Below are 109,169 nucleotides of genomic sequence, written 5' to 3' on the forward strand. Positions count from 1 at the left end.
TTCGCGCTGCTGCTGGACGGCGAGACCACCGATTCCGGCGAGATCCTCGAGGCCGATCCACCGCGGCGGTTGTCCTACAGCTTCAAGCACCAGAAATACGAGGAATTGCGCGGTGAGCCGATATCCCGCGTCGTGTTCACCATCGAACCGTTCGGCTCGCTCGTGCGTTTGACGGTGCTGCATGACGGCTTCGTCGAAGACGGCAAATATCTCGGCGCCGTCTCCAACGGCTGGCCGGCGATCCTGTCCGGTCTCAAGAGCCTGCTGGAAAGCGGCAAGGTGCTGGCCATTCCGCGCGCAGCCCTCAACAAGGGATTCGATGCAAGATGAACCTCGATCAGTTCAAGCCGCTCACCGTCTACACGATTTACATCGCCGCGACGCCGGACAAGGTGTGGGAGGCGCTGACCTCCGCCGAGTTCAGCCGCAAATACTTTTCCGGCTTTGCAGTTGAGATGGAGCCAAGACTCGGCGGGAAATTCATCGTGCGCGCGCCCGACGGTTCGGAACACATCTCGGGCGATGTGTTCGAATACGATCCGCCGAACAAGCTGACGGTGACGTGGAACGTCAACTGGCCCGACCTCGTCGCAAAGCTCGGCACGACGCTTGTGACTTATGAGATCGAACAAGCCGGCGAGGCCGTCCGCCTCACCATGAGCGAACGTCACGACCGCCCGCTCAGCGACGACATCCTTTCCGGCGGCCGCACCGGCTGGCCCGCAATCCTGTCAGGGCTGAAGAGCCTGCTGGAAACGGGCAAGGCGCCGCAGATCAAGATGGCGCCGCCGGCGCAGATGCTGGAAGCGTTGAAGGCGATGGGTATCAAGACGCCGTAGCGGGCGAACCCGGCGCCGTCATCGCTTCTTCTTCACCGGCGGATTGATTTCGTCGATCTTGCGACTGCAATCCGCTTCCGAATCGTGCGGGCCCGAGACAAAGGTCCCGCTGACCTTGATCGCGTACCAGCCCGACTCGACGCCGAGCCGGAGCGCTTCTTCTGTCTTGACGTGTCGTGGGGAGAGAGCTTGCATCTGGTGCTTTCGGTTGGCGTTCGATCTCATGATCGAATCGCGGTGAAACCTTCAGAGGTCCGCGGCACGCGCTGCCGCGTCCAACTCACCCGCTGGAGCGGGCAATCTGCGCAACGACCGCTGTTGCGACGTCGCGATGAGTCGGCTCCGCCGGTGCGAGGAAATGAGGCGCTTCACGTCGCGCGAATAGTCGTGGCGCTGCATAGCGCAGAGACGACAGGTCTTTCCGACATTATCGGCACCGTGCGCGCAATCGCCGCAATTAGCTATCGTTTTCTCGCCCGCGCCGCGCTTTTGAGGCGCCAAATGCCGTGCGCGATCGAATAAGCCGTCGAAGCCTTGTGATCGGCGGCTTCGTAGCCATGTTGGGAGCTTAGCCAAGGGAAAATCGTATGAAGCTCCGCGTCGGATTTGAGATGCTGTACGAATTCCCGCAGCCCACGCCTATGATCATGGTGTTGGGCACGCACTTTACGCGCGCCTCCGATGTCATCGTGCCCGACCTGGTGACCACCAGACCCTCGGTGCCGATCACTCCCTATCGCGACCTCTTCGGCAATTGGTGCAGCCGTATCGTGGCGCCGGCCGGCGCCTTTCGCCTTGCCGGCGACGGCGTCGTGAGCGACAGCGGCCTGCCCGACCCGGTGTTCCCGAAAGCGGCTCAGCACGCCGTCGAGGCGCTGCCGGCCGACACGCTCGTCTATCTGCTCGGCAGCCGCTACTGCGAGACCGATCGCCTGTCGGATATCGCATGGAAACTGTTCGAGCACACCCAGCCGGGCTGGGCGCGGGTCCAGGCCATCTGCGATTTCGTTCATCGTCACATCGCTTTCGGCTATGAGCACGCGCGCGCAACCAAGACGGCGCGGGAGGCCTACGACGAAGGCAAGGGTGTGTGCCGCGACTATGCTCACCTTGCCATCACGTTCTGCCGCTGCATGAACATCCCGGCGCGCTACTGCACCGGCTATCTCAGCGACATCGGCACGCCGAAGCCCTGGGCTGTGGGAGATTTCGCCGGCTGGTTCGAGGCTTATCTCGGAGGAAGCTGGCACATGTTCGATCCCCGCAACAACACGCCGCGGATCGGCCGCGTGCTGATCGCACAAGGACGCGATGCCGCGGACGTCCCGATCACCCAGACCTTCGGTCCGAATAAGCTGGTCAATTTCAAGGTATGGACCGACGAGGTTGCCTGATGACAGACAACAGCGTTGCGCTCAGCGCCGATGAATTTGCGTCGTTGGCCGAGATCGGCAAGGGCAAGGCGCAAGGCGAAATTCCGCAAGCGCATGGCGAGCGGCTGACCAACCTGGGTTATGCGATCAGGCGCCTCGGTGAACTCGAACTGACCTCATCAGGCGAGCGCCGGCTGGCAACGGGCGAATAGCTCGCTGCCGTTGCGTCCGGCTCGCTGTTACGCCACCGGCACCACGATCCGCCGATAAAGATGCCAGGTCGCGTGCCCGAGCACGGGCAGCGCCACCACCAGCCCCAGAAAATACGGCAGCGCGGAGACGATCAGGACCATCACAATCACCGCGGCCCAGCCAATCATCGGCAGCGGGCTGGCCACGACCGCGCGCACGCTCGTCACCATCGCCGTGACGAAATCGACCTCGCGGTCGAGCAGTAGCGGAAACGACACCACGGTCAGTGAAAACAGGATCAGCGACAGCACCGCGCCGACCGCGTTGCCGATGCCGAGGAACAGCAAGCCCTCATTCGTGGTCAGCACCACCGTCATGAATTCCTGTAGGCTCGAGAACGAGGCATGCAGGCCAAGCAACAGCGCGATCAGAAGCCGCACCTGATACATCCAGACCACGAACACGAACAGCGTGACGAAGGCCATCCAGCCGATCTCGCTGCGCGCGCGCACGGCCGACCAGATCGCGCCGAGCGAGATGGCCTCGCCGCGCTCGCGACGGCGGCTGACTTCATAGAGCCCGATCGCCACGAATGGCCCGAGCAGCGCGAAGCCGGCGGCCAGCGGATAGACCAGATAGACCATGCCGAACGCGGTGAAGCACAGCATGATGGCAATGCCGCCGGCGGCGTAGAGCGCACCGAAGCAGAGGCCGTACAGCGGCAGCGCCTGGAAATCACGCAGGCCCTCGACCAGCGCCTCGGCGATGTCGGTCGCCGCGACGGGACGCACCACCGGATCGACCTTGCCCGAAATGGACATCAGCTTCCTCCTCGTTGGCCGGCGCGATCTCCGTCGCGCGCGGATTGGCCTCGATCTTAGCGTCCCCGCGGCCGGTCCGCACGCGCGAGTTGACGGCCGGACGACGGTATCCCGAAGCCGCCGGCGCAGACCCGGGGAAACCACCGCGCCGTCAGCGTCGCTTCGTTCGGGAAGCTCATCCGTGCTGCACGCGGCTCGAAATCTTTCCCCGTCGGAGACTTTTTCGGCCCGATGCCTATGGACTGAGCTGAGGGTGGTGCCGCAAATTGGGTCCTTGAACGAGCGCGCGATGACCCGAATGGACCGTCCCACCGATGAGCTTGCGTACCCGGCTACTGATACTCGTCATCGCGGCCATGCTGGTGCCGGCGAGCCTCGTCGGGCTGCGTTTCGTGCAGAACCGGAGCAGTGAAATCTACGCCGCCCTGGCCAATCTGGCGGCTTCGGCCGACGACATTGCCAGCGATCTGGGCGAGAAGATTCAGGGCACTGCGCAGCTTCACTACGGTCTGGCCCGTGCGCGCGACCTCGACACGCGCGACAAGGCGGCGTGCTCGGCGTTTCTGTCCGATGTGCGCGAGGAATACCCTCAGTTCACGGGAATCCTGACTATCGACCCGGACGGCAGTCTGTTCTGCGACTCGCCGCGGACCAACCGCACCCTCGACCTGAGGGATCGCGCCTATTTCAAGCAGGCCCTGGTCTCGCGCAACGTCGTGGTTGAGCCGGTATTCGGCCGGCTGACCGGAATATCGGTGCTCCAGATCGCATATCCGGTGCGATCGGAGGCGGGCGCGCTGAAGCTGGTGCTGCTTGCCTCGTTCAACCTGCGCAAATTCGCCGAGTATCACCACAAGCGGCTGCTCGCCGAGAAGGATATCCTGCTCATCGACGCCAAGGGCACCGTTCTCGTCGCCCCCTCGACAGCCGGCTGGAGCGCGCCCGTGGGCGCGTCGATTGCGGGATCCGACCTGCTCCGCTTCGCGACGGCTCCCGATCAAGATGCATATCAAGAAGTGACCGATCGCGACGGCCGCACGCAGGTCTGGGCCGTCGCCCCCTCGCCTTCGATCCGTGATGCCGGCCTCCATATCCTGGTCGGACGGTCCAAGGACGGATTGGTCGCGGCGGCGAATCGCCGGCTCTACGAGGACATGGCGATCCTCGCGGTGGCCTTGCTGCTGCTGCTGGCCGGCGTATGGATCCTCGCAACCGTGAGCGTCGGGCGCCAGGTCGGGCGGCTCGCCAACATGGCGAAGAGGCTCGGGCTCGGCGATCTCAGCGCGCGAATTCCCCCTCCCCATCCGCGCGGCGAACTGGGCGGATTGATGACCCTGCTCAATGGCACCGCCGAGTCGCTCGAGCAGCAACGCGCGGCCATCGCGGACCTCAACCAGAAGCTCAGCCAATCCCAGAAAATGGAGGCCATGGGCCAGCTCACCGGCGGCGTGGCACATGACTTCAACAACCTCCTCACCGTCATTCTCGGCAATTCGGAGCACCTTGCCGACAGGCTGGCGGGAAACACGGAGTTGCACCGGATCGCCGGCGACATCGCAACAGCGGCCGAGCGCGGCTCCGACCTGACGCGGAGCCTGCTCGCCTTCGCGCGCAAGCAACCCCTGAGACCGCGGGACATCGACATTAGCGAGAAGATTCAGGAGATGGAGCAGTTGTTGCGTCGGCCGCTGGGCGAGCACATCGAATGCGCCTTCGCGCTCGAACCGGATGTGGGGTTGACCAGCGTCGATCCCGGCCAGCTGACGACGGCACTGCTCAATCTCGTGCTCAACGCGCGCGATGTCATGCCGTTGGGCGGTAGGCTGACCATCGAGGCGCGCAACGCTTCGCTCGGTGAGTCCGACCTTGACGTCAACGGCGAGCCGCGACCGGGCGACTATGTCATGGTGGCCGTGACCGACACCGGCAGCGGCATGACCGCCGAGGTGGCAAGCCGGGCGTTCGAGCCGTTCTTCACCACCAAGGAGGTCGGCAAGGGGACGGGGCTCGGCCTGAGCATGGTCTACGGGTTTGTGCGGCAGTCCGGCGGATTGGTGCAGATGCAGTCCGCGCCGAGACAAGGCAGCACCGTCAGGCTGTTCTTTCCCCGCCTGGCAACGCCGCCGAACGAGACCCCCTCACCCGCCGAAGGGATCGTCACGCGCGAAGCAAGCGAGACCATTCTCGTCGTCGAGGACAACGACATGGTTCGGACCTATGTCGAAAGCGAGCTGAAGACGCTCGGCTACCGCGTCATCACGGCGGCGAGCGGCCCGGAGGCGCTCGACTTGTTGCGCCAGCCCGGGGACATCGACCTGCTGTTCACCGACGTCGTGATGCCCGGCGGCATGTTCGGGCCGGAGCTAGCCAGGCAAGCGATCCAGCTGCGGCCCGGGCTCAAGGTGCTCTTCACTTCCGGCTACAGCCAAAATCCGGTCAAGGCGCCCGACGGGATCGGCGATGCCCGCATCCTGACCAAGCCGTTCCGGCGGCGAGACCTCGCCGCGATGCTGCGATCCGCGCTGTCGAAGCCGTCGCGGTAGTCAGGAGCGCGACGCGAGGAGAAGCGCCGCACCCAGATTGGCCACGAACAAGACCGCGTCGATGACGAAGATCCTGAGCATCGGGCCCTTCAACACGGGCCAGTAAGCCACCCCGACGCGTCCTCCGCGCAGCAGGACCGGAAGGTTGTAGGCGAACTGGCTGAAATGGCAGGCGGCAAAGAACAGGAACAGCGCCAGCTGCGCTTCGACCGGCTGGAAGAAAACCGGACGGGCTGCCAGAAGATAGAGCGACAGAAGGCCGATCGGCAGATTGATGCCGCCGAGGAATGCCACGCTGGCCGACAATGTCGGCGCGATCGGATTGGCGCGCTCTTCCCGCGGCACGAGAATCTTCAGCGTGTTGGCTTGCGCAATGCTGAACTGGATGAAGGCGCCGCCGAACCAGAACGCGTTGAGGAGCAGGACGATATCCGAAAGACGCATGGCGGAGCCCTCCCTTGGCTCGTCGGCCAGGAAAGTGACAAAGCCCGCTCCTCATGTCAACCATGTTGACTTCAAGAATTGTCAATTGGTGTCGGCGATCGCCTCCATGACGCCCATCCACGCAGCCGCACCTGTCGCTCCGACGCGATCGAACGCCTCGCGCAGCACCTTGCGCTCGTGGTCCGATGCACGCTGCTCGATGCGCTGCCCCGCGGCGGTCAGGCGCAGCAGCTTCGAGCGATGCTGCTCGGGCGAGCGTTTCGAGGTCAGGAGCTTGCGCTCCAGCAACAAATTGAGCGGCCGGTTCAGGGCCTGCTTGGAAATGCCGAGGATCTCGATCAGCGAGCCGATCGCGATATCGGGCCGGCGCGCCACCACGTAGAGAATGCGATGGTGCGGGCGCGACAGTCCCTGCTTGGCGAGATACGCATCGGCTTCGAGTGTCATCCCGCGCCAGCCGTAATACATGAGCTCCAGCGCCGCATCGAGATCGTGCAGCTTCGCAAGTGAGGCGCGGTGAAGCCCCGCGGCTTGAGACGTCTTTGCCATTGCAGGAAGCTACCCCCTCGTCCGCAGTTCGCGCCGCAGCACCTTTCCGGTGGCGGTCATCGGCAGTGTCTCCGCGAACTCCACGAAGCGCGGGTATTCGTGGGCGGCGAGTTGCACCTTGACGAATTCCTGGATCTCGCGCGCGAGTGCGTCGCCGGCGGCAAAGCCCGGGCGCAGCACGATCCAGGCCTTGATCGATTCGGTGCGGATCGGATCGGGAATGCCGACCACCGCCGCCATCGCCACCGCCGGATGCTTCATCAGCGTGTGCTCGATCTCGGACGGGCCGACGCGATAGCCGGCGGTGGTGATGACGTCGTCCTCGCGGCTGACGTACCAGAAGTAACCGTCCTCGTCCTGCACGCCGAGATCGCCGGTGAGCAGGAACTCGCCGGCATATTTCTTCGCCGTGGCGTCCGGATTGCGCCAATATTCGAGCATCGTGCAAGGACAGGGCTGGCGCACGCCGATGATGCCGCGCTGGCCACGCGGCTGCTCCTCGCCTCTGTCGTTGACGATGCGAACGTCGAAACCCGGCGTCGCCTTGCCCATCGAACCGGGGCGGATCGGAAACAGATTCGCGTTGCTGCCGATCACGAGATTGCATTCGGTCTGGCCAAACACCTCATGCGCGTCGATGCCGAAAGTCTCGTGCACCCAGCCGAGCATCTCGCCGCCGAGGGACTCGCCGCCGGTAAAGATGCTGCGCAGCCTGACGCCCGGATGCGTCACCCTGGCCTGTCGCATCAGCTTCAGCGCGGTCGGCGGCAGGAAGACATTGCGCACGCCGAGATCGGCCATCATCTGCATCGCCGCCTGCGGCTCGAACTTTCGCGCGCGGTGACCGACCAGGGGAATGCCGTGATACCAGAACGCGAACAGGCCGTTGATGAGGCCGCCGATCCAGGCCCAGTCCGCCGGCGTCCACATCAGATCGCCGGGGCGCGGCAGGAAGTTGTGGCACATCTCGACATTGGGGAGATGTCCGAGCACGACGCGATGCGCATGCAGTGCGCCCTTCGGATTGCCTGTCGTGCCCGAGGTGTAGATGATCAGCGCGGGATCGTCCGGAGACGTGTCCACCAGCGTGAAGTCGGGCGATGCAGCCTTGACCGAATTCCAGAACGATGTCGTGCCCGCCGGCGTTCGTTCGCCAACGATGTAGACATTCTTCAGCTCCGGCAGGCGGTCGCGAATCTTCGAAAGCTTCTCCCAGCCACCCTCGTCGGTGACGATCGCCTTGGCCTGCGAGTTCGACAGACGGAATTCCAGCGCGTCTTCGCCGAACAATGCGAACAGCGGAATGGAGATCATCGCCGAACGGAACGCCGCCATGTGTGCGATCGGCAGCTCCAGCGACTGCGACAGGAACACCGCGACGCGGTCGCCGCGGGCAAGACCATCCGCCTTCAGCACATTGGCGAAGCGGCGCGACATCTCCGCGACCTCGTCGAAGGATGTGCGCGTGATGGCGCCGTTCTCGTCGACATAGACCAGCGCCAGCCGGCCAGTGCCGTCAGCATGGCGATCGCAGCAGGCCTCCGCCATGTTGAAGCGCGCCGGGATCTCCCAGCGGAAATTGCCATAGAGTTCGTCGTAGGTGCTGGCTTCGGTGAGCATGGTCGTTTCCCGGCGGCGTCGTCATGGCCGGGCGTGTCCCGGCCATCCACGTTCTTGTTTGACCTCAGTTTAAGGACGTGGATGCCCGGGACAAGCCCGGGCATGACGCAGATTGCGTTTCAGCGCACCGTCGCGAAGAACTTGCGGACATCGCGCACGAACAGCTCCGGCTGCTCGAATGCGGCGAAATGCCCGCCCTTCTCCATCTCGCTCCAATGCGTGATGTTGTGGAAGTTCGGCTCCATCCAGCGCCGCACCGGCGTGATGATCTCCTTGGGGAAGACAGCGACGCCCGTCGGCACCTTGACGACCGGCGTGGTCCGGCGCTTGCCAAAGCTTTCCCAATAGAGGCGCGCGGACGAGGTCGCCGTCTCCGTCGCCCAGTAGAGCATGACGTTGTCGAGCAGCTCGTCCTTGGTGAAGATGTTTTCGGGATGACCGTTGCAATCGGTCCAGGCCCAGAATTTTTCCAGAATCCAGGCCGCCTGCCCGCTCGGTGAATCCGTCAAGCCGTAGCCGAGTGTCTGCGGCCGCGTCGATTGCTGCTTCGAATAGCCGGAATCGAGGTCGACGTAATGCTTGAGGCCGGCGAGCGCGCGCTTCTCTTCCGGCGTCGGTTCGCCCTCGACCTTCGGTGCTGCGTTGAAGGCGAGCGTAATGTGGATGCCGGCGCAATGCTCGGCGTCCTGCATGCCGAGCGAGGTCGTTACCGCCGAGCCCCAGTCGCCGCCCTGCGCGCCATACCTGATATAACCGAGTCGGTCCATCAGCCTGGCCCAGGTCGCGGCGATACGATCGACGCCCCAGCCGGTGGTGTTCGGCTTGCCGGAGAACCCAAAACCCGGCAGCGACGGACAGACGACTTGGAAGGCATCGGCAGGATCGCCGCCGTGCGCGGCAGGATCGACCAGCGGCGCGATCACCTTCTGGAATTCGACGATCGAGCCGGGCCAGCCATGGGTGATGATCAGCGGCAGCGCCGACGGATGCTTGGAGCGCACATGCAGGAAGTGGATGTCGAGCCCGTCGATCTCGGTGGTGAACTGCTCGAAGCGATTGAGTTTTGCTTCGCGCGCGCGCCAGTCGTAGCCATCAGCCCAGTAGGTGCAGATCTCCTGGATCGATGCCAGCGGCGCACCTTGGCTCCAGTCGGAGACGAGCTCCGCCTCCGGCCAGCGCGTGCGAGCAAGGCGCGACTTGAGGTCGGTGAGGATATCGTCGCTGATGGCGATGCGAAACGGTTTGATGGCGGTCATCGGAGAGGCCCTGCTCATCGGAGGTTCTCGTCATGGCCGGGCTCGTCCCGGTCATCCACGTTCTTTCTCTTCATTCTGAAGAACGTGGATGCCCGGCACAAGGCCGGGCACGACGGGATGATAGTCTGTCAGCTCTTGGCAAATCTTTCGGCGCGGCCGTCTAGCCCGTCAGAGCAGCCTTCACCAAACCGGAAGCCTTGCCGAAATCCATCTGGCCGGCGTACTTCGTCTTCAGCACGGCGATCACCTTGCCCATGTCCTTCATGCCGGCGGCGCCGGTCTCGGCGATCGCGTCCGAGATCGCCTTCTTGACGTCGTCGTCCGACATCTGCTTCGGCAGATACGCAGAGATCACCGCGATCTCCTCGCGCTCCTGCGCGGCGAGCTCGGCACGGCCGCCCTTCTCGTAGAGCTCCACCGACTCCTGGCGCTGCTTGATCATCTTCTGAAACACGCCTAGCAGATCCGCGTCCGTGAGCGGCGGCTTGCCACTGCCGCGCGCCTCGATGTCGGCGTTCTTGATGGTCGAGTTGACCATGCGCAGCGTGGACAGCTTGCGCTCTTCCTTGGCCTTCATGGCCTGCTTGACCGCATTGTTGATGTCGTCGCGCAGCATGGTCGTGCTCCCCTAGAATATCCGACGCCTGATCTAGGCCGTTCGCGGCCCTGAGACAACCGGGGTTCCCAGCCATTCGACCAACGCCCGCACCGTCGCCGCGGGCTGCTCCGGCTGCGGCAGATGTCCGCAATTCTCCAAAACGACGAGCCTTGCGCCGGCAACGCCCTCCGCCATCTCCTTCGAGAATGCGTTGGGAATCGTATTGTCCGCATCGCCCGTCAGCACCAGCGTCGGGCATTTGATCGTCGCAAGCGTCGGCCGTGAATCCACCCGCGCGATGATCGCGGTCTGCTGTCGCAGATAGCCCTCGACGCCGACGTCATCGCCCTGCTCGTGTACGAGCTGGCGAATGCCGGCATCGTCGCGGCGCGAGGGATGCACCAGTTCGGGAAACATCTCCTCGCGCGCCGCACGGAGCTCGCCGCGCCGGGCCCGCTCCATCAGACCGCGGCGACGCGCGGTCGCCTCCGCCGTGTCGGGCCGGGCCTGGGTGTTGATCAGCGCCAGCTTTGCCACCCGCTCGGGCGCCTGGCGCATGATCTCGAGCGCGATGTAGCCACCCATGGAATGGCCGGCGAGCGCGAAGCGCGGCGGCGCCTCGCTCAGCACCCGCCGCGCAATCGCCGCCATGTTGTCGTCGCGAATATGGTTGGCGACCATCACCGCGCCGAACCGCCAGAGCGCCGGGATGACCGGCGCGTAGATCCGGGCCGAGGAGGCTAATCCCGGAACCAGCAGAATCGGCGTCGTCTGGTCCATTATTGCCTCCCAAGCCCCGGAATTTGCCGGAAATTATGCCACCGAGCTTAGGGGCCCAAGGCGACCTGTCAAATATGCAAAAACGCATGTGAATCGGCGCATCTCCGCTTTGACGTCGGCGCCCGCGGAGACTATGAACCGGGCTCATGACACAACATGACAACGATCCTGCCTGGCCGGACCACAAACCGACCGCGCTGTTGGTGCTTGCCGATGGCACGGTGCTGGAAGGCTTTGGCCTCGGCGCCGAAGGACAAGCCGTCGGCGAGGTCTGCTTCAACACCGCCATGACCGGCTATGAGGAGATCCTCACCGATCCCTCCTATGCCGGCCAGCTCATCACCTTCACGTTCCCGCATATCGGCAATGTCGGCACCAACGACGACGACATCGAGACGGTGAACATGGCCGCAACGCCCGGCGCGCGCGGCGTGATCCTGCGCACCGCGATCACCGATCCCTCGAACTACCGCGCCACCAAGCATCTCGACCAGTGGCTGAAGGCCCGCGGCATCATCGGCCTCTCGGGCATCGACACCCGCGCACTGACCGCGCTGATCCGCAACAAGGGCATGCCCAATGCCGTGATCGCGCACGCCAAAGACGGCGAGTTCGACCTGCACGGTCTGAAGGAAGAAGCGCGCGAATGGCCGGGGCTCGAAGGCATGGACCTCGTGCCGATGGTCACTTCCGGCCAGCGCTTCACGTGGGACGAGACGCCGTGGCTGTGGGACAAGGGCTTTGGCCGTCAGGACAAGCCTGAGTTCAACGTCGTCGCCATCGATTACGGCATCAAGCGCAACATTTTGCGCCTGCTCGCCGGCGTCGGCTGCAAGGTGACGGTGGTGCCGGCAACGACGTCGTCTGAAGATATTCTGGCGATGAAGCCAGACGGCGTGTTCCTGTCGAACGGTCCCGGCGATCCGGCCGCGACCGGCAAATATGCCGTGCCTGTGATCCAGGACGTGATCAAGTCGGGCACGCCGACATTCGGAATCTGTCTCGGCCATCAGATGCTCGGCCTCGCGGTCGGCGCCAAGACGAAGAAGATGCACCAGGGCCATCACGGCGCCAATCATCCCGTCAAGGACGAGACCACCGGCAAGGTCGAGATCACCTCGATGAACCACGGCTTTGCAGTGGACGAGAGCACCCTTCCGACCGGCGCGACGCAGACCCACATCTCGCTGTTCGACGGCTCGAATTGCGGCATCCAGCTCGACGGCAAGCCGGTGTTCTCGGTGCAGTACCACCCCGAGGCCTCGCCGGGTCCGCGCGACTCGCACTATCTGTTCCAGCGTTTTGCGGACCTGATGCGGCAGAAGAAGAGCGCGTAAATCGCGCGCTCTCCTGCAACTGCTTTGACGACATCGAGCCCGGGCCTTCTCCCGGGCTTTTGTTGTTCCGGGGCGCAGCGCCAACCCGCACTGACAGCGCACGAGGAACGCCGCTTAGCTCCCTTCGTTGATCCCTACTACGCTCACGCAGGAGCCCGCCATGTCCGTCGTCCGCGACAATGCCGAGCCGCTCGCCATCGTGTTTGAGGATGACGGGCTCGTGCCGAACAATATCCTCCCCTTCCTGGTCTACCAGGCCGCGGTGAAGCTCGATTCCAGACGGCCGGAAGAGACGATCGAACGCTTGTTCGAAGCGAACGGCTGGGGCGGCACGTGGCGCAATGGCGTCTTCGACTATCTGCATTATCATGCGACGGTGCACGAGGTGCTCGGCGTTGCGCGTGGCAGCGCGCGCGTGCGCTTCGGCGGCGACCATGGCCAGGAGCTGGAGATCAAGGCCGGCGACGTCGCGATCCTGCCCGCCGGCACAGGTCACCAACGTATCAAGGCCAGCGAGGATTTCTGCGTGATCGGCGCTTATCCGCCGGGCGCGAAGATGGAGGTCACCCGGGCAACGCCGGAGAACCACGCCAAGGCGCTGAAGACGATTCCAAACGTCGCGCTGCCGCCGGCCGATCCGGTGACGGGGAAGGACGGGGCGTTGATGCGGTTGTGGCGGTAGCTGCAAGCAAGGTGATGTAGGGTGGGTTAGCGAAGCGTAACCCACCTCTTCTGTTTCCGCGGAGGCAGACGTGGTGGATTACGCCTGCGGCTAATCCACCCTACGACCTATCCTACGCCTCGTTCGCACCTTCCTGTCTTGTGGCTTCGAACAAAAACCAGGTGCGGCGCTCCGTCTCGTCGATGAAGTTCTCGAGGATGCTGGCACTGGCGACGTCGCCGGCCTCGTCGCACACGTCGTGCGCCTTGCGCATTGCGGCGGCGACATGCTTGTTGTCCTGCATCAGCTCGCGCAGCATCTCACGCGGCGGGACGTAGTCTTCGTTGTTGTCCTTAATAGTCTGGAGTTTCGCGACCTGGCCGATCGACTTCAGGGTCGTGCCGCCGATCTTGCGGACGCGCTCGGCGAGCTGGTCGGTGGTGGCGAATATCTGGTCGGACTGTTCGTCAAGCAGCAGATGATAGTCGCGGAAATGCCGGCCGCTGATGTGCCAGTGAAAATTCTTGGTCTTGAGATAAAGCGCGAACGCATCGGCCAGGAGCACGTTGAGTGCCTCCGAAACCTTGTTGACTGCCTGGGACGACAGATCGGTGGGGGTGTCGAGGTCGGGCGAGACCTTTTGTGGGGCTTTGCTCACGAGAAACCTTCCTGTTAGGACGCGGACATTGACGGCGCGCCGCCGCACCCCTAACGCAGGCGGGCAGCGCCGGTTCCTTCAACGGAACCGTTTGGCCGGGGCCCTCGGATACCATGGACGATTGGATCGATTATTACGACTCGACGCATACGATCTATGTCAGCAAGCTGCATCGCGACTTGCACTTTCAGATCATCGCGCGGGACATCATCGGCTACATCTCCTCGCCCGAGGCGACCGTGCTCGACTATGCCTGCGGCGAGGCGCTGTCGGCGAGCCAGGTCGCGGCGGCTTGCGGCAAGCTGATCCTTGCCGAGCCCGCGCCCGGCGTGCGCGGCCGGTTGATCGCCCGGTTTGCCCCGAACACGAAAATCCGCGTCCGCTCGCTCGACGACGTCCACAACATGCAGGAGCAGTCGATCGATCTCGTCGTGATGAACTCGGTCGCGCAATACATGACGCCGGACGAGCTCGACGGCGCGCTCCTCAATTTCCGCCGCATCCTGAAACCCTCCGGGAAGCTGGTGCTCGGCGACATCCTCCAGCCCAATGTCGGCATGTTCAGGGACGTCACGGCGCTGCTCAGCTTCGGCCTGCGTCACGGCTTTTTGAAAGATGCACTGATCGGGCTGATCAGCACCGCACTGTCGGATTACCGTCATCTGCGCACGCGCATCGGGCTGCAGCGCTACAGCGAGGCGGAGATCACCGCCAGGCTCAAGGCAGCCGACTTCGCGGTCCAGCGCGCTCACCGCAATATCGGCCACAATAGCTGGCGCATGACGTTCGTCGCGCGGCCGCCGTTGGTTCGGTAAGTTTCCTGGGTTCGGTAAACTTCCTGGATTCGTTAGGCTTCCTGGGTCCGTTAAGCATAACGTCTGCCTGAGGTGGCTTGTCGCACCTCGATCGGTAATGATCGCCGCGGCCCGGTGGCGGAAGCGTTACGCGAGGGCGATGCATCGCTCTTTATCCTGGTTCAAATCCAGGCCGGGTCTCCACGCTTCGCCCCTCACGGGGCTACGCGTGGCGCGGCCACGCAAGCCGTCCAATCCTCACTCCATCTCGACCACTTCGCATTCCGACACAAGTCGCAGCCGGTCGGCATCCTTTGCCGCGGAGGTGATGACGGCATCCAGCAGGCCCGGAAAACGTGCGTCCAGATCTTCGCGGCGCAGCCGCACGAAGCGGTTGGTGCCGGCGACGCGGGTCTGCATCAGGCCGCATTCGCGCAGCTTGGCGAAGTGATAGGCCAGATTCGACTTGCCGCTGAGCCCGTTGAAATCGCCACAGCACAGCTCGCCGCTGACACGTTCCTGCTGCGCGAGCTGATACACGATCGCCAATCTGATCGGATCGCTCAGGCAATCCAGAACCATCGGCAGTTCGATCTGCGCGCGGGTGGGGTGGGGTGGGGTGCGGCTCATGTCGGAGACCATAGCGAAATGGCTTCGATGTTCAATAGTTCTTGAACCAATTGACTCCTGACCGTCCCATCGATAGTTCAATAAACATTGAACATAGGGAATCCTCGGATGAGCGTATTCTGGTTGGCCTTGGCGGCCTTTGCGATCGGCACGGAAGGCTTTGTCATTGCAGGGCTTTTGCCGTCGATCGCCACCGACCTGGCGATTTCCGTCCCCGCCGCCGGGCAGTTGGTCACGGCCTACGCCCTCACCTATGCGGTCGGCTCGCCGATCCTGGCGGTGACGCTGAACAATATCGACCGCCGCACCGTGCTGGCCCTGGCGCTATCGACCTTCATCGCCGGAAACCTCGCGGCGATGGTGGCGTCGAATTACGCCCTGCTGCTGGCCTCGCGCATGCTGATGGCGCTGGGCTCCGGCCTGTGCATGCCGACCGCGCTGGCCGTATCCGTGGCCGTCGCGGCGCCGGAGCGACGCGGCCGCGCGGTGGCGCTGGTTACCTCCGGCCTCACGGTTGCGACCGTCATCGGCGTTCCGCTCGGCAATCTCGTCGGCAGCCTGCTCGGCTGGCGCGCGACCTTTGCCATGGTCGCCCTGATCGGCGCCGTTGCGCTCGCTGGCCTCCTGCTCGGCCTGCCCCGCGGCCTGCCCCGCAACACGGCTTCGCTCGGCGATCGGCTGGCAGTGGCGCGTCACCGCAATGTCCTGACCGCGCTTCTGATCACGATCCTATGGGCGCTCGGCGGCTTCACAGTGTTCACCTATTTCGCGATCCCGCTGCGCGGCCTTGGATTCGATGCGTCGCAGATCAGCCTCGCGCTGCTGGTGTTCGGCGGCGCCGCCGCGATCGGCAACATGCTCGGCGGCGTCCTGGCCGACCGGCTCGGCACGCCCGCCACAGCAGGTCTCGGGCTTGCCGGCATGGCAAGCGCGCTGATCCTGCATTCGCTGGTCCTGAAGCTGATGCCGGGACAGGCGCATTATGCGGTGCTGGGCGCGATCTTCCTCTGGGGCATCTCGGGCTGGGCGTTCTACCCGGCCCAGGTCGCCAGCATCATCCGGATCGAGCCGCAGGCTTCGATGATCGCGCTCTCGCTCAACGCCTCGGCCATGTATCTCGGATTTGCGATCGGCGGTGCCCTGGGTGGCGCCGTGCTTGCGGCGTGGAGCCCGGCCGATCTCGGCTGGGTCGGCGGACTGAGCGTTTCGGCGGCTGTTCTGGTGCATCTCGCCCGGGGCTGGCAGGCCCGGCCAAAACCGGTCAAAATTGCCGGTTGATGGGCGTTTTTCGGGGTTTCGCCGTCCCGAAAACTGGTCTAAGACCCACCCCGCGCGCGAGGGGGGACCACCGCGCTCTCGGCCAAGGGACGCGCAGCAGGCGCGCCCTTTTTTTGTGCCCAAATTCCACTTCGGCGAGAGTTGATGCCCAAACGTACAGACATCACCACCATCCTGATCATCGGCGCCGGCCCCATCGTGATCGGCCAGGCCTGCGAGTTCGACTATTCGGGCACCCAGGCGGTGAAGACGCTGAAGGAAGAGGGCTATCGCATCGTCCTCGTCAATTCCAATCCGGCCACCATCATGACTGACCCGGAATTGGCGGATGCGACCTATATCGAGCCGATCACGCCCGAGATCGTCGCGAAAATCATCGAGAAGGAACGTCACGTCATTCCCGGCGGCTTCGCGCTGCTGCCGACCATGGGCGGACAGACCGCGCTGAACTGCGCGCTGTCGCTGCGCCAGCAAGGCACGCTCGACAAGTTCGACGTCGAGATGATCGGCGCCACCGCGGACGCGATCGACAAGGCCGAGGACCGCCAGCTATTCCGCGAGGCCATGACCAAGATCGGGCTCGAGACGCCGAAGTCACGGCTCGCCAACGCCTCCGCCCTAAAGAAGTCCTTCCGCGACAAGTACCAGGCCGAACGCGCAAAGGCCTCTGGCGCGGCGCTCGCAGAGCTCGAGCGGCAATGGACGCTCGGCGAGAACGACCGCCGCAAGCGCTACCAGGAATATGCGCTGGGCCAGGCGCTGATGGCGTTGTCCGAGATCGGCCTGCCCGCAATCATTCGCCCCTCCTTCACCATGGGCGGCACCGGTGGCGGCATTGCCTACAATAAGGAAGAGTTCCTCGACATCATCGAGCGCGGCCTGGATGCGTCTCCCACCAACGAAGTGCTGATCGAAGAATCCGTGCTCGGCTGGAAAGAGTACGAGATGGAGGTGGTGCGCGACAAGAAAGACAATTGCATCATCGTCTGCTCGATCGAGAACCTCGATCCGATGGGCGTGCACACCGGCGATTCCATCACGGTGGCGCCGGCGCTGACGCTGACCGACAAGGAATACCAGATCATGCGCGACGCCTCGCTGGCGGTGCTGCGCGAGATCGGCGTCGAGACCGGCGGCTCCAACGTGCAGTTCGGCGTCAACCCCGAAGACGGCCGCATGGTCGTCATCGAAATGAATCCGCGCGTGTCGCGCTCTTCCGCCCTGGCTTCGAAAGCCACCGGCTTTCCGATCGCAAAGGTCGCCGCCAAGCTTGCGGTCGGCTACACGCTCGACGAAATCGCCAACGACATCACCGGCGGCGCCACGCCGGCCTCGTTCGAGCCGACAATCGACTATGTCGTCACCAAGGTGCCGCGTTTCGCCTTCGAGAAATTCCCCGGCGCCTCCACCACGCTGACCACGTCGATGAAGTCGGTCGGCGAAGTCATGGCGATCGGCCGCACCTTCCAGGAAAGCCTTCAGAAGGCCTTGCGTGGACTCGAGACCGGCCTCACCGGCCTCGACGAGATCGAGATCGAAGGTCTCGGCCGCGACGACGACAAGAATGCGATCCGCGCCGCCCTCGGCACGCCGACGCCGAACCGGCTGCTCCAGGTCGCCCAGGCGATGCGGCTCGGTTGGTCGGACGAGGAGATCTTCAATTCCTGCAAGATCGATCCGTGGTTCCTCAGCGAGATGCGCGGCATCGTCGACATGGAAGCGAAGGTCCGCAAGAACGGCCTGCCGGGCAACGCCTTCGGCATGCGCACGCTCAAGGCCATGGGCTTCTCCGACGCCCGGCTCGCGGTGATCGCGGAGACGACGGAGGCAGAGGTCACGGCGAAGCGCCACGCGCTCGGCGTTCGCCCGGTCTACAAGCGCATCGACACCTGCGCGGCCGAGTTCGCCTCGCCCACCGCCTACATGTACTCGACCTACGAGGCGCCGTTCGCGGGCGCACCTGCGGACGAGAGCTCGCCGTCCGACAAGAAGAAGGTCATCATTCTCGGCGGCGGCCCGAACCGCATCGGCCAGGGCATCGAGTTCGACTATTGCTGCTGTCACGCCTGCTTCGCGCTGCACGACGCCGGCTACGAATCCATCATGGTCAACTGCAACCCGGAGACGGTGTCGACCGACTACGACACTGCGGACCGGCTCTATTTCGAGCCGCTCACCGCCGAGGACGTGCTGGAGATCATCGCGAAGGAACGCACGAACGGCACGCTTCACGGCGTGATCGTGCAGTTCGGCGGTCAGACCCCGCTCAAGCTCGCGCGTGCGCTGGAAGCCGCCGAAGTGCCGATCCTCGGCACCTCGCCCGATGCCATTGACCTGGCGGAAGACCGCGACCGCTTCAAGCGGGTGCTCGACAAGCTGCGGCTGAAGCAGCCCAAGAACGGCATCGCCTATTCGGTCGAGCAAGCGCGCTTGGTCGCAACCGATCTCGGCCTGCCGCTGGTGGTTCGCCCGTCCTACGTGCTCGGCGGCCGCGCGATGCAAATCATCCGCGAGGAGAACCAGCTCAGCGATTACCTGCTCGGCACGCTGCCGGAGCTGGTGCCGGGGGACGTCAAGGCCCGCTACCCGAACGACAAGACTGGCCAGATCAACACCGTGCTCGGCAAGAACCCGCTGCTGTTCGACCGCTATTTGTCCGACGCGACCGAGATCGACGTCGACTGCCTCTGCGACGGCAAGGACACCTTCATCGTCGGCATCATGGAGCACATCGAGGAAGCCGGCATCCATTCCGGCGACAGCGCCTGCTCGCTGCCGCCGCACTCGCTGGACGACAAGATGATCGAGGAGCTGGAGCGGCAGACCCGCGAGCTGGCGCTCGGCCTCGACGTCGTCGGTCTGATGAATGTGCAATACGCCATCAAGGACGGCGAGATCTACGTGCTCGAAGTCAATCCGCGCGCCTCGCGTACGGTGCCCTTCGTCGCCAAGGTGGTCGGCACGCCCGTTGCGAAGATCGCGGCGCGCATCATGGCCGGCGAGAAGCTTGCCGATTTCAAGCTGAAGAAGGCGAACCTCGATCATGTCGGCGTGAAGGAATCGGTGTTTCCGTTCGCCCGCTTCCCCGGCGTCGATACCGTGCTCGGCCCCGAGATGCGCTCGACCGGCGAGGTCATGGGCATCGACCGCTCCTTCGCGGTGGCGTTCGCCAAGAGCCAGCTCGGCGGCGGCACGCGGGTGCCGCGCAAGGGCACGGTGTTCGTCTCGGTGCGCGAGAGCGACAAGACGCGCATCACCGAGGCCGTCCGCGAGCTGCATTCGCTCGGCTTCAAGGTGCTGGCGACGTCCGGCACGGCCCGCTTCCTGACCGACCAGGGCATCCCGACCGAGAAGGTGAACAAGGTGCTGGAGGGCCGGCCGCACATCGTCGACGCCATCACCAATGGCGATGTCCAGCTCGTCTTCAACACCACCGAAGGCCCGCAGGCGCTCGCCGATAGCCGTTCTCTGCGGCGCGCGGCCCTCTTGCATAAAGTGCCGTATTACACCACTCTTTCCGGGGCCGTGGCGGCCGCGCAGGGCATCCGCGCCTATCTGGGCGGGGACCTTGAGGTTCGGACCCTGCAGAGCTACTTTTCGGAAACCTGATCGCGAGCGGAAGGCCCGACCTTCCGCTAAGTGATTGGCGATGAAGCCACTATGGCCGGAGGAACTGTCCGGCCATATGGTTGTTCTGTTCCGGCGCCAAGCCCATATGAACGTTCGGCGGCAAGCGCGTTGAGCCCCCGGACAGACTGACGAATCAAGTTGCGTGCGCTCTGGCATGTCAGGGCGCGCGCGACCGAAGGACGAGAGAAGAGATGGAAAAGGTACCGATGACCGCGGGCGGCTTTGCCGCGCTCGGGGAAGAACTGAAGAAGCGCCAGTCGGAGGACCGTCCGCGGATCATCGAGCATATCGCCGAGGCGCGCTCGCACGGAGACCTTTCGGAGAACGCGGAATACCACGCCGCGAAGGAAGAGCAGTCCCACAATGAAGGCCGTATCGCCGAGCTCGAGGACAAGCTCGCGCGCGCCGACATCATCGACATCTCGAAGCTGTCCGGCGACACCATCAAGTTTGGCGCGACCGTGACACTGGTCGACGAGGACACCGAAAAGAAGACGGTGTGGCAGATCGTCGGCGAGGTCGAGGCCGACGCCAAGAAGGGCCGCATCTCCATCACCTCGCCGCTCGCGCGCGCGCTGATCGGCAAAAAGAAGGGCTCAACCGTCGAGGTCAACGCACCCGGCGGCGCCAAGGCTTACGAGATCACCAAGGTGGAGTGGCGGTAACGATTTGCCGTCGCATGTGATTTGAAAAAGGCCGCGCAGTGCGCGGCCTTTTTTGTTGCTGGGTGTTGCTGGTAATGAGGTGGGATGATCCCTCACCGCTCGTCATTGCGAGCGCAGCGAGCAATCCAGAGTCTTTCCGGAGACCGCTTGGATTGCTTCGCTCCGCTCGCAATGACGGAGGAGACGCTACCTTCTTGCCCTCACGTCGAGCGGCACAGCCGCCTCGTATTTTGAATTGTGCAGCACCAACGAGGTCCGCACGTTGCGGACGTGTGGAGCGGCGGTCAAATGGGTGACGAAATCCTGGAAGGTGGCCATGTCGGGTGCGACGCATTTCAGGATGAAATCGACTTCGCCCGACAGCATCCAGCACTCGCGCACCAGGGGCTCGGCGCGGACGAACTCCTCGAAGGCGCGCAAATCGGCCTCGGCCTGGCTGGAGAGGTGCACCGCGGCAAACACCGTGACGTCGAAGCCCAGCTTGCGCGCATCCAGAAGCCCGCGATAGCCGTGGATATACCCCTCCTCCTCCAGCGCCCGGACGCGGCGCAGGCAGGGCGGTGGCGAAATGCCGACGCGCTTGGCCAGCTCGACATTCGTGATTCGACCGTCGGCCTGAATCTCGGTGAGAATTTTCAGGTCGATCTCGTCTAGGTTCCGCGACACGTGATTGGAACTCCTGGCCTTTACGGCGGTATTGGTGGGTCTGTCGCAATCCTCATAGCCCAGACCGCGCACTCGGCGCAATTTTATTGCGCGTGCAGCGCAATCGACTTTTGTTCCTTGTTGGAAAAATCCGCCGAGAGGGAATGCAATTCTTGCATAGCTCACCAGAAGGCTTAGATTACCTCTGATATTTCAGCGCCTCCGCGAGGCCTCCCGGCACGTTCCGCGCCCGCGCTGCAGTCCCCCGTGAAAGGCATCTGTCGAAATGTCCGCCGCTGTCCATGCAAAGGTCGTCATCATCGGCTCCGGCCCCGCCGGCTACACGGCGGCGATCTACGCCGCGCGCGCGATGCTCGAGCCGATCCTGATCCAGGGCATCCAGGCGGGCGGCCAGCTCACCATCACCACCGACGTCGAAAACTATCCGGGTTTCGCCGACGTGATCCAGGGCCCCTGGCTGATGGAGCAGATGGAGAAGCAGGCGCTGCATGTGGGCACCCAGATCAAGACCGATCTGGTGACCAAGCTTGACACCTCGCAGCGACCCTTTCGTCTGACCTGCGATAGCGGCGACGTCTATCTCGCCGACGCCGTCATCCTCGCCACCGGCGCCCAGGCGCGCTGGCTCGGGCTGCCGTCCGAAACGAAATTCCAGGGCGGCGGCGTGTCGGCCTGTGCCACCTGTGACGGCTTCTTCTACCGCAACAAGAACGTCGTGGTGGTCGGCGGCGGCAATACCGCGGTCGAGGAAGCCCTGTACCTCACCAACCATGCCTCGCAGGTCACCATCGTGCATCGTCGCGATCACTTCCGCGCCGAACGCATCCTGCAGGAGCGTCTGTTCAAGCACCCGAAGATCAAGGTGATCTGGGACTCAGCCGTCGACGAGATCTGCGGCACCGAGAACCCGAACAAGGTCACTCATGTGCGGCTGAAGAACGCCAAGACCGGCGCCTTGACCGACGTGCCGACCGACGGCGTCTTCGTCGCGATCGGGCATGCCCCGGCGACCGAGCTCGTGGCCGGCCAGATCAAGCTGAAACCGTCGGGCTATGTCGAGGTCGCCCCGAACTCGACCGCCACCTCGGTCCCCGGCCTGTTCGCTGCGGGCGACGTCGCCGACGAGACATATCGTCAAGCGGTCACGGCGGCAGGCCTCGGCTGCATGGCAGCGCTCGAGGCGGAACGATTTTTGGCCCTGCGCGCCAGCGAGCGCGCGGCAGCGGAATAGGCATCATGGCACGAACACGCGACGGATTCACGGATATGGACTGGGACAAGCTGAAGGTGTTTCACGCGGCGGCGGAAGCGGGCAGCTTCACGCACGCGGGCGAGCAGCTCGGCCTGTCGCAATCGGCGGTGTCACGCCAGGTGTCGGCACTGGAGCAAGAACTCTCGGTCTCGCTGTTCCACCGCCACGCGCGCGGCCTGATCCTCACCGAACAGGGCGATCTCTTGTTCCGCACCGCCCATGACGTGTTCATGCAGCTGCAGGCGGCGCGCGCGAAACTGACCGACAGCCGCGAGCGGCCGAGCGGCGATCTCAAGATCACCACCACGCCCGGCGTCGGCATCAACTGGCTGATCCCCCGGCTCGGCGAATTCACCGCGCTCTATCCGGAAATCCGGATCTCGCTGATCGTCACTGACGAGGAGCTCGATCTGTCGATGCGCGAGGCCGACGTCGCGATCCGCACCCGCAAGCCGACGCAGCCGGATCTCATCCAGCGCAAGCTGTTCGCGATGGGCTTCCACGCCTATTGCTCGCCTGATTACATCAAGCGCTTCGGCACGCCGCGTACGCTGGAGGAGCTCGACTCTCATCGCATCATCACGCTCTCCGACGGCAACTTCGCGCCGCATCTTCAGAACCGCAACTGGCTGGTCGAAGCGGGGCGCAACGGCTCGGGTCCGCGCGAAGCCTATTTCAGGGTCAACAACATTCTCGGCCTGGTGCGCGCCTGTCAGCAGGGCCTCGGCATCGCCGCGCTGCCGGACTATCTGATCGAAGAACAGAGCCGCCTCGTGCAGCTGTTCGGCGAATCGGATTCGATCCAGCTCGATACGTATTTTGTTTATCCGGAAGAGCTGAAGACGGTCGCACGCGTGCAAGTGTTCCGCGACTTCGTGGTGAGCAAGGCGCAGCGCTGGCCGTCCTGATTTCCGCATGTCTGACATGCGGCTTGGACGCTTGATGCAGGGCGCGAGGCTAGCCCATAATGTTTTCACGCTGAGCCTTCGCGTTGCGCATTTGTCCCCCTCCTCCAGTGGCGCGGGAGTTCAGTAATCCCTCTTGGAAGGTGATTGTGTCGGCCTCACGTGGCCAATACCTTAAGCCGGGCTCGATCGAGCCCGGCTTTTTTTTGGCAGATCCGGCCTTCGCCCTCCACGTGTATTGACAGTTCCATGCTTACCCCGCATCATTTGCGAATGATCACGAAGTCGTGCGCAATCTCGTCGAAGGCAGTCGCCTCGAAAAAAGGCCCCCATCTGGGGACCTCGGAATTTTGCGCGCGCTAACAGCCTTCGTCATCGCGAGCCGAAACTTCGAAAACCCCGCCGCTTGGACGGGGTTTTTTCATGTGCGCCCCCGTCTCAGGATTTTTCCCGAGAAGGAGATGGAACATGACCGGACTACAGGAACAATTGCACGGGCTCTGGCTGCCGCTGGTGACGCCGTTTCGCGACGGCGCTCTCGACGAGAGGTCGCTGCGCCGATTGACCCGGCATTACAGCGGACAGGCCGTCGACGGCTTCATCCTGGGGGCGACCTCCGGTGAAGGCATGACGCTGCGCGACGCGGAGCTTGAACGCCTCGTCGCCATCGTGCGGGACGAGCTGGCCGCCGCCCACAGCAAGATTCCGGTCTGCCTCGGATTGTCAGGCGCGGACACCTCGCGGCTGAAGGAGCGTCTCGACGAGACCGCGGACTGGCCGATCGACGGTTACCTGATTGCGAGCCCGTATTATGTGCGGCCGTCGCAGCGCGGGTTGCTGGCGCATTTCGAGGCGCTCGCCGATCACGCCGCCTGGCCGCTCGCGCTCTACAACATTCCCTATCGCACCTCGGTCAACATCACCAACCAGACGCTGCTGCGGCTTGCCGGGCATCCGAATATCATCGGCCTGAAGGATTGCGGCGCGAGCCGCGAGCAATCCATCGCGCTGCTGCGCGACCGGCCTGCGGGCTTTCGCGTGCTGACTGGCGAGGATGCGAATTATTTCGAGGCGCTCAGCGACGGTGCCGACGGCGGCATCGTGCTGTCAGCCCACCTCGAGACCGCGACGTTTGCGGCTGTCCATGCCGAGCTGAAGCACGGCAATCACGATGCGGCGCTGGCGCGCTGGCAGGAGGTCGCCGACCTGACGCGCCTATTGTTCACCGAGCCCAGTCCCGCACCGGCGAAGTATTGGCTGTGGCGCGCGGGCCTGATCGACAGCCCCGAAGTGCGCCTGCCGATGGTCGAAGTCGGCAGCGAACTCGCAGTCCAGCTCGACCGCGAGATCGAGCGACGGATGCAAGTCGCGGCGTAGCTGATAGCCCGCACCCCACCCTCTCCCCGTAAGTACGGGGAGAGGGAGTGAGAGAGCGGAGTGCGTGGTTAACTGCGCCCGAACGGCCTTCGCTGCTGCCGCATGGTGCATCCACGGCTCGTTTACGCAAACGCGCCTATCGTCTTCATTCAAAGTCTTTTCAAATGGGGGAATGATCATGGGGCAACGCATCCGCCCGACGGCGGCAGACGTCTTCGCGTCAGCCGATTTCATGCGGGGAATTGTGGTGGTGTCGTCGTTCGGCTTCTGGGCGGTGATGCTCGGCCTGATGCCGGTGCTGGTGTTTCGGGTCTGGCTGGCGTGAGGCAAGCGCACGTCCGGATGGTTAACTCGTGGTAGCACCTGTGTTCGAAAGCGCGCGAGACTGCGACCCGGATTTTTAAAACATCCAATGTAGCGTTCACGCCCATAAGCGAAGAAATCGCGGGGGCGTTTGTGAATAGTCATAACGAAGTGGCGTCGCATTACGACGCTGAACAGCAGGGCTTTACCACCGAGGACATTCTCTGGGCCGCCGGCATCTGGTCGGTGATCCTCACTCTGTCGCCGGTGATCGTGTTCTACATGCTGATGGTGGCCTAGCTACCAAGTCATCTTCCCAAAAACGCAAAACGCGCGGATGTCCGCGCGTTTTTCGTCCGGGGAATGATTTATGAAAAATTACGCCGCCTGCTTGTGCATTGCGCCGGACGCCGACGCCGTGCCGCGAATAGCCTTTACCGAACGTTCGATCGCCGCCCACAGCCTTGCGATTTCCTGAGCCGCACGGCTCTCGGCCTGATATTCCCGCGCGCCCTCGCCGTGGCTCAGCGCCATCAGCAGATCCGAACGGTTGGTGATCTGGCCGCCCCACACCGGAGCACGGAACTTCGCCAGCGCTTCGCGGGCGATGGTGACGATCGGGCTTTCGGATTCGTCGCGGCGCGCCGGCGCACCGTTGAGCACGACCGCGTAGGGCTTGCGAGCCGCACGGCACATCTGGATGGTTTCCTGCACCGCGTTGACGTCGAACACGCCGGGACGGGCGGGAATCACCACCATGGTGGCATTGCGGATGGCGTCGTCAACGACGGCCGACAGGTTCGGCGGCGTGTCGATCAACACCCATTCATAACCGTCGCGCTTGGCAGCGGAGACGATGCCGCTGACCGAGTTCACTGCGGACTTGATCGGCGGCTCGTTGGTGCCACGCAGCTTGTGCCACAGCGTGAGCGAGCCCTGCGGATCCGCATCGACGAGCAGGATCGGCTTGGTCGCCTTGATCTGCGCGGCGAGATGCGCGGCCAGGGTACTCTTGCCCGAGCCACCTTTACGCGATGCAAAAACAATAACGTTCATACCTCTGCCTCCAGATTGACCCCAGGCGGCGAAAATGAATCACCGCGGTGATTCGGGAAAGAAAAATTTATCATAAGTTATGTCGGCGCCATGAAATAACAAAGCGCGTTGGCTTTTGAGTCACACTGTCGCGTGCGACGACGGCTTCATGCCGGCAATCGTGCGTTTTTTGGGCAGCCCGGCGGGAAATAATGGAATGCAACCTCGCCGCGCAATCCGTTTCGCTGGCCGTTTCCATCCCGCCTTGTCGCAAGCGTCCGCACGCGGAGGCGAACAAAACGAGTCCGGTGGCTGGTGTGGGACTGATGTCCTGATCAGTTTGGACTCAGCGACGAGGGGCCGGGCACGCAAATGCCCGGGACTTCAAACGCACTGCGCGCTTTGGCCCGGGCATGATCGAGTTTCAAAAAGGGAACGCGTGCCCGCGTTCAGCCTTCGCTGGATTTCTTCTTCTTGGCGGTCTTCGTGCTCTTCTTCGCAGGTTTGGGCGCGATGCTGGTCGGCTTGCCGGCGCGGGGCGCGGCCGCCATGCCCGGCTCCGGTCCCGGCCGGAAGAACACCCGGCACTGCGGCGAGAGCTGCGACTTCTTCTGGATCATGCAGGCGGTGATGGCATCGACGTTCGGAACGAAGTCGCCGCACAGCCGCATCGCATCGGGCGTGCAGGCCTGCTGCTCCTCCTGGGAGTAGGCAAAGCCTTCACCGGGGTGGATCAGGACGGCCAGGGCGATGCCCGTGATCGCAGCAGCAAAGGTCTTGTTGAAACGGAACGGCGGCATCGATCCCCCCAAAATGTCGAGTCGGAGCGGATAGTGGGTGAACGGGGGTTCGTTGGCAACGAGGGTAGATGCGAAAGGCGGGACGTGTGCGGTCTCGGCAACAGGGCCTCCCAAAACAAAAAGCGCGAAAACAACCCCATGCACAGTAGCCAAGTCCATGTGTTGATTGGACTTTGCCAATGGTGATTTACGGATTTTACGAAATGCGGTTTGACTCGTCGGGCAAAACAGGAGCATGATGCCATCATCACAGAACGTGCGTGGGGTGGTCGGCCTGTCTCCTGCGCTGGACAAAAGCGTGAGCGGGACGGAGACGATTGCATGGAGCGAAATGAGGCGGAGCTGCCGCTGTCGGGTGTGACGGTGGTCTCGCTCGAGCAGGCGATCGCGGCTCCTCTTGCCAGCCGGCATCTTGCGGACTGGGGCGCGCGCGTCATCAAGATCGAGCGGCCGGGCGATGGCGATTTCTGCCGCGACTACGATCACGTGATGAACGGGATGTCGAGCCAGTTCGTCTGGACCAACCGGTCGAAGGAGAGCCTCGCCATCGACATCAAAAGCCCCGAAGGCCAGAAGGTGCTCGAGGCCTTGCTGCCGCGGGCCGACGTCTTCATCCAGAACCTGGCGCCCGGCGCGGCGGAGCGGGTGGGCCTTGATGCCGCATCGCTGCTGCGGAAATTTCCCCGGATCATCGCCTGCGACGTGTCGGGCTATGGTGCGGGCGGTCCCTACAGCAACAAGAAGGCCTACGATCTCCTGGTGCAGTGCGAGGCCGGCGTCCTCGCCATCAACGGCACCGAGGCGGAGCCCGCCAAGGTCGGACTTTCGGTGGTCGATATCGCCACCGGCATGTACATCCTGAACGGCGTGCTGATGGCGTTGTATCGCCGCGAGCGGACCGGCAAGGGCACCGCCTTCCAGGCCTCGCTGTTCGATTCCATCACGGACTGGATGAGCTATCCCGCCTTCTACACGCAGAGTACGGGCCGGCCGCTGCCGCGAACCGGCGCCAGGCATGCAACGATAGCGCCGTATGGCCCTTTCCGCGTCGGCGACGGCAACACGATCTTCTTCGGCATCCAGAACGACCGGGAATGGCGATCGCTGTGCGCCATTGTGCTTGGCGACGCCGCCTTTGCCGACCACCCCCGCTTCCGCACCAATCCGCTGCGCATGCAGAACAGGGACGATCTGCAGGTCCATATCGAGCAGCGTTTTGCAGCGATGACCAGTGACGAGGTGCTGCGGCTGCTCGACGAGGCCTCGATCGCCAACGCGCACCTGAATTCGGTCGAGGCGTTCCTGGAGCACGAGCAGCTCCGCGCCCGCTCCCGGGTGCAACCGGTGGGATCTCCGTGCGGTCCGGTCATGAGCTTCCTGCCGGCCCTCACCATTCCCGGCCTGTCGCCCCGGATGGATCCGGTGCCTGACGTCGGCCAGCACAACCCATCCATCCTCAGCGAGCTCGGTCTCGCAAGGGAGACATGACGATGACGCCCCGGCGGCCGACGCGGGTCTATCTGGCCGTTCCCGCGCATCGCTCCCGTCTCGTCGCCAAGGCGGCTGCCTCGGCCGCGGACGCGGTGTTCATGGACCTCGAGGACGCGGTGCCGCCGACCGAGAAGAGCGCGGCGCTGGCGGAAGCCGCAGGGGCGCTGTCCTCGCTGGAGTGGGGCAACAAGGTCGTCGCGGTCAGGCTCAACGCCGTCGACAGCCCCTTCATCGCGCAGGAAATCCGCATGCTCGCTGCGCTGCCCAGGCTGGATTCGGTGATCGTGCCGAAGGCGGAGCACGCGAGCGACATCGCCGCCATTGCCGATCAGCTGCGCGCGGCCGCGCCGGATCGGCCCTCGCCTGTGGCGCTCGAACTGCTGATCGAGACCGCGCTGGGGCTCGTCAATGTCGACGCGCTCGCCGCGGCACACCAAAGCGTCGCCGCCCTTCATCTCGGCGTCGGCGATTTCGCGGCGTCGATCGGCGCCCGCTCCTCGGAAATCGGCGCGTCGCCGGACGGCTACCGCCACGTGGGCTCCGCCCAGAGCGGCTATGCCTCCGCCCCGCTCGATCTGTTCGCCTATCCGATGATGCGCCTGCTGGTGGCCGCGCGCGCGTTCGGCCTGCGCGCCATCGACGGTCCGTGCGGCGCGTTCCGGGATGGCAGGCTGACTGAAAGCAGCGCGCTCAAGGCGGCTGCGATGGGTTTTGACGGCAAGCAGGTGATCCATCCCGACCAGATCGAACCGACGCTGCGGGCGTTCGTCCCCTCCGACACCGAGCTCGCGCACGCGCGCCGGGTGGTCGAGGCCATGGAGCAGGCCGAGGCGCAGGGCCAGGGCGCGGTGACCCTCGACGGCAAGATGATCGACTATGCCAATGTTCGGATGGCGCGCAGGATCATCGAGATGGGATCGTAGCGGCGCATGGCCACGGTGCTGATCGTCGCGCCGGTGTTTGCGCTGATCGCGGCCGGCTATGCCGCGGTGCTGTTTCGCTTCGTCTCTGAGACCGCGCACAAGGGCATCTCGGAATTCGCCTTCAGCATCGCGATCCCCGCGCTGCTGTTCCGCACCATCGTCGTCTCGGAATTTTCCGGCGTCAGCCCCTACAGGATGTGGGGCGCCTATTACGGCGCGCTCGCGCTGACCTGGATCGCAGCGCTAGCGCTGTCGGCGCTGCTGCGCCAGCGGCGCGAGGACCGCGAGGACGGCGTCGTGTTCGCGATCGGCTCGGTCTACGGCAACATCGTGATGCTCGGCATTCCCCTGACGCTCTCGGCGCTGGGCAACGAGGCCGCAGGCCCGATGGCGCTGATCCTGTCGGTGAACACGCCGCTGCTCTGGCTCTGCGGCATCCTGCAAATGGAATGGGTCAGCCGCAAGCAGACCGGCTCGGCGCTGTCGGTGATCCGGCCCGTGCTCACGGATCTCGCGCGCAATCCGCTGATGCTGGGGATCGGTTTTGGCGTGGTCTGGCGTTTCACCGGCCTCGGCCTGCATCCCGTGGTCGACAGGACCGTCGAGCTGCTGGCGCAGGCGGGCTCGCCGGCGGCGCTGATCGCGCTCGGCATCAATCTGTTCCGGTTCGAGGTCAAGGGCGAGATGTTAAGCGTCGTCGTGATGAGCGCGCTCAAGCTGCTGGCGATGCCGGCTGCCGCGTTCGTGCTGGCAAAGCTGCTCGACCTGCCGCCGCTCGCGGCCGGCGTGGTCGTGCTGTTCGCGGCCATGCCGACCGGGGCGAACGCGTACATCTTCGCGGTTCAGTATCAGCGGCTGGTGAACCCGGTGTCGGGCGCGGTGGCGCTGGGGACGTTGTTGGCGGCGGTGACGTTGCCGGTGGTGGTGTGGCTGGTGGCGAGGTGAAGTGTCAGAGGCCTGCAGAGTGCGCCGCACCACCGACCGAATATCCAATCAGCGCAGGCCCAGGAACGAGAGCACCACACCAATTACGACGACGAGTCCGACCAGATAGATAATGCCGTTCATGTCTCAGCTCCTCAGCGTTGTCAGTCCTGCCGCAACACAAACACCCAAGGTCGTGAAAAGGTTCGGCGGTGCTCGGCGCCGTTTTCTCCTGAAATCGGGGAACGAAAGCGACCCATCCTGCTTCGTGGCGTGCTGAGCTTCGCCCCCTCAACGCGATGATTTTGCGTTTACACGCAAAGGTCGCTAGGCTGCCCTGATACGTCCTGCAGGGAGGGTGACATGGGACAGCGTGAAGAGAGACTGGCATTGATCAGAAGCGCTTACGCGGCACGCGACGGCGGTAACGCCGAAGGCTTGGTGACAGCCTTTCATCCCGAGGGTCTGTTCACCTTGATGGGCGACAACAGCGCGCTCGCACTGACGGGGACTATGCAGGGGCACCCGACCCTGCGTGGAGCCTTCAGTAAATTGATCGATGAATTCGGTTTCGAAGGTCGCGAAATCCTGGCCGAGCTGGTCGACGGAGATCGCGTTGCTGTCCACTCCCGCGTCGTCGTTCGACACCATCCGACCGGGAAGGCTTCCAGCACCGAGATCCTGGACCTGTTCAGATTTCAGGACGAAAAGATCGTCGAGCTGATCGAGTTTGCGGACACTGCGCAGATCAAGGCGATGATCTCCTGAACGCGCGATGGGGTTCTGTTAGTGTCGCCTGGCGTTGGTTAGCTTGGTGCACTGTCACACTAATTCGTAATTGTATGACCTTCAGGTTATGAACCAGGCTCCGAAAGGGTTATTGAACACGCTGGCCCTCGCGCCAAGCCATCTCCCAAAAGTCTGCCTCGAGTCGGGTGGCTTCCCTAAAGATCGCAATCAGCTCTGCCTCGCGCGCCGGCGTGGCGTAGAGATCGGCGAGATGCTCCATGTGCGCCCGCGCTTTGGCGGCGACCTCCTGGTACGGCGCGCCGGCGTACTCCGCGATCCAGACGCGGTAGGCGTTCGTCGCAGCGTCCGCGAGGGGGAGCGAGGCGAGCCGCGTTGCGATCTCCGCGTACCCGATCACGCAGGGGGCAAGCGCCACCTTGAGTGCCAGCAGATCGCCGCGCATGCCCGCGTCGAGCACGTAGCGTGTATAGGCCAGCATCTCGGCCGCCGGAGGCGCCTGTTCAAGGTCGGTCGGGGACAGACCCCAATCGGCACAGAGCTTCACATGCAGGTTCATCTCGACATCGAGGATGGCCGAAAGGCCGGCCGCTGCTTCACGCATGTCGGCAAGTCTGGGCGACTTGTAGACCGCGAGCGCATAGGCGCGAGCAAACTCGATCAGGAACAGATAGTCCTGAACGAGGTAGTGACGAAACGACGCTTCGGGGAGCGAGCCGTCTGCCAATCCGTTCGTGAAGGGATGCTCGGTATAGGCCCGCCACTCAACGGATGCTGCTGTCTTGAGACGCTCGAAGAAACTCACGATCTTTTTCGCCTGGCTTGGTCAGTCATCCGCGCTCTACGGTAGAGAGCGTGCATGATCCTAAGTCCCATCGCGAGCGCGAGGTTTGCTAATTCGATTGGTTCCGCTCCATGCGTACTAACCTTCCTCAGGAGCAACGACTTCGCTTCCTGCACCATCTTCTGTTGCAAATACACAAACGCTCCCACCAGCAAATCACGCCAATTCATAATCAACCTTTGCGACAAATCCCACAACTGAAGCGATCATCTTAGCGCAGGACTCGCGCGTACAACCAGATTTCGGTGACGTTGGACGATTTGGTGCAGTCGTGTTGCCTAACTCACGTAAGGGCGGGTTTGCTTTGTTGGCACCCTAAACGCATCGCGGCAAAGGGGTTGCCAGCGCTGGTAAAGTGGGTGGGTAACCGTTCGACCGCTGGTGTTTCTGTGTCGAGGAAGCTCGCTCGTGCCAGGGCAACCAAAGCTCTCCACCAACACTGGTACAGTTGGGTGGGCTCGAACCACCGACCTCCTGTTCCACAGACAGGCGCTCTAACCAACTGAGCTACAACTGCATCCTTGCGAGCCGCCCGGGGGGCGCCCTTGAAAGGGCCGGTACCGAGGGGGCTGGACGGGGCGGAAACTAGGTGCAACGGGCGTTTTTGGCAAGGCCGCAACACCCTCAAAACGTCCCGCAAACGAGGTTATTTCCAAAGCAAAACCCGGGCTCTAGGCCCGGGTTTCTTAATTGAGACGGCCGCGCCGGATCAGGCGGCGGGGTAGAGCTTCGCGGCGGAGGCCTTGATCGGCTCGGCGGCGGCGGTGGCAGCGCGCTGGGTGATCTCGGCGAGCTCCCGGGCCTGGGCCTGGAAGGTCTCGAGCTGCGTCTTGGAATGGTTGGTCCACAGCGCGAACGCATCCTGCGGCGCCTTCACGCTGAACAGCTCCTGGGTGAAGTCGAGATGGGCCTTGGTGTTGGCCTTCGCGAACTCCATCAGCTTGGCGGTGTATTCGCTCACGCCCTTGTGGGCGGAAGAGAACACGGCCTCGACGGTGCCGTTGTGGGTCTCGGCGGCGTCCTTGAACTTGGCGTAGCTCTCGCGGGCCTGCGACACGCCCTTTTCGGCGAACGCACGCATCTGCTCGGGGACCTCGAACGGAATGATCGAGGCAGAAAACGGATCAGTCGCACCTGTCATGGTTTGTCCCTCACACTAATGAAAAAACGGAGTGAGCCTTCAGGCGCGCCCGCCGGCCAACCGGGTGACGGATGCGAAGACCGGAAACACGAAACGAATGATGGCTCGCCCAGCGCCCGAACCAATGCCTGCCCAAAATGTCAACATTGTGCAACGCAACGGGTTTGGAGGGTGCATTGCGCAAATTTAATCGCGGGGAGGATGAGGTTCCCAAGCTGGGGAACCGGTGGTTGAGGTATTTGAGTCCGGCGGCCGCGCTCTCTCCGTTCCCTCCCCCCTTGTGGGGGAGGGTCAGGGAGGGGGGTGCCACACGGGGATTTTCTCTGTCGCGCTTTGGCCGCGGGGCAACGACTGACACCTTTTGCTGGGTTACCCCCTCTCCCTAGCCCTCCCCCACAAGGGGGGAGGGAACGCAGCTGAGTTGGGGCGCGAGCTTGGATTGATGCGACTGACCATTTGCCACGCGCGAATCCTGCGGATGCAGCGCCGGCGCGGCTTGCGGGCCTGGGGACATTAAGGTTATCGCGGCTTTAGGCCTTGGCCCGTAGGCTTGGGACGTGGACCTGCCCGCGGCTGCGGGCGATACTAACCCTTTCTTAAGGCTGTCATTCCCGGCAGCCTTGCTGACAAGCGAGACGCGAAGCCGGTCGGATGACGAGTTCGGATTTCCAGTTGCGAGGCGTGGGCGATCCCCGGCTGGCCGTGCACGCGACCTCCCCGCTGCCCGCCTGGCTCTGGTCGATCGACGGCACGCGCGTGCTCTGGGCCAATCCGGTCGGCGCAAGACTGTTTGGCGCGGCCAACGCCACGGCGCTCGCGGACAAGACTTTCGGGCCCGCCGACAGCCACCGCCGCCAGATCGTTCGCCTTGCCGGCCGGCTGCCTCCGAACGGGGCGATCCGGCTCGAACGGCTGCGCGGCTTCGGCGCGCGGCTCGGCACGCTGATGACCTGCGCCTGTGCCCGGCTTGAGTTCGCCGATGGCGGCCGCGCTGTGCTTGTCACCGCGATGGACCCGGGCTTGCGCGCCATGCCGCTGGTCGAGCGGCTGCTTCGTCTCGTCGATGGCGCCAAGGCGCCGATGGCGGCGTTCGCGCCCGACGGCCTGTTCGTCGGCGCCAGCGAAACCGCCCGCACCCTGCTCGGCTTCCGCGATCTCGGCGAAGCCGGCCTCGAACAAGCGCGCAGCGACGCGCTTCGCCAGGGCCGCGCCGAGACGCCGATCGGCATCGGCCAGATGGTGCTGCAGCGGGTCGGCAGCGGGGCCGATATCGGCCTGGTCGCGCTGATCGAGCCTGCGGTGCAGCAGGCGGCGGCTGCGAGTGAGGAGGTCGAAGCCAAGCCCGCTGAAGAGATCGCGCGCGAAGACATCGCTTCGTCCGAGCCTGCGCCGTCCCCTGCCCCACCCGCCGCGCCGGAGCATGTGCAAGCAGCGCCCTCGCACGAGGCGCCATCCGAAATCGCGCTGTTCGATGCATTTGCCGAGCCGGTCGACGCGCCGGAAGCAACGATCGCGCACGAACCGCCCGCGCGCGAGCCAGCGACGGAGATCGTCTCGATCCAGCAAGCCGTCGAGCAAGCGGCCGACGCCGCGCCAGAAACTCCGGTTGAAAACTCGCCCGAAGCCATGGTGTCGCCGCAGGACGCGCCGACCGTAACAGGCATGGTCGAGCCGCCGTCGGGCCACGAAGAGCCGCCCGCACCGCGTCAGCATCCGCTGCGCTTCCTCTGGAAGGCGGATGCAGAGGGCCGCTTTGTGCTTCTCTCCGACGAGTTCATCCACCTGATCGGGCCGCGCACGGCGGCCGGCTTCGACCGCCCCTGGCGCGAGATCGCCGACACCTTCGCGCTCGACCCTGAAAGCCGCGTGGCGCAGGCGCTTGCCAGCAAGGATACCTGGGCCGGGATCACCGTGAACTGGCCGGCCGACGGCGGCGAGCATCTGCCGGTCGAGCTTGCCGGTCTGCCGGTTTATGACGGCGAACGCAATTTTGCGGGCTTCAGGGGTTTTGGCGTCTGCCGCGATCTCGACGGACTCAACCGGCTCGATGCGCTCAGGCGCTTTGAGCTGCTGGCCGAACCGGCGGCGCCGCAAAGCCTGTCCGCCGATGTGGTCGAGCCGGAGCCCGAGCCAGAGGCGCCGCCTCCGCCGATCGAGCCGCCCGCACCTGAGCCTGAGCCTGAGCCTGAGCCTGAAGCTGAACTGCCCGAACCCACACCCGACGCGAATTCACATCCAACCGATCCGGAAACGCCAGTGGAAACGCCTCCCAATGTCCTGCCGTTCCGCGCGCCCGGCGACACGCGACCGCCGACGCTGACGCCGGTCGAGAACAGCGCGTTCAACGAGCTCGCGCGGCAATTGTCCGAGCGCCTCGAACGCGACAAGGAAACCATCGCGGCATCGGCCGAGCCGCCGGATGCCGAGATCACGCCCGAAGCGCCGACGCCGGAGCCCGAGCCCAAGTCTGAGGCTGAGACGCCGCACGCGCCGGCCGAATGGCTGACCGCGCCCGCGCCGCCGGCGCACGGCCACAGCTCGCGCGACCGCGCGCTGCTCGACCTGCTGCCGACCGGCATCCTGATCTATCGGCTCGACCGCTTGCTCTATGCCAACCCGGCGTTTCTCGCGCGCATGGGCTATGCCAGCCTGAGCGCGCTGGAGAATGCCGGCGGGCTGGATGCGCTCTATGTCGAGCCGGGTGTCTCGGCGGCCAGCAGCACGTCGCAAGCAGGCACGCCTGTCACGATCAGCGCGACGCTCGCCAATGGCGAAGCGCCGCTGCCGACCACCGAGGCGCATCTGCACGCGATCGACTGGGACGGCGAGAGTGCGCATGCGCTGATCTGCGCGCTGCCGCAGGCCGCGCCCGTTGCGGCTGCGCCCGTGATCGCAGAGACCGTCGTCGCCGAGACCATTGTCCCCGAGATCTTCGCGCCCGAGCCCGAGGTCGGCGAAGCCGACGCGGAAGATCTCGCCGCGATCCTCGACACCACGGCCGAGGGCATCGTCATGTTCGATGCCGAAGGCAACATCCACGCCTGCAACCGCAGCGCCGAGGCGCTGTTCGGCTATGACGGCGAGACGCTGATGCAGCAGAATCTGGTGACGCTGTTCGCGCCGGAGAGCCAGCATGTCGTGATCGACTATCTGGAAAACCTCAAGAGCCAGGACATCGCGAGCCTGCTCGACCACGGCCGCGAGGTGCTGGGACGCGAGAAGAAGGGTGGCGTCATTCCGCTCGCCATGATCATGGGCCGCACCAGGCCCGACGGCCCGAACTTCTTCGCCGTGTTCCGCGACCTCTCGCAGAGCAAGCAGGGCGAGAGCGAGCTGACGCAGGCGCGACGTCTGGTCGACGGCGCGGCGAATGCCAAGGCCGACATGCTGGCGCGGATCAGCCACGAAATCCGCACGCCGCTCAACGCCATCATCGGCTTCTCGGAGGTGATGATCTCGGAGCGCTTCGGCACGCTCGGCAACGAGCGCTATGGCGAGTACATGAAGGACATCCGCGCCTCCGGCGAGCGCGTCATCGCCATCATCGACGACCTGCTCGAGCTGTCGCGGATCGAGACCGGCAAGCTCGACCTCAACTTCGCCAACCTCAACCTCAACGATCTGGTCGAGGCCTGCGTGGTCGTGATGCAGCCGCAGGCCAACCGCGAGCGCATCATCATCCGCACCTCGCTCGGCCACGCGCTGCCGCAGGTGAGCGCGGATGCGCGCGCGATGCGGCAGATCACCATGAATTTGATCTCGAACTCGATCCGGCTCGCCAGCGCCGGCGGCCAGGTCATCGTCTCGACTGCGCTGACCGACCGCGGCGAGGTCGCACTTCGCATCCGCGACACCGGCCATGGCCTCACCGAGCGCGAAGTCGCCGCCGCGATGGAGCCGTTCCGGACGCCACCGCCCGGCGACGCCGAGGACAATTCGGCGCTGAGCCTGTCGCTGACCAAGGCCCTGGTCGAAGCCAACCGCGCCCGCTTCAACATCAAGAGCGCGGCGAACTCCGGCTCGCTGATCGAGGTGGTGTTCGCACCGGCGCTGGCGAAGGCGTAAGCGGCGACCTCGATTTCCAGCCGATGCTGCACCCCCGCGGCGGCGCTGCGGCCGGCTTCGGCCGGGCCGCGCCCGACGAAGGCTGCCACGTCTTGCAACTTATCCCGAACGGAACCGAAGCCCCTTGTTGCGGCTTGAAGCCTGGACCAAGCGTTTCGCCTGCTGATCAGTTCGACACTGCAGCTCCCGCACCCCAGTGATTTCAAATGGCCGACCGAGCGAAATCCGTGGCATCGAAGCAGCGTTCGCCCAAGCGAAGCGACACGGTGCGGAGCGAGGGAGGCCCCACCGCAACTGAGCGAAAGCCGCTGCCCACGGGCGCGGGCGCGCGCATGAACGCACGGGTCGTGCTTGCCCTCGCGCTGGTCGCACTTGCGTTGTGGACGGCGGCGGGATTTCTCCCCGCGTTGATCTGGGCCGCGATTCTCGCAACCAGCCTGTGGCCGCTCTACACCAAGTTCGCGGCACGCGTGAGCTCCGGCCGCTCCAGCCTGGCCCCGCTGGTCTTCACGCTCGTCGTCGCCCTCATCCTGTTTACGCCGATGTCGCTTGCCGTCTATCAGATCGCGCAACAAGGCGATCTGCTCGTGGGCTGGATGAAGCAGGCCGGAGAGAGCGGGATCGAAGTGCCCGATTGGCTCGCCCGCCTTCCGATCGCCGCAGAGAGCATGGAGCAGTGGTGGCGCAGCAATCTTTCCGATCCCAAGGCCGCGACCGCATGGCTGAAAAGCGTCAACGCAGACAACGCATCGGAATTGCTTCGAACCTTCGGCGGCCAGCTGCTTCACCGCCTGTTTCTTCTGTTCTTCTCGCTGGTGGCCTTGTTCGTCTTGCTGCGCAACGGCCGGTCGATCTCGGGCCGCGTGCTGGAAACCTGCGATCGGCTTTTCGGTGAGGCGGGAGAGGGTCTCGCCGAGCAGATGGTCGGCGCGATCCGCGGCACCGTGAACGGTACGGTGCTGGTCGCCGCGGGCGAGGGATTATTGATCGGCGTGGCCTATTTCGTCGCGGGCGTGCCGAATGCCATCGTATTCACGATTTTGACCACGGCCTTCGCCATGCTTCCCTTCGGCGCCTGGCTGGCTTTCACCGCTGCGGCGCTGGTCCTGGTCTCAGGCGGAGGCAGCGGCTTCGCAGCCGCGGGCGTCTTCTTCTGGGGCGCGATCGTCATGTTGGCCGGCGATCATTTCGTATGGCCGACCCTGGTCGGCGACTCCGCGCGGCTGCCGTTTCTCTTTGCGTTCGTCGGAATTTTCGGAGGCTTGGCTGCCTTCGGCCTTCTGGGCTTGTTCTTGGGCCCGGTGATCATGTCGGCGTTGCTGGTGGTCTGGCGCGAGTGGGTCTTCCGACCTGCCGCGCACGAGAAGAACGGCTGAGTCACCGCGGGCGTATTCCCAAGCACGCGCCGAAAGCAAAAGGGCACGGCGCTTGCCTTCCTGGAGGATGTGGCCAGTGAGACGCGCGCCGGTCATGCCGAAGGGATAGCCGATCGCGATCGAGGTGGTGTTCGGACCGGCGCTGGCGAAGGCGTAAGGCGAGATCAGGCTGGGACTGGATTGGCGGCTGCCTTTACGTAGTGGCGCAACCCGCTCGGGCATGTAGTATGGCCCTGCCGGAGCGGGGTACCAAATTGGACGGAATCAATCTTCACGATCCCCTCTTCGCCACCTATGTCGTTGCCGCCAGCTTGATCATCCTCAAGGCCGTGGCGATGTCGTGGCTCACCGTAGTCCGGATGGTGAGGGCCCAGGGCGGCTACCGTTCGCCGGAGGACATCCAGAAGACACGACTGAATCCCGCGCCCGATCCGGCGCAGCTTCTTCCCAACGAAGATGTGGAGCGGATCCGCCGGATCCAGATGAACGATCTCGAGAGCCTGCCGTATTTCCTGGTCGCGGGCTTTCTTTATGTTCTCACAAAGCCGTCGCTGCTTCTCGCGCAATGCCTGCTCTACGGCTACGTTGCCTCACGCCTGCTGCATTTTCTCGCCTATCTCACCGGGCAAATTCACGACATTCGCGCAATTCTGTGGACCGTCGGCTCGGTCATCCTGGTCTTCATGACCATGCGCACGCTGCTCGTTGCACTCGGCGCTTGAGGCTCAGTCGGCCACGCCGGCTATCTGCTGGGCCGAAAGGTAGCGTTCAAGCGCCTCGTGCTGCTTGAAAAAGCGCATGGCGCGCAGATCGCGGATCGTCGTTTTTTGTGCCGCATCGCGAACCCGGGTGACCTCGCGGGCTTCCTCCAGCCGGCCGACCCCGACCAGGTTGGCCGCGAGCATGCGATGTCCGGTGCCGTTGCTGGGATTGTGCCGAACCGACTTGCGCGCCCAGGCAACGCCCTCCTCGTACTGCCCGAGGGCAAAGTAGGACGCGGTCAATCCCGTCATCCACATATGGAGCATGCTGTCCTCGGGGCTAAGGACGAGAGACCGATGCAGGCATGCGAGTGCGTTGGCATAATCGCCTCCCATGCTGTCGATCATTCCGAGTACACCCCATGCGAAAGCCGAACTCGGATTGAGCCTTGCGGCTTCGCTGGCGTGAATGCGCCCCTGATCGTTGTCGCCGGCGGGCCCAAACAGCGTGAAGCCGTAGACAGCGTGGGCGAAAGCGTCCCCACTATCCTGCTCGACGGCGCGGCGCGCCAGACCGACCGCCTCGGACGCGGCATCCGCAGACATGTTGGCGCCGAGCGGCGGAGCCATCACGAGTCCCCAAGCCAGCGCCGCCAGCGTCGCCGTTCGCTCCTGATCGAGGCTCAGAGACCGCCGAAGCAGATCGATGGCCTTGACGATACCTTCGCGGGTGCCGCCCCATAAATGGTGAAGGCCGCGCAAATACAGATCATAGGCCGAAAGATCAGTTGGCGGCTTGCGGCGTGCGCGTTCGATCTCGGCGCTACGAACGGCGGGATCGACGACTGCGGCAACACTGCTGCTGACGTCGTCCTGCAGGTCGAAGATGTCGACCAGGGGGCGGTCGTAGCGATTGGACCAGACCTGGGCCTCGCTTCCGGTATGAGTGAGCTCGGCCGAGACGCGAATGCGGTTGCCCGCCTTGCGAATATGACCGCTCAGGACGTATTGCGCACCGAGTTGCTGCGCAATCTGCCGGCTGGTCATTCCCTTGTCCCGAAGGGCAAAGCTCGATCCGGCCGCGATCACCACGAGCTCGCGAAAGCGCGATAGAGCGGTGATGATGTCTGCAGTGACGCCATCGGCGAAGTAGTCCTGTTCGGTTTCACCACCCATGTTGCGGAACGGAAGCACCGCCACGGAGGGCCTGTCGTTGCCGAACACGTGCTCCGCCTGGTGCGAAAGGTCTGCCGTCGGCTCCGCTGCCGGCAGAACGATCTTCTGCTCCTGGACCTTGCGCAATTCCGCAGCCAGGGCGGTGGTCGCCGCATCGGGCGCGGTGCCGAGCTCTTGCTTCAGCAAGACAACGACGGCCTGATAATATTTGAGTGCCTCGGCGTTGCGGCCGGCCGCGGACAACGCGCGCATGATCAGGCGGTGCGCATCCTCGCGCATGCTGTTGAGTGCATTGGCGCGCTGGCCGGCGAGCAGGGCATCGCCGGCACGTCCGTCGGACAGCTCCTGGTCGCCGAGCGCTACCATCGCGCCGACAGCCAGCTCCGATAACCGCTCGCGTTCGCCGGCCAGCCACTCGCTCCAGCCCTCAGCGGTGACCGCGATGTCATCGACGAGGCGCCCGCGATAGAGATCTGCCGCCGCGGTCAGCGCGTCACGGCTGCCCTTTCTGACAAGCCGCTCGAATTGCGGCACATCGCAGGTGATCACAACGGCATTCAACGAAATGAATTCGCCGTCACTCCTGAGAGCACTCTGACCAAGAACTTGACGTAGCTTGAACAGCGCCTGTCGCAGGTTTTGCTTCGCCTGCGCTTCGAAGTGCGATCCCCACAGCAAGGTCGAGAGCTTTTCGCGGTGCTGAGGCTGAGGTGCCGTGCAGGCCAGATAGGCCAGCAATCCCGCGAGTTTCTTGTTCGGCAAGCTGACGGCGCCGTCCGGCCCGATCAGTTCAAAACGTCCAAGAAGTGCGAGAGTAAAACTTGGGCTGGGCGCGGGTGCAGTTTCGGTCATTCCGCCTCAAAAATAAGCAGATGCGCTTACGGATATACATCCTACACGAATTGCCGCCTTAGCGAACAATATTAACGCTGCGGTGACGGCCGAGTGACGCCGGCGACGACGACAGTGGGTTCAGATCGCATCGCGACGAGATGCCGGTTGGTTGATCGACGCGGAGCAATTTCATCCGGAAGTCAGCGTGCGCGCGCATCACCTCATCATGATCGTCGTTGGCTTATTCGTGGTGCTCGCCGGATTCGACGCAGCGTTGACGACCTTTGCACACCCGGCACTCAGGGCCGCTTCGCAGTCGGCGCCGCCCGTCGCACCGCTCCTTTTCGGAGGCGACTGATCGCACGCCGGCATCACAACAGCCATCAAACAGGAGGTCGCATTGACCGACATCGCACAGCAGGGAAGACAATCGCAGAGGTTTCTCGCGTCCGACCAAGAACAGCGATTGGTTGCGATGTGGAGACTTGGAGTGGTCGCCTTCTATGGCTCGCTCATGGCGCTGGTGATTGCCTTCGCGGCAATAAGCAAGGCGCCCCGAGAGCGCCAAGCCAACCTCGCCTCCAATGATTTCGTCACCCACTACATTTCGAACCCGCCGACACCGTAGGCGATCGGGACGAGCGACAGCGAAGCATATGAGGACAATCGTGAACAATCACAACCGTGCTGCGTCTCCAATTCGGGCCAGATCTCCAGCATCGCACGACAGAAAGCGAACAGGCGGCGAGACGCGCCTGATGATCCTCGTTCTGCTGGGATTCGGCCTCGTTCACGTGATCGGCGCGATCCTCATTCAGCGCGCGTCGACCGAGCGAGGTGATCCGCCCCTGATCCTCGCTTCGCACACCGACTGACGGCCGCCACATGCAGCCGGTTCATGGGATTTGAAAACCCAGGAGGCAACATGCCAGCAATCATACGCACGATTTCCCGCACGGTCCTCTCGGTCATCGGTGCCGAATTGGCGAAGCACGCCTTCTTGTTGTGCGCAGCGTGCGTCTTTGTGTTCGTGCTCTCACGAACCTACGGCCTGGATTTGAGCGCCGGATTCTTCTGACGTTCGCAATGGTGGCCGACATGACTGAAATCTGAAGACGCATCGTCGTCGATGCGCAAGTCCTGAGGAGCTGATATGTACGTTGGCCGGATATTGTCCACGCTTGGCGGACAAGGACCCATGCTCCTGGTGATCTCGCTTTGCGCAGGGCTGGTGATCACTCCCTTCGCTCATCTCGGCTACGATCTTTTGCCTTTTTCGGCATTTCTTCTGACGCTGGGCTCGTTTCTTACGGCGGGTCTTGCCCCCTCTGAAGCCAGCATTCGTCCGCTCCTGATGGGCGTGGTGCTTGCCTGGGTTGGCCTGGTGCTGCCATTCGCTGCTGCGATTCTGCTGTCCTTTGCTCCGCTTGATCCTGCGCTGCGGGCCGGCGTTCTGCTTTCACTGCTGGCGCCGCCGGTCGGAAGCGCCGCTGCGATCGCCGGAATGCTCGGTTTGCGACCACGTCTCGCACTGCTCGTTTCCATCGCACTGACCTTGCTCACACCGATCTCGATTCCGAGTTTTGCCACGGTACTCGGACTTGGAATTGCATTCGACATGGGCGGGCTGGCGATCCGGCTCTTCAGCATTATCGGCGCTGCAGGCCTGGTGGCCTTCTTAGCCATGAGGTTTCGTCGTCATGTGATTCCCGTTCTGCCCGATCAAAGCGCCGCCACCGGGATCGCCGTTGTCGGGCTCATGATCGTGGGGCTTGCCACCTCGCAAGGCATACGGGCGCAATGGACCAGCAACGCCCTGCGTTTCGACGTGATGCTCGCCGCGGCGATCGTGTTCAATTTCGGTCTGTGCGTCCTCGCTGCCATGACGTTCGCGAGACTGGGGTGGCAAACCGCCGGTACCATCGGTCTCGTGAGCGGAAACCGCAACGTCACGCTCGTGTGGGCAGCGGCGAGCTTCGGTCTGCCGTCGCTGGCGGAAGGTTATGTCGCTGCGTGCGTCATCCCGGTCCTCGCGCTTCCCCTCATCATCAAGCTTTGTCTTAGACTACCTTCCTTCAGCCGCTTCATCCCACAAAACCGGTGATCCAAAGAGTGCACGCCTGACCTGGTACTCAAACAAAGGGCACGGCGCTTGCGGCGCCGTGCCCTTTGCAGTCCTGCAGTCTGTCTCAGCTATAAATCTCGAACAGTCCCGCGCCGCCCTGGCCGCCGCCAATGCACATCGTCACGACGCCCCACTTCGCCTTGCGGCGCTTGCCTTCCTGGAGGATGTGGCCGGTGAGCCGCGCGCCGGTCATGCCGAAGGGATGGCCGATCGCGATCGAGCCGCCGTTGACGTTGTACTTGTCGGGATCGATGCCGAGCTTGTCGCGCGAATAGAGACACTGGCTGGCGAAGGCTTCGTTGAGCTCCCAGAGATCGATGTCGTCGATCTTCAGGCCATGGCGCTTCAACAGCTTCGGCACGGCAAAGATCGGGCCGATGCCCATCTCGTCCGGTTCGCAACCCGCGGCCGCCCAGGCGACGAAGCGGCCCATGGGATTGAGGCCGCGCTTCTCCGCGTCCTTGGCTTCCATCAGCACCACGGCCGCAGCACCGTCCGACAGCTGGCTGGCGTTGCCGGCCGTGACGAACTTGCCGGGACCCCTGACGGGCTCGAGCTTGGCGAGACCTTCCAGCGTGGTCTCGGGCCGGTTGCACTCGTCGCGGTCGACGACGTAATCGACGATCGACTCGGCCTTGGTCGCCTTGTCGACCACTTTCATCTTGGTCTTCATCGGGACGATCTCGTCCTTGAACTTGCCCGCCTGCTGCGCGGCGGCCATGCGGCGCTGCGACTCCAGCGAATACTCGTCCTGATATTCACGGCTGAGATTGTAGCGCTCGGCGACGATGTCGGCGGTGTCGATCATCGCCATGAAGATCGCCGGTGCCGTCTTGAGCAGCTCGGGATCGATCGATTCCTTCGGCGTCCCGCCGCCCGGCATCGAGATGCTCTCGACGCCGCCTGCGACGATGCAGTCGGAACCGTCCGAGCGGATCGAGTTGGCGGCCATCGCGATGGTCTGGAGACCGGACGAGCAGAACCGGTTCACTGAGACGCCGCCGGTCGATTTCGGCATTCCTGCCAGCAGCGCGGCCTGGCGGCCGATGTTCGGCGCGCCATGGGCGCAATTGCCGAGATAGCAATCCTCGACATAGTCCTTCTCGACGCCGGCGCGGTCGACCGCGTGGTGGATGGCGTGGGCCGCAAGCGACATCGGCGGGGTGATGTTGAACCCGCCGCGGCCGGATTTCGCGAGGCCCGTGCGTGCATAGGAAACGATGACGGCTTCACGCATTGTTTTTCTCCCTTTTCGAACGATTTTGACCGGTGCGTCGGTCGAGGTCTTCTCGGCGCCATTGGTACACAAAGTGCAGCGGTCGCGGGAGAAATAAAAACGCCGCCCTCGCGAGAGGGCGGCGTTGTTCCGCGGGTCGGAATATCAATGTGAGCATCACTCTATCCACTCGTCATGCCCGGGCTTGTCCCGGGCATCCACGTTCTCTCTCCGACCGGGCAAGACGTGGATGGCCGGGTCAAGCCCGGCCATGACGACGGAGAAAGCTCGATTAGAACGTCAGCGCCTTGACCTGCTTGACCTGCGGCAGGGCCTGCACCTTGGCGAGCAGATCGGCCGGCACCGCGCCGTCGACCTCGATCAGCGCGATGGCATCGGAGCCCGGCGCGACGCGGCCGAGATGGAAGGTCGCGATGTTGATCTTGGCATCACCCAAGAGGCTCGCGAACTTGCCGATGAAGCCCGGCTTGTCCTCGTTGGTCACGTAGATCATCGACTTGCCGAACTCGGCGTCGACGCGGATGCCCTTGATGTCGACGAGGCGCGGCTTGCCGTCGGCATAGACCGTGCCCGAGACCGACCGCTCCTGCCGCTCGGTGGTGACCGTGACGGTGATCAGGCTTTCATAGTCGCTCTGGGCGGCGCGGACGATCTCGTCGACCACCATGCCGCGCTCCTTGGCGACGACGGGCGCGGAGACGACGTTGACCTCGCCCAGCATCGGCCGCAGCAGGCCGGACAGCACGGCGGAGGTGATCGCCTTGATCTTCATCTCGGCGACGTGGCCCTCATAGGTGATCTCGACCTTGAGAATGCCGCTCTCGGTCAGCTGGCCCGCGAACGAGCCGAGCTTTTCGGCGAGCGCGATGAACGGCTTCAGCTTCGGCGCTTCTTCCGCCGTGATCGATGGGAAGTTGACGGCGTTCGAGATCGCGCCGGTGAGCAGGTAATCCGACATCTGCTCGGCGACCTGAAGCGCGACGTTCTCCTGGGCTTCGGTGGTGGACGCGCCGAGATGCGGCGTGCAGATCACGTTGGGATGACCGAACAGCACGTTCTTGGTCGCGGGTTCCTCGACAAAGACATCGAAGGCGGCGCCGGCGATGTGCTTGGAATTCAAAGCGTCGACCACGGCCTGCTCGTCGACGAGGCCGCCGCGGGCGCAGTTGATCAGGCGCACGCCCTTCTTCATCTTGGCGATCGCCGACGCGTCGATGATGTTTTTGGTCTTCTCGGTCAGCGGGGTGTGCAGGGTGATGAAGTCGGCGCGCTTGAGCAGGTCGTCGAGCTCGACCTTCTCGACGCCGATGTCCCTGGCGCGTTCCGGCGACAGGAACGGATCGAACGCGATCACCTTCATGCGCAGGCCGAGCGCGCGGTCGGCGACGATCGAGCCGATGTTGCCGCAGCCGACGACGCCGAGCACCTTGCCGGTGATCTCGACACCCATGAAGCGGTTCTTCTCCCACTTGCCGGCCTGGGTCGAAGCGTCCGCCTGCGGAATCTCGCGCGCCAGCGCCAGCATCAGGGTGATAGCGTGCTCGGCAGTCGTGATCGAATTGCCGAACGGCGTGTTCATCACGATGATGCCCTTGGCCGTGGCGGCGGGAATCTCGACGTTGTCGACGCCGATGCCGGCGCGGCCGATCACCTTGAGATTGGTCGCCTTCTCGAGGATCTTCGCGGTCGCCTTGGTCGCCGAGCGGATCGCGAGGCCGTCGTAATTGCCGATGATCTCGGCGAGCTTGTCCTTGTCCTTGCCGAGATTGGGCTGGAAGTCGACCTCGACACCGCGGTCTTTGAAGATCTGTACGGCGGCGGGAGAGAGCGCGTCGGAAATGAGAACTTTGGGTTTGGTCATGGGAATGATCCCTGATGGTCGATAAATCTGAGACCGTCATCCGCGGGCTTGACCCGCGGATCCATTCTCTTCGATGGATGGCCGGGTCAAGCCCGGCCATGACGAGATGAGATAACGCGACGAGCGAAGCTTGCTTACGCCGCCTTGGCGAGCGTGGCCTTGGTCTCGGCGAAGGCCCAGTCGATCCACTGGGTCAGCAGCGCGACATCACTGGCTTCCACGGTGGCGCCGCACCAGATGCGCAGGCCTGCGGGCGCATCGCGGTAGTAGGCGAAGTCGTAGCCCGCGCCTTCCTTCTCGACCAGCGCCACCAGCTTCTTGGAGAAGTCGGCCTGCGCGTCCTCGGAGAGCGAGGTGATCGCGGGATCGGTGAACTTCAGGCACACCGAAGTGTTGGAGCGGATCGCGGCGTCCTTGGCGAGGAAGTCGATCCAGGGCGTCTTCGCCTTCCAGTCGGCGAGCACCTTGGTGTTGGCGTCGGCGCGCGCGATCAGCGCCTTCAGGCCGCCGATCGACTTGGCCCAGTTCAGCGCGTCGAGATAATCTTCGACGCAGAGCATCGACGGCGTGTTGATGGTCTCGCCGACGAAAATGCCCTCGTTGATCTTGCCGCCCTTGGTCATGCGGAAAATCTTCGGCAACGGCCAGGCCGGCTTGTAGGTTTCGAGCCGCTCCACGGCGCGGGGTGACAGGATCAGCATGCCGTGCGCGGCTTCGCCGCCGAGCGCCTTCTGCCAGGAGAAGGTGACGACGTCGAGCTTGGCCCAGTCGAGGGGTTGCGCGAACGCGGCCGAGGTGGCGTCGCAGATGGTCAGACCTTCGCGGGCCGCGCTGATCCAATCGGCGTTAGGCACGCGCACGCCCGAGGTGGTGCCGTTCCAGGTGAAGACGACGTCGGACTTCGGATCGACCTTGGAGAGGTCAGGGATCTCACCGTAAGCTGCGTTGAGCTTGGTGACATCCTTGAGCTTCAATTCCTTGACGATGTCGCTGACCCAGCCCTCGCCGAAGGATTCCCAGGCGAGCGTGGTGACGGGGCGCGCACCCAGCATCGACCACAGCGCCATCTCGACCGCGCCGGTATCGGAGGCCGGCACGATGCCGATGCGATAATCGGCGGGCACTTCGAGCACCTCGCGCGTCAAATCGATCGCGAGCTTGAGCTTGGTCTTGCCGACCTTCGCGCGATGCGAACGGCCGAGCGCTGCGTCCTTGAGATTTTGGGCATTCCATCCGGGGCGCTTGGCGCAGGGGCCGGAGGAAAAATGCGGCACGTTCGGCCGCGAAGCGGGCTTCGCTAAAGTCATCGTCTACCCTTCCAGATAGTAAGCCTCCCGTTGGGGGGAGGTGTCCCGCCGCGGCTGATACGGGAATCGGGAAGACCAGTCAAGGAAGTTCCGGGGCCTCACGCGCGAGTGATGGCGCCTCCGGTGCGATTTTGGGGGATTCGACGGCGGCGAGCGCGTTCAACAAGTCCGTGGCTTCGCTGATCAATTGCGCGGCGCGGCGACGGCTGCCGACTTTCAGAATACATTTGTCATTGGCCTGCACGACGTAGTCGTTGCCGACCTTGATCATCGAATAGCTTGTCATCGAAATCCCCGAACCGATCGAGCCCGGTTTCGACGTCCCGTAGCACCGTTCGTTCCCTCACCAACGTGAACGCCGTAGCGGTGGTTTATCAGCTCTTAATATGAACGTACGCGCGATCCGATTTCGCTGATCGCGCAAGGCTCATAGCGTGCTGCGTCAAAAGCGGACAGTCATGCCGACGTGACTCGCCGTGAACCCAAGCCGCTTGTAGAAGCGCTGCGCATCTGTTCGCGTCTGATGCGTCAGCAGTTCGACGAGATTGCAGCCGCGCGCTTTCGCTTCCGTCACCGCCCATTGCACCAATTGCTCGCCGATGCCGCGGCTGCGGCAATCGGAAGCAACGCGAACGTCTTCGAGCAGACCGCGCAGGCCGCCTTGCGAGCTGAGACCCGGCAGGATCGCGAGTTGCAGACAGCCGACCACCCTGCCCTCGCTCTCGGCAACCACGAGCTGGATATTTTGATCGCGCTCGACCCGCGCGAATGCCTCGTAATAGGACGCAGGCAACGGGTCTTCGACGCGCTCGCGTGCGCTCCCGAGACGATCGTCGGCGAGCATCGCCACGATCGCAGCAACATCCTCGCGGCGCGCGGGACGAATGGAGACGGATTCGGCGTTCATAACGTGACTCCTGCCTCAGCGCGCCTTAACGCGCCTTGGGAAGGCCGAGACAGGTCTCGGCTTCGGCGATCCAGCGGCGGACGGCTGCAAAGCGGCCGAGATCGAAGCCGCCTTCATGCGCAACGCGGGTATAGGCCAGCAGTGAGACATCGGCGAGCGAAACCGCATCGCCGGCGAGGAAACGGTTGCCGGAGAGATGCTGCTCCATGCGGTCGAGCGCCGCATAGCCGCGCTTGACCTTTTCAGGATCGAGCTCGGAGGCATCCTTGCCGAGATAGACGAGCTGGAAGCGGCACACCGCGATGTAGGGCTCGTGGCTGTATTGTTCCCAGAACAGCCATTCGTCCATCTTGGCGGCAGTGAAGGCATCGCCCGGAATGAGCGCACTGTCGCGCGCGAGATAGCGGATGATGGCATTGGATTGCGCCAGCGTGCGATCGTCGTCGAAAGCAACGGTGGGCACCTGGCCGGCACCGTTCATCTCGAGGAATTGCGCCGTACGGCTCTCGCCCTTGCGGGTGTCGATCTCGATCCACTGGTAGGGCACCGCGAGCTTGTTGCAGACCCACTTCACCTTCAAACAATTGCCGGAATTGCTATCGCCGTAGATCCGCATCGCTGCCCCCCGCGTTCAGCGACAGAGCATCAGGACGGAGGCGGCCTGTCAATCGGCCCGCGCGGGCGCGTCAGAACTTGTAGCCGAGACCGGCGCGGACGGTGTTGATGCTGGTGTCGACCGCCGAGCTGAAGCGGATATATTCGTACTCACCGCGGAAGAACAGGCCACCGACCAGATTGACGTCGACACCAAGACCGGCGCTGTAGCCGTAGATCAAATGGTTATGCTGGGCCTCCGTCGAGCTCAGCAGCGCGAGTGGAGTATAGGTGCCGAGCTGGGTCGCGCTGATGCGGTCCTGCGCACTGACCGTGCGGATGATGTCGGCATTCCCGAGTGCGAGACCCGCGAACATGTAGGGCAGAAAGCATCCCCAGGCGTAAGCTGCGCGGCCGCGGAATGTCGCCATGTCGCTGATGTTGATCGATGACGTGGAGGTCGCCGTCACGTCGTGAAAATTGTTGTCGGACAGAGCGAGGGCGCTCACGCGCCGCTCCGAGGCCGACGCCGATCCACCGAACTTGCCATGCAAGTAGCTGATCTCGAGGCCGAGTACGACATCGTCCCACTGGGCATTGTAGCCGACGAAAGCGCCGTAGCCGCTGGTGCGTTGTGAAGCCTTGCCAAGTCCGAGGTTCCACTGCGATACGCCCATCTCATTTTCGACCAAGGTATCGGCCAACAACGCCGCCATCATGTTGCTGGTCGAGCCTCTGAAGTTCTCGTCCGACGAGCCATAGCCGCCCTGGGCGCCGATATAGCTTCCCTGCCAGTTGACGTTGGACTTGCTCAAGCCGTCGGTGAAGCTGCCGCGCAGGATCGGAAGATCGGAGAGATCGGCCGCGTGCGCCGCAGAGACCGTCCCCAACATCGCCGCCGCCAACAATAGCCTACGCATCGAACGCTCCATCGAACTCGAACTTTCGCTCGTGATCATGGCCCGTTAACCTTAACCAATGGTTGCGTCGGAGCCCTTCGTCGCCGCTCGCCATGAAAAATACGCAAAGCAAAACGGCGCGGGATGATCCCGCGCCGTTAAGAAGTCCTAACCGATCAGGCGGACGATCAGCCCTTGGTGACGAGCGGCGGCGGCATGTAGGCCGGCGGGCTGCTGAGGTCCCAACGCACGCCGAGCTTCACGTCATGCGAAGTGATGTCCTTGACCTTGATCGTCGACGCGCCAGAGATGCTATTGTCATAGGCGCGGAAGTTGCCGGGGTTCGCGTCGCCGAGATCCATGTAGCTATAGGCGAGTTCGACGGTTAGGCCAGGGCTGACCTTGTAGGCAAGACCGGCATGAGCCGCCCAGGCAAGATTCCACTTACCGTTGTCGGCGAAGTAAGTCACGCTGTTGGAGAGACCGCCAGCATTGATGCGGGTGCCGTCGTCACGGAAGCCGCTCAGCTTGTTGTAGGAGCCGCCGACACCGGCGCCGATGAACGGGGTGATGCACCACCAGGTGCCGAGATCGACGTAGGCGTTGGCCATGACGACCCACTCGGACTTGCTGCCGGAGTAGTTGTTGGCTTCGAAATCGGCGGCTCCGAGCGTGACGTTGTCCGAGCCATGCAGATTGGCCTTGCCGCGATACTGGCCGATCAAATCGGTGCGGAACCAGTTGTTGAACTTATAACCGACGCCAAGGCCGAACAGCGGCGACGAATCGAAGCCGAGACCGACGGTCTGGGTCGGGAACGCCTGCGCGGTCGCGCTGTCGATGCGCTTGGCGCTCTGGTTGGTCATGCCGACGTCGCCGCGCAGGTACCAGCCACCGAAATCGGCGGGCGGAGCCGGGGGCGCGTACATCGGAGGGGGCGCCGCGATCGGCATGTCGGCGGCGAACGCCATCGAGGAGATCAGGGTTGCCGCACCCGCGGCAAGGAGAGACTTAACGCTACGCATTGGCTTCGTCCTTTTGGCCGGTGAGGCAATACGGCGCCTCACGTTCTGGAAACTCACGGTCGGGACGATGCCAGCAAATGTTTAAGCGCCACTTAACCCTAATTTTTAAGGTTGATTTTTTCTCTACTCACACGCGCGTGCGGCGCGAGCGTTGCAAAATGCAGCGCCAAATGCGACCCCTTCGCCGCATTTCCTAACGATGTATGAGGCCGCGTTGCAGCAAGACAGGATATATTAACGCGCGTGCCGCGGCAGCTTGGGCAGGAACACCGCGAGCAGGCCGATCGCCGGCAGGTAGGCGCAGACCTGGTAGACGAACGCGATCGAGGTGTGGTCGGCGAGCTTGCCGAGCACGGCGGCGCCAAGGCCGCCGATGCCGAACGCGACACCGAAGAACACGCCGGAGATCATGCCGAAGCGATGCGGCACCAGCTCCTGCGCGAACACGATGATCGACGACGTCGTCGAGGAGATGATCAGGCCGATGATCACGGACAGCACCGCACTCGCGTAGAGCCCGGCATAGGGTAGCGCCAGTGTGAACGGCAGCGCCCCCAGGATCGAGATCCAGATCACGATCCTGCGGCCGAAGCGATCGCCCAAGGGTCCACCGAGAAAAGCGCCGACCGCGTTCGCCGCGAGGAAAATGAAGAGATACATCTGCGCGGCTTGCGTCGACACGCCGAAGCGGTCGATCAGATAGAAGATGTAGTAGCTCGACAGGCTCGAGACGTAGAGCTGCTTCGAGAACAGCAATGCCACCAGCACGAGAAGCGCAACGACGACTCGACGCGAGTTCGGCGCGTCGGGATGGGCTTGAGCGACCGCGGTCTTCTTCGCCTTGATCTGCGGTTCGTACCAGCGGCCGATGCGCCAGAGGATGAGGATCGCGAGGAAGGCGATCGAGGAGAACCAGGCGATACTGCCCTGCCCGAACGGCACGACGATCAGCGCGGCGAGCACCGGTCCCATCGAGGTGCCGAAACTGCCGCCGAGCTGGAACACCGATTGCGCAAAACCGTAGCGGCCACCGGAGGCGAGCCGCGCGATGCGCGCCGACTCCGGATGAAACACCGCCGAGCCGAGGCCGACCAGCGCGGCGGCGACGAGGATGACGAGATATTGGTGGGCGGCACTGAGCAGCAACAGACCGAAGAAGGTCGAGGCCATGCCGATCGACAGCGAATAAGGCTGCGCCTTCTTGTCGGTGTAGTGGCCGACTACCGGCTGGAGCAGCGAGGCCGTGAACTGGAAGGCCAGCGTGATCATGCCGATCTGCGCGAAGTCGAGCGCGTAGGTGTCCTTCAGGATCGGATACACCGAGGCGATCAGCGATTGCATGGTGTCGTTGAGGAAGTGGGAGAAGCTGATGCCGGCCAGCACGACATAGGCCGGCCCTGCCGCTGACTTCGCCGCCGGCGTCACGTCGCTGACGATGACGGGCTCGGTCAGCGTTTCCTCTGAGACGACGACAGGCTTGTTCAATGGATCGATCCAGGCGCGGCACATTGCCGCGACCTGCTAGTTACGCTGCGCGCGGCGACCGATCCACCGCCAATCGTCGATGGCTGGGATGCGTCCGGGCTACGATCGTGCTTCGCGATGCGCCTTAAGCCGCGGCCTGCCCGAGCGCGGTGACGATGGTATCGACGACGTCCTCGACCAGGATGCGATCCTCGCCCTCGCCCATGACGCGGATCACCGGCTCGGTGCCGGAGGAGCGGATCAGCAGACGGCCGTGGCCGTTGAGCCGCTGCTCGCCGTCGGAGATCGCCGATTTGACGTCGGAATTGTCGAGCGGCTTGCCGCCCTTGTGGCGGACGTTCTTCAGGATCTGCGGCAGCGGATCGAAGCGGTGGCAGACTTCCGACACCGGCCGGCGCAGCTTCTGCACCACGGCAAGCACCTGCAATGCGGCAACGAAGCCGTCGCCGGTGGTGGCGTAATCGGACAGGATGATGTGGCCGGACTGCTCGCCACCGAGATTGTAGCCGCCGTTCAGCATCTGCTCGAGCACGTAGCGATCGCCGACCGGCGTGCGCACGAGATCGAGCCCCTGCGCATTGAGGAAGCGCTCGAGGCCGAGGTTCGACATCACGGTGGCGACGATGCCCGATCGCGACAGCCGGCCGTCTTCCTTCCAGCTCTGCGCGATCACCGCGAGCAGCTGGTCGCCGTCAACGATGTGGCCGCGCTCGTCGACCAGAATGACGCGGTCGGCGTCACCGTCGAGTGCGATGCCGATGTCGGCACGCATCTCGCGCACCTTCTTCGACAGCGCTTCCGGCGAGGTGGAGCCGCATTCCTTGTTGATGTTGAAGCCGTCCGGCTCGACGCCGATCGGGATCACGTCGGCGCCCAGCTCCCACAGCGCTTCCGGCACCACCTTGTAGGCGGCGCCATTGGCGCAATCGACCACGACGCGCAGGCCGTCGAGCGACAGATCGCGCGGCAGCGTGCGCTTGGCGAATTCGATGTAGCGATCATGCACGCCGTCGATACGGCGGGCGCGGCCGAGACTGGCGCTCTGGGCGAGACGCTTGTCGATGGGCTCGTCGAGCAGCTGCTCGATCTGCTTCTCGACATCGTCGGAGAGCTTGAAGCCCTGCGGGCCGAACAGCTTGATGCCGTTGTCCTCGAACAGATTGTGCGAGGCGGAAATCATCACGCCGAGATCGGCGCGCATCGACTTGGTCAGCATCGCGACCGCCGGCGTCGGCATCGGGCCGACCAGCAGCACATCCATGCCGACCGAGGTGAAGCCCGCCACCATCGCGTATTCGATCATGTAGCCGGACAGGCGGGTGTCCTTGCCGATCACGACCCTGTGGCGATGGTCACCGCGCTGAAACGCGAGGCCTGCGGCCTGGCCGACCTTGAGCGCGAGCTCCGGCGTGATCAGTCCGTTGGCGCGGCCCCGAATCCCGTCCGTCCCGAAATATTTGCGGCTCATATCGTCCCCCACGCAACAACCAGGGATCCCCAATACAACCTCCGGGTGCCCAAGCGGGACCCGCATCCCTGATTTGCTGAGTTCTTATAAAGCCATCGCAGCTAACTTGGCTTCAAAAAATATGATGAATCATTACGGAACCGGGGGTGCCCGGGCTCCGATAACGTCCTGTTAACATTATATTTCCGGCCAGGTCGCCGGAACAGGCCGGAACCCGCGCTAGTCCGAGCGCTTCACATGGCCGTCCCCGCGGCTCGGCGCCGGCTGGGTGACATTGACGGGATCGGAGCCCGGAAAGGTCTCTTCCAGACCTTCCTCCAGCGCCTCCTCAAGATCATGCTTCTCCTTGATCTCTTCCGGCGTCGGTCCGGTGTGCGGCCTGGTCATGGCGCCCTCCTCTTCAAAACGATTTGCAAACGATTTGGCTGTGCATCCAACCATGCTAGATGACCCCTCGATCTTCCGATGCAAGCCTCTTCCGCTACAAGACTTCCGATGCAGACTCTTCCGATACAATCCGGGCCGGGGAAACGTTCATGAAGCACATCACCTGTATCGACGATCTTCGCACACTGCATCAGCGCCGCGTGCCGAAGGCGTTTTTCGATTATTGCGACCGCGGCTCCTACGCCGAGGAAACGCTGCGCGCCAACCGCGATGACATGCAGGCAATCAAGTTCCGCCAGCGCATCCTGGTCGACGTCTCCAAACGCGACACTTCCACCACGATCCTCGGCGAGCCCTCGACCATGCCGCTGATACTCGCGCCGGTGGGCCTACTCGGCATGCAGCATGGCGATGGCGAGATCCATGCCTGCCGCGCCGCGCAAGCCGCCGGTATCCCGTTCACGCAGTCGACCATGTCGATCTGCTCGATCGAGGACATCGCGGCCAGTGTCGAGAAGCCGTTCTGGTTCCAGCTCTACGTGATGAAGGACCGCGGCTTCATCAAGGAATTGATCCAGCGCGCGATCGCGGCGAAATGCTCCGCGCTGGTGCTGACAGTCGATCTCCAGGTCATCGGCCAGCGCCACGCCGACATCAAGAACGGCATGACGGTTCCGCCGGAATGGTCGCTCTCGAAGCTGATCGACTTTGCCACCAAGCCGACCTGGGTGTCGGGCGTGCTCCAGGGCAAGCGCCGCACCTTCGGCAACATCGCCGGCCATGTGAAGAACACCGGGGACCTCAATCGCCTCGCGGAGTGGACGGCGTCGCAGTTCGACACATCGTTGAACTGGAAAGACGTCGAGTGGGTCCGCAGCATCTGGCCGGGCAAGCTGATCATCAAGGGCATTCTGGACGTCGAGGACGCCGAGGAAGCCGCCAAGACCGGCGCGCAGGCTCTCGTCGTCTCGAACCACGGCGGCCGTCAGCTCGACGGCGCGCCGTCATCGATCGAGGTGCTGCCCGAGATCGCCGAGGCGGTCGGTGACAGGATGGAGATCATGTTCGACGGTGGCATCCGCTCCGGCCAGGACGTGATGCGCGCGCTCGCGCTCGGTGCAAAGTCCTGCATGATCGGCCGCGCCTACGCCTATGGCCTCGGCGCCGGCGGCCAGGCCGGCGTCGCCAAGGCGATCGACATTATCCAGAAAGAGCTGCTCACCACCATGGGCCTGTGCGGCGTCAACAAGATTGACGAGATTGACGAACATATCATCGCGATGTGACCGTCGTAGTGTGGCGAAAAACAGCCGCTTCTAACTCAGCCGTCGTCCCGGCGAAGGCCGGGACCCATAGCCACAGCGAGTAATTTGGCGAAGATCGGTAGTTATTCAGCCTTCGCGCGGTACTGAGACCTGCGCCCAACGATAGATCACGCGGTATGGGTCCCGGCCTTCGGCGGGACGACACTGAAGATGTCGCCGCAGCAGCACACCTCACATCGGCGGCGTCACCCCATCCCTGCCGACATTCACCCGGTTGGCTTCCAGCGAACCATCGTCCTTCTTCACCGCACCGAAAATGATCAGCTTGGCGCCGGGCTTGAGCTCGGATTTGTCGCTGGCGACGAAGGTGACGATCGGCGTGTCCGGGGGCACCACGACTTTCTTCTCACCGTCCTTGTACTTGACCGTGATGTTCTGGCCGTCGGTGCCCTTCACCGTCTGCGCCACGGTGGCGTTGGTCATGGTCGAATTGGCGCGCGCGTCCCAGGGACGAAAACCTTCGGCCGCGCCGCGCTGGTTCTCAGGGAAGATGTGCACCGCGATTGCCTTCTGGGTGCCGTCGGGCTCCGGCAGGCCGGTAACGCCGATATAGGAACCGTCCTTGATCTCCGATAACGACGTCTTCACCACCGCAAAGACGGCGACGTTGTCGGTCATGCGCACCTTCATGTCGCTGCCTTCGCGGGTCTTGATGCCGAGCGTGTTGCCGTCGACGCTCTCGATGGTGCCGCGGATGCGCACCGTCGGCGTCTGCTGCGCCAGGGCGGATGACGTGACGATGCAGGCGGCGAATGCGGCCACGCCAATGCGTGATATCCAGGTTCTCTTCGACATGTTGTTATCCTCTATTACATCGGCGGCGTCAGGCCGTCGCGGCCGACGCTGACGCGGTTGGTTTCGAACGAGCCGTCCGGCAGCTGCTTCATGAAGGCGATGACCTTGGCGCCGGCCTTCAGATCGGATTTGTCGCCGGGCACGAAGGTCACCACCGGCGTATTGTCGGCGACGAACACCTTCTTCTCGCCGTCCTTGTACTTGACCAGCAGCGTATGGCCGTCATTGCCGACGACGCTCTCCGACACGGTCGCATTGGTCATGCTGGAGTTGGGCTTGAGGTCGTAAGGTCGCGAGCCCTCGCCGGTGCCGCGCATGCTCTCCGGAAACACGTGGACCTCGACCGCGTTCGCGCCGCCGTCCGGTCCGGGCACGGTGGTGGCGCCGACGAAGGAGCCGGGCTTGATGTCGGCAAGTGAAATCCTGGTAATGCCTGACACGTTCACGTCGGAGGCGATGTGCAGCTTGACGTCCTCGCCGCCGCGCGCCTTGACCTGCATCGTGTCACCATTGACGCTTTCGATCGTGCCACGCACGCGCGTCGGCACCGGCGCCCTTTGCGCAAGTGCCGAGAGGGTCGAGACGGCCACCATCGCGACGGCGATGAGCGGACGTGTGAAAGTTGCACGTTGAACAGACATGATGGTCTCCGATTGTCCCTATCGCCCTTACGGACATAGAACTCCGGAGGTTACGCGCTATTCTTTCAAGTCTTTGTGAGATCAGCCTCGACCAGCGCACGCAGCTCGGCCGTGACCTGCGGCCGCTGGCCGAACCACAGCTCGAAGCCGCGGACCGCCTGATGCAGCAGCATGCCAAGCCCGTCGGCGGTCTTCAGTCCACGCGCCTTTGCGGCCGCCAGCAGCGGCGTCACCAGCGGGACATAGACGAGATCGGCGACGACAGCGCCATCCGGCAGGCGCGCCACTTCAATGTCGAGTGAAGGCTGACCGTGCATGCCGAGCGAGGTCGTGTTCACGAGAAGTTTTGCACGCGGCAGGATGTCGTCGATCCCCTCCCACGCAACAGGATGCACCTTCGGCCCGAACTGGCTTGCAAGCATCTCGGCCCGGGCGATGGTGCGGTTGGCGAGATGCACGCAGCTGATGCCGCGTTCGAGCAGCCCGAACACGATGGCCCGCGCGGAGCCGCCGGCGCCCAGCACCAGCGCCTCGCTGGCTGCGTCCCAGCCGGGCGCGCTGGCATCGAGATTGCCGATAAAGCCCTCGACGTCGGTGTTGGTCGAGCGCAGCTCGCCATCCGCAAACCACAGCGTGTTGGCCGCCCCCACCGCCTGCGCGCGGGCATCGGGCGTCGAGAGCTCAAGCACGCGCTCCTTGTGCGGGATGGTGACGTTGGCGCCGACGAAGCCGCGCAGCGACAGCCGCAGCACGAAATCGCGCAAATTATCGGGTGGAACCGCCTCGATGACATAGCCGCCCTCGATCTCGAGCGTGCGCAGCCAGTAACGATGGATCAGCGGCGAGCGCGAATGCGCGGCCGGCCATCCGATCAGACAGGCTGCGGGAGCCTTGGTCACGGTCGTCCTCCCCTGGGGTCGTTTCGGAGGCGATCCATTTCGCGTCCCGCAGGCCCTGTCAAGCGCGCGGGCCGTCTCGGGAGAGGCTCGACGTCAGGTCGTGCCTGTCTCACCAGCTGCGGGGTGCGCCGCGCCGCCCTTGATGTCGGCCACCGCACGCGCGATGGTCTCGCGATAGCGCGCGCGTGGCGGCGTGACGCCATGGGTGAGCAGCGCGCGGCGAACCGTTGGCGATGCCCCCGTGATGAACAGCCGGATGCCCTGCCGGTGGGCCTTGGCGGCGACGCGGCCGAGCACGTTGGCCGCGGTCGAATCCAGGAACGGCACCGCGGCGAAATCGACCACAAAACCCTTGCGCTTGTCGGCGATGCCGTCGAGCACGCTGCCGATCGCCGAGGCCGCGCCGAAGAAGAACGCGCCGGTGATGCGATAGACCAGCACGTCGCGATCGACCGCGAGCGCGGGGTCGTAAGGCACGCGCTCGCCATTTTCGTCGTCGGGACGATCGGCGGCCACCATCGGCGAACCTTCCTCGATGCCGGTCATTTCCGCCATGCGATGGATGAACAGGACCGCGCCAAGCGCGAAGCCGACCAAAATGCCTTCGGTCAGATCGCGGAAGATGGTGAGCAGGAAAGTTGCGAGCAGCACGACGGCATCGCCCCATGACGAGCGCAGGAGCGTCGCGAATTCGTGCTTCTCCGCCATAGTCCAGGCCACGACGACGAGCACGGCGGCGAGCGCGGCCAGCGGGATGTAGCTCGCGAGCGGCGCTGCGATCAGCATGAACAGCAGCAGGAAGACCGAATGCAGCATACCCGCGAGCGGCCCCCGCGCGCCGGCGCGGATGTTGGTCGCGGTACGCGCGATCAGCCCCGTGACGCAGATGCCGCCGAACAGCGCCGAGCCGACATTGGCGGCGCCTTGCGCCACCAGCTCGCAATTGGAGCGGTGACGGCGCCCGGTCATGCCGTCGGCCACCACCGCCGACAGCAGCGATTCGATGGCGGCGAGCAGCGCGAAGGAGATCGCATCCGGCAGCACGGCGGTCGCCTTCGCAAGCGAGAACGCGGGCAAGGCCGGCGAAGGCAGTTCGCGCGGAATGCCGCCGAAGCGCGATCCGACGGTCTCGACCGGCAGCGACAGCACGGCACATGCGACCGCCGCGAGCACGACCGCGATCAGAATGCCCGGCCAGGACGGACGCCAGCGTCGCAGGCCGGCGATGATGGCAATGCTCACGATCGCGACCGCCAAGGCCGACGGATTGACGGTGTGCAGGCCCCCCGCAAGCGCGACGAGTTTCGGGACGAATTCGCTCGGCTCCTTCGCCACCAGCGTGATCCCGCCGAGATCGCGCAGCTGGCTCGCGAAGATGATGACGGCGATGCCGGCCGTGAAGCCGACCGTCACCGGGTACGGAATGAACTTGATATAGGTGCCGATCCGCAGGAAGCCCGCAGCGATCAGGAACAGGCCCGCCATCAGCGTGGCCAGGATCACGCCGTCGACTCCGTGACGGTCGGCGGTCGCCGCAACCAGCACAATGAAGGCGCCGGCGGGACCGCCGATCTGGAACCGGCTGCCGCCGAGCAGTGACGCAATGAAGCCGCCGACAACAGCGGTGTAGAGTCCGCGATCCGGCGTCACGCCCGAGGCGATCGCGATCGCCATCGACAGCGGCAACGCGACGATCGCGACCGTGAGGCCCGCGAACACATCGGCGCGGAAATCCGATAGGCCATAGCCCTCGCGCCATACGGTGACGAGCTTTGGCAGATAGAGTTCGGTAAAGGTCGGCCGACGAAGCTGGTGCAGCTTGCCTGCGTGTTCGCCTGTGATGCTCATTTCAGCAAATTGCTCCGCTGCCCACAACGCTTCGATGCATCGTGCGGCCGCGTAGCGGGGCGCGACGGTGCGTTAGTTAAGACTGCTTCCGAGCACGATCATTGCGGGATCATGCTCCCACTCGCCGCGGCGGCCCTGGCTGCTTGAGCCGAACGCCACGTCCGCCGCCTTCGCTGCGCGCCTGTTCGCCGATCAGCTCGACGCCGGCCCGATCAAAGGCTTCGACCACCTTCATCAAGGTCTCGACCACGCCGCGGACGTTGCCGGTGCTCGCCTCCATCCGCTGAATGGTCGGCAGCGAAACGCCTGCGAGCTCCGCCAAGGCTCTCTGGTCAATGCCAAGCAGCGCGCGCGCTGCCCGCATCTGGAACGACGTGATCACCTTGGCCTCACGTTTCAGCCTTTATAAGTGACATCTGAAGCATGTACAATGATGTAAAATACATCAACTAAGGCCGAACGCAAGGGGAAGTTCGCCGTGCAAGCCACCCCCTCCACCGTCATTGCGAGCGCAGCGACTTGTCCGCCGAAGCTTTAGCGAAGGCGGAAGCAATCCAGTCTTTCCGCGCAGGAATTCTGGATTGCTTCGTCGCTTCGCTCCTCGCAATGACGGTGGAGGGGGTGGCTGAGTCCAACCTTCGCCACGCCCGGGGTGACAGCCCCTCACCCCACCCTCTCCCCGTAGAGAACGGGGAGAGGTGTGGGAGAGCGGTTGCTTCCCTTACTTCGGCAGACCGATCACGCCGCGTGCTGATGCGCTGCGATGATCTGGTCGGCGGCGCGCCCCGTGACTTCGGCCATGTGGTCGAACTGGCGGGTGAAGCTGCCGGCGCCTGCCGTGGCCGAGCGCAGTTCGACGATCAACTCGCCAATCTCGGCTTCCGGCATCATGGCGCGGACGCAGTCCCATCCGCTCCAGCCGTCGCGGGTGTCGAAGCCGAGGATCTGGCCGCGCCGCGCCGACAGGATCGCGTTGATCTTGGCGGTGGCGTCGGTCGGGCAGACGATCTCGACCACGTGGATCGGCTCCAGCAGCACCGACTGGCATTGCGGCAGGCCTTCGTTGAGCCCGACCCGCGCCGCCGTGCGGAAGGCGAGGTCGGAGGAATCGACGCTATGATAGGAGCCGTCGGTCAGCGTCACCTGCAAATCGGTGACCGGGAAACCGAGCGGGCCGCGTGCGAGCCCGTCGACGACCCCCTCTTCCACCGCGCCGATGTAGTTGCGCGGCACCGCGCCGCCGACCACCTTCTCGGCGAACTTGAAGCCATCGCCGCGCGGCAGCGGCCTGATGTCGAGCACGACATCGCCGAACTGGCCATGGCCGCCGGACTGCTTCTTGTGGCGGCCGCGCTGGACGATCGGCTTGCGGATGGTTTCCTGATAACCGATCGCGGGGGGATGCGAGGCGACCTTGACGCCGAAACGGTCGCGCAGCCGCTCGCTCGCGACGCGCAAGTGCATCTCGCCCTGCCCCCACAGCACGGTGTCGTGGGTCTGGGCGTTCATCACGAAGACGAGCGAGGGATCCTCCTCGTGCAGTCGCATCAGCGCCTGGCCGAGCTTGACGTCGTCCTTGCGGTCAGTAGCCGCAACCGAGATCGCGAGCACCGGCGGAGTGGGCTCGCCGGCGGCGAGCGCTGCTGGCTGGGTCTTGCCGTTCGAGACCGTGTCGCCGGTCTTGATCGGGTCGAGCTTGGCGAGCGCTATCGTGTCGCCGGCTTCCGCCGCGGCACGCTTGGTATCGTAGGCCCCGGTGACGGCGAGGATGCCGGAGATGCGGCTCGCCCCGCCGGAGGAGGATTGCAGGGTGGCACCGTCGTCGAGATGACCGGCGAGCATCCGCGTCAGCGACAGCTTACCGCCGTGCTGCGAATGCAGCGTCTTGAAAACGAAGCCGAGGGCGTCCCTGGTCTCGGGAACGCCGAGACGCTTTGCGGTCTCCGCGATACCGGGCGCCTCGTGGCGCAACGCTTTCATCAAACGCAGCACGCCGTTTTCGCGTGCGGCGGCGCCGAGCAGCACGGGGCAGATCAGCCCGTCACGCAATTCCCGCGCGAGATCATCGAACACGGCATCGCGCGGCGGCTGGATGTCCTCGAGCAGCTGCTCCATCAGCGCATCGTCGTGATCGGCGAGCTTCTCCAGCATCGAGAAGCGGGCCTCCTTCTCGCGATCGAGATCGCCGCCTTGGAGCGCGACCACTTCGGAGGCCTTGTGCTCGCGGTAAATGAACGCGCGCTCCAGCGCGAGATCGACGAAGCCCTCGATCAGCTCGTCCTTCCAGATCGGGATCTGGCGCAGCACCAGCGGCACGCGCGAGGCGGGCTGGAGCATCTCGAGCGTCTCGCGGATGCGCTTGTTGGCGCGGTCGATCTTGTTGAGGAACAGGAAGCGCGGGATCTTCAGCTCCTCCAGCTCGCGCAGAATGATCTGAAGCTGCGGCAGCTTCTTCTCGTCGGCTTCGCAGACCACGATTGCGGCGTCGACCGCAGGCAGCGCGGCGCGCATGTCGTGGGCAAATTCGACGGAACCGGGACAATCGAGAAAGGTGTAGCTGTCACCCATGAAACTCGTGGTGACGGCAGTCAGCCCGACGGTCATCTTGTGATGACGGGCCTCTGGCGTGGCGTCGCCGACGGAGGTTCCGGCGTCGACGCTGCCGGCGCGCGGGATTGCGCCCGTTCGCGCCAGGATGGCTTCGAGAAGTGTGGTTTTACCGCTTTGGAAAGGGCCCACCAGCGCGATGCACCGTGGACCTCGGGGACTTCTGACGTCCTGTCCCATTCGCCGCCTCCTTGGTGTGGAGCTCGGCCCATGATTGGGTCGGCAAACGCCGATGCTCTGCCCGTCCCCGAGATTTGGCAAGCATCAAACGTCGCTGCGGTGCGTCGTTGCCGGAATCGCGTCGGAGCGACGCGATTCGCACACGGGAGTTGTTAACGGCCCGGGCGGAGTTCCAGGCTCTCGAGGCCGGCGGCGACGTTGAGGCCGACCTGGCCCTGCACGCTGAGCGGCTGGAGCGCGATCGAATTGTTGGAGCCGCCGATCAGCACGTTGCCGCCGAGGCCGACGCCGACCGAGGCACTGCCCTGCGCGCCGGCATAGGTGCCGGCGAGGTCGCCCGGTCCGAGCCGGTTCACCGGCGCGAACACGCCCCAGGCGAGTGCCGTTTCCTGGGTGATGCCAATGTCGAGGCCGACCTTGCGGATGGTCGCGACGTAACGGTCGTCCGGCAAACCATCGACGCGCAGCACGCAGCCGAGATGGGTCACCGATCCCACGATGAAGCCCACGCTGGCGCCGCCGCGGCATTCGAGCACGCCCACCTGCACCATCCGCGACTGCGCGCTGGCGCCCGCGACGGAGGCAACGAGGCTCGCAACGGCAAGGAGGAGTGAACGGCGCATGAAGATCTCCGGCGATGAATGTGATGCGAGCATGGAGGCGCGGCACACGCCACGCGATGGTCTATGCCACAACAGTTCCGGTGGCGCCAGATCGCGCAGACTTGAAAGAAAAAGGGCCCGCGTTGCGCGGGCCCTTTGATGTCACATCAGGTCTGCGAGCTCAGCGCAGATTGCCGCAGAAGCGCTGGATTCGCTTGCAGGCGTCTTCGAGGTCCGAGGTCTTGGTCGCGTAGGAGATGCGGAATGCCGGGCCGAGGCCGAAGGCCGAACCCTGCACCACGGCGACGCCTTCGGTCTCCAGCAGTTCGGTGACGAATGTCTCGTCATTGTCGATCACCTTGCCGGACGGCGCGGTCTTGCCGATCGTGCCGGCGCAGGACGGATAGACGTAGAAGGCGCCTTCGGGACGCGGGCACTCGATGCCCTTGGCCTGGTTGAGCATGGAGACGACGAGGTCGCGGCGCTCCTTGAAGACCTTGTTGTTGGCGGGGATGAAGTCCTGCGGACCGTTCAGCGCCTCAACGGCGGCCCATTGCGCAATCGACGACGGGTTCGAGGTCGACTGCGACTGGATCGTCGACATCGCCTTGATCAGCTGCGCCGGCCCGCCGGCATAGCCGATGCGCCAACCGGTCATGCAATAGGCCTTCGACACGCCGTTCACGGTGAGCGTGCGGTCGTAGAGTTTCGGCTCGACCTGCGCGACCGTTGTGAATTGGAAGTCGTCATAGACGAGATGCTCGTACATGTCGTCGGTCATGACCCAGACGTGGGGATGCTTGACCAGCACGTCGGTGAGCGCCTTCAGCTCGGTCCTGGTGTAGGCGGCTCCCGTCGGGTTCGACGGCGAGCACAGGATCACCCATTTGGTCTTCGGCGTGATCGCGCGCTCGAGCGCTTCGGCCTGGAGCTTGAAACCGGTCGCGGCGGTGCAGACAACCGGCACCGGCTCGCCGCCGGCGAGCGCCACCATCTCGGGATAGCTGACCCAGTACGGCGCGGGGATGATCACCTCGTCGCCCGGATTGATGGTCGCCATCAGCGCGTTGTAGAGCACCTGCTTGCCGCCGGTGCCGACGATGATCTGGTTCGCCTTGTAGACGACGCCGTTCTCGCGCTGAAACTTGGCGATGATGGCGTCCTTCAACTCGGGAATGCCGTCGACCGCGGTGTACTTGGTCTTGCCGGCTTCGATGGCGTGGATCGCGGCCAGCTTGATGTTGGCGGGCGTGTCGAAGTCGGGCTCGCCGGCGCCTAAGCCGATGACGTTGCGGCCCGCCGCTTTCAGCGCACGTGCTTTATCCGTGACCGCGATGGTCGCGGACGGCTTCACACGGTCGAGCGCAGCGGCAAGGAAGGACATCGTCATCTCCTGACAAGCGTCGTGAACCCTTTGGCTTCACGACTCCGATTGTGGGAATGAGCCACCCTAAAACGAGTGCCGTTGCGCCGCAAGAAACTTCGGCCCGATCTCGGAAAAGTTTACGTGTCTGGCGCGCATCAAGCCGCGATTTCTCGCAATATTCCGCAACTTTGCGGGGCAAATCCCGCATATCCGACAAGGCGTGTCCTCGGAGCAATTTTGGCGCCTTCGAGGGCCATGAAACGAGAACGTCGTCATGCCCGGGCCTGTCCCGCCTTCGGCTCGCCGAAGCCGCTCCGGCGAGGCGAAGGCCCGGGCATCCACGTTCTTCGTGCCGTGTGCAGCGCGTAGATGGCCGGGACAAGCCCGGCCATGACGATGCGGAAGCTTCAGTGCCAAAACGCGGCCGCCGTTTCTCGCACACGATCGCGTCGAGCAACGCACTTGCGCGTTGACGCAAGCGTGAACTGAGTTGGATGGTCGCACGGAAATGATCTTCCGCCGCATTGCAATGCGGTAGGGTTTTCGAGTTTTTCTATTGGCCGGCTCTTGCGGCGGATTCGCATCGGCATCATTGTTTAGCCGCGTTGCGGGGCAACAAGCGCCGCGCCCTCCCGTCTTCCGGAATCATCCTCAGAATGTACAAGCTCTATTCGATGCAGCGCTCGGGCAACAGCTACAAGGTCCGCCTTGCGTTGGCGCTGCTGAACTTGCCTTACGAAGCGGTCGAGGTGGACATTCTGCGCGGCGAGAGCCGCACCCCGGACTTCCTGGCCAAGAACCCATCCGGTCAGGTGCCGCTTCTCGAGGTCGGCGACGATCGCTATCTCGCCGAATCCAACGCCATCCTCTGGTATGTCGCCGTCGGCACGCCGCTCGCACCGGAGAACCGCATCGATCGCGCCGACGCGCTGCAATGGATGTTCTTCGAGCAGCACGCGCTGGAGCCGAACATCGGCGCGGCCTATTTCTGGCTGTCGCTGGTGAGGGGCGGCCGCGACCTCCAGACTCATTCGCTGGAAGACTGGATGGAGCGCGGCTATGGCGCGCTCCAGGTGATGGAGAATCACCTCAAGACCAACGCCTATTTCGCCGCCCGCCAGCTCACGGTCGCCGACATCGCGCTGTACGGCTACACCCACCTCGCCGACCGCTGCGACTTCGACCTCTCGACCTTCCCGGCGATCCGGGACTGGCTGAAGCGCGTGGAAGCGGCCCCCGGCTTCGTCGCAATGGACTGGCGGCCGGCCAACATCGAGGACCCCGCCAGCATCGCCGCGGGCGCTTGACAGCGCGCAGTGCTCTGCGAATAGCGGGCACAAGGGCCATCATTGCCGCAATCTCGCCGTTTTCGCTCGATTGGCCGCCGCAATATTGCCGATTGGAACAGTGAAATTGTTCGATGTCGCGGGTGATTCGCTCGCGCGTTGAAGGATTTAGACCATGATTCGGGCGTCCGGCACGGCAGGCTTTCAGGGCCCACCCGCTACCGTTTCGTCTTCCAGGCTGACCAACGCGGTCGCGGCCTCGCTCGCCGTGGCCGCGCTCTCGCTGTGCTTGATCGTCACCCTGACGGTGCTGTCGACCAAGGCGACCATGGCGATGGGCCTGCCGGTCTGATTCCCGCTTCATCCTGGACCCGCCTTCAAGGCGCCGCGTGGCCCGCGCCGACCGGCATCGCGACAGGACGTCGATGAAATCACCTGTGCTAGTCGTTGCAATCACCCTGACCGCGGCCATCCTCGTCGCGGCATCGCTGTTGATCTTCGTCGGCACGCGCAAGGGCCAGGGGACGTCGACGCTGAATGCGCCCGCGCTGCAACAGCGTCTCAAGCACGCGCATTTGGTCTAAAATCATCCGAAAGCTTTGCGCGTGAACCAAAGCGCACCTTAAGCACACCGCGCGAAACCGCATCGCAATGGCGCAATATTCGGTCAGTGTTGCCGCCTTACCTCGTCCAGGGAGGAGCGAGACAGGCCCATGCGGTTGGGATGGCGTGCGATCTCCGGTCCGGCGCTGACGGCAGCGACTTTGCTGCTGACGATGTTTTTCGATCGCTTCGTCCCCGCTCCCTCGCCCGCGCCGCTGCTCGTCTGTATCGTGGCGCTCGCCGGCGCGCTCTCTGGTCCCGCGTCCGCCGTCGCCAGCGTAGCCATCGCCGTCACTGGCGCGGCACTGCTGCTCCTCAGCCGGCACGGCGTTTCAGGTCTTACCACGGCGGATATGATCCAGCTCGGCTTCCTGGCCGCGACGGCCGCGGGCACCGCAGGCATCACCGGCCTGATGCGCCAGCGGCTGCTCGGCACGTTTGCCGCCGAGCGGCGGAGCCACGCCACCGCAGGGCGGCTATCGGCCGCGCTCGACCAGGTCGATATCGGCATCGTGCTGCTCGATGCCGAGACGCGCGCCGAATTCATCAACCGGGCGTTCCGCGATTATTTTGCGGTGCCGGACGACATCGCCGACGGCAAGCCGCCGTTCATCGCGCTGATGTATCATGGCCGCGACACCGGCGCGTTCGAATTGCCCGAGGACGAGCTTGGTACCTTCATCGCACAGCGCATGGAGATGGTGCGGATCGGCGATGCCACGCCGATCAACATCGCATTGCGCAATGGCGAGGTGTTGCGCTTCGTCTGTGCCACGCTGCCCGATGGCGGGCGCATGCTGAGCTACACGCCGGTGACCGACCTCGTGCGCCACACCGATGCGCCGTCCCGTGCCGACTACTACCGCTCGCTGCGCGACCCCGCGGGTCGCAAGCTGATCCGGTATCTGCGCGTCGCGGAGTGATGCCCGATTGATCAGCACGTCCATCATCACGTATGAAGGACGCCTCATCGCTCCCGGGAATTCATATGTCGCTCACCATTCGCTCCGTCACGAGGCAGGACTACGAACAATGGCTGCCGTTGTGGGACGGCTACAACGCCTTCTACGGCCGCTCCGGACCGACCGCGCTCTCGCCCGAAATCACGCGTGTGACATGGCAGCGCTTTTTCGATGCCTATGAGCCGGTGCACGGATTGGTCGCCGAGAGCGACGGCCGCCTGCTCGGGATGACAAATTATCTGTTTCACCGCAGCACCACCGCGATCGAGCCGTCCTGCTATCTGCAGGACCTGTTCACGACCGAGGCGGCACGCGGCAAGGGTGTCGGCTCGGCGCTGATCCACGGCGTCTACGAGCGCGCGAAGCTCGCGGGCTCCCCGCGCGTCTATTGGCAGACGCACGAGACCAACGTCACGGCGCAGCGCCTGTACGACAAGGTCGCCGAGCGTTCCGGGTTCATCGTCTATCGCAAGATCTTCTGATCCTCGCGATCGGGAGGCCTGTGGATAACTCTGCCTGTCACCCGCGCGTAACATAGCGGGACTAGGCTGCAGCTGCGTCTGGTCAGCCCCCCGTCACCGATCAAGCGCCCCAAAGCGGTCCCCGTCAGTCGCCGCGTCTGACAGGGGCCGCATTTTTTTGTCGGCAATTCCTTGTCGGCAGCTCCTTGTCAGCATGGCAGCAACGCGGCGCGCCGCTTGCTGCGGCGGCGCACCGCAGTCACAATACGGTCCTGCCATCTCCGACAGGGATCTCCCATGGAAATTCGCAATCTCGGCGCCTCCGGCCTGCGCGTGTCTGCGGTCGGCCTCGGCTGCAACAATTTCGGCCAGCGCACGGATTTGGAGACCTCGCGCAAGGTAATCCATCGCGCGCTCGATCTCGGCATCACGCTGTTCGACACCGCCGACATCTATGCCGGCATGGGCGGTTCGGAAACGGTGCTGGGCACCGTGCTGGGCGACCGCCGCAAGGACATCGTGCTCGCCACCAAGTTTTCCAAGCCGATGGCGACCGACGGAACCAAACAGGGCGCTTCGCGCCGCTACATCATGAACGCAGTCGAGGCGAGCCTGACGCGGCTCAAGACGGACTACATCGATCTCTATCAGCAGCACGATTACGACCCGCTGACGCCGATGGAGGAGACGCTGCGCGCGCTCGACGATCTCGTCCGTCAGGGCAAGGTGCGCTACATCGGCAATTCCAATTTCCCGGCCTGGCGCTTGGCGGAGGCCGAATTCACGGCGCGTGCGATGAATGTCAGCCGCTTCGTCTCCTGCCAGGACGAATACAGCCTGCTGGTGCGCGACATCGAAAAGGACCTGCTGCCGGCCGCACAGGAGTACAAGCTCGGCCTCCTGCCGTTCTTCCCGCTCGCAAGCGGGCTCCTCACCGGCAAGTACCAGCGCGGCGCGGTCGCCCCAAGCGATACGCGCTTCGGCAAGGTACCGGCGTTACGCGACCGCTACGTCACCCCGCGAAACGAGGACATCGTCGACAAGCTCGCGGCATTCACGAAAGCCCGCGGGCACAGCATGCTTGAGCTCGCCTTTTCCTGGCTCGCCGCGCGCCCGCAAGTATCGAGCGTGATCGCCGGCGCCACCCGCGTCGAGCAGGTCGAGGAGAACGTGAAGGCGATTGCGTGGAAGCTCGGAGCGGATGATCTCGCCGAGATCGACAAGATCACGCTGGGCTGATCTTTTGGGGCGTGGCGCGCTACTTGGCGCCGTGTCCGACCGTCTGGATGACCTCAAAGCCCTCGAACTGGGGATGGCCGAGATAGGTCGGCTTGGTGTCGCCGGCCCGCGCATGCGCGGCACGAAAAGCATCCGATTTGGTCCAGGCCTCGAAGGCCGCATGGTTCGCCCACACCGTGTGCGAGGCATACAGCGTGTGGTCCTCGAGCTCGGGGCCGCGCAGCAGATGAAACTCGACGAAGCCCTGCACCTTGTCCAAATGAGTATCGCGCGAAAGCCAGACCTGCTCGAAGGCGGCCTCGGAGCCCTTGGCGACGCGAAAGCGGTTCATGGCGATGTACATGGGTGATGGTCTCCTGATGTTTGGCTGATCATGTCGTCATTCCGGGACGCGCCGCAAGGCGCGGGCCCGGAATCGCAGGTTAACTAACCAGCCCCTTCATCGGCCTTGCGCCCGCGCTGTCCGGAAACACCGTCTCGGCCAGCACGCGATCCGACAGGCCGAACTGTCCCTGCAGCACGCCCTTGATCACGGAGCGCAGATCGGTGGTGGGCTTGAGATCGCGGGCCTCGAAGAGGTTGGCGGGCTTGAGGCCGGGCCAGTCGGCGATGACGCGGCCGCCCTTCACCGCGCCGCCGGCGAGCAGCGCGACTGTTCCCGTGCCGTGATCGGTGCCGTCGGTGCCGTTGATGCGCGCGGTGCGGCCGAATTCGGTGGCGACCACCACGACGGTGTCGCGCCAGCGTTCGCCGAGGCCGCTTTCGAATTCGGCGAGCGCGCCGTCGAGCCCGCCGAGCAGGAAGGCGAGACGACCGACCGGCCCGCCTTCATTGGCGTGCGTGTCCCAGCCGTCGAACGCGAGCGCCGCGATGCGCGGGCCGTCGTCGGACGCCATCAGTTTTGCGGCGCCGCGCGCGACCTGCCGCATCTGCGCGACCGCATTGCCCGGCTTCGGCTTCATGTCGTCGCCGCTCGCGGCCTTCTCCAGCTGAAGGCCCTGCGACAGCACGGCCGCCAGCGCGGGATCGCGATGACGGTAGAGCTCGACCAGGCGCATCGCGGTGTCGTCATCGGCTTGCGGCAGCGCCACCGGCGCCCAGCCGACGGTCGGTGCATTGCCGCGCAGCACCAGCGGCGTGGTCGGGCCGACGGCAAGAGCACTCGACACCCGCTCGCCGCGCGGCAGCGCCTCCAGCGCGCGGTTGAGCCAGCCGGATTGCACGCGACCGGGCCCGGCATAGCCGCTTTCGAGCACGTCCTGGCCGTCGAAATGCGAACGGTCGCGATAAGGCGTCGCCACCGCGTGGATCACCGCGGCATGCTTGTCGCGATACATCCGTCCGAACTCAGGCATCGACGGATGCAGCGCAAAGAAAGCATCGAGCATGATGGCGGGATGCGCGCCGTCCGCCGTGAGCGCGATCGACCCGTGCAGGCCGGCATAATCGGGATCGCCGACCGGCGCGACGGTCGAGAGACCATCGAGCGCGCCGCGCAGGATCACCACGATCAGCCGGGGATCGCGACCGTCCGCCGCGCGGGCGAATTTCGGCAAATAAGCCCAGGCCGCGAACGACGCGCCGCCGAGCAGGAGGCCGCGGCGCGAGGTGATGAGCCGGTTCTCGACGCAGTCGATCATCATCATCTCCTCTGCATTTCCGGCGACATCAACAGCAGCGCCAGCGCCTGCTGCCGCGACTCCGCGCGCTCGATGGTGCGCCGTGTTTCGATCGAGGCCGCATCTGCTGCGGCAAATTCCAGCAGGTCGAGCGGGTCGATGTTGGGCCCGAGCCGCGCGCCCATTTGCGCGGCAATGTCGAGCCGGAGCTTGATGCCTTCGGGCGCAGCCCAGGCGGCGCTGGTATCAGCAAAACCATTCGGGCCGGCTGACGACCACAACGGCTGGCCCAGCAGATTGAGATTGTTGAGATAGGCGCCGGGATCCTCCGGCACGCGCGCGAGCAGCCGGCCGCTCGCGACCAGGAAATCATAGGGACTCCGCATCTTGGTCAGCGGCGCCTGCCACGCCTCGTCGGAATCAACCAGTGCCGTTGCGAGCGCCTTGAGATCGCCGTCGGTCTTGATGAAGACATCGCGCAATCGCGCCACCAGCGCCGGCGGCGGATCGTCGGCGACGAAATGTCGGACGAACTTTGTGGCGATGAAGTTCGCGGTCGAGGGATGGCGTGCGATGTCAGCGAGGGCGGCTTCGCCTTGCGCAAGGCCCGTCGGCTCGTAGGTCTTGCCGAGCAGCATTTGCGGCCCGGGCTGGTGCGCATTGACGTTGAACACGAAGGAGCCCGGCGCCCCCAGCTGTCCCTGCCGGCCGGCAAAGGTCCAGCCGGTGATGATGCGCGCGAGCGAGGTGACGTCGTCCTGCGTGTAGCCGCCACCGACGCCGAGCGTATGCAGCTCCATGATCTCGCGCGCGAGATTTTCGTTCAGCCCGCGTTTGCGGTTCTGGCCGGCGCGCGAGTCCGGTCCGAGCGATTGTTGGTTGTCGAGGAAGAAAAGCATCGCCGGATGCTGCTCCACCGCTTTCAGCATGTCGGCGAAACGCCCGAGCACGTGCGGCCTGATCGCCTCGCGTTCGAACGCGCCGGCCCATATCCGCGCCAGCTCGCCCTTGCTGGCGGAGATGCAGAAATGGTTGGACCAGAACACGACCAGGCGTTCGGTGAAGCCGCACTCGACCAGGGTCGCGCGCTGCAACCGCGCCAACGCCTCGGCGCGAAAGGTTTTTTGGACGACGTTGAGCGGCTGCGGGGCGGGTTTTGCGGCAGCCGGCGCGGCCGCGTTGGGCTGCATGGCGTCCGGCTTGGCCGTATTGTCGACTGGCTTGTTGTCAGCAGGCTTGTTGTTACCAGGCTTGGCCTCGGCCATCTGGCCGGCGATCTCGGTTGCGACGGCGTTCAGCGAGAGATTGCGGCGCAGTCCGGGCTTCTGATCGGCCGGCGCTTGCGGCAGTGCTTCGGTCGGCGCGCCGGCTTTGGCGGCGGCCTCGCGCGCCTGCTTGACCTGATCCTGATAGGCGAACACGGACTGCCCGAGCTGCGGCGTGGATTGCAGGCCCGGCGCCTCTAGCAGCACAGCGTTGGGGCGGGCGAGTTCCGCCTTCACGAAGCCGCGAGGATCGGAGGCCGCGTTGATGAGATCGCCGGATGCGCCGCCACGGGCGCCGAAGCCGAAACGGTTGAGCGCGACGAGCGCGGCTTGCGAATCGCGGGCCATCGATATGTCCTTCGCGTGCTGCCTATCGCTTTCCTGATACGTGCGCGAGGCATAATATACCGCAGCGGGAGATGAACCCGGCATGAAAATGACAGCCCAGCTTTTGCGCAAATCATGACAAATCCGCAAGACGTTTCCGTGCAGGAACCGCGCCGCCTCGCCTGCTCCCGCTGCGGCGCCGAGTTCGGCTGTGACCTCTCAGGCAATTGCTGGTGCGCGGAAGAAACGGCCCGTCTGCCGATGCCGGTCAAAGGCGAGGATTGCTTGTGCCGGGAATGCTTGCGCGAGGCGGCGGCGATGCGTAGCCCGGATGGAGCACAAGCGTAATCCTCCGCGTCGGCCTGGCGAAAGCCAGGACCCATTACCCCAGGGAGTTGTTTGGCGAAGACTGGTCGTTCGGGACGTCTACCGAACGCAATCGATAGATTCCGCGGTATGGGTCCTGGCTTTCGCCAGGACGACGCCGGGGAGAGCCGGCCGCGACAACTACACCGCATGCCCCGGTGATTTCCGCGCCATTCCGTCGAACGCATCCAGCAGCTTTTCGCGCCAGGCGTAGACCGGGTCGTCCGCTTCCAGCAGCTTGAACGGGCTCGTCACGCGGGCCCACTGAAAACCACCGAACACGATGTAGTCGGCATAGTTCGGTGCGGCGGCGCCGATGAAGGGCTGCTTCTTCAGGGCCTGCCGCATCGGCTCCAGCGATTTGCGGAAGGCGACCACGCCGGCATCGCGGCCCGACATCACCTCTTCCAGACTCTTGCCGAAACGCGCCTCGCGCGACTGGCGGAAATAGGCGGCGTCGACCTCGGCCAGATTCTTCGGAATGTCGGCGATGATCAGCGGAAAGATGCCGCCGACGATGGCAATGTCGCCCCAAGCATTTAGCATGCGCGCCATGGCGCGGCCGCCTTCGCCGCCGAACAGCGACGGACGGTCCGGAAACTTGTCTTCGAGATAGGTCGCGATCGCCCAGGAATCGACCACGGGCTGGTCGTGATGCAGCAGCACCGGCACCTTCTCCGAGCCGTGCGGCGCAATCGCGCTTTTCTCGGTGAAGCGCCAGGGCAGCGTTTCCGCCGAAAGGCCCTTGTGCGCCAGCGCCATCCGCGTGCGCCAGCAAAACGGGCTGAACGGTCGCGAGGCATCGGTGCCGACGAGTTCGAACAGTTTGAGCGACATGAAAGGGGTCTCCCGGTATTCCGTCATTGCGAGCGAAGCGAAGCCATCCAGGACTGCCGCCGCGGAACATTCTGGATTGCTTCGCTTGCGCTCGCAATGACGGATGTGGAGGGCTACCGCCCGTTCGTGCGCAGCAGCCTCTCGCCGTCCTCCGTCACCGCAATGACCAGCCCGAGGCCGGCAATCGTCTCGCGTGCGACATAGCCGCGGTCGGCGGCGTCTTCCCAAATGGTGAGGCGCGGGCACGAGGTCTTCCAGGTCGCGATCACCTCGGCATAGGCGCGCGGCTCGCGTGCGACCCATTCGACGAAGTCCAGCACCAGCGGATCGGCGTTCTCGCTCATTGCAAACCTCCCTTGTCGAAGGCTGCCAGCACGGGCGTGCGGACCAGCAACCAGCTGCCATAGGCGATGTAGTAGCAGGCGATGGCGGTGATCAGCTTCATCGACCAGGCCACGAATTGCTGGTCGGTCATGGCTTCGAGGATGCGCCGCGCCAGCGTGGTGCCGAGCATCGACGCTGCGATCGCGACGGCCGCGAGCACGGGATCGAGCGTCGCCGCCTGGTCGATCACGCCGCCGAAATAGATCAGCTTGGTGAAATGGCTGACGAGCTGGCACATCGCCTTGGTCGCCACCTTCTCGCGCCGGCCGAAATCGCCGCCGAGGAAGAAGGTGTCGAGCAGCGGCCCCGACACGCCGGTCATCAGCATGAGACCCATGCAGATCGTGCCGTAGACGGTGCCCTGCCAGAGACGGTCCGGATCCGGCTTGATGTTCGCGGGCAGCAGCCGCGCCATGAACGGGGTGATGCCGAGCAGCAGCAGCGCGACAGACTTGTCCGGCACATAGCGGGTGAGCGACCACGCCGCGAGCGCGATAGCCGCGCCGACCATATAGTTCGCGACCGGCCGCCAGCGGATATGCGCGCGCCAGAGAAAGGCGCGCCAACCGTTCGAGGCCATCTGCGTGATCGCATGCAACACCATCGCGGTCGGCAGCGGCATCAGGGCCAGCAGCACGCCGATCAGGATCAGCCCTCCCGCCATGCCGAACAGCCCCGACAGGAATGCGGTGCCGACCATCAGCAATCCAAGGGCAGCGATCATGATGGGAGTCACGTAAAAATCTCCGGTTGGCCTTCCCCCCGCTCGCGGCGAGAAGCGAAGGGGAACGTGCCCCGCTTGCCCCGTCTACGCAAACTGAGTTATCTTGGCCTGGCATCAGCTTTCCTGAGGGTCAGTCATTTGCGGCGCTTGCTGTTTCTCAACGGCATCAAGGCATTCGAGGCCGCCGCGCGGGCCGGCAGCTTTGCCGCGGCCGGCCTCGAGCTGAGCGTGTCGGCGGCCGCGGTCAGCCGCATGGTGCACATCCTGGAAGAACGGCTCGGCGTCGCGCTGTTCGAGCGCAAGGCCAACAAGCTGCTGCTCACGCAGGCGGGCCGCGCCTATCAAAGCGGGCTGACGCCGATCTTCGACGCGCTCGCAAGCCTCACCGCCCAGGTGACGGCGCCCTCGAGCGTCCGCGTGCTCACCATCGGCATCGGCCACACCTTTGCGATGCGCTGGCTGATCCCGCGCCTGTCGGAGTTTCGCAGCGAAGAGCCCGACATCGAGGTGCGCTTCACCACCGGCGGCGCGTCAGTGCCATTCGGCGAGGACTGGAGCTGCGGCATCCAGCTCGGGACCGGGGACTGGCCGGGGCTGGTGGCCGAGCCGCTGTTCGCCGGCGACCTCACACCGGTTTGCGTGCCCCGCCTCGCTTCCTCGCTGAAGCGCCCGGCCGATCTCAGGGGACCGAGCCTGATCCGCGTCGCGCATTCGCCCGAGGACTGGCCGATCTGGCTCAAGGCCGCGAACCTCGCGCGCATCAACGCGCGCGGGCCGGAGTTCCAGTTCTACGGCCAGGCGCTCCAGGCTGCCGCCGACGGGCTCGGCGTCGCCATGGGCATCCGGCCCTATATCGACGACGATCTCGCCGCCGGCCGATTGGTAGCGCCATTCGACCTCTCGGTGCCCAAGGGCATGCGCTGGTACCTGCTCTATCGCAGCTTCCAGACCGAGCAGCGCGACTTTGCCGCGTTCCGCCGCTGGATCATGCGCGCGGCGTCGGAACCTGCCGCCCGTCCGGTGAGGCGAACCGGCCGCACCGCCGCGCGGAACTGACGCTGCAACAGCCTTTTAGTCAAAAAAGCCCGCCGCTTGTGAACGGCTTCACATCCCAAAATGCGCAAACGTGGTCCCCTGACCCTCCAACAAGGCGCTCGAACAAGACATTTTGGGGACTGCAATGACGACCATCTACGACGGCTTTGACATCGAATCCTTCGAAGCTGGCAAGGGGCTGTGGCACGCCCGTATCCGGCGTGCCGATTTCAGCCCGGTTGCCATCGACGGCGTGCTGTTTCCGGCCATGGAAGTCGGCTTCGCCTGGCCCGATCCCGATGCCGCGATTGCCCATGCCAAGCATCACATCGATCGCTTCCGCCGGCGGGCCGACGACAGCGACGACGAATAAGCGAGCGGGACTGCAGGCGAACCAGGGAACGGCGCAGGGTCAAAGGGGGAAACCGGTCATGTCAGTCATCGAATTCGAAGACACGCCGCAGCCGAGGATTTACACCCGCAATGTGATGTCGAGCTGCCCGGAATGCGACGGCGATCTCACGGTGCTCCGCGTGATCGGCGGCCGTGCCGGATGCGAATATTGGGCCATGCGCTGCACCGATTGCGGCGGCATCCATCTCGACATCCTCGAGCCGCGCCAGGCGGCCGGGGACGACGAGGGCCCGCTGCCGGCGGCCTGATCGCAGATCCGGCAATCCGGGCCTGCTGCCAACCTGCTGTCAGCATGCTGACCTAGGAAGGGCATTCGCTCTTTATTGCGAGCCGGACTCGCCCCATATTCGGAGCATGGCGAAGAAACCTGCATCCCCCGAAAAATCCGGCAAATCCCCCAAGACCAAGGCTCCGAACGCCAAGGCACCAAATTCCAAAGCGCCAAGCTCCAAGGCGTCACGCCCGGACGTGCAGCCGATCGGGCCGGCGCTGGCCGAGTTGCTCAATCCCGCGATCAATCGCGGCGATGCCGGGCTCGGATCGGGCACCGGCCTGCAGCCGCCGCCGGACAATTCGCGCGACCGCCGCTCCGGGGGCGAGGCCGCCGCGCATCGCGCGCGCGCTTCGACGCCGAAGGAGTTTCCGCAGGACAATAACAGGCCGATGCCGCTGCGGCCCAATCCGCAGCCGCCGGGGGCCCGCAACGCGGGCTTCGACGAGGCGCCACAGGCCAATTACGGAACCGCGGCCACGATCCCGACGCTCGATCCGGAACTGGCGCGTCAGCTCGGACTTCCCACGGAAGAGGACGATGCCGAAGCCCTGGCGCGTCCGCCGCGCAGCAAGATGGAGGCGCTCGGCGTCAAGGCGACCGCGGACGCGCTGGAATCGCTGATCCGCGAGGGCCGGCCGGAGTTCCGCAAGGACGACGGCTCCACCAGGGTGTGGACCCCGCATCGGCCGCCGCGCCCGGAAAAGTCCGAAGGCGGCGTGCGCTTCGAGATCAAGTCGCACTACGAGCCGCGCGGCGACCAGCCGACCGCGATCGCCGAGCTGGTCGAGGGCATCAATCGCAACGACCGCTCGCAGGTGCTGCTCGGCGTCACCGGCTCCGGCAAGACCTACACCATGGCCAAGGTGATCGAGGCGACGCAGCGCCCCGCCATCATCCTGGCGCCGAACAAGACGCTCGCCGCCCAGCTCTATGGGGAGTTCAAGAGCTTCTTCCCCGACAACGCGGTCGAATATTTCGTCAGCTATTACGACTACTACCAGCCGGAAGCGTATGTCCCTCGCACCGACACCTACATAGAAAAGGACTCCTCGATCAACGAGCAGATCGACCGCATGCGCCACTCGGCGACGCGCGCGCTGCTCGAACGCGACGACGTCATCATCGTCGCCTCGGTGTCCTGCATCTACGGTATCGGCTCGGTCGAAACCTACACCGCGATGACCTTTGCCCTGAAGAAGGGCGAGCGCATCGACCAGCGCCAGCTGATCGCCGACCTCGTCGCCCTGCAATACAAGCGCACCCAGGCCGATTTTACCCGCGGCACATTTCGTGTGCGCGGCGATGTCATCGACATCTTCCCGGCGCACTATGAAGACCGCGCCTGGCGCGTGAACCTGTTCGGCGACACCATCGAGACCATCGAGGAGTTCGATCCGCTCACCGGCCACAAGCAGGACGAGCTCGAATTCATCAAGATGTACGCCAACTCGCACTATGTGACGCCGCGCCCGACGCTGGTGCAGGCAATCAAGTCGATCAAAGCCGAATTGAAGATGCGGCTCGACCAGCTCCACGACCAGGGCCGCTTGCTGGAAGCGCAGCGGCTGGAGCAACGCACCACCTTCGACCTCGAGATGATGGAGGCGACCGGAAGCTGCGCCGGCATCGAAAACTATTCGCGCTATCTCACGGGGCGCCTGCCCGGCGAGCCGCCGCCGACGCTGTTCGAATACGTGCCCGACAACGCGCTGGTGTTCGCCGACGAAAGCCACGTCACCGTTCCCCAGATCGGCGGCATGTTCCGTGGCGACTTCCGCCGCAAGGCGACGCTCGCCGAATATGGTTTCCGCCTGCCCTCCTGCATGGACAACCGCCCGCTGCGCTTCGAGGAATGGGACATGATGCGACCGCAGACGGTCGCAGTCTCGGCGACGCCCAGCGCCTGGGAGATCAACGAGAGCGGCGGCGTGTTCGTCGAGCAGGTGATCCGACCGACCGGACTTATTGACCCTCCCGTGAACATTCGCCCGGCCCGCACCCAGGTCGACGATCTCGTCGGCGAAGTCCGCGCCACCGCCCAGGCCGGCTATCGCTCGCTGATCACGGTGCTGACCAAGCGCATGGCGGAGGACCTCACCGAATATTTGCACGAACAGGGCATTCGCGTCCGCTACATGCACAGCGATATCGACACCATCGAACGCATCGAGATCATCCGCGATCTGCGCCTCGGCGCGTTCGACGCGCTAGTCGGCATCAATTTGCTGCGCGAAGGCCTCGACATTCCCGAATGCGCGCTGGTCGCGATCCTCGATGCCGACAAGGAAGGCTTCTTGCGCAGCGAGACCTCGCTGATCCAGACCATCGGCCGCGCGGCGCGCAACGTCGACGGCAAGGTGATCCTCTATGCCGACCAGATGACGGGATCGATGGAGCGCGCCATCGCCGAAACCGACCGGCGCCGCGAGAAGCAGGTCGAGTACAACACGGCGCACGGCATCACGCCGGAGAGCATCAAGAAGTCGATCGGCGACATCATGAACAGCGTCTACGAGCGCGATCATGTGCTGGTCGAGATCGGCGGCCACGACATGACCGACGACGTCATCTCGATCGGCCACAATTTCGAAGCCGTGCTCGGCGATCTCGAGACGAGGATGCGCGAGGCCGCCGCCGATCTGAACTTCGAGGAAGCCGCGCGCCTGCGCGACGAGGTCAAGCGCCTGCGCGCCACCGAACTCGCGGTGGTCGACGATCCCACCGTCAAGCAGCGCACCGTGCAGGGCAAAGCCGGCGCCTATGCGGGCGCGAAGAAATACGGCGATGCGGCGAATTTGCCGGTCAGCGCCATGAAGAAAAAGACCGTGAGCTCCGCGCTGAAGGCGAGCGGCGGCGGCAGCGGCTCGAAGGTGCACAAGCCGCATCTCGACGAGATGCACGGCCCGGAATCCCTGCCCTATCGCGCGGACCGCGCGCTGCCCACAAAGCCGTTCGGCGGCGAGAGCCGCATCATCCAGCCGACGGACTCGCGGCAGTCAGGTCCGGAGTTCGGGCCGGCGCCGCGGTCGAGCGGAGGGGCGCCGGGGCATAGAGGTGGGTGGAAGAAGAGGTAGAGGGCGCAGAGCGCCGGCGCCGCCCATGGTTATTAGTGGCGGCGTCCGAGAAGGATCAGAACGCGAACTCACCCCACGCTTGCCGCCAGCAGCGACAGCAGCAGCACTGAGGTCACCAGCTGCATCGAGGTCGCCGGCTTGCCGCGCCAGCAGGCGATCTTGTCGGAGAAGGACAGGCTGGCGTCGAAGAACAGCGGTTCGTAGGCGTTCTTTGCGAATCTCGGGAATGTCGATCCCGCCCAGATGGCGAGACAGCTGTAGAAGATCGACGCCATCGCGATGGTGAGGACATGATTGCCACCGCGGTCATGTCCCAGCAGCTTCACCATCAGCGACGCCGCGGCGAAGATCGGGAAGCCCTGAAGGATTGTGGTGAGCGCAAAGCCTTCGAGCCAGTTGAGCGGCCCGGATTTCGACGCGGTGATGAAGGACATGATGCGATCACCCCACGCTCGCCGTCACTACCGCCATCACCGACAGCAGCAGCACGATGGTCATCAGTTGCAGCGAGGCGACCGGCTGGGTGCGCCAGGCCGTGATCTTGTCGGCGAGCGACAGATGGGCCTCGAAGAACTTTGGTTCGTAGACGGTCTTGAAGAGGTGCGGGAAGCTCGGCCCGAAGGTCACCGCGAGCAGCGCATGGGCGAGCGAGGCGATGGCGACGAAGATGGCGACGCCGGGATCGCCGACCAGGTCGTGATTGCCGACCAGCTTGAGCAGGAAGGCGGCGGCGGCGAAGGTCGGGAAGCTCTGCAGCGTCGCGGTCAGCGCGAGGCCTTCGACCGCATTGTGCAGGCTGGACTTTCTGACTCTGGCGATGGCGGCCATGGCACGTCTCCCTGATGACATGCGGATGAATCTAGCCGCCATCAGGGAAGCCTGATGTGAGATGCGTCACGCCCATTTCCTCTGCGGGAACAAGGGGCGCGCCCGGAATGACCAAGGGTTACAGCTTGCCCTGCCCGTTTACCTGGCTCTGCTGTTGCCGCTGCCTCTCCTGCTCTTGCTGCTCCTTGGCATGATGGCGGCCGTAGAGGCAGCCGGCGGCGGCACCGAGGACGCCATGATGACCGGCATAGTGGCCGGCGACGCCGCCGACGACGGCGCCCTTGAGGCAGCCCTTGGCGTTGGCGGTGGAGGTCGCGCCAAGCATGAGAAGTGCGGCGGCGATGGCGGCGAGCAATTTCATCGATCGATGTCTCCGGATGCGGTGTCGCAATCTCAACGGGCACGGGCTCGTCCCGGTTCCGCGTTTGCTTCCTGCGCCCAGGCCAGCCGCGCGCGAATTCGTTTAGGCGCGCGGTACCTCAACCCTTAATTGCAGCCATGAACCTGGCATTGCGCTGGCGCGTCATATTGTCTGCAGTATCCCCTGTGGTTTTGCGGATTGCCGGTGTCCGAGGCGGCGCGTTAGCCTTGCGCAACTCCACACGGCCAATGAGGACGGGCGGAATGACGGTCGAGAAGCTCAATCGCCAGCGCGTGCTGCATCTGCTCGACGCCATTGCGCGCAGCGACCTCCAGGCTGCGCTCGCCTGCTGCACCGACGACGTCGACTTTCTCACCCACGCGCCGATCGACGTGCTGCCGCACATGGGCCCCTGCCACGGCAAGAAGGAACTTGGCGAGTTCTGGCGCACCGTGCAGGAGCGATACGCCGAGATCCGCTCCGAGGCGCCGCAGATCGTCGCCGAGGGCGACGCGGTCGCGGCCTATCTACGTGTGTTCTTCAGGAAGCGCAGCAACGACCGCATCATTCAGGTCGACATGGCCGTGTTCTACACTTTCCGCAACGGGGAGGTGGCGCAGATCCGCGAGATCATCGACTCCTACGATCTGGTGCAGCAGGTGCTGGAACGTGAGATTGGCCCGCTGATCGTGGGCGAGCGGGTGGACGGGGGCTAGCCCCGGCCCGGACCGGAAAAATACGGGTCCTATTGTAAATCTCACACGCCGGGGTCAATTGTGCATTGCAAAAACGTGAATTGCGTTTTGGCCGAATTGGCGTATTTATTCGTATACAAATGAGTTGAGCGACCCCGCGGCACCTTATCCTGTGCGCTTGGAGTTGTTTTTCGTTTTTTTTGCAAGCCAGCTTCAGGACTGCCCAAGATGACAGAGCACAGCCTCTGGCGTTTCTCGCGTGCGTTGCATCGCGCGATCAACGACCGGCATTTCGAGGACATCGAGGCCCTGATCGACGAGGACGTCGAGTGGGCGCTCTACGGCCCGATCAACATGTTTCCGTTCCTCGGCGCGCGCCAGGGCAAGGACGCCGTGCTCGACGTCATCCGCCAGTTCGCCGACAATTTCCAGGTCCGCCGCTTCGACCGCGAGAGCATCATGCTCGGCGTCGATTCCGCCGCCTCGATGCTGCGCTATTCGCTGACCGCCTTGGATTCCAGCAAGCCGATCAGCTTGCGGGTGGCGCAATTCGCCCAGTTCAGGGCGGGCAAGCTCACCAGCATGCGCGTGCTGATCGACACGTTTGATCTGGTCGAGCAGGCACTCGGCCGCGCCATTCATCTGCCCAAGATGACCAGCGTCGGCTGAACGGAACACCAACGGGCCCCGCTGTTCGGGACCGATGGCTGATGCTCCCCGCGACGCGTCCTGGCCTCCAGCCCCGCCGGATGCAATCGTGGAGAAGCTCGTCCTCGGGCGCGCGCCTTTCGCGCGGCCCGTTGGTTCGCGTTTGATGGAACCGCCACAATTTCGCAACGATGGTTCCGCATCCTGGGCGGGAACTGGGCTGACGGGCAGGACGATGGAATTCGCGACAGGGTTTGGCTGGACCAGGCTGCCGATGCTGGCGGCCGCTTTCATCTTGGGATCGGTGCTGACGGTTTCGGCGCAGATCATTCCGCCCTTCTCCCCCGGCCCGGCCGCAGCGCCCGACGACGAGGCCGAGACGGCGGAGGCCCCTGATGTCAACGACCCCGACCTGCTCCGTGGCATCGACGTCGACAAGCTCGATTGGGGCCAGCTCGCGATCGACGCCGGCACGCTCAACGACATCATCGCCGCCAAGAAGCGCGCCCAGGCCGCCGCCAAGGACGGGCTGAACTGGGCAACGAACGCCAACGCCAACGGCTCCTCGGCGGTGACGGTGAAGCAGTCGGTATCCTCATTCTGGGACGCCCGCATCGGCGCCGACATGACGGTGACGAGCGAGCCGCGAACGATGTCCGAGCTGCTGGCGCAGAAGGCCACCAATGGCGGCAGCGTGCCTCAGTCGTCCGGCAGCGCCTGGGCGGCCGCGACCGCGCCGGGCGCGGGCTCGATCTGGGACAAGACCGCAGTCGAGGCCCGCGTCGATCCCGGCGCCGAACAGAGCAAGCTCGGGGCGTCGCTGATCAAGTCGGTGCCGCTGTCGGGCGACACGTCGCTGACACTCCAGAACGGCTACAGCGTCAACCAGCAGGGCACCACGGCGCTCCCCGGCGTCGGCGGTCACATCACGCGCAATTACGAGACCGACCAGTCGGCCAAGGTCACTCTCACCGACACCGGCACCAGCATCACCGCGGGCCAGTCGCTGTCGACCACCGACGACAAATGGCTGCGCAAGGTCGGCGCGGAACAGAAGCTGTTCGACAACGTCACCGTCTCCGGCTCGGTCGGCGAAACCTCGCAAGGGGCGATCAACAAGAGCCTGACGGCGGGTTTCAAGAAGAGCTGGTAGGTCCACTCTCTCCCCTCGTCCTGAGGAGCGCTCCAACGGAGCGCGTCTCGAAGGATCGAGGCCCCCGCGAGAGCCGGGCCTGGCATGGTTCGAGACGCGCTTCGCGCTCCTCACCATGAGGAGCTAGAAAGTTCGGCGCGGCAAGGGCGTTTAGACTCTCGTAACCATACGTCACGGCAAAGCCCCCGAATAGACCGCCCTTGCCGCACCTCGGCCAAGTTGCGGCCAAAATCCGACGCCCTAGTCCCAGACTGACGTCGTCGTGCGGGGGATACTCGCGCTGCGCTCAACGCGAACAGGGGAACAACGATGAACGCCATGCGTCCGGAAAAGACCGAAGGTACCGAGACCGAGACCATCGACACCAACCTCGCCGCCGTGACGGAAGTCGAAGCCGGCATCCGTGACTTCGTCCGCAATGACATCGCCTATCTGCGCCGTCCGGCGTCGACGACCACGGACGCACCGCCGCTCGATCCGAGCGCGGAGGCCACCGTCACCAACGTCAACTCGCTGATCCAGCGCGTCGCCGGCACCTCGCTTGCCGAGATCGAGAATCTGATCTCCGAGCTCGAGAGCCTGCGCGATCTGCTCCACGCCGAAGGCCAGCGCGTCCAGCGCGAGATCTCCGGCTACGCCCAGCTCAGCCAGGCCGCGATGAAGTCGACCCGCATGATCGCCGACAACGTCTCGCAGTGGAAGCGCGCCGCCGACGGCCTGCGCAACAGCTGATCACTGCATCCCGCATCACCAGCCGCCGCGTTCCGAAAGGGGCGCGGCGGTTTTGATTCGGGGGTGTGATGAGTGCGCATGCGTCCCATGAAAGTGTCATCACCCGCGAAAGCGGGTGATCCAGTATTCCAGAGGCAGCGAGGCTAGACCGAGAGCCACCGGCGTACTGGATGCCCCGCTTTCGGGGGGGCATGACAGCGGAGGGTTTTGAACTTCCCGCATCCCCGCGGCGACTAACGCCAGGCGCCCTTGCCATCGCGGCCGGGCCTGGGGACATTTCATGGAAAGCATTCGGCCCGACACCACCGACCCGATACCGCTGCGGCCCGCGCCGAACCAGTTCGGCACGATCATGCTGCGTTTTGTCGGATTGCTGGCGGTTGCGATCGCGATATTGGCGTTCGTCTATAGCCGCTGAAGGCGAAGGCCGCGTTGCGGCCCCGCGGAGTTAACGAAATTTACCGGGCGGCTTCCACGGTCGAAGCTTCCAGGGTGTAGGCACCATCGGCATAGCCCTTCACCACCATGCCGGCCACCAACATCACGGCCAGCGTCGCGGTAGCAAAGATGAATCCGACCAGCTTGAGTGCGCCGCGGTCTGCCATGGTCCTCGTCCCCTGTACTCTGCCCAGTTCGTTCAAATAGACAGCGACAGGTTCATAATTGGTTAGCAACTCGATGGTTCCGCCAAATGCTTCGCGGGAAAACCATGTTGCGCAGGCTTATGGCAGCCACCCGGAATCGCGTCCATAGCGCGGAGGCAACACTCGCACGCTGTTTTTGCCGTTCATCCTGGAACGAATCTAACCACCGTTCGCACGCATCGGCACGAAGGCACTGGCGGTGATGGCGTAGACGTCCTCGCCGCGCTGGTTGGTGCCGGTGGTGCGGGCGGTCAGGATGCCCCAGCCGGGTCGCGAGGCGGAGCTGCGCTTGTCGATGACGACGTTGACGTAGGTGATGATGTCGCCGGCGAGCACCGGCCTGATCCAGCGCAGGTCGCGAAAGCCCGGCGATGGGCCCCACACCGCGACCTCCTCGCCGCGCGAAACGGCTTCCCGCGCCAAACGCTGGCCGTCGGCGACAAGCAGGCTCATGCAGGCCGAGCCGACATGCCAGCCCGAGGCCGCGAGCCCGCCAAACAGCGAGTTCTTGCTCTCCTCCTCGTCGAGGTGAAAACGCTGCGGATCGAACTTTGCGGCGAATGTCTTGATCGACTCGGCCGTGAACGTATAGGCGCCGATCTCGCGGCGATGCCCAATCTCGATCTCCTCGAAAAACGGCATCAGACCGCCCCCTCGCGCCGCTTGATCAGGATCGGCGACGTCATCTCGCACAGCGCCTGCCCCGCCGCGTTACGCACGGTGCATTTGAACTTGACGATGCCGAGCTCCGGCCGGCTCTTCGAGGTGCGGGCCTCCACGACGTCGACGTCGAGCATGAGGTCGTCGCCGGGTCTGAGCGGCGACAGCCAGCGCACTTCATCGACGCCGGGAGATCCCAGCGAAGCGGCGCGGGTAATGAAACCGTCGGCCATCATCCGCATCATCAGCGAACAGAGATGCCAGCCCGAGCCGGACAGGCCGCGCAGCATGCTTTTGCCGGCGGCCTCCTCGTCGAGGTGCATCGGCTGCGGATCGAACTCGGCGGCAAAGGCCACGATCTCGTCGCGCGTGACATGGCGCGGGCCGAATGTTCCGAACCGGCCGGGCGGGAAATCTTCGAAGGTCAGGGTCATCTTGGGAAAGGTTTGAGGGAATGACAGATTGTGGCCGCACTTTGCGGCAATCTCAACCCGCCGGCCCGCATGGCTCGTGCTACATTCGGCGCGCCGGCGTGGTCTTGAGTCGGATCGGTCAGGGGTCTCGATCCATTTGCAAGGCCCGGCAACACCTGAATTGCCTGGGGAGAGCAATGTTTTCATTCAGCGACCTGTTTCAATGGGACCGCTTCATCACGCCGACGATCATCAAGACCTTCTACTGGCTGGTGATCGCGCTGATCTGCCTGTTCGGCCTCTCCGGCATCTTCTCCGGCCTCGCGATGATGGCGATCAGCCCGTTCGGCGGCTTCCTGATGCTGCTGTCGTCGATCGCGAGCGTCGTCGTCGGAATCGTGTTCTCGCGCATTCTCGCCGAGCTGATCCTGATCATCTTCCGCATCAACGAGCATCTCGGCGCGATCAGGGATCAGGGCGGCGGGATGAAGTGAGGCAAGCACCGGCGCCGTAGGCTGGGTTAGCCGAAGGCATAACCCACCAACTTCGTTCTGCAAAACGAGGAAGCATGGTGGGTTACGCTGCGCTAACCCACCCTACGAACCTATCCAGATCTTACGTATTGAACCTGAAATGCATCACGTCGCCGTCGGCGAGGACGTATTCCTTGCCTTCGAGGCGGAGCTTGCCGGAATCGCGGGCGCCGGCTTCGCCGCCGAGCGCGACGTAGTCCTCATACGCGATGGTCTCGGCGCGGATGAAACCCTTCTCGAAGTCGGTGTGGATCACACCGGCCGCGCCCGGCGCTTTGGTGCCGCGATAGATGGTCCAGGCGCGCGCTTCCTTCGGGCCCACCGTGAAATAGGTGATGAGGTCGAGCAGCGTGTAGCCGGCGCGGATCAGGCGATCGAGGCCGGCCTCTTCGAGACCCAGCGTCTCCAGGAAGTCGGCGCGTTCGTCACGTGAGATGGTGGCGATCTCGGATTCGATTTTCGCCGAGATGACCACGGCAATGGCGCCCTCCTTGGCAGCCTGGTCCTGCACCGCCTTCGAGAACGAATTGCCAGTCGCGGCCGAGCCTTCCTCGACGTTGCAGACGTAGAGCACGGGCTTTGAGGACAGCAGCCCGAGCATCCCGAAGGCGCGCTCCTCCTCCGCCTTGCGTTCGACCAGACGCGCGGGCTTGCCCTCCCGCAGCAGCACCAGCGTACGGTTGAGGAGATCGAGCTGCTCCTTGGCGTCCTTGTCGTTGCCCTTGGCCTTCTTGGACAAATTGTCGACGCGCTTTTCGAGGCTGTCGAGATCGGCGAGCATCAGCTCGGTCTCGATGGTCTCGATGTCGGCGAGCGGGGCGATCTTGCCCTCGACATGGGTGATGTCGGAATCCTCGAAGCAGCGCACGACGTGCGCGATGGCGTCGACCTCGCGGATGTTGGCGAGGAACTGGTTGCCGAGGCCTTCACCCTTGGACGCGCCGCGCACGAGGCCGGCGATATCCACGAAGGTCAGCCGGGTCGGGATGATCTGGCCCGACTTGGCGATCGCTGCGAGCTTGTCGAGCCGCGGATCCGGCACCGCGACCTCGCCGACATTCGGCTCGATCGTGCAGAACGGATAATTGGCCGCCTGCGCCGCGGCCGTCTCGGTCAGCGCGTTGAACAAAGTCGATTTGCCGACATTGGGCAATCCGACGATCCCGCATTTAAATCCCATAATGTCCTCTATCCATGTTCGTCATGGCCGGGCTTGACCCGGCCATCCACGACTTTGACTTGCGGCACCAAGAACGTGGATGCCCGGGTCAAGCCCGGGCATGACGGAGAGCCAGTTATTCCTTGCCGTTGTCGTCCTTGGTCAAAAATCCCTTCGCCTGCATGGCGAGATGCACCCTGTTGGCGAAGGTCGCGTCCGTGCCTTTGGCAACCAATGCCGCGTGCTCGGCCACCGCGTCGCAGAGCGTCGCCACCCAGTCGTTGTCGGCTTTGGCGAAGTCCGACAGCACGTGGCCGTGCACCAATTCCTTGACGCCGGGATGACCGATACCGAGCCGCACCCGGCGGTACTCGTTGCCGATATGGGCGGAGATCGAGCGCAGGCCGTTGTGGCCGGCGATACCACCGCCGACCTTCACCCGCACCTTGCCCGGTGGCAGTTCGAGTTCGTCATGGAATACGGTGACGTCGCCCGGCGCGATCTTGAAGAAGCTTGCCGCTTCCTGAACGCTGCGGCCGGACTCGTTCATGTAGGTCATCGGCTTGAGCAGGATCACGCGCTCGGTGCCGAGCGTGCCTTCCGAGGTCTCGCCCTGAAACCTGCGGCGCCAGGGCGCGAAACCATGACGCCGCGCGATCTCATCGACGGCCATGAAGCCGACATTGTGCCGGTTACGTGCGAATTTCGGGCCGGGATTGCCGAGCCCAACAAACAGTCGCATGACGCGGCGCGCCCCTCGCTCGGCGCGCGGTCATGGACCGCGCGCCAGCTTTGAGAGATTACTTCTTCTTGTCGCCGCCGGCGGGAGCCTTGGCAGCCGGGGCCTTGGCAGCCGCTGCCGGAGCAGCAGCACCCGCAGCCGGAGCAGCACCAGCCGCCGGAGCAGCAGCACCCGCAGCAGGAGCAGCAGCCGCGGCCTTCTGCTCTTCGGCGTAGCCGGACGGCGGCACGATGGTGACGAGGGTCGCGTCCTCGGACGTCAGCGCCTTCACGCCAGCCGGCAGCTTGATGTCGGAGAGATGCAGCGAGTGGCCGATTTCGAGCGAACCGACGTCGGCCTCGATGAACTGCGGGATGTTCTCCACGCCGCACTCGAGCTCGATCGCGTGCGCAACGATGTTCACGGCGCCGCCGCGCTTCACGCCCGGCGAACCTTCAGCCTTCACCACGTGCAAGGGAACGCTGATGCGGATGGTGGCGCCTTCGCCGAGCCGCATGAAGTCGACGTGGATCGGGAAATCCTTGACCGGATCGAGGTGGTAGTCGCGCGGAATCACGCGGTGCTTGTTGCCCTCGAGATCGATGTCGACCAGCGTGGTCAGGAACCGGCCGGCGAGGATGCGGGTGCGCAGTTCACGATCTTCGATCGAGATCGTCAGCGGGGGCTGGTTGTTGCCATAGATCACTCCGGGCACTCTCCCGGCGCGACGCTCAGCCCGGGCGGCCCCCTTGCCGCTCTTCGGACGTGCGGTCGCCTTCAATTCCTTGACGGTCGCCATAACGTTAAGTCCTTGTTTTTGCAAAAGTTAATGGGCCGCAACGCGGCCCATGGCATACGCCGCAGCAAGCCTCCAGGGGTGCGGGGGCTGCAGACGTGGCGGGCTTTTACCCGGAAGACGCGGAAATGACAAGGAGAATGGGCGGCCGGAAGGTATCGGTAGCTCGGATGGAGCGCAGCGTAATCCGGGACCTACGCCGCTGGAACACCCCGGATTGCCGCGAAGCCTGTCATCGGGCGGCGCTTCGCGCCGACCCGTTGGCTCCATCCGGGCTACGATTCCCCCTACCCGCCGAGCTTGGCCTCCAGCGCCGCGATGCGCGCCTTCAGAGCCTCGTTCTCCTCACGCGCCAGGCGCGCCATGTCCTTGACCGCCTCGAACTCCTCGCGCTTGACCAGGTCCATATCGCGCAGGAATTTTTCGGCCTGGGTGCGCATCACCGTGTCGAACTCGCGCTTGACGCCCTGCGCGGCACCGGCGGCATCGTTCATCAGGCGGCCGATCTCGTCGAAAAACCGGTTGTTGGTCTGGGTCATGTCGGTCTCCTGGCGGCTTTCGATGAACTCTGCGCGAACGCACGGGGAGACAATGGCAATCCGATTGGGCCGGTTCAAGGGCCGATCAGCGGTATCCTTGTCATGCCCCGGTTTCCTTGCAATCGTATTCAACGTCCCTGCATAAGAAGAATCACAAAGGCGCTCGAGATGATCGACCAGCAGATCGCGATCCCCACCAAGGACGGTCACACCGCAACCTTCATCAGCCATCCCGAACGCGGCGGGCCGTTTCCGGTCATCCTGTTCTACATGGACGCGCCGGCGATCCGCGAAGAGCTGCGTGACATGGCGCGCCGGCTCGCGACATCGGGCTATTACGTGATGCTGCCGAACCTCTATTACCGCTCCGGCGTGATGGAGCTCGGCGCGCTGCCCGCCGATCCGAACGCCCCGGAACGCAAGCGCATGTTTGCGCTGATGGGATCGCTCACGATCCCAATGATCATGGACGACACGCGGGCGTTGCTGACCTATGCCGAGGGCCAGGCGGCTGCGAACACCAAACTGATCGGCACCGTCGGCTACTGCATGAGCGGCCGCTACGCCGTTAATGCCGCCACGCACTTCCCCGATCGCGTCAAGGCCGCCGCCTCGGTCTACGGCACGCAGCTCGCAACCGACCAGGACGACAGCCCGCATCTCGCGGCAGCCAAGACCAAGGCCGAACTCTACTTCGCCTGCGCCGAGACCGACATCTACGCGCCCGCCGAGATCATCGAGAAGGTGAAGCAGGGCATGAGCGGCGCCAAAGCCGAAGTCGAGATCTATCCCGGCACCCATCACGGCTTCGCCTTCCCCAAGCGTCCGGTCTACGACCGCGACGCAGCCGAGCGGCATTGGGAGCGTCTGCTGGCGCTCTATCGCCGCAATCTCGTCTAGACATAGAAGGCGCGATGCCCTTTCTGCTCATCGACTTTCCCGCCTTCAAGCCGATCGCGATCGAGATCGGTCCGTTCGCGATCCGCTGGTATGCGCTGGCCTATATCTGCGGCATCGTGTTCGGCTGGCTCTATGCGCGCTCGCTCCTGAAGAAAGAGCGGCTGTGGGGCGGCCCGGCGCCGATGTCGCTGGTGCAGATCGACGACTTCATTCTGTGGGTCACGCTCGGCATCATCCTCGGCGGCCGCACCGGCTATGTGCTGTTCTACAATCTGCCCTTCTTCATCGACCATCCCGCTGCGATCTTCAGGCTGTGGGAAGGCGGCATGTCCTTCCACGGCGGCTTTCTCGGCTGCGTCGTCGCGGTGATGTGGTTTGCTTATCGCAACGGCATCTCGATCCTGTCGCTCGGCGATATCACAACCGCCGTCGCGCCGGTCGGGCTGCTGCTCGGCCGCATCGCCAATTTCATCAACGGCGAATTGTGGGGCCGCGCCGCTGACCCGGAGCTGCCCTGGGCGATGATCTTCCCCAACGATCCCACCCAACTGCCGCGCCATCCGAGCCAGCTCTATGAGGCCGGCATGGAGGGCATTTTGCTGTTTGCCGCCCTCGCGGTCATGATCCGGTTCGGTGCTCTGAAGCGACCGGGCATGATCCTCGGCGCGTTCATCCTGATCTATGGTCTGAGCCGGATCGCCGGCGAGCATTTCCGCGAACCGGACGTCCAGCTCGGCTTCCTCTGGGGCGGATTAACCATGGGCATGCTGTTGTCGATCCCGATGCTTATTGTCGGCCTCATACTTATTGTATTGGCAGTGAGGCGCGGTGCGCCGAAGCCCGCAGGGGCTATTCGTTAATTCCTTTTGAGAAGATGGACCGTGACCGACCAGCCGTTACTCGACGAGATCAAGGCGCTGATCAAATCCTCAGGCCCCATGCCGGTCTGGCGGTACATGGAACTGTGCCTGATGCATCCGCGCTACGGCTATTACGTCTCGCGCGATCCGTTGGGACGAGAAGGCGACTTCACCACCGCGCCCGAGGCCAGCCAGATGTTCGGCGAGCTCCTGGGCCTGTGGACCGCCTCGGTGTGGAAGCAGATGGGCTCGCCGCAATTCCTGCGGCTGATCGAGCTCGGCCCCGGCCGCGGCACCATGATGGCGGATGCGCTGCGTGCGCTCCGCGTGCTGCCGCCGCTCTATCAGGCGCTCCATATCCACATGGTCGAGGTCAATCCGGTCCTGCGCGAGCGGCAGAGTGCGACGCTGTCGGGCGTGCGCAACATCGCCTGGCACGACAGCATCGACGACGTGCCTGAGGGACCGAGCATCATCCTCGCCAACGAATATTTCGACGTGCTGCCGATCCATCAGATGGTCCGTCACGAGAACGGCTGGCACGAGCGCGTGATCGAGGTCGACGCCAATGGAAAACTTCAATTCGGCGCGGCGGCCGAGCCGACGCCGCGCTTCGAGGTGCTGTTGCCGCCTCTGGTCCGCGCCGCGCCCGTCGGGGCCGTGTTCGAATGGCGGCCAGATGCTGAGATCATGAAGCTCGCCAGCCGCGTGCGCGACCAGGACGGCGCGGCGCTGATCATCGATTACGGCCACCTGCGCAGCGATGCCGGCGACACCTTCCAGGCGATCGCGCGCCACACCTTCACCGATCCCCTGAAGGCGCCGGGCCAGGCCGACGTCACAGCCCATGTCGACTTCCAGGCGCTCGCGCGCGGAGCGGAGGACGTGGGCGCCCGCGTGCACGGGCCGGTGACGCAGGGCGATTTTCTCAAACGCGTCGGCATCGAGACCCGTGCAGCCGCCTTGATGCAGAAGGCGGCGCCCGACGTCGCCACCGACATTTCGATCGCGCTAAAGCGCCTGACCGAAACCGGCCGCAGCGGCATGGGCTCGATGTTCAAGGTGCTCGGCATCTCCGAGCCGCGGCTAACGGGCCTTGCGGGCCTCAGCGATCTCGAACGCACCGGAGACGGTTCATGACGCTTGCCTCCTCGCTGCTGTCGGCGGTGCCGGGCCTGCGCCATGCCTTCTTCACCCGCGAAGGCGGCGTCTCGGGCGGCATCTATTCCGCGCTGAACGGCGGGCTCGGCTCCAATGACGATCAACTCCTTGTCGCGGAGAACCGCCGCCGCATGGCCGAGCATGTCGGCGTCGCACCGGAACGCTTTCTCAGCCTGCACCAAATCCATTCGCCCGACGTGCTCGTGGCCGACGCGCCGTGGCCGAGCGGGCCGCGGCCGAAGGGCGATGCGCTGGTGACGAAGGTGCCCGGCATCGCGCTCGGCGTCTCCACCGCCGACTGCGGGCCCGTGCTGTTCGTCGACCCCAATGCGGGCGTGATCGGCGGCGCGCATGCCGGCTGGAAGGGCGCGCTCACCGGCGTCCTGGAGCAGACCATTTCGGCGATGGAGAAACTCGGCGCCTCGCGTGGCGGCATCATCGCCGCGGTCGGCCCGCTGATCCGCCAGGACAGTTATGAAGTCGGCAACGAGTTCGTGACGCGCTTCATCGAGGCGGATGCGGACAACGCCATGTTCTTCATCCCGTCGGTGCGCGAAGGACACGCGATGTTCGATCTCGCCGGCTTCATCCGCAAGCGTCTGGAAGCCGCGGGCATCCTGATGATCGACGATCTCGGTCTGGACACCTACGCCGACGAACGCTTCTTCAGCTACCGCCGCTCGGTACATCGCAAGGAGCCGGATTACGGCCGCCACGTTCACGCGATCGCGCTCGAAGCGTGAACACAACGGCAACCCCGTGTCATTCCGGGGCTATGCCTGCGCGCGATGACAGTGGCCTGTGGCGCCCCCGCCCTAGACGTTAATGCGTTTTAACGATATCGCTGCCCTCCATAATGAGGGACGCGTCATTCATCTTGCGCCGCGCGGGTTCGCGCGTGCTGGCGGTCATGCTGCTGACGGCTGCGACAGCCCTCGGCGGCTGTGCCGGTGGCGGTGGTGCCGCGAACTCCTATGCGATGGCGCCGAGCGCCGGCTCGGGGGCGACAGTCGCGTTCGAATCGATCGACGGGCCGCCGCCGCAAGTGTTCGACCGCATGGTCGGCGTGCTCGACAGCGAATCCAAGCTGCGCAGCCTGTCCGTGGTCTCGCGCGAGGGGACGGCTGCCTACCGCGTGCGCAGCTACCTCTCCGCCCAGATCGTGCGCGGCAAGACCGTGATCGCCTGGGTCTGGGACGTCTACGACGCCAACCAGCAGCGGGCGCTGCGCCTTTCCGGCGAGGAACCGACTGCGGCCAAGGGCGGCCGCGATCCTTGGAGCGCGGCCGACGACCTCGTGCTGCGGAAGATCGCCCAAGCCGGATTCAGCGGACTTTCCAACATGATCAACGGAACGCCGGATGCGCCGGGCTCGGCTCCCGGCTTGCGCGGGCCGGCCGTGGCGAGCGTGATGCCGGAGGCCCCGGTGGCCGAGATGCCGGCCTCGGCGCTGGGCTATGCCGAGCGATAACCCCCGCGAAACCACGGCCCCAACTTCCAGCCAAACCGTTGGCCGGACTCAGGATTTCGCAGGGAAAACGTAGCCTCCCGGGTTGCCATCGCAGCCCCCGGCCTGATATTTCCTCGCCCGTCGTAACCGTGCTTCGAGTGGGTATTGTTTGATGTTGAACATCGTGTCCAGCAAAGCGCGGGAGGAAGCGTCCATGTCGGCCAAGAACGGCTCCATCAAGCTCGTCGCCGGCAACTCCAATCCGGCTCTCGCGCAGGCCATCGCGCAGGGTCTCGACCTGCCGCTGACCAAGGCGGTGGTACGGCGCTTCGCCGACATGGAGATCTTCGTCGAGATCCAGGAGAACGTGCGCGGCTCGGATGCCTTCGTCATCCAGTCGACCTCGTTCCCGGCGAACGACCATCTGATGGAATTGCTGATCATCACCGACGCACTGCGCCGCTCCTCGGCGCGCCGCATCACCGCGGTGCTGCCCTATTTCGGCTACGCCCGGCAGGACCGCAAATCGGGTTCGCGCACGCCGATCTCGGCAAAACTCGTCGCCAATCTGATTACGCAGGCCGGCGTCGACCGCGTCATGACGCTTGACCTGCATGCCGGCCAGATCCAGGGCTTCTTCGACATCCCGACCGACAACCTCTACGCGGCACCGCTGATGGTGCGCGACATCAAGGACAAGTTCGACCTCTCCAGGACGATGGTGATCTCGCCCGACGTCGGCGGCGTGGCGCGCGCACGCGGCCTCGCCAAGCGCATCAACACCCCGCTCGCGATCGTCGACAAGCGCCGCGAGAGGGCGGGTGAATCCGAGGTCATGAACGTGATCGGCGACGTCGCCGGCTACACCTGCATCCTGATTGACGACATCGTGGACTCCGGCGGCACGCTGGTGAACGCCGCCGACGCGCTGATCGCCAAGGGCGCCAAGGACGTCTACGCCTACATCACCCACGGCGTGCTCTCCGGCGGCGCGGCCGCCCGGATCACGAACTCCAGGCTGAAGGAGCTGGTGATCACCGACTCGATCCTGCCGACGGAGGCGGTGAGCAAGGCGCCGAACATCCGCACGCTGCCGATCGCCAGCCTGATCTCCGACGCGATCGCGCGGACCGCGGCGGAAGAGTCGGTGTCGAGCCTGTTCGACTGAGTTTCTTACCTCGCCCCGCTTGCAGGCAGAGGAAGTGCGAGCGTCTGCGTCCCTTACGAGGCAGCCCCCGGGTTGTTGCCAACGACCGCCCATGACATCATCCGAATCCCGAGTCATCTCTGCCCTCTGGATGCCCGATGCCACGCCGGAAATTTGCCTGGGAGAAGCTGTCGGATGACGAGTTGCTCAAGCAACGTCTCTCCAGCCTGAGGGTTACGGTCGAAGGCACCTGGCTCGAGGATTGCGTCAGCACGCTCTACGAGGAGCTGGAAGAACGGGATATCCGGCTGCGGCCGCACACATGGATGTCGAGCGAATGGTTCAGTCCGGGCGGCGTTCCCGGCATCGCCATTCCGTTCTATCTCGCTCATCCCCGCCTGATGAAGCTCGAGAAGAAGATGATGTTCGACGTCGAGGGCGGAACCTGGCGCGAATGCATGGCCATCCTCCGTCACGAAGCGGGCCACGCCATACAGCACGGCTACCAGCTGCAGCGCCGCCGGCGCTGGCAGCAACTGTTCGGCCCGTCGTCGAAACATTATCCGCGCTATTACCGGCCCAATCCGGCGAGCCGGCGCTATGTCCAGCATCTGCGGCTCTGGTACGCGCAGAGCCATCCGGACGAGGATTTCGCCGAGACCTTTGCGGTGTGGCTGCGGCCGCGCTCGAACTGGCGGACGCGATATGCCGGCTGGCCGGCACTGAAGAAGCTCGAATATGTCGACGAGCTGATGGGCGAGATCGCGGGCAAGCGGCCGCCGATCACGACCCGAGAGCGTGTCGATACGCTGGGTCGGCTCAGCCAGACGCTCGAAGAGCACTACAAGAAGAAGCAGGCGTTCTACGCCTTCACACCTCCGAAGACCTACGACCGCGATCTATCCCGGCTGTTTTCAGCCGATCCACGGCATCACCGGTCGAAGCCGGCTTCGGCTTTGATCCGGCGGCACCGCGCCCATATCAGGCAGCTGGTGGCGCGATGGACGGGCGAGAATCAGCTTACACTCGATGCCGTGCTTGACGAGATGATCTCCCGCTGTCGCGAGCTCGATCTGCGCGCCGTCGGCCCCGAACAGAAACTCGTTCTCGACTTCATCGTCCTCGTGACCGCCAAGACGATGCACACGATGTTTGGCCCGTCTCAGCGAAAGTGGATCGCGCTATGAGACGTCTCCGCATTCTGGTCCTCATGCATCCGGACTTCCTGCCCCCGGACTCCTCCGACGGATATAGCCCGCAGGAGATCAATGCGTGGAAAACCGAATACGACGTGGTGAGCACCTTGCGCGCAGCCGGCCACGAGGTTCGACCGCTCGGTGCGCAGGAGGAAATCAAGCCGGTGCGCGAGGCGATCGAGGAGTTCAAGCCGCACGTGGTTTTCACGCTGCTGGAGGAATTCCACAACAACGTCGCCTTCGACCAGCACATCGCGAGCTATCTCGAGCTGATGAAGGTCCCTTATACCGGGTGCAATCCGCGCGGCCTGACCCTGGCCCGCGGCAAGGATTTGTCCAAGACGCTGGTGCATCACCGCCGGATCGCCGCTCCGGCCTTTGCCGTCTTCCCGATGCGCCGCAAGGTGAAACGCCCGACGCGTCTTGCGCTGCCGCTGATCGTCAAGAGCCTGAACATGGATGGCTCGTTCGGCATCTCGCAAGCCTCGATCGTCGACACCGACGAAAAGCTGGCGGAGCGGGTCGCCTTTATCCACGAGCGGGTCGAATCCGCCGCCATCGCCGAGCAGTTCATCGAGGGGCGAGAGCTTTACGTCGGCGTGCTCGGCAACAACCGCTTACGCGTTCTGCCGATCTGGGAGTTGAAATTCGGCAGCATGGGCGGCCGCTCTTCACGGCACATCGCCACCGAGAAGGCCAAGCACGACACCGATTATCAGGAGAAGGTCGGCATCGTCGACGGGCCAGCGAAGGATCTGGCGCCGGAAGTGACCGCCAGGATCCAGCGGGCCGCGAAACGCATCTATCGGGCGCTTGGCCTCGACGGCTACGCGCGCATCGATTTTCGTCTCACCGCCGACGGCACACCGTATTTCATCGAAGCCAATCCCAATCCCGAGATTGCGAAGAGCCAGGAGTTCGCCACAGCGGCTCAACATGCCGGACTCAAATATCCGGCACTCCTGCAGCGCATCCTGGCCCTCGGAATCAGCCGCGCCAAGGCGGGAGTCTCGCTCGGCTGATGACGAACACGGCGGCGATCGCCCCTCATCCGTCGAGACGCGCTTCGCGCCCCTCGGGATGAGGGATGGTCGTTGCGCTGCGTTACGCGATTCCCGCGGCGACCTGGCCGCGCAGGCGTTCGAGCCCGAGCAATGTCTCCGCACAGGCGGCCGCCACCTCGACGCCCTTGATCGCAAAATGCTTGCGGAAGAAATCGTAGTGCACCTCGGTTTCGTGGAATTGCTGCGGCGTCAGAACCGCGGAGAACACGGGCACCTCGGTGCGCAGCTGCACGTCCATCAGCGCCTTGATCACGGTGTCGGCGACGAACTCATGGCGGTAGATGCCGCCGTCGACGACCAGGCCGGCCGCGACGATCGCGGTGTAGCGCCGTGTCTTGGCGAGGATCTGCGCATGCAGCGGGATCTCGAACGAGCCCGGCACCTCGAACACGTCGACATGATTGAGGTGGCGCGCTGCCGCCTCCTTCACGAAGGCGATACGGGCCTCCTCGACCACGTCGCGGTGCCAGCAGGCCTGCACGAAGGCCACCCGCTGCGGTTTCGCGAAGCGCGGGTGCTCGGGCGCCGGATCCTGCGGAACCGGCGGTGGCGTTTGGGTTGGTTGGGAAATTTCGGCCTTGGAAGTTTCGGCTTGGGGGTCTTGCAACATCTGATTCATGGCTTTCCTCAGTTAAGGACCAGAATCAGGGCACACGGAACGACAAACAGCCGCATCCTGCGATGCGTCTGCCACCGACCGTTCTCTTTCATCCGGACTTTAACCGTCGGCTTCGGAGTTGCACCGAATCTGCTGACCCTTCCCCTCAGCAACAGACTTGGAGGAAGGCGCTCGCGGGCTTAGGCCTTACGGCCCTTACCGCCGGTGGGGACTTTCACCCCGCCCTGAGAACATCGGCCGTCCGGAATGAACGGCCTGACCGAAATATGACGCCGGTTGGGGGCCGCGGCAAGCGGGTTCCGCATGGAAAACCGCATGGTCCCATGCCGCCATGGCGGTCCAGGGGCACGCGACGGAATTAACGATTGGCGGGCCATCGAATCCGATTCCGATTTGTTCTTCCCGTTAATAATTGTGGCCGAGATGAGCTGTGGACGAACGAGTCCTGGCTTGTGGACGGACTCGGCAGCCAGTTGCGCAGATTCCGCAAATCACATCAGTTGATCCGCGACAAGCCCGCGCTTGATCCGAGGAGATCGCGACAGCGACTCCGAGGGATCGCCTTAACGAATTTAAAGGGAGCGCGCGCCGGACCAACCGCGTGCGTATCAAAGACAACAAAAAGGCAAGAGGTCGAGACGGCATGTCCCTGCTCGAAGGCACTATCGATTCCAAGAACCATCCGCTCGCGGTGGTCGAGGATATCGCTGCCAGCAACAACTGGCCGTTCGAACGCTCCGGCGAAGACGAACTCACGATTGTCTCCAAGGGACAATGGATCGACTATCAGATCTCCTTCACCTGGATGGGCGAGATCGAGGCGCTGCATCTGGCCTGCGCTTTCGACATGAAGATTCCGGTTGCGCGGCGACCGGAGGTGCAGCGGCTCGTGGCCGCCGTCAACGAGCAGCTATGGGTCGGGCACTTCGACCTGTGGACCACCACCGGCATGATCATGCACAGGCAGGCCCTGGTGCTGCCGGGCGGGCTCATCGCTTCCACCGGGCAGTGCGAAGCCATGCTCGCCGGTGCCATCCACGCCTGCGAACGCTATTTCCCGGCGTTCCAGTTCGTGGTGTGGGCGGGCAAGTCCACGACGGAAGCCATGGACGCAGCCATGTTCGACACGGTGGGCGAGGCGTAAGCGCACTCTCCCGAGGCAGCGAGCGAGCCCAGCTTTCTCCATCGTCGTCCTGACGAAAGCCAGGACCCATACCGCGAGGTCTTTGTGTAGCTCGCGATGCTTGTTGCCTTGCCATCCTTCCACTAGAACCAGCCGTGGTAATGGGTCCCGGCCTTCGCCGGGACGACGGCGGTGGCAACGGCTATGACGAGCAACAGCACTCTCGAAAACATCACCGGCACCATCCTGCTCGCCGGCGCAGGCAAGATGGGCGGCGCGATGCTGACCGGATGGCTTTCGGGCGGGCTCGATCCGCACCGCGTTGCAGTGATTGATCCGCACGTCTCGGCCGAGATCACCGCGCTTGCCGCCAAGGGGGTGGCGCTCAATCCGGACGTGACGACGGCAGGCCGGATCGAGACGCTCGTCGTCGCGGTGAAGCCGCAAATGTTCCGCGAGGCCGGCGCCAAGCTGAAGCCGTTCGTCTCCGACAAGACCTCCGTGGTCTCGATCATGGCGGGCACCACGATCGCCTCGCTTCAAGAGGTCTGCGGCGGCGCGGTGGTGCGCGCGATGCCGAACACGCCGGCCGCGATCGGTCGCGGCATCACGGTGGCTGTCGCCGCGAACAACGTCAGCGCACCGCAACGCGCGGTGGCCGATGCGCTGCTACGCGCCACCGGCTCGGTCGAATGGGTCGACGATGAGAGCCTGATGGACGCGGTGACCGCGGTGTCCGGCTCGGGCCCGGCCTATGTGTTTCTGCTGGCCGAAGAACTCGCGCGCGCCGGCGTCCAGGCGGGATTGCCCGAGGCGCTCGCGACAAAACTTGCGCGCGAAACCGTCGCCGGCTCGGGTGAACTTCTCCACCAGTCGGAGCTTGCCTCCGGCACGCTGCGCCAGAACGTCACCTCGCCCGGCGGCACCACGGCCGCGGCACTCGGCGTGCTGATGGGCGAGCCCGGCCTGCGCGATCTGATGATCCGCGCGATCGCGGCGGCGACGCAGCGGTCGAAGGAATTGGCGAAGTAGCTAGAGCGCGGGGCTACGTCGCCCCCAGCCGCTTGTTGAACATCTCGACATTGACGAGCCCGCGCGCGTGGCGGCCTTCGCCGAGTTTTCGCGAGCCCTCGAAGGCCTCGACCTCGAAGCGGATGACGCGGCGCTCGACTGCGAAGACCTTCGCGCTGGTCCGCACCGTCGCGCCGACGAGGGCTGCTGCAAGATGGCGGATGTCGACCTCGGTGCCGACGGTGACCCAGCCCGGCTGAAGGGCGCTGCGGATCGCGTCGCCCGACGTCATCTCCATTTCCAGAATCATCATCGGCGTCGCATAGACCATCGGCATGCCGGGCACGAAATGCCCCACCGTGCGCTCCACCGGCACCACCAGCGTGCGCTCGGCGCTCATGCCGACCTTGATGAAGTCACGTGCGTCCATGGGCCCTCCCCCGTCGTCCTGGACAAGCGAGCAAAGCGAGCGCCGATCCGGGACCCATTACCCCGACCGAAAATTGTCATGCGCGGTCTAAACCACGACCTGCTGCAACAACTGCCGTTTGGATAATGGGTCCTTGCTTTCGCCAGGACGACAGTTGCGTTTGCAGCTACAGGGGTGACTATTTCTTCGCAGCCGCCGCGCGCTCCACGAACGTCTTGCCGCCCTTCATCTTGTGGCGGAGCGGGGCTTCGTTGATCTGGATGACGACGGCGTCGGCATCGACGCCGAGGTTCTTCACCAGTGCCTGGGTGATGTCGCGCATCATGCCGGCCTTCTGCTCGTCGGTGCGGCCTTCGGCCATGCTGACAGTGATCTCAGGCATTTTTCTCTCCCTTTTGTTATTGCTCGCGTTCAAGATGAACTCGGCACCATCACAATCATCATGATTGAAGATGGCGCAATTCTACCCTCTCGCCATAAGGCCAATTCCATTTCACATCATGCCTTCGGAGGATTTCAAGGACGGCAGGCACAAGATCTTCTTCAAAGACAGCTTTTTGCGCCATCATCTGATGCTGCAGATAGTCGTCTCTGTCTTCGGTTCGCTGCCCAACGGTCTTTCCCAATGCAAGGTCCTTCACAACGACAATTGGCCTACCGTGAGGGTTATCTCGCTCAGAGCTGCCTTGAATTACGACACAAGGGGAGTTTCGACGATCGGCGTACTTGAATTGCACACCTAGATTGTTTTTTGGATTGCCAAGATAAAGTTCAGCGCGAATGCCAAAGTCGCGCAAGGTCGTAACAAATCTTTGATACCGGTGAATCTGATCACGATCCATTACAAGCACGACTACTGGTCCAAAGGCGGGCTTAGTGTCTTGCGATCCTAGCGTTGCGAGCGCAGCCAGCAATCGCGAAACTCCTACAGAAAAGCCGGTCGCAGGTACGGGCTCTCCCCGAAAGCGAGATACAAGGCCGTCGTAACGGCCACCGCCGCCCACTGAACCAAAACGCATTGGCCGTCCTTTTTCGTCAGTGGTTTGAAGCAACAGTTCCACTTCGTAGACGGGGCCAGTGTAGTACTCGAGGCCTCGAACCACCTCGGATGCTATTCGAATTCGTTGTGATCCATATCCAGAGCTCTGCGCGACGCTGATTATTTCTTCAAGCTCATCTAAACCCTGCATCGCTCTCGGAGAATGATTCAAAATATTCCGTCGTTGGGCGATCGCACCCCGATTCGACAAGAAATACGTCCCATGTCCGCCGATCGGAATACTCGCATCATCGCGACGCAAATGTTCCGCAAGTTGCTCCGCGCTTATTAGAATTTCGTCAGTTGTTGCAGGATGGTTCTGGGTATCAATACGTTCCCAAGAGAGGTTTTGACCGCCAGCTACTTGGAAGATCAATTCCATTTGTTCGATCGAAAGTCCTGCACCCCTTGTGAAGTCGCCTTTGCCTTCCTCGCCGCCGTCCCATCGGCCGGGCCCCAACAACTTTCGCACTTCATCGACCGGAAACTTATCCAGCTTGTCTATTGCACGTAAAACAGTAAGCCTGCGGCCAGCGTTCTCTTCGCCACCGAGGCCAATCACTTCTAAAACTCCATCGAGCACCTTGCGGTTATTCACCTTAACCACATAGCTGCCACGAGGAACGCCGAGGGCCTCCATTGTATCGGCCGCCATCATACACATCTCGGCGTCGGCCGCCGGGGACGCCGAACCTACGGTATCGGCATCGAATTGCATGAACTGACGGAAACGGCCGGGGCCGGGTTTTTCGTTACGATAGACATAACCGGCGCGATAGCTGCGATATGGCTTCGGCAAGCTATCAAAGTTTTCCGCGACGTAGCGGGCGAGCGGCGCGGTCAAGTCGTAGCGCAAGGAAATCCACTGCTTGTCGTCGTCTTGAAACGAGAACACGCCTTCATTTGGTCGATCCTGATCGGGCAGAAACTTGCCGAGTGCATCGGTGTACTCCATCGCCGGCGTCTCCACCGGCTCGAAGCCATAGCGCTCATAGATTTCGCGGATTTTCTCGACCATCTGACGGGTGGCAGCGATTGTGTCGGGACCGCGATCTTCGAGTCCGCGCGGCAGGCGCGCCTTCAACTTTTGTGGCTTTTTGACCTTTTCTCTCATATCCGGCTAGGTACCAGCCGAGGCGCGGCAGGGCAACCCGGCGGGCCACCCCTCCTCCAAAGAACTAAACGTTACTTGGGTTACGGCTGCTCCATCCGAGCCCGGAGGGCATCCGCGTCAGCTTTCGGCAGCGACTTCAGCGTCGGCTTGATGGTTTCGCCGCCGACGATCTTGCCGTTGCGCATGAACATCCAGTCCGAGATGTCGGCTTCAGTGAATTCGACCTTGTCGCCTGCCCGCTTGCCGGGCAGATCGCGTGGCTCGTTGGCGAAGAGGCCGGAATAGGCTCCATTGGGTAGCTTCTTCACCTCGGCCATCCAGATGTGCTCACCACCTTTGCGGGTCGAAAAGTGCACCTTCAGGGCATGCCCCGTTTCCGACGGCTTCGGCGCCTCGTAGGAGGCCCAGAAGGTCGGCAGCGTCCCACGGGCGCGCGCGATCGCGGTGTTCATCTCCGGATCGGTGGTCCGCACGTCGACGACGGGCGAACGGCCCTCAGCGGAGACATCCGGCTTGGGGCCGATGGTCAGAATGCCGAATACGGTGATGCCGGTGACCGCGGCAAGAACCACCCATTTCAGGGACTGGGGAAGAGTGGATGTCATGATCGCGATGTCCAGGTATTCGAGGTCTCGGACTTTGTCGCACGATCATCGTGTCGCGTTCATTGCGCCTCTCTCTCCCCGCGAGCGAAGAGAGAGAGGGCAAAAATCAAGACAGATTGCGGATCCAGTTGTGCGGGTCGTTGGTGCGGCCGTACTGGATGTCGACGAGCTGCTTGCGCAGGCCCATGGCGACCGGGCCGGCCGCGCCGCCGCTGATCTCGAAATCGCCGCTCACCGAGCGCACCGTGCCGATGGGCGAGATCACGGCGGCGGTGCCGCAGGCAAACGCCTCCTTCAGCTTGCCGCTTGCCGCATCCTTGCGCCATTGGTTGAGCGAGTACGGCTCCTCGCGCACGGTCTTGCCGGTGTCCTTGGCCAGCGCGATGATGGAATCGCGGGTGATGCCGGGCAGGATGGTGCCGAGCGGCGGCGTCGAGAGCGAGCCGTCGTCGAACACGAAGAACACGTTCATGCCGCCGAGCTCTTCGATGTAGCGGCGCTCGATCGCATCGAGGAAGACGACCTGATCGCAGCCGTGCTGGATCGCTTCGGCCTGCGCGCGCAGGCTTGCGGCATAGTTGCCTCCGCATTTGACGGCGCCGGTGCCGCCGACCGCAGCGCGCGTGTAATTCTCGGACACCCAGATCGAGACCGGCGCGGGGCCGCCCTTGAAGTAGGAGCCGACCGGCGAGGCGATCACCGCGAAGATGTATTCGGACGACGGCTTGACGCCGAGGAAGGTCTCGCTCGCGATCATGAACGGGCGCAGGTAAAGGCTGCCCTCGCCGCCCGGCATCCAGGCGCGGTCGATGCGCACGACTTGCTCGACCGCCTCGATGAAGACGTCTTCGGGAAGCTGCGCCATCGCCATGCGGTCGGCCGAGTCCTTGAAGCGCCGTGCATTGGCGTCGGGTCGGAACAGGTTCACGCCGCCGTCGTCGCGCTTGTAGGCCTTGAGGCCCTCAAAAATTTCCTGGGCGTAGTGCAGGACGGCGCCGGCCGGATCGAGCTGAAAATTAGCGCGGGCCTCGACACGCGCCTCGTACCAGCCGCCCTTGGCCTGGTTGTAGCGGACCACCGCCATGTGATCGGTGAAGACCCGCCCGAAGCCGGGGTCCACCAGCTTGGCGACCCGATCCTTCTCGGGGGTCGGATTGGATGCGGGCTGGATGTCGAATTTCATGCTCATGTCCTTGCCTCCCGCTGCCGGTGGCGGCGCCGTTCTGGCACCCGCCTGCCCTGATTTGGGCCCGGCTGGCTCGATTGGTTTCTGGCCGAACCGCCGCCAGCCTTGTTACGGCCGGTTTCCGTGGCCAGCATGTCACCGAGGACATGCTTTTGCGGAAGACGGAAGTCCAGTATGTTTTGCCGAAATGCCGTTCGACAATCGCACGGTAGATCTGCTCCGGCCGTCGCCGCCTGTCCGGCCCTGTGCGGCCGCCTTGCTTCGATGCCCACCCGATGCGAAACGATCTAAAATTTCGTACGGGCTGATCGTTTTGTAACATTCAAACCAAGATACGTCAATATGCCTGACATAAATTTCGCGACTCCTTCTCAAGACGCTGCCGGGCCGCGGCCGGCCGCAGACGACGGAGGCAATTTGCGCTGGGATATCATCGAACTGCTGTTCTTCGCCTATCGCGATTTCGTCGGCGATCCCGACCAGGAGCTGGAGGCATTCGGCTTCGGCCGGGCCCATCACCGCGTCATGCACTTCGTCTATCGTTATCCCGGGCTCAAGGTCGCCGACCTCCTCGACGTCCTGCGCATCACCAAGCAATCGCTCGGCCGGGTGCTCAAGCAGCTCCTCGACGAGGGCTACATCGTGCAGAAGACCGGCGACAATGATCGCCGCCAACGCCTGCTGTTTGCGACACCGAAGGGCGAGGCGCTGGTGCAGAAGCTCGCCGGCCTCCAGACCACGCGCATCACCAAGGCGCTCGCCGAGATGGCGCCGCAGGATGCCGAGACCGTCAAGCGCTTCCTGCGCGCGATGATCGACCGCGACGATCCGGACAAGGTGCTCGAGACGATCTTTGCCACCGTCAATCAGGACAAGGAGTGACCGTGCCGCTCGCTGCCACGCTCGCACGCCCGCCGGCACGCCCCGCCGACGATGCCCCGCATCTCCTGCTGGTCGACGACGACCGCCGCATCCGCGATCTGCTCTCACGCTTCCTTGCAGGCGAAGGCTATCGCGTCTCGACCGCCGCCAGCGCCAGCGACGCTCGCGCGAAGCTGATGGGCCTGCACTTCGACCTCTTGATCCTCGATGTCATGATGCCCGGCGAGACCGGCTTCGATCTCGCCCGTTTCATCCGGACCTCGTCCTCGGTGCCGATCGTGATGCTGACGGCGCGGCACGAAGCCGAAGCGCGCATCGAGGGCCTGCAGATCGGTGCCGACGACTACGTCGCAAAGCCGTTCGAGCCGCGCGAGCTTGCGCTGCGCATCAACAACATCCTCAAGCGCGCCGCGCCGCCGCCGCAGGCCGCTGCGGTCGAGAAGATCGCGTTTGGCCCGTACATTTATCACCTCGACCGCGGCGAATTGCGTCAGGGCGAAGACGTCATTCACCTCACCGACCGCGAGCGCGAGATGCTGCGGATTTTATCGGAGACACCGGGCGAGACCGTGCCGCGCAGCGCGCTGACCGGCAATGGCAGCGTCAACGAGCGCGCCGTCGACGTGCAGATCAACCGCCTGCGGCGCAAGATCGAGACCGATCCCGCCAATCCGCTGTTCCTCCAGGCCGTGCGCGGCATCGGCTATCGGCTGGTAGCCTCGCCATAATAAAGTGAAGCGCCACCGATGAGCACGATCGATACCGGCCTGACGCTTTTGAAGAGCGCCGCCGGCCGCGTCTCTGCCGCCAATGGCTGGATGGGCAACGCCTTCAAGGGCTGGATGCCGACCGGCCTCTACGCGCGTGCGCTGCTGATCATGATCGTGCCGATGGTGATCCTGCAATCGGTGGTCGCCTTCGTGTTCATGGAGCGGCACTGGAACACGGTGACACGCCGCCTGTCGGCCGCCGTGGTGCAGGACATCGCCGCGCTGATCGACGTCTACAAGGGCTATCCGCAAGACCGGGATCGCGACCAGATCCGCCGCATCGCGCAGCAGCGCCTCGGCCTCGTCGTCGATTTCCTCCCGGCCGGCGACATGCCGCCGCCGGGACCAAAGCCGTTCTTCTCGCTGCTCGACCAGACGCTGTCGGTGCAGCTCGGCCGCCAGATCGGGCGCTCCTTCTGGATCGACACGGTCGGCCGCTCCAACCTTGTCGAGATCCGGATCCAGCTCGACGACGCCGTGATGCGCGTGTTCGCGCAACGCAGCGCCGCCTATGCCTCGAACTCGGAGATTTTCCTGTTCTGGATGGTCGGCACGTCCTCGATCCTGCTGATCGTCGCGGTGCTATTCCTGCGCAACCAGATCAAGCCGATCCTGCGACTTGCCGACGCCGCCGAAAGCTTCGGCAAGGGCCGCGAGGCGCCGAATTTCCGCCCGCGCGGCGCGCGCGAGGTGCGGCGCGCATCGGTCGCCTTCCTCGAAATGAAATCGCGCATCGAGCGAACGATGGAGCAGCGCACCGCAATGCTCGCCGGCGTCAGCCACGATCTGCGCACGATCCTGACGCGGTTCAAGCTCGAGCTGGCGCTGATCGGCGACAGCCCCGAAATGGAGGGCATGCGCAAGGACGTCGACGAGATGTCGATGATGCTCGAGGACTACCTCGCCTTTGCCCGGGGCGATTCCGGCGAGCAGTCGCAGCCGACCGACATGGCGCAAGCGCTCGAGGAGCTGCGCAGCGACGCCGAACGCCACGGCCACACGGCGACCGTCGCGTTCAACGGGCTGCCCGTGGTCACGGTAAAGCCGGCCTCGTTCAAGCGCTGCCTCGCCAACCTCGTCACCAACGCCGCCCGCTACGGCAAGAGCATCGCCATTACCGGCCAGCGCGATCACCGTTATTTGACAGTGACGGTCGACGACGACGGGCCGGGCATTCCCGCCCATCTGCGCGAAGAGGTGTTCAAGCCATTCCTGCGGCTGGACAACGCCCGCAACCAGGACGAAGGCGGCACGGGTCTTGGCCTCGCGATCGCCCGCGATATAGCGCGTTCGCACGGCGGCGACATCACGCTTGGCGACAGCCCGATGGGCGGATTAAGGGCGAGCGTGCGGATACCGGTGTAACCGGTGATGTAGCCCGGATGGAGCGTAGCGCAATCCGGGATTCTTTCTTCGCGATCGATGCACCGGCCCCGGATTCGCTTCGCTCCATCCGGGCTACGATCTTCCCTACTTCGGCAACAGCGCTTTCAGCTTGTCCATGTCGCGCACGTTCATCTTGAAGCCGCCGGGCATCACGATATCGCCGGGCTTCTGGTCCGGCTTGCAGGCCCCCAGCCATTTCGCTTCGAGCTGCATGGTCGTGTCGCGGCCTGCCGCGCCGGCGGCGCCGCCTTGCGCGTGCGACGACGTCTTCACCGTATAGGCCGAATTGAAATCGCCTGATATCTCAGCATGCGAGGTCGTGCTGATGCCGGCGACGCTACACTCGGAATCGCTGACATAGCCAGTCGCGGTCTTCTTGATGTCCTGCTTGGCGCAGATCTGCTTGGCCATCGGCGAGACGTTGTTGTTCATCTCCTTGTCGACGGTCTCGTCGGTGCAGTGCTGCATGGTCATCTCGGGCACGGGCGTGCCGGTCCTGACCATCTTCAATTCCCACAGGCCCGCCTTGCGCACCGGCAGGTCTTCAGCGCGAGCGCTGCCTGCCGACAAGACGAAGCAAAGTGCAGAGCCGAGCAAAGCGAGTTTGCGCGTCATGTGGGAAGCTCCCGGCTGCGAGATAGCGGCGTTGCGAAAGCGCCTCAGTAGAGCGTGCGGATCGGCTGCTCGGCGGCGCCATAGGGCACCCAGCGGCAGGAGAACGAGATGTAGCCGCCCTCATAGGCCTGCACCGCCAGGAATTTGGCGACCTTGCCGTAGCGCGCGCAGTGATCGACCGCGACCTGCCGCGCATCGGTCTGGGTTGCCATCGAATAGGCGATGATGCCGCCGGTGTCGTTGCCCTTGAACGGAGGCACCGGAAGCAGATCGGCGCGCGCCGACTGGCTCGCCATCATACCCAGGGCAAGAAGGCCCGCGGCCGCAATGATTCGCATTCCCGTCACTCCGATTGGTTGGCGGCAGTTTACGGTGCCAGCGCGGCGGTGGAAAGAACGGAAGGCCCCTCTAGTGCAGCATTGCGGTCAACTCGTCGGCAAGTGTTGCCGCGCTGCACTTGACCTCCTCCGGCCTTCGCGGCACCGTCGGACCCTCGCAGATCATGCTGTCTGGATCATCCATGCGCGCCTCGACCTTCCTGAAATCGCTCCGCTTCGCCGCCGTGCTCGGCCTCCTGTTCGGGGCGCTGTCGCTCGGCGAGGCCAGGGCTGCCAATCCGCTGGAGCTGAATTTCTGGCTGAGCGGGCCGCGCTATGACGGCAATGTCTCCGAATGCGACAGGGCGCTGCCGACGATCGCCAGCCAGTTCTGGGAGAAAGAAAGCTCGTTCTGGAATTCCTCATTGAAGATCACCGGCTTCGCCGCGGTTCACGAGACCGCGTTCCGGCCCTGGGCATCCGACAACATTCCTCGCCGCTATTGCACCGGCGAGGCCATGCTCACGGACGGCAAGATGCGCAAGGTGCACTTCTCGATCGTCGAGGATGGCGGCTTCGCCGGCTACGGTCAGGGCGTCGAATGGTGCGTGGTTGGGCTCGACCGCAACTGGGCCTACAACCCGGCCTGCCGCGCCGCCAAACAATAATCGAAGAAGTCCGGATCGGAGCGGTCAGGCGGCCGAACGACGGTCGCCCGAATTTTGTTCTTGAAATGTTCCTATCGCCTGCTAGGCT

General features: G+C 64.2%; 119 protein-coding genes, 1 tRNA gene and 1 riboswitch (1 of these 121 only partly in view). Of the genes, 60 read left to right on the forward strand and 60 right to left on the reverse strand.

The window, feature by feature from the left end; translation table 11 throughout:
* Both ABIB66_RS18215 and ABIB66_RS18220 read left to right on the forward strand, forming a co-directional pair.
* On the forward strand, positions 1–330 hold the 3' portion of the coding sequence (locus tag ABIB66_RS18215; RefSeq protein ID WP_275173576.1) for an SRPBCC family protein. It extends 141 nt beyond the left edge of the window; the window shows 330 of its 471 coding nt (coding positions 142–471); its start codon lies beyond the left edge, outside the window; the stop codon is at positions 328–330.
* Positions 327–839, forward strand: coding sequence for an SRPBCC family protein (locus ABIB66_RS18220; RefSeq protein ID WP_275173575.1), 513 nt, complete (start codon positions 327–329; stop codon positions 837–839). Before ABIB66_RS18215 ends, ABIB66_RS18220 begins: the two co-directional genes overlap by 4 nt.
* A gap of 18 nt (positions 840–857) precedes the next feature.
* On the opposite strand, the gene ABIB66_RS18225 is transcribed toward ABIB66_RS18220, so the two are convergent.
* Entirely contained in the window at positions 858–1,034 is a 177-nt protein-coding gene (locus ABIB66_RS18225; protein WP_245286329.1) for a hypothetical protein, read from the reverse strand.
* Here ABIB66_RS18225 and ABIB66_RS18230 point away from each other — a divergent pair.
* The 3 genes from ABIB66_RS18230 (at position 1,029) to ABIB66_RS18240 (ending at position 2,424) form a co-directional block, all read left to right on the forward strand.
* Complete coding sequence (locus ABIB66_RS18230; protein ID WP_275173574.1) at positions 1,029–1,361, forward strand: hypothetical protein; 333 nt, start codon at positions 1,029–1,031, stop codon at positions 1,359–1,361. The genes ABIB66_RS18225 and ABIB66_RS18230 overlap by 6 nt on opposite strands.
* 65 nt (positions 1,362–1,426) lie before the next feature.
* Positions 1,427–2,233: a transglutaminase-like domain-containing protein gene (locus ABIB66_RS18235; protein WP_354061705.1), complete on the forward strand. Its 807-nt coding sequence runs from the start codon at positions 1,427–1,429 to the stop codon at positions 2,231–2,233.
* Positions 2,233–2,424, forward strand: a complete 192-nt coding sequence (locus ABIB66_RS18240) for a hypothetical protein (RefSeq protein ID WP_354208102.1) — start codon at positions 2,233–2,235, stop codon at positions 2,422–2,424. Before ABIB66_RS18235 ends, ABIB66_RS18240 begins: the two co-directional genes overlap by 1 nt.
* Before the next feature lie 27 nt (positions 2,425–2,451).
* On the opposite strand, the gene ABIB66_RS18245 is transcribed toward ABIB66_RS18240, so the two are convergent.
* Entirely contained in the window at positions 2,452–3,225 is a 774-nt protein-coding gene (locus ABIB66_RS18245; protein WP_354208104.1) for a DUF2189 domain-containing protein, read from the reverse strand.
* A gap of 314 nt (positions 3,226–3,539) precedes the next feature.
* Between ABIB66_RS18245 and ABIB66_RS18250 the strand changes: the two genes are divergently transcribed.
* Entirely contained in the window at positions 3,540–5,768 is a 2,229-nt protein-coding gene (locus ABIB66_RS18250; RefSeq protein WP_354255156.1) for an ATP-binding protein, read from the forward strand.
* Here the strand turns inward: ABIB66_RS18250 and ABIB66_RS18255 are convergent, their stop codons facing one another.
* From ABIB66_RS18255 to ABIB66_RS18280, 6 genes are all read right to left on the reverse strand, one after another.
* On the reverse strand, positions 5,769–6,212 hold the full coding sequence (locus ABIB66_RS18255) for a hypothetical protein (RefSeq protein WP_354208108.1): 444 nt from the start codon (positions 6,210–6,212) through the stop codon (positions 5,769–5,771).
* Positions 6,213–6,293: 81 nt separating this feature from the next.
* Positions 6,294–6,761 (reverse strand): MarR family winged helix-turn-helix transcriptional regulator, encoded by a 468-nt coding sequence (locus ABIB66_RS18260; protein ID WP_354208110.1) that lies wholly within the window; start codon positions 6,759–6,761, stop codon positions 6,294–6,296.
* A gap of 9 nt (positions 6,762–6,770) precedes the next feature.
* Positions 6,771–8,381, reverse strand: a complete 1,611-nt coding sequence (locus ABIB66_RS18265) for an acyl-CoA synthetase (protein ID WP_354208112.1) — start codon at positions 8,379–8,381, stop codon at positions 6,771–6,773.
* 119 nt (positions 8,382–8,500) lie between these two features.
* Positions 8,501–9,637: an epoxide hydrolase family protein gene (locus tag ABIB66_RS18270; protein ID WP_354208357.1), complete on the reverse strand. Its 1,137-nt coding sequence runs from the start codon at positions 9,635–9,637 to the stop codon at positions 8,501–8,503.
* Between the two features lie 160 nt (positions 9,638–9,797).
* A complete protein-coding gene (locus ABIB66_RS18275; RefSeq protein WP_354208114.1) occupies positions 9,798–10,253 on the reverse strand; it encodes a GatB/YqeY domain-containing protein in 456 nt (151 codons plus the stop codon).
* A gap of 33 nt (positions 10,254–10,286) precedes the next feature.
* Positions 10,287–11,015 (reverse strand): alpha/beta fold hydrolase, encoded by a 729-nt coding sequence (locus ABIB66_RS18280; RefSeq protein ID WP_354208116.1) that lies wholly within the window; start codon positions 11,013–11,015, stop codon positions 10,287–10,289.
* 146 nt (positions 11,016–11,161) lie between these two features.
* Between ABIB66_RS18280 and carA the strand changes: the two genes are divergently transcribed.
* Both carA and ABIB66_RS18290 read left to right on the forward strand, forming a co-directional pair.
* On the forward strand, positions 11,162–12,352 hold the full coding sequence (gene carA, locus ABIB66_RS18285) for a glutamine-hydrolyzing carbamoyl-phosphate synthase small subunit (RefSeq protein ID WP_354208118.1): 1,191 nt from the start codon (positions 11,162–11,164) through the stop codon (positions 12,350–12,352).
* Between the two features lie 160 nt (positions 12,353–12,512).
* Positions 12,513–13,034, forward strand: coding sequence for a hypothetical protein (locus tag ABIB66_RS18290; protein WP_354061688.1), 522 nt, complete (start codon positions 12,513–12,515; stop codon positions 13,032–13,034).
* A gap of 112 nt (positions 13,035–13,146) precedes the next feature.
* On the opposite strand, the gene ABIB66_RS18295 is transcribed toward ABIB66_RS18290, so the two are convergent.
* Entirely contained in the window at positions 13,147–13,671 is a 525-nt protein-coding gene (locus ABIB66_RS18295; RefSeq protein ID WP_018453593.1) for a Dps family protein, read from the reverse strand.
* A gap of 113 nt (positions 13,672–13,784) precedes the next feature.
* On the opposite strand from ABIB66_RS18295, the gene ABIB66_RS18300 reads away from it, so the two are divergent.
* Positions 13,785–14,486, forward strand: a complete 702-nt coding sequence (locus ABIB66_RS18300; protein ID WP_354208120.1) for a class I SAM-dependent methyltransferase — start codon at positions 13,785–13,787, stop codon at positions 14,484–14,486.
* 237 nt (positions 14,487–14,723) lie between these two features.
* Here the strand turns inward: ABIB66_RS18300 and ABIB66_RS18305 are convergent, their stop codons facing one another.
* The gene (locus ABIB66_RS18305) at positions 14,724–15,095 is read right to left on the reverse strand and encodes an ArsR/SmtB family transcription factor (RefSeq protein WP_354208358.1); all 372 of its coding nucleotides are present in this window, start codon (positions 15,093–15,095) and stop codon (positions 14,724–14,726) included.
* A 108-nt stretch (positions 15,096–15,203) separates the two neighbouring features.
* Here ABIB66_RS18305 and ABIB66_RS18310 point away from each other — a divergent pair, with 108 nt between their 5' ends.
* The 3 genes from ABIB66_RS18310 (at position 15,204) to greA (ending at position 20,668) form a co-directional block, all read left to right on the forward strand.
* Positions 15,204–16,373: an MFS transporter gene (locus tag ABIB66_RS18310; protein ID WP_354208122.1), complete on the forward strand. Its 1,170-nt coding sequence runs from the start codon at positions 15,204–15,206 to the stop codon at positions 16,371–16,373.
* Between the two features lie 144 nt (positions 16,374–16,517).
* A complete protein-coding gene (gene carB, locus ABIB66_RS18315) occupies positions 16,518–19,982 on the forward strand; it encodes a carbamoyl-phosphate synthase large subunit (RefSeq protein ID WP_354208124.1) in 3,465 nt (1,154 codons plus the stop codon).
* Positions 19,983–20,194: 212 nt separating this feature from the next.
* The gene (gene greA, locus ABIB66_RS18320; RefSeq protein WP_007596674.1) at positions 20,195–20,668 is read left to right on the forward strand and encodes a transcription elongation factor GreA; all 474 of its coding nucleotides are present in this window, start codon (positions 20,195–20,197) and stop codon (positions 20,666–20,668) included.
* 186 nt (positions 20,669–20,854) lie between these two features.
* Here greA and ABIB66_RS18325 read toward each other — a convergent pair whose 3' ends face one another.
* Complete coding sequence (locus tag ABIB66_RS18325) at positions 20,855–21,334, reverse strand: Lrp/AsnC family transcriptional regulator (protein ID WP_275172518.1); 480 nt, start codon at positions 21,332–21,334, stop codon at positions 20,855–20,857.
* 265 nt (positions 21,335–21,599) lie between these two features.
* Between ABIB66_RS18325 and trxB the strand changes: the two genes are divergently transcribed.
* The 5 genes from trxB (at position 21,600) to ABIB66_RS18350 (ending at position 25,471) form a co-directional block, all read left to right on the forward strand.
* Positions 21,600–22,565 carry a thioredoxin-disulfide reductase gene (gene trxB, locus ABIB66_RS18330; protein WP_354208127.1) on the forward strand — a complete coding sequence of 322 codons (966 nt, stop codon included), beginning with the start codon at positions 21,600–21,602 and terminating at the stop codon, positions 22,563–22,565.
* Positions 22,566–22,570: 5 nt separating this feature from the next.
* Positions 22,571–23,494 (forward strand): LysR family transcriptional regulator, encoded by a 924-nt coding sequence (locus ABIB66_RS18335; protein ID WP_007614700.1) that lies wholly within the window; start codon positions 22,571–22,573, stop codon positions 23,492–23,494.
* 465 nt (positions 23,495–23,959) lie between these two features.
* On the forward strand, positions 23,960–24,868 hold the full coding sequence (locus ABIB66_RS18340; RefSeq protein WP_354208129.1) for a 4-hydroxy-tetrahydrodipicolinate synthase family protein: 909 nt from the start codon (positions 23,960–23,962) through the stop codon (positions 24,866–24,868).
* Positions 24,869–25,046: 178 nt separating this feature from the next.
* A complete protein-coding gene (locus ABIB66_RS18345) occupies positions 25,047–25,193 on the forward strand; it encodes a hypothetical protein (protein ID WP_354061676.1) in 147 nt (48 codons plus the stop codon).
* Between the two features lie 131 nt (positions 25,194–25,324).
* Positions 25,325–25,471, forward strand: coding sequence for a hypothetical protein (locus ABIB66_RS18350; RefSeq protein ID WP_275172513.1), 147 nt, complete (start codon positions 25,325–25,327; stop codon positions 25,469–25,471).
* A 78-nt stretch (positions 25,472–25,549) separates the two neighbouring features.
* Here the strand turns inward: ABIB66_RS18350 and ABIB66_RS18355 are convergent, their stop codons facing one another.
* Positions 25,550–26,227: an AAA family ATPase gene (locus ABIB66_RS18355; RefSeq protein ID WP_007596685.1), complete on the reverse strand. Its 678-nt coding sequence runs from the start codon at positions 26,225–26,227 to the stop codon at positions 25,550–25,552.
* Between the two features lie 428 nt (positions 26,228–26,655).
* On the reverse strand, positions 26,656–27,006 hold the full coding sequence (locus ABIB66_RS18360; protein ID WP_354208359.1) for a hypothetical protein: 351 nt from the start codon (positions 27,004–27,006) through the stop codon (positions 26,656–26,658).
* Between the two features lie 321 nt (positions 27,007–27,327).
* Here ABIB66_RS18360 and ABIB66_RS18365 point away from each other — a divergent pair, with 321 nt between their 5' ends.
* From ABIB66_RS18365 to ABIB66_RS18380, 4 genes are all read left to right on the forward strand, one after another.
* Positions 27,328–28,494: a CaiB/BaiF CoA transferase family protein gene (locus tag ABIB66_RS18365; protein WP_354208131.1), complete on the forward strand. Its 1,167-nt coding sequence runs from the start codon at positions 27,328–27,330 to the stop codon at positions 28,492–28,494.
* The gene (locus ABIB66_RS18370; protein WP_354213920.1) at positions 28,491–29,420 is read left to right on the forward strand and encodes an HpcH/HpaI aldolase/citrate lyase family protein; all 930 of its coding nucleotides are present in this window, start codon (positions 28,491–28,493) and stop codon (positions 29,418–29,420) included. The genes ABIB66_RS18365 and ABIB66_RS18370 overlap by 4 nt, the downstream gene beginning before the upstream one ends.
* 6 nt (positions 29,421–29,426) lie before the next feature.
* Positions 29,427–30,365 (forward strand): AEC family transporter, encoded by a 939-nt coding sequence (locus tag ABIB66_RS18375; protein WP_354208135.1) that lies wholly within the window; start codon positions 29,427–29,429, stop codon positions 30,363–30,365.
* A 342-nt stretch (positions 30,366–30,707) separates the two neighbouring features.
* A complete protein-coding gene (locus ABIB66_RS18380) occupies positions 30,708–31,112 on the forward strand; it encodes a nuclear transport factor 2 family protein (RefSeq protein ID WP_354208137.1) in 405 nt (134 codons plus the stop codon).
* A 109-nt stretch (positions 31,113–31,221) separates the two neighbouring features.
* On the opposite strand, the gene tenA is transcribed toward ABIB66_RS18380, so the two are convergent.
* The 3 genes from tenA to ABIB66_RS18395 all read right to left on the reverse strand — a co-directional run bounded on the left by tenA (position 31,222) and on the right by ABIB66_RS18395 (position 33,076).
* Positions 31,222–31,896, reverse strand: coding sequence for a thiaminase II (gene tenA / locus ABIB66_RS18385; protein ID WP_354208139.1), 675 nt, complete (start codon positions 31,894–31,896; stop codon positions 31,222–31,224).
* A 479-nt stretch (positions 31,897–32,375) separates the two neighbouring features.
* Positions 32,376–32,452 (reverse strand) — tRNA-His (locus ABIB66_RS18390).
* A 192-nt stretch (positions 32,453–32,644) separates the two neighbouring features.
* The gene (locus tag ABIB66_RS18395; protein WP_275172505.1) at positions 32,645–33,076 is read right to left on the reverse strand and encodes a phasin; all 432 of its coding nucleotides are present in this window, start codon (positions 33,074–33,076) and stop codon (positions 32,645–32,647) included.
* A gap of 651 nt (positions 33,077–33,727) precedes the next feature.
* Here ABIB66_RS18395 and ABIB66_RS18400 point away from each other — a divergent pair.
* The 3 genes from ABIB66_RS18400 to ABIB66_RS18410 all read left to right on the forward strand — a co-directional run bounded on the left by ABIB66_RS18400 (position 33,728) and on the right by ABIB66_RS18410 (position 39,239).
* A complete protein-coding gene (locus ABIB66_RS18400) occupies positions 33,728–37,141 on the forward strand; it encodes a PAS domain-containing sensor histidine kinase (protein ID WP_354208141.1) in 3,414 nt (1,137 codons plus the stop codon).
* A 332-nt stretch (positions 37,142–37,473) separates the two neighbouring features.
* The gene (locus ABIB66_RS18405; RefSeq protein ID WP_354208143.1) at positions 37,474–38,517 is read left to right on the forward strand and encodes an AI-2E family transporter; all 1,044 of its coding nucleotides are present in this window, start codon (positions 37,474–37,476) and stop codon (positions 38,515–38,517) included.
* A gap of 254 nt (positions 38,518–38,771) precedes the next feature.
* Positions 38,772–39,239, forward strand: coding sequence for an MAPEG family protein (locus ABIB66_RS18410; RefSeq protein ID WP_354255160.1), 468 nt, complete (start codon positions 38,772–38,774; stop codon positions 39,237–39,239).
* Positions 39,240–39,242: 3 nt separating this feature from the next.
* Here ABIB66_RS18410 and ABIB66_RS18415 read toward each other — a convergent pair whose 3' ends face one another.
* Positions 39,243–41,246: a BTAD domain-containing putative transcriptional regulator gene (locus ABIB66_RS18415; protein WP_354255163.1), complete on the reverse strand. Its 2,004-nt coding sequence runs from the start codon at positions 41,244–41,246 to the stop codon at positions 39,243–39,245.
* 151 nt (positions 41,247–41,397) lie between these two features.
* Between ABIB66_RS18415 and ABIB66_RS18420 the strand changes: the two genes are divergently transcribed.
* From ABIB66_RS18420 to ABIB66_RS18435, 4 genes are all read left to right on the forward strand, one after another.
* On the forward strand, positions 41,398–41,586 hold the full coding sequence (locus ABIB66_RS18420) for a hypothetical protein (protein WP_354061648.1): 189 nt from the start codon (positions 41,398–41,400) through the stop codon (positions 41,584–41,586).
* Positions 41,587–41,628: 42 nt separating this feature from the next.
* Positions 41,629–41,856 carry a hypothetical protein gene (locus ABIB66_RS18425; protein WP_354208149.1) on the forward strand — a complete coding sequence of 76 codons (228 nt, stop codon included), beginning with the start codon at positions 41,629–41,631 and terminating at the stop codon, positions 41,854–41,856.
* Between the two features lie 297 nt (positions 41,857–42,153).
* Positions 42,154–42,306: a hypothetical protein gene (locus tag ABIB66_RS18430; protein WP_354061644.1), complete on the forward strand. Its 153-nt coding sequence runs from the start codon at positions 42,154–42,156 to the stop codon at positions 42,304–42,306.
* A 120-nt stretch (positions 42,307–42,426) separates the two neighbouring features.
* The gene (locus ABIB66_RS18435) at positions 42,427–43,332 is read left to right on the forward strand and encodes a hypothetical protein (RefSeq protein ID WP_085348788.1); all 906 of its coding nucleotides are present in this window, start codon (positions 42,427–42,429) and stop codon (positions 43,330–43,332) included.
* A gap of 85 nt (positions 43,333–43,417) precedes the next feature.
* Here the strand turns inward: ABIB66_RS18435 and ABIB66_RS18440 are convergent, their stop codons facing one another.
* The 11 genes from ABIB66_RS18440 to ABIB66_RS18490 all read right to left on the reverse strand — a co-directional run bounded on the left by ABIB66_RS18440 (position 43,418) and on the right by ABIB66_RS18490 (position 54,523).
* Positions 43,418–44,590: a thiolase family protein gene (locus ABIB66_RS18440; RefSeq protein ID WP_275172497.1), complete on the reverse strand. Its 1,173-nt coding sequence runs from the start codon at positions 44,588–44,590 to the stop codon at positions 43,418–43,420.
* Between the two features lie 271 nt (positions 44,591–44,861).
* Positions 44,862–46,451: a phosphoglycerate dehydrogenase gene (gene serA, locus ABIB66_RS18445; RefSeq protein ID WP_354208152.1), complete on the reverse strand. Its 1,590-nt coding sequence runs from the start codon at positions 46,449–46,451 to the stop codon at positions 44,862–44,864.
* A 134-nt stretch (positions 46,452–46,585) separates the two neighbouring features.
* Positions 46,586–47,758, reverse strand: coding sequence for a phosphoserine transaminase (locus ABIB66_RS18450; RefSeq protein ID WP_354208154.1), 1,173 nt, complete (start codon positions 47,756–47,758; stop codon positions 46,586–46,588).
* Between the two features lie 79 nt (positions 47,759–47,837).
* A complete protein-coding gene (locus tag ABIB66_RS18455; protein ID WP_007614735.1) occupies positions 47,838–48,044 on the reverse strand; it encodes a hypothetical protein in 207 nt (68 codons plus the stop codon).
* Positions 48,045–48,200: 156 nt separating this feature from the next.
* Entirely contained in the window at positions 48,201–48,665 is a 465-nt protein-coding gene (locus ABIB66_RS18460; protein ID WP_354255167.1) for a GNAT family N-acetyltransferase, read from the reverse strand.
* Between the two features lie 25 nt (positions 48,666–48,690).
* Entirely contained in the window at positions 48,691–49,281 is a 591-nt protein-coding gene (locus tag ABIB66_RS18465) for a glutathione S-transferase family protein (RefSeq protein WP_354255170.1), read from the reverse strand.
* Positions 49,282–49,351: 70 nt separating this feature from the next.
* Complete coding sequence (locus ABIB66_RS18470) at positions 49,352–50,179, reverse strand: outer membrane protein (protein WP_354208160.1); 828 nt, start codon at positions 50,177–50,179, stop codon at positions 49,352–49,354.
* A 167-nt stretch (positions 50,180–50,346) separates the two neighbouring features.
* Positions 50,347–51,183 (reverse strand): outer membrane protein, encoded by an 837-nt coding sequence (locus ABIB66_RS18475; RefSeq protein WP_275172493.1) that lies wholly within the window; start codon positions 51,181–51,183, stop codon positions 50,347–50,349.
* A gap of 234 nt (positions 51,184–51,417) precedes the next feature.
* Positions 51,418–52,668, reverse strand: coding sequence for an MFS transporter (locus tag ABIB66_RS18480; RefSeq protein WP_354208162.1), 1,251 nt, complete (start codon positions 52,666–52,668; stop codon positions 51,418–51,420).
* A 124-nt stretch (positions 52,669–52,792) separates the two neighbouring features.
* Positions 52,793–54,136: a phosphoglucosamine mutase gene (glmM, locus tag ABIB66_RS18485; RefSeq protein ID WP_275172491.1), complete on the reverse strand. Its 1,344-nt coding sequence runs from the start codon at positions 54,134–54,136 to the stop codon at positions 52,793–52,795.
* Positions 54,137–54,355: 219 nt separating this feature from the next.
* Positions 54,356–54,523, reverse strand: a complete 168-nt coding sequence (locus ABIB66_RS18490; protein ID WP_007596725.1) for a hypothetical protein — start codon at positions 54,521–54,523, stop codon at positions 54,356–54,358.
* 149 nt (positions 54,524–54,672) lie between these two features.
* Between ABIB66_RS18490 and ABIB66_RS18495 the strand changes: the two genes are divergently transcribed.
* Positions 54,673–55,809, forward strand: a complete 1,137-nt coding sequence (locus tag ABIB66_RS18495) for an alpha-hydroxy acid oxidase (RefSeq protein ID WP_354208168.1) — start codon at positions 54,673–54,675, stop codon at positions 55,807–55,809.
* A gap of 210 nt (positions 55,810–56,019) precedes the next feature.
* Here the strand turns inward: ABIB66_RS18495 and ABIB66_RS18500 are convergent, their stop codons facing one another.
* The 8 genes from ABIB66_RS18500 to ABIB66_RS18535 all read right to left on the reverse strand — a co-directional run bounded on the left by ABIB66_RS18500 (position 56,020) and on the right by ABIB66_RS18535 (position 64,804).
* Positions 56,020–56,643 carry a single stranded DNA-binding domain-containing protein gene (locus tag ABIB66_RS18500; protein ID WP_354208170.1) on the reverse strand — a complete coding sequence of 208 codons (624 nt, stop codon included), beginning with the start codon at positions 56,641–56,643 and terminating at the stop codon, positions 56,020–56,022.
* A gap of 14 nt (positions 56,644–56,657) precedes the next feature.
* On the reverse strand, positions 56,658–57,284 hold the full coding sequence (locus ABIB66_RS18505; RefSeq protein ID WP_354208172.1) for a hypothetical protein: 627 nt from the start codon (positions 57,282–57,284) through the stop codon (positions 56,658–56,660).
* Between the two features lie 65 nt (positions 57,285–57,349).
* Positions 57,350–58,183, reverse strand: a complete 834-nt coding sequence (locus ABIB66_RS18510) for a shikimate dehydrogenase (protein WP_354208174.1) — start codon at positions 58,181–58,183, stop codon at positions 57,350–57,352.
* A gap of 93 nt (positions 58,184–58,276) precedes the next feature.
* Positions 58,277–60,031, reverse strand: coding sequence for a SulP family inorganic anion transporter (locus tag ABIB66_RS18515; RefSeq protein ID WP_354208176.1), 1,755 nt, complete (start codon positions 60,029–60,031; stop codon positions 58,277–58,279).
* 109 nt (positions 60,032–60,140) lie between these two features.
* Complete coding sequence (locus ABIB66_RS18520) at positions 60,141–60,413, reverse strand: helix-turn-helix domain-containing protein (RefSeq protein ID WP_247353060.1); 273 nt, start codon at positions 60,411–60,413, stop codon at positions 60,141–60,143.
* A 356-nt stretch (positions 60,414–60,769) separates the two neighbouring features.
* Positions 60,770–62,818 carry an elongation factor G gene (locus ABIB66_RS18525; RefSeq protein ID WP_354208178.1) on the reverse strand — a complete coding sequence of 683 codons (2,049 nt, stop codon included), beginning with the start codon at positions 62,816–62,818 and terminating at the stop codon, positions 60,770–60,772.
* Positions 62,819–62,970: 152 nt separating this feature from the next.
* Positions 62,971–63,441 carry a DUF992 domain-containing protein gene (locus ABIB66_RS18530; protein ID WP_354208180.1) on the reverse strand — a complete coding sequence of 157 codons (471 nt, stop codon included), beginning with the start codon at positions 63,439–63,441 and terminating at the stop codon, positions 62,971–62,973.
* A 160-nt stretch (positions 63,442–63,601) separates the two neighbouring features.
* Entirely contained in the window at positions 63,602–64,804 is a 1,203-nt protein-coding gene (locus ABIB66_RS18535) for a pyridoxal phosphate-dependent aminotransferase (protein ID WP_275172483.1), read from the reverse strand.
* A gap of 638 nt (positions 64,805–65,442) precedes the next feature.
* On the opposite strand from ABIB66_RS18535, the gene ABIB66_RS18540 reads away from it, so the two are divergent.
* From ABIB66_RS18540 to ABIB66_RS18565, 6 genes are all read left to right on the forward strand, one after another.
* Positions 65,443–66,093: a glutathione S-transferase family protein gene (locus ABIB66_RS18540; protein ID WP_354208183.1), complete on the forward strand. Its 651-nt coding sequence runs from the start codon at positions 65,443–65,445 to the stop codon at positions 66,091–66,093.
* 154 nt (positions 66,094–66,247) lie between these two features.
* Complete coding sequence (locus tag ABIB66_RS18545) at positions 66,248–66,424, forward strand: hypothetical protein (RefSeq protein WP_007614766.1); 177 nt, start codon at positions 66,248–66,250, stop codon at positions 66,422–66,424.
* Between the two features lie 37 nt (positions 66,425–66,461).
* Positions 66,462–66,656 (forward strand): hypothetical protein, encoded by a 195-nt coding sequence (locus tag ABIB66_RS18550; RefSeq protein ID WP_354208368.1) that lies wholly within the window; start codon positions 66,462–66,464, stop codon positions 66,654–66,656.
* Positions 66,657–66,785: 129 nt separating this feature from the next.
* Positions 66,786–67,598 (forward strand): PAS-domain containing protein, encoded by an 813-nt coding sequence (locus ABIB66_RS18555; protein WP_354208185.1) that lies wholly within the window; start codon positions 66,786–66,788, stop codon positions 67,596–67,598.
* Between the two features lie 65 nt (positions 67,599–67,663).
* Positions 67,664–68,119, forward strand: coding sequence for a GNAT family N-acetyltransferase (locus tag ABIB66_RS18560; protein ID WP_354061610.1), 456 nt, complete (start codon positions 67,664–67,666; stop codon positions 68,117–68,119).
* Positions 68,120–68,395: 276 nt separating this feature from the next.
* Positions 68,396–69,337, forward strand: a complete 942-nt coding sequence (locus ABIB66_RS18565; RefSeq protein ID WP_354208187.1) for an aldo/keto reductase — start codon at positions 68,396–68,398, stop codon at positions 69,335–69,337.
* 19 nt (positions 69,338–69,356) lie between these two features.
* Here the strand turns inward: ABIB66_RS18565 and hmuQ are convergent, their stop codons facing one another.
* From hmuQ to ABIB66_RS18580, 3 genes are all read right to left on the reverse strand, one after another.
* The gene (gene hmuQ / locus ABIB66_RS18570) at positions 69,357–69,680 is read right to left on the reverse strand and encodes a heme-degrading protein HmuQ (protein WP_354208189.1); all 324 of its coding nucleotides are present in this window, start codon (positions 69,678–69,680) and stop codon (positions 69,357–69,359) included.
* A gap of 79 nt (positions 69,681–69,759) precedes the next feature.
* Positions 69,760–70,977, reverse strand: coding sequence for a DUF1501 domain-containing protein (locus tag ABIB66_RS18575; protein ID WP_354208191.1), 1,218 nt, complete (start codon positions 70,975–70,977; stop codon positions 69,760–69,762).
* 2 nt (positions 70,978–70,979) lie between these two features.
* Positions 70,980–72,569, reverse strand: a complete 1,590-nt coding sequence (locus tag ABIB66_RS18580; protein WP_354208193.1) for a DUF1800 domain-containing protein — start codon at positions 72,567–72,569, stop codon at positions 70,980–70,982.
* Positions 72,570–72,683: 114 nt separating this feature from the next.
* On the opposite strand from ABIB66_RS18580, the gene ABIB66_RS18585 reads away from it, so the two are divergent.
* Positions 72,684–72,896 carry a cysteine-rich CWC family protein gene (locus ABIB66_RS18585; protein ID WP_354208195.1) on the forward strand — a complete coding sequence of 71 codons (213 nt, stop codon included), beginning with the start codon at positions 72,684–72,686 and terminating at the stop codon, positions 72,894–72,896.
* A gap of 159 nt (positions 72,897–73,055) precedes the next feature.
* Here the strand turns inward: ABIB66_RS18585 and ABIB66_RS18590 are convergent, their stop codons facing one another.
* The 3 genes from ABIB66_RS18590 to ABIB66_RS18600 all read right to left on the reverse strand — a co-directional run bounded on the left by ABIB66_RS18590 (position 73,056) and on the right by ABIB66_RS18600 (position 74,871).
* Positions 73,056–73,751, reverse strand: a complete 696-nt coding sequence (locus ABIB66_RS18590) for a glutathione S-transferase family protein (protein ID WP_354255175.1) — start codon at positions 73,749–73,751, stop codon at positions 73,056–73,058.
* Positions 73,752–73,864: 113 nt separating this feature from the next.
* Positions 73,865–74,095: a hypothetical protein gene (locus ABIB66_RS18595; RefSeq protein ID WP_354208199.1), complete on the reverse strand. Its 231-nt coding sequence runs from the start codon at positions 74,093–74,095 to the stop codon at positions 73,865–73,867.
* The gene (locus ABIB66_RS18600) at positions 74,092–74,871 is read right to left on the reverse strand and encodes a sulfite exporter TauE/SafE family protein (RefSeq protein ID WP_275172472.1); all 780 of its coding nucleotides are present in this window, start codon (positions 74,869–74,871) and stop codon (positions 74,092–74,094) included. The genes ABIB66_RS18595 and ABIB66_RS18600 overlap by 4 nt, the downstream gene beginning before the upstream one ends.
* Positions 74,872–74,997: 126 nt before the next feature.
* Between ABIB66_RS18600 and ABIB66_RS18605 the strand changes: the two genes are divergently transcribed.
* The 4 genes from ABIB66_RS18605 to uvrB all read left to right on the forward strand — a co-directional run bounded on the left by ABIB66_RS18605 (position 74,998) and on the right by uvrB (position 79,656).
* A complete protein-coding gene (locus tag ABIB66_RS18605) occupies positions 74,998–75,915 on the forward strand; it encodes a LysR substrate-binding domain-containing protein (protein ID WP_275172471.1) in 918 nt (305 codons plus the stop codon).
* A gap of 124 nt (positions 75,916–76,039) precedes the next feature.
* Positions 76,040–76,267 carry a hypothetical protein gene (locus tag ABIB66_RS18610; protein WP_275172470.1) on the forward strand — a complete coding sequence of 76 codons (228 nt, stop codon included), beginning with the start codon at positions 76,040–76,042 and terminating at the stop codon, positions 76,265–76,267.
* 58 nt (positions 76,268–76,325) lie between these two features.
* Positions 76,326–76,556, forward strand: coding sequence for a hypothetical protein (locus ABIB66_RS18615; RefSeq protein ID WP_354208202.1), 231 nt, complete (start codon positions 76,326–76,328; stop codon positions 76,554–76,556).
* 106 nt (positions 76,557–76,662) lie between these two features.
* A complete protein-coding gene (uvrB, locus tag ABIB66_RS18620; RefSeq protein ID WP_354208204.1) occupies positions 76,663–79,656 on the forward strand; it encodes an excinuclease ABC subunit UvrB in 2,994 nt (997 codons plus the stop codon).
* A 68-nt stretch (positions 79,657–79,724) separates the two neighbouring features.
* On the opposite strand, the gene ABIB66_RS18625 is transcribed toward uvrB, so the two are convergent.
* From ABIB66_RS18625 to ABIB66_RS18635, 3 genes are all read right to left on the reverse strand, one after another.
* Positions 79,725–80,090 carry a hypothetical protein gene (locus ABIB66_RS18625; protein ID WP_354208205.1) on the reverse strand — a complete coding sequence of 122 codons (366 nt, stop codon included), beginning with the start codon at positions 80,088–80,090 and terminating at the stop codon, positions 79,725–79,727.
* Positions 80,091–80,097: 7 nt separating this feature from the next.
* A complete protein-coding gene (locus tag ABIB66_RS18630) occupies positions 80,098–80,484 on the reverse strand; it encodes a hypothetical protein (protein WP_354061587.1) in 387 nt (128 codons plus the stop codon).
* 118 nt (positions 80,485–80,602) lie between these two features.
* A complete protein-coding gene (locus tag ABIB66_RS18635; RefSeq protein WP_275172465.1) occupies positions 80,603–80,845 on the reverse strand; it encodes a hypothetical protein in 243 nt (80 codons plus the stop codon).
* 263 nt (positions 80,846–81,108) lie between these two features.
* On the opposite strand from ABIB66_RS18635, the gene ABIB66_RS18640 reads away from it, so the two are divergent.
* The 5 genes from ABIB66_RS18640 to ABIB66_RS18660 all read left to right on the forward strand — a co-directional run bounded on the left by ABIB66_RS18640 (position 81,109) and on the right by ABIB66_RS18660 (position 84,491).
* The gene (locus ABIB66_RS18640) at positions 81,109–81,561 is read left to right on the forward strand and encodes a nuclear transport factor 2 family protein (protein WP_354255178.1); all 453 of its coding nucleotides are present in this window, start codon (positions 81,109–81,111) and stop codon (positions 81,559–81,561) included.
* 207 nt (positions 81,562–81,768) lie between these two features.
* Positions 81,769–82,209 (forward strand): nuclear transport factor 2 family protein, encoded by a 441-nt coding sequence (locus tag ABIB66_RS18645; RefSeq protein WP_354208206.1) that lies wholly within the window; start codon positions 81,769–81,771, stop codon positions 82,207–82,209.
* A gap of 214 nt (positions 82,210–82,423) precedes the next feature.
* On the forward strand, positions 82,424–83,341 hold the full coding sequence (locus tag ABIB66_RS18650; protein WP_354255181.1) for a hypothetical protein: 918 nt from the start codon (positions 82,424–82,426) through the stop codon (positions 83,339–83,341).
* Positions 83,342–83,650: 309 nt separating this feature from the next.
* Positions 83,651–84,073, forward strand: a complete 423-nt coding sequence (locus ABIB66_RS18655; RefSeq protein WP_275172461.1) for a hypothetical protein — start codon at positions 83,651–83,653, stop codon at positions 84,071–84,073.
* A gap of 280 nt (positions 84,074–84,353) precedes the next feature.
* Positions 84,354–84,491 (forward strand): hypothetical protein, encoded by a 138-nt coding sequence (locus ABIB66_RS18660; protein ID WP_007614812.1) that lies wholly within the window; start codon positions 84,354–84,356, stop codon positions 84,489–84,491.
* Between the two features lie 40 nt (positions 84,492–84,531).
* On the opposite strand, the gene ABIB66_RS18665 is transcribed toward ABIB66_RS18660, so the two are convergent.
* The 3 genes from ABIB66_RS18665 to ABIB66_RS18675 form a co-directional block, all read right to left on the reverse strand.
* The gene (locus ABIB66_RS18665) at positions 84,532–84,678 is read right to left on the reverse strand and encodes a hypothetical protein (protein ID WP_007596790.1); all 147 of its coding nucleotides are present in this window, start codon (positions 84,676–84,678) and stop codon (positions 84,532–84,534) included.
* A 198-nt stretch (positions 84,679–84,876) separates the two neighbouring features.
* Positions 84,877–85,359, reverse strand: a complete 483-nt coding sequence (locus tag ABIB66_RS18670) for a MaoC family dehydratase (RefSeq protein ID WP_354255184.1) — start codon at positions 85,357–85,359, stop codon at positions 84,877–84,879.
* Complete coding sequence (locus tag ABIB66_RS18675; RefSeq protein WP_354208208.1) at positions 85,359–85,811, reverse strand: MaoC family dehydratase; 453 nt, start codon at positions 85,809–85,811, stop codon at positions 85,359–85,361. The genes ABIB66_RS18670 and ABIB66_RS18675 overlap by 1 nt, the downstream gene beginning before the upstream one ends.
* A 176-nt stretch (positions 85,812–85,987) precedes the next feature.
* Here ABIB66_RS18675 and ABIB66_RS18680 point away from each other — a divergent pair, with 176 nt between their 5' ends.
* On the forward strand, positions 85,988–86,284 hold the full coding sequence (locus ABIB66_RS18680) for a DUF4282 domain-containing protein (RefSeq protein ID WP_275172458.1): 297 nt from the start codon (positions 85,988–85,990) through the stop codon (positions 86,282–86,284).
* A 121-nt stretch (positions 86,285–86,405) separates the two neighbouring features.
* On the opposite strand, the gene ychF is transcribed toward ABIB66_RS18680, so the two are convergent.
* From ychF to ABIB66_RS18700, 4 genes are all read right to left on the reverse strand, one after another.
* Positions 86,406–87,503, reverse strand: a complete 1,098-nt coding sequence (gene ychF, locus ABIB66_RS18685; protein WP_354208209.1) for a redox-regulated ATPase YchF — start codon at positions 87,501–87,503, stop codon at positions 86,406–86,408.
* A 115-nt stretch (positions 87,504–87,618) separates the two neighbouring features.
* Positions 87,619–88,224, reverse strand: coding sequence for an aminoacyl-tRNA hydrolase (pth, locus tag ABIB66_RS18690; RefSeq protein ID WP_275172457.1), 606 nt, complete (start codon positions 88,222–88,224; stop codon positions 87,619–87,621).
* 58 nt (positions 88,225–88,282) lie between these two features.
* Positions 88,283–89,002 carry a 50S ribosomal protein L25/general stress protein Ctc gene (locus tag ABIB66_RS18695; protein WP_275172456.1) on the reverse strand — a complete coding sequence of 240 codons (720 nt, stop codon included), beginning with the start codon at positions 89,000–89,002 and terminating at the stop codon, positions 88,283–88,285.
* A gap of 284 nt (positions 89,003–89,286) precedes the next feature.
* On the reverse strand, positions 89,287–89,538 hold the full coding sequence (locus ABIB66_RS18700) for an accessory factor UbiK family protein (protein WP_007596812.1): 252 nt from the start codon (positions 89,536–89,538) through the stop codon (positions 89,287–89,289).
* A gap of 168 nt (positions 89,539–89,706) precedes the next feature.
* Here ABIB66_RS18700 and ABIB66_RS18705 point away from each other — a divergent pair, with 168 nt between their 5' ends.
* From ABIB66_RS18705 to ABIB66_RS18740, 8 genes are all read left to right on the forward strand, one after another.
* Positions 89,707–90,438 carry a dienelactone hydrolase family protein gene (locus tag ABIB66_RS18705; protein WP_027520357.1) on the forward strand — a complete coding sequence of 244 codons (732 nt, stop codon included), beginning with the start codon at positions 89,707–89,709 and terminating at the stop codon, positions 90,436–90,438.
* Positions 90,439–90,452: 14 nt separating this feature from the next.
* Positions 90,453–91,298, forward strand: coding sequence for a prolipoprotein diacylglyceryl transferase (gene lgt, locus ABIB66_RS18710; protein WP_354208210.1), 846 nt, complete (start codon positions 90,453–90,455; stop codon positions 91,296–91,298).
* Positions 91,299–91,319: 21 nt separating this feature from the next.
* A complete protein-coding gene (locus ABIB66_RS18715) occupies positions 91,320–92,438 on the forward strand; it encodes a class I SAM-dependent methyltransferase (protein WP_354255187.1) in 1,119 nt (372 codons plus the stop codon).
* Positions 92,435–93,202 (forward strand): peptidoglycan editing factor PgeF, encoded by a 768-nt coding sequence (gene pgeF, locus ABIB66_RS18720; RefSeq protein WP_275172452.1) that lies wholly within the window; start codon positions 92,435–92,437, stop codon positions 93,200–93,202. Before ABIB66_RS18715 ends, pgeF begins: the two co-directional genes overlap by 4 nt.
* A gap of 113 nt (positions 93,203–93,315) precedes the next feature.
* Complete coding sequence (locus tag ABIB66_RS18725) at positions 93,316–93,930, forward strand: hypothetical protein (RefSeq protein ID WP_275172451.1); 615 nt, start codon at positions 93,316–93,318, stop codon at positions 93,928–93,930.
* Positions 93,931–94,123: 193 nt separating this feature from the next.
* A complete protein-coding gene (locus ABIB66_RS18730) occupies positions 94,124–95,077 on the forward strand; it encodes a ribose-phosphate pyrophosphokinase (RefSeq protein ID WP_007596822.1) in 954 nt (317 codons plus the stop codon).
* A gap of 137 nt (positions 95,078–95,214) precedes the next feature.
* A complete protein-coding gene (locus tag ABIB66_RS18735; protein ID WP_354061563.1) occupies positions 95,215–96,243 on the forward strand; it encodes a putative zinc-binding metallopeptidase in 1,029 nt (342 codons plus the stop codon).
* Positions 96,240–97,274, forward strand: coding sequence for a D-alanine--D-alanine ligase family protein (locus ABIB66_RS18740; RefSeq protein ID WP_275172449.1), 1,035 nt, complete (start codon positions 96,240–96,242; stop codon positions 97,272–97,274). The genes ABIB66_RS18735 and ABIB66_RS18740 overlap by 4 nt, the downstream gene beginning before the upstream one ends.
* 82 nt (positions 97,275–97,356) lie before the next feature.
* On the opposite strand, the gene ABIB66_RS18745 is transcribed toward ABIB66_RS18740, so the two are convergent.
* Complete coding sequence (locus ABIB66_RS18745) at positions 97,357–97,935, reverse strand: 6,7-dimethyl-8-ribityllumazine synthase (RefSeq protein WP_354208211.1); 579 nt, start codon at positions 97,933–97,935, stop codon at positions 97,357–97,359.
* 76 nt (positions 97,936–98,011) lie between these two features.
* Positions 98,012–98,171: riboswitch (FMN riboswitch) on the reverse strand.
* A 407-nt stretch (positions 98,172–98,578) separates the two neighbouring features.
* On the opposite strand from ABIB66_RS18745, the gene ABIB66_RS18750 reads away from it, so the two are divergent.
* Together ABIB66_RS18750 and proC are read left to right on the forward strand one after the other, a co-directional pair.
* Entirely contained in the window at positions 98,579–99,079 is a 501-nt protein-coding gene (locus ABIB66_RS18750; protein ID WP_354208212.1) for a type III secretion system chaperone family protein, read from the forward strand.
* A gap of 183 nt (positions 99,080–99,262) precedes the next feature.
* The gene (gene proC, locus ABIB66_RS18755) at positions 99,263–100,090 is read left to right on the forward strand and encodes a pyrroline-5-carboxylate reductase (RefSeq protein ID WP_354208213.1); all 828 of its coding nucleotides are present in this window, start codon (positions 99,263–99,265) and stop codon (positions 100,088–100,090) included.
* A 13-nt stretch (positions 100,091–100,103) separates the two neighbouring features.
* Here proC and ABIB66_RS18760 read toward each other — a convergent pair whose 3' ends face one another.
* The 5 genes from ABIB66_RS18760 to ABIB66_RS18780 all read right to left on the reverse strand — a co-directional run bounded on the left by ABIB66_RS18760 (position 100,104) and on the right by ABIB66_RS18780 (position 104,446).
* Positions 100,104–100,499, reverse strand: a complete 396-nt coding sequence (locus ABIB66_RS18760) for a thioesterase family protein (RefSeq protein WP_354208214.1) — start codon at positions 100,497–100,499, stop codon at positions 100,104–100,106.
* Positions 100,500–100,677: 178 nt separating this feature from the next.
* On the reverse strand, positions 100,678–100,953 hold the full coding sequence (locus ABIB66_RS18765) for a tautomerase family protein (protein ID WP_354208360.1): 276 nt from the start codon (positions 100,951–100,953) through the stop codon (positions 100,678–100,680).
* On the reverse strand, positions 100,940–102,652 hold the full coding sequence (gene hisS, locus ABIB66_RS18770) for a histidine--tRNA ligase (protein WP_354208215.1): 1,713 nt from the start codon (positions 102,650–102,652) through the stop codon (positions 100,940–100,942). The genes ABIB66_RS18765 and hisS overlap by 14 nt, the downstream gene beginning before the upstream one ends.
* An 80-nt stretch (positions 102,653–102,732) precedes the next feature.
* Positions 102,733–103,257, reverse strand: a complete 525-nt coding sequence (locus ABIB66_RS18775; RefSeq protein ID WP_354208216.1) for a YegJ family protein — start codon at positions 103,255–103,257, stop codon at positions 102,733–102,735.
* Between the two features lie 106 nt (positions 103,258–103,363).
* Positions 103,364–104,446 carry a branched-chain amino acid aminotransferase gene (locus ABIB66_RS18780; protein WP_354208217.1) on the reverse strand — a complete coding sequence of 361 codons (1,083 nt, stop codon included), beginning with the start codon at positions 104,444–104,446 and terminating at the stop codon, positions 103,364–103,366.
* 339 nt (positions 104,447–104,785) lie between these two features.
* Between ABIB66_RS18780 and ABIB66_RS18785 the strand changes: the two genes are divergently transcribed.
* Genes ABIB66_RS18785 through ABIB66_RS18795 form a run of 3 tightly spaced genes read left to right on the forward strand, consistent with a single transcriptional unit; the run spans position 104,786 to position 107,460 of the window.
* On the forward strand, positions 104,786–105,325 hold the full coding sequence (locus ABIB66_RS18785) for a MarR family winged helix-turn-helix transcriptional regulator (protein WP_007596846.1): 540 nt from the start codon (positions 104,786–104,788) through the stop codon (positions 105,323–105,325).
* The gene (locus ABIB66_RS18790) at positions 105,322–106,053 is read left to right on the forward strand and encodes a response regulator (protein ID WP_275172442.1); all 732 of its coding nucleotides are present in this window, start codon (positions 105,322–105,324) and stop codon (positions 106,051–106,053) included. Before ABIB66_RS18785 ends, ABIB66_RS18790 begins: the two co-directional genes overlap by 4 nt.
* A gap of 18 nt (positions 106,054–106,071) precedes the next feature.
* Entirely contained in the window at positions 106,072–107,460 is a 1,389-nt protein-coding gene (locus tag ABIB66_RS18795; RefSeq protein WP_275172441.1) for an ATP-binding protein, read from the forward strand.
* A gap of 105 nt (positions 107,461–107,565) precedes the next feature.
* Here ABIB66_RS18795 and ABIB66_RS18800 read toward each other — a convergent pair whose 3' ends face one another.
* The gene (locus ABIB66_RS18800; RefSeq protein WP_354255190.1) at positions 107,566–108,096 is read right to left on the reverse strand and encodes a DUF3617 domain-containing protein; all 531 of its coding nucleotides are present in this window, start codon (positions 108,094–108,096) and stop codon (positions 107,566–107,568) included.
* A 44-nt stretch (positions 108,097–108,140) separates the two neighbouring features.
* Entirely contained in the window at positions 108,141–108,434 is a 294-nt protein-coding gene (locus ABIB66_RS18805) for a hypothetical protein (RefSeq protein ID WP_354208219.1), read from the reverse strand.
* A gap of 182 nt (positions 108,435–108,616) precedes the next feature.
* Between ABIB66_RS18805 and ABIB66_RS18810 the strand changes: the two genes are divergently transcribed.
* Complete coding sequence (locus tag ABIB66_RS18810; RefSeq protein WP_027565385.1) at positions 108,617–109,081, forward strand: hypothetical protein; 465 nt, start codon at positions 108,617–108,619, stop codon at positions 109,079–109,081.
* Positions 109,082–109,169 lie beyond the last annotated feature (88 nt).

The organism is Bradyrhizobium sp. F1.13.3, assembly GCF_040548265.1.
In the GTDB taxonomy this organism is placed as follows: domain Bacteria; phylum Pseudomonadota; class Alphaproteobacteria; order Rhizobiales; family Xanthobacteraceae; genus Bradyrhizobium.

Excerpts from the sequence above, each read along its gene's own strand:
- ABIB66_RS18220 (WP_275173575.1), top strand. The coding sequence starts at position 327 with ATGAACCTCGATCAGTTCAAGCCGCTCACCGTCTACACGATTTACATC.
- ABIB66_RS18225 (WP_245286329.1), bottom strand. The coding sequence starts at position 1,034 with ATGCAAGCTCTCTCCCCACGACACGTCAAGACAGAAGAAGCGCTCCGG.
- ABIB66_RS18235 (WP_354061705.1), top strand. The coding sequence starts at position 1,427 with ATGAAGCTCCGCGTCGGATTTGAGATGCTGTACGAATTCCCGCAGCCC.
- ABIB66_RS18240 (WP_354208102.1), top strand. The coding sequence starts at position 2,233 with ATGACAGACAACAGCGTTGCGCTCAGCGCCGATGAATTTGCGTCGTTG.
- ABIB66_RS18245 (WP_354208104.1), bottom strand. The coding sequence starts at position 3,225 with ATGTCCATTTCGGGCAAGGTCGATCCGGTGGTGCGTCCCGTCGCGGCG.
- ABIB66_RS18250 (WP_354255156.1), top strand. The coding sequence starts at position 3,540 with ATGAGCTTGCGTACCCGGCTACTGATACTCGTCATCGCGGCCATGCTG.
- ABIB66_RS18255 (WP_354208108.1), bottom strand. The coding sequence starts at position 6,212 with ATGCGTCTTTCGGATATCGTCCTGCTCCTCAACGCGTTCTGGTTCGGC.
- ABIB66_RS18260 (WP_354208110.1), bottom strand. The coding sequence starts at position 6,761 with ATGGCAAAGACGTCTCAAGCCGCGGGGCTTCACCGCGCCTCACTTGCG.
- ABIB66_RS18265 (WP_354208112.1), bottom strand. The coding sequence starts at position 8,381 with ATGCTCACCGAAGCCAGCACCTACGACGAACTCTATGGCAATTTCCGC.
- ABIB66_RS18270 (WP_354208357.1), bottom strand. The coding sequence starts at position 9,637 with ATGACCGCCATCAAACCGTTTCGCATCGCCATCAGCGACGATATCCTC.
- ABIB66_RS18275 (WP_354208114.1), bottom strand. The coding sequence starts at position 10,253 with ATGCTGCGCGACGACATCAACAATGCGGTCAAGCAGGCCATGAAGGCC.
- ABIB66_RS18280 (WP_354208116.1), bottom strand. The coding sequence starts at position 11,015 with ATGGACCAGACGACGCCGATTCTGCTGGTTCCGGGATTAGCCTCCTCG.
- carA (WP_354208118.1), top strand. The coding sequence starts at position 11,162 with ATGACACAACATGACAACGATCCTGCCTGGCCGGACCACAAACCGACC.
- ABIB66_RS18290 (WP_354061688.1), top strand. The coding sequence starts at position 12,513 with ATGTCCGTCGTCCGCGACAATGCCGAGCCGCTCGCCATCGTGTTTGAG.
- ABIB66_RS18300 (WP_354208120.1), top strand. The coding sequence starts at position 13,785 with ATGGACGATTGGATCGATTATTACGACTCGACGCATACGATCTATGTC.
- ABIB66_RS18305 (WP_354208358.1), bottom strand. The coding sequence starts at position 15,095 with ATGAGCCGCACCCCACCCCACCCCACCCGCGCGCAGATCGAACTGCCG.
- ABIB66_RS18310 (WP_354208122.1), top strand. The coding sequence starts at position 15,204 with ATGAGCGTATTCTGGTTGGCCTTGGCGGCCTTTGCGATCGGCACGGAA.
- carB (WP_354208124.1), top strand. The coding sequence starts at position 16,518 with ATGCCCAAACGTACAGACATCACCACCATCCTGATCATCGGCGCCGGC.
- greA (WP_007596674.1), top strand. The coding sequence starts at position 20,195 with ATGGAAAAGGTACCGATGACCGCGGGCGGCTTTGCCGCGCTCGGGGAA.
- trxB (WP_354208127.1), top strand. The coding sequence starts at position 21,600 with ATGTCCGCCGCTGTCCATGCAAAGGTCGTCATCATCGGCTCCGGCCCC.
- ABIB66_RS18335 (WP_007614700.1), top strand. The coding sequence starts at position 22,571 with ATGGCACGAACACGCGACGGATTCACGGATATGGACTGGGACAAGCTG.
- ABIB66_RS18340 (WP_354208129.1), top strand. The coding sequence starts at position 23,960 with ATGACCGGACTACAGGAACAATTGCACGGGCTCTGGCTGCCGCTGGTG.
- ABIB66_RS18345 (WP_354061676.1), top strand. The coding sequence starts at position 25,047 with ATGGGGCAACGCATCCGCCCGACGGCGGCAGACGTCTTCGCGTCAGCC.
- ABIB66_RS18355 (WP_007596685.1), bottom strand. The coding sequence starts at position 26,227 with ATGAACGTTATTGTTTTTGCATCGCGTAAAGGTGGCTCGGGCAAGAGT.
- ABIB66_RS18360 (WP_354208359.1), bottom strand. The coding sequence starts at position 27,006 with ATGCCGCCGTTCCGTTTCAACAAGACCTTTGCTGCTGCGATCACGGGC.
- ABIB66_RS18365 (WP_354208131.1), top strand. The coding sequence starts at position 27,328 with ATGGAGCGAAATGAGGCGGAGCTGCCGCTGTCGGGTGTGACGGTGGTC.
- ABIB66_RS18370 (WP_354213920.1), top strand. The coding sequence starts at position 28,491 with ATGACGATGACGCCCCGGCGGCCGACGCGGGTCTATCTGGCCGTTCCC.
- ABIB66_RS18375 (WP_354208135.1), top strand. The coding sequence starts at position 29,427 with ATGGCCACGGTGCTGATCGTCGCGCCGGTGTTTGCGCTGATCGCGGCC.
- ABIB66_RS18380 (WP_354208137.1), top strand. The coding sequence starts at position 30,708 with ATGGGACAGCGTGAAGAGAGACTGGCATTGATCAGAAGCGCTTACGCG.
- ABIB66_RS18395 (WP_275172505.1), bottom strand. The coding sequence starts at position 33,076 with ATGACAGGTGCGACTGATCCGTTTTCTGCCTCGATCATTCCGTTCGAG.
- ABIB66_RS18400 (WP_354208141.1), top strand. The coding sequence starts at position 33,728 with ATGACGAGTTCGGATTTCCAGTTGCGAGGCGTGGGCGATCCCCGGCTG.
- ABIB66_RS18405 (WP_354208143.1), top strand. The coding sequence starts at position 37,474 with ATGAACGCACGGGTCGTGCTTGCCCTCGCGCTGGTCGCACTTGCGTTG.
- ABIB66_RS18415 (WP_354255163.1), bottom strand. The coding sequence starts at position 41,246 with ATGACCGAAACTGCACCCGCGCCCAGCCCAAGTTTTACTCTCGCACTT.
- ABIB66_RS18430 (WP_354061644.1), top strand. The coding sequence starts at position 42,154 with ATGCCAGCAATCATACGCACGATTTCCCGCACGGTCCTCTCGGTCATC.
- ABIB66_RS18435 (WP_085348788.1), top strand. The coding sequence starts at position 42,427 with ATGCTCCTGGTGATCTCGCTTTGCGCAGGGCTGGTGATCACTCCCTTC.
- ABIB66_RS18440 (WP_275172497.1), bottom strand. The coding sequence starts at position 44,590 with ATGCGTGAAGCCGTCATCGTTTCCTATGCACGCACGGGCCTCGCGAAA.
- serA (WP_354208152.1), bottom strand. The coding sequence starts at position 46,451 with ATGACCAAACCCAAAGTTCTCATTTCCGACGCGCTCTCTCCCGCCGCC.
- ABIB66_RS18450 (WP_354208154.1), bottom strand. The coding sequence starts at position 47,758 with ATGACTTTAGCGAAGCCCGCTTCGCGGCCGAACGTGCCGCATTTTTCC.
- ABIB66_RS18455 (WP_007614735.1), bottom strand. The coding sequence starts at position 48,044 with ATGACAAGCTATTCGATGATCAAGGTCGGCAACGACTACGTCGTGCAG.
- ABIB66_RS18460 (WP_354255167.1), bottom strand. The coding sequence starts at position 48,665 with ATGAACGCCGAATCCGTCTCCATTCGTCCCGCGCGCCGCGAGGATGTT.
- ABIB66_RS18465 (WP_354255170.1), bottom strand. The coding sequence starts at position 49,281 with ATGCGGATCTACGGCGATAGCAATTCCGGCAATTGTTTGAAGGTGAAG.
- ABIB66_RS18470 (WP_354208160.1), bottom strand. The coding sequence starts at position 50,179 with ATGCGTAGGCTATTGTTGGCGGCGGCGATGTTGGGGACGGTCTCTGCG.
- ABIB66_RS18475 (WP_275172493.1), bottom strand. The coding sequence starts at position 51,183 with ATGCGTAGCGTTAAGTCTCTCCTTGCCGCGGGTGCGGCAACCCTGATC.
- glmM (WP_275172491.1), bottom strand. The coding sequence starts at position 54,136 with ATGAGCCGCAAATATTTCGGGACGGACGGGATTCGGGGCCGCGCCAAC.
- ABIB66_RS18490 (WP_007596725.1), bottom strand. The coding sequence starts at position 54,523 with ATGACCAGGCCGCACACCGGACCGACGCCGGAAGAGATCAAGGAGAAG.
- ABIB66_RS18495 (WP_354208168.1), top strand. The coding sequence starts at position 54,673 with ATGAAGCACATCACCTGTATCGACGATCTTCGCACACTGCATCAGCGC.
- ABIB66_RS18500 (WP_354208170.1), bottom strand. The coding sequence starts at position 56,643 with ATGTCGAAGAGAACCTGGATATCACGCATTGGCGTGGCCGCATTCGCC.
- ABIB66_RS18505 (WP_354208172.1), bottom strand. The coding sequence starts at position 57,284 with ATGTCTGTTCAACGTGCAACTTTCACACGTCCGCTCATCGCCGTCGCG.
- ABIB66_RS18515 (WP_354208176.1), bottom strand. The coding sequence starts at position 60,031 with ATGAGCATCACAGGCGAACACGCAGGCAAGCTGCACCAGCTTCGTCGG.
- ABIB66_RS18525 (WP_354208178.1), bottom strand. The coding sequence starts at position 62,818 with ATGGGACAGGACGTCAGAAGTCCCCGAGGTCCACGGTGCATCGCGCTG.
- ABIB66_RS18530 (WP_354208180.1), bottom strand. The coding sequence starts at position 63,441 with ATGCGCCGTTCACTCCTCCTTGCCGTTGCGAGCCTCGTTGCCTCCGTC.
- ABIB66_RS18535 (WP_275172483.1), bottom strand. The coding sequence starts at position 64,804 with ATGTCCTTCCTTGCCGCTGCGCTCGACCGTGTGAAGCCGTCCGCGACC.
- ABIB66_RS18540 (WP_354208183.1), top strand. The coding sequence starts at position 65,443 with ATGTACAAGCTCTATTCGATGCAGCGCTCGGGCAACAGCTACAAGGTC.
- ABIB66_RS18545 (WP_007614766.1), top strand. The coding sequence starts at position 66,248 with ATGATTCGGGCGTCCGGCACGGCAGGCTTTCAGGGCCCACCCGCTACC.
- ABIB66_RS18555 (WP_354208185.1), top strand. The coding sequence starts at position 66,786 with ATGCGGTTGGGATGGCGTGCGATCTCCGGTCCGGCGCTGACGGCAGCG.
- ABIB66_RS18560 (WP_354061610.1), top strand. The coding sequence starts at position 67,664 with ATGTCGCTCACCATTCGCTCCGTCACGAGGCAGGACTACGAACAATGG.
- ABIB66_RS18565 (WP_354208187.1), top strand. The coding sequence starts at position 68,396 with ATGGAAATTCGCAATCTCGGCGCCTCCGGCCTGCGCGTGTCTGCGGTC.
- hmuQ (WP_354208189.1), bottom strand. The coding sequence starts at position 69,680 with ATGTACATCGCCATGAACCGCTTTCGCGTCGCCAAGGGCTCCGAGGCC.
- ABIB66_RS18575 (WP_354208191.1), bottom strand. The coding sequence starts at position 70,977 with ATGATCGACTGCGTCGAGAACCGGCTCATCACCTCGCGCCGCGGCCTC.
- ABIB66_RS18580 (WP_354208193.1), bottom strand. The coding sequence starts at position 72,569 with ATGGCCCGCGATTCGCAAGCCGCGCTCGTCGCGCTCAACCGTTTCGGC.
- ABIB66_RS18585 (WP_354208195.1), top strand. The coding sequence starts at position 72,684 with ATGACAAATCCGCAAGACGTTTCCGTGCAGGAACCGCGCCGCCTCGCC.
- ABIB66_RS18590 (WP_354255175.1), bottom strand. The coding sequence starts at position 73,751 with ATGTCGCTCAAACTGTTCGAACTCGTCGGCACCGATGCCTCGCGACCG.
- ABIB66_RS18595 (WP_354208199.1), bottom strand. The coding sequence starts at position 74,095 with ATGAGCGAGAACGCCGATCCGCTGGTGCTGGACTTCGTCGAATGGGTC.
- ABIB66_RS18610 (WP_275172470.1), top strand. The coding sequence starts at position 76,040 with ATGACGACCATCTACGACGGCTTTGACATCGAATCCTTCGAAGCTGGC.
- ABIB66_RS18615 (WP_354208202.1), top strand. The coding sequence starts at position 76,326 with ATGTCAGTCATCGAATTCGAAGACACGCCGCAGCCGAGGATTTACACC.
- uvrB (WP_354208204.1), top strand. The coding sequence starts at position 76,663 with ATGGCGAAGAAACCTGCATCCCCCGAAAAATCCGGCAAATCCCCCAAG.
- ABIB66_RS18625 (WP_354208205.1), bottom strand. The coding sequence starts at position 80,090 with ATGTCCTTCATCACCGCGTCGAAATCCGGGCCGCTCAACTGGCTCGAA.
- ABIB66_RS18630 (WP_354061587.1), bottom strand. The coding sequence starts at position 80,484 with ATGGCCGCCATCGCCAGAGTCAGAAAGTCCAGCCTGCACAATGCGGTC.
- ABIB66_RS18635 (WP_275172465.1), bottom strand. The coding sequence starts at position 80,845 with ATGAAATTGCTCGCCGCCATCGCCGCCGCACTTCTCATGCTTGGCGCG.
- ABIB66_RS18640 (WP_354255178.1), top strand. The coding sequence starts at position 81,109 with ATGACGGTCGAGAAGCTCAATCGCCAGCGCGTGCTGCATCTGCTCGAC.
- ABIB66_RS18645 (WP_354208206.1), top strand. The coding sequence starts at position 81,769 with ATGACAGAGCACAGCCTCTGGCGTTTCTCGCGTGCGTTGCATCGCGCG.
- ABIB66_RS18650 (WP_354255181.1), top strand. The coding sequence starts at position 82,424 with ATGGAATTCGCGACAGGGTTTGGCTGGACCAGGCTGCCGATGCTGGCG.
- ABIB66_RS18655 (WP_275172461.1), top strand. The coding sequence starts at position 83,651 with ATGAACGCCATGCGTCCGGAAAAGACCGAAGGTACCGAGACCGAGACC.
- ABIB66_RS18660 (WP_007614812.1), top strand. The coding sequence starts at position 84,354 with ATGGAAAGCATTCGGCCCGACACCACCGACCCGATACCGCTGCGGCCC.
- ABIB66_RS18665 (WP_007596790.1), bottom strand. The coding sequence starts at position 84,678 with ATGGCAGACCGCGGCGCACTCAAGCTGGTCGGATTCATCTTTGCTACC.
- ABIB66_RS18670 (WP_354255184.1), bottom strand. The coding sequence starts at position 85,359 with ATGCCGTTTTTCGAGGAGATCGAGATTGGGCATCGCCGCGAGATCGGC.
- ABIB66_RS18675 (WP_354208208.1), bottom strand. The coding sequence starts at position 85,811 with ATGACCCTGACCTTCGAAGATTTCCCGCCCGGCCGGTTCGGAACATTC.
- ABIB66_RS18680 (WP_275172458.1), top strand. The coding sequence starts at position 85,988 with ATGTTTTCATTCAGCGACCTGTTTCAATGGGACCGCTTCATCACGCCG.
- ychF (WP_354208209.1), bottom strand. The coding sequence starts at position 87,503 with ATGGGATTTAAATGCGGGATCGTCGGATTGCCCAATGTCGGCAAATCG.
- pth (WP_275172457.1), bottom strand. The coding sequence starts at position 88,224 with ATGCGACTGTTTGTTGGGCTCGGCAATCCCGGCCCGAAATTCGCACGT.
- ABIB66_RS18695 (WP_275172456.1), bottom strand. The coding sequence starts at position 89,002 with ATGGCGACCGTCAAGGAATTGAAGGCGACCGCACGTCCGAAGAGCGGC.
- ABIB66_RS18700 (WP_007596812.1), bottom strand. The coding sequence starts at position 89,538 with ATGACCCAGACCAACAACCGGTTTTTCGACGAGATCGGCCGCCTGATG.
- ABIB66_RS18705 (WP_027520357.1), top strand. The coding sequence starts at position 89,707 with ATGATCGACCAGCAGATCGCGATCCCCACCAAGGACGGTCACACCGCA.
- lgt (WP_354208210.1), top strand. The coding sequence starts at position 90,453 with ATGCCCTTTCTGCTCATCGACTTTCCCGCCTTCAAGCCGATCGCGATC.
- pgeF (WP_275172452.1), top strand. The coding sequence starts at position 92,435 with ATGACGCTTGCCTCCTCGCTGCTGTCGGCGGTGCCGGGCCTGCGCCAT.
- ABIB66_RS18725 (WP_275172451.1), top strand. The coding sequence starts at position 93,316 with ATGAGGGACGCGTCATTCATCTTGCGCCGCGCGGGTTCGCGCGTGCTG.
- ABIB66_RS18730 (WP_007596822.1), top strand. The coding sequence starts at position 94,124 with ATGTCGGCCAAGAACGGCTCCATCAAGCTCGTCGCCGGCAACTCCAAT.
- ABIB66_RS18735 (WP_354061563.1), top strand. The coding sequence starts at position 95,215 with ATGCCACGCCGGAAATTTGCCTGGGAGAAGCTGTCGGATGACGAGTTG.
- ABIB66_RS18740 (WP_275172449.1), top strand. The coding sequence starts at position 96,240 with ATGAGACGTCTCCGCATTCTGGTCCTCATGCATCCGGACTTCCTGCCC.
- ABIB66_RS18745 (WP_354208211.1), bottom strand. The coding sequence starts at position 97,935 with ATGAATCAGATGTTGCAAGACCCCCAAGCCGAAACTTCCAAGGCCGAA.
- ABIB66_RS18750 (WP_354208212.1), top strand. The coding sequence starts at position 98,579 with ATGTCCCTGCTCGAAGGCACTATCGATTCCAAGAACCATCCGCTCGCG.
- proC (WP_354208213.1), top strand. The coding sequence starts at position 99,263 with ATGACGAGCAACAGCACTCTCGAAAACATCACCGGCACCATCCTGCTC.
- ABIB66_RS18760 (WP_354208214.1), bottom strand. The coding sequence starts at position 100,499 with ATGGACGCACGTGACTTCATCAAGGTCGGCATGAGCGCCGAGCGCACG.
- hisS (WP_354208215.1), bottom strand. The coding sequence starts at position 102,652 with ATGAGAGAAAAGGTCAAAAAGCCACAAAAGTTGAAGGCGCGCCTGCCG.
- ABIB66_RS18775 (WP_354208216.1), bottom strand. The coding sequence starts at position 103,257 with ATGACATCCACTCTTCCCCAGTCCCTGAAATGGGTGGTTCTTGCCGCG.
- ABIB66_RS18780 (WP_354208217.1), bottom strand. The coding sequence starts at position 104,446 with ATGAGCATGAAATTCGACATCCAGCCCGCATCCAATCCGACCCCCGAG.
- ABIB66_RS18785 (WP_007596846.1), top strand. The coding sequence starts at position 104,786 with ATGCCTGACATAAATTTCGCGACTCCTTCTCAAGACGCTGCCGGGCCG.
- ABIB66_RS18795 (WP_275172441.1), top strand. The coding sequence starts at position 106,072 with ATGAGCACGATCGATACCGGCCTGACGCTTTTGAAGAGCGCCGCCGGC.
- ABIB66_RS18800 (WP_354255190.1), bottom strand. The coding sequence starts at position 108,096 with ATGACGCGCAAACTCGCTTTGCTCGGCTCTGCACTTTGCTTCGTCTTG.
- ABIB66_RS18805 (WP_354208219.1), bottom strand. The coding sequence starts at position 108,434 with ATGCGAATCATTGCGGCCGCGGGCCTTCTTGCCCTGGGTATGATGGCG.
- ABIB66_RS18810 (WP_027565385.1), top strand. The coding sequence starts at position 108,617 with ATGCGCGCCTCGACCTTCCTGAAATCGCTCCGCTTCGCCGCCGTGCTC.